This window comes from Cupriavidus ulmosensis, assembly GCF_977008105.1.
The window spans coordinates 57,672-171,627 of sequence record NZ_CDRMWP010000003.1 but is presented as its reverse complement, the minus strand read 5'-3'; the positions used below and the strand labels follow the sequence as shown (position 1 = coordinate 171,627).

The window sequence follows — 113,956 nt, the reverse complement described above, 5'->3', positions numbered from 1 at the left end:
GGCTGGCCCTGAACCTGAGCATGCCACAGGTGGCTGCCAAGGCAACTGCATCCAGCAAGGCTACGTCGCTCACGGGAGCCGATCTGACGCACCCAGCCGATGAGCATTCGCAACGAAGGGCATCTTATGCACTGGCTTTCGTTTTCGCGGCGACATGGTTCATCAGCACGGCCATGACAGCTCACCTGCCCCGCCTGCTGCAGGCGGGGGGCGCGTCGCTGGCCACGGCCGTGATGGTCGGAGCGCTGCTCGGCCCGGCGCAAGTCGGCGCCCGGATGCTTGAGTTCGGTCTGCTGCGCAAGGTTCACCCCCTGCTGTCCGCGCGTATCGCCGCCACGCTGCACCCCACTGGCGCGCTGGCATTTGGCCTAATAGGCGCACCTGCGGCAGTCTTGTTTGGCGTCCTGCACGGTGCGGGAAACGGCATTCTCACCATTGCCAAGGGCACGCTGCCGCTGGTCATCTTTGGACCGGGCGGATACGGCCATCGTCAGGGCATACTGATGGTCCCTGCTCGCGTTGCCCAAGCAATCGCGGGCATGCTGCTTGATTCTCTGGGCTCAACAGCGCTCTGGATATCGTCGTCCCTTGGAATCGCCTCGATCTTGACGCTTTTCCTATTGCATGGTGACATGCGCACCGCACCCGACGTGAACCATCGCGATAGCTGTTGAATCGGCGAGCTGTTCGAGGACAACGAACTGGAATATGGGCGGATGCCCACTCACATCAAAGTCCCCTCCCATGGAATCGAAAGTGACAACAACCAGCGTATCCCCTGGTGCGGCCGGTGAAGTGCTTGCCGTCTTTCTTAAGCTGGGGCTGACATCATTCGGCGGCCCAATTGCACACATTGGATACTTCCGGCGCGAGTTCGTTGAACGCCGCCGCTGGCTTGATGACGCGGCCTTCTCGGATCTGGTCGGTCTTTGCCAGTTTCTGCCAGGGCCGGCAAGCAGCCAGGTTGGTTTCTCCATTGGGCTACTCCGGGCCGGGTGGCTCGGCGGCGTTGCTGCCTGGTGTGGATTCACCCTGCCCTCCATCCTGTTGCTGCTCGCCTTTGCAGTCATGGCGCCGAGCCTTGGCGGCCCGGTGGGTACCGGTCTGATACATGGTCTAAAGCTAGTCGCTGTTGCTGTCGTAGCACAAGCTGTGTGGGATATGGCGAGACGGCTATGCCCAGACTACCGGCGCGCCGCTATCGCGCTCGTGTCGCTCGCGATGCTTAGTCTCTTGACGACTGTCTATGCCCAACTTCTCGTCATCGTGCTGGGAGCAATACTCGGGCTTTTGCTGTGCCAACCCAACGGGATAGGCGAGGCACTCCGCCCGCAGGCGCACGGCAGAGAGTTCCGCATCTCGCGTGCCACAGGCGCAGTGGCGATGGTCCTATTTTGCATCCTTCTGATCGGGTTGCCAGCGCTAGCCGGAAAGGAAGGTGGCGCGGTTCAAGTCTTTGATGCGTTCTATCGTTCCGGTGCACTGGTGTTCGGAGGTGGCCATGTAGTCCTGCCGCTGCTGCAACAGCAAACGGTCGCGACCGGCTGGGTTTCTCCGAATGACTTTCTTGCCGGGTATGGCGCTGCTCAAGCCGTTCCCGGGCCTCTCTTTACGTTCGCCGCCTTCCTTGGCTGGATGCTGACGATGGGGCCCAATCATTGGGAGGGTGCGGTATTGGCAACGCTAGGGATCTTTTTGCCAGGACTACTACTCGTCATTGCAGCGCTACCGTATTGGCAGGCAATTCGGGCGCGCCCCTCGATGGTTGCATTGCTGAGCGGCGTCAATGCAGCGGTGGTCGGTCTGCTCGCGGCGGCCCTTTATTCACCAGTTTGGACCAGTGCCATATTGTCTCAACTGGATTTCGCGATTGCGACGATCTGCTTCTTGCTGCTAGTACGCTGGAAGATCCCTCCGCTTGTCATCGTTGCCGTGTGCGCGCTTGTCGGAATTGGACAGGCGCTGTTGCACTAAGACGTCAGTTTGTTGAATTGCACCGAATTCTGAGGCACTGCGAGATAACGGCCTCGACGTCGTGGCAAGGGACCGACGATCTGCTATGTCGACGACTAGACCGCTCACTACGACAGTTTGGGGGGAGCAAGGTCATCACACGGCCCTGCCCCTCGCATCGAACCAGACGGATTGCGTACATCGTAGTCTCACACCTTATTCTCCTGCCCGCAGAGTTTCGGCATGACACGCATGTAGACGAGCTCGCTCAGGAGTTCGACCAGGGTCTGGGTCGCAATAATGGCTGGCAGTATCGGAATCGCGCCCGGTACCGCGAGACCGAGCGGCAACACGACCAACGAGTTGCGCGTGCTGGTACTGAACGCCACCGCGCGTCTCGCAGATGCTTCCAAGCCAAACCAGCCGCTGACTAGCCATCCGAGCAGCGGCGCAACGCAAGCGAACACGATATAGAGTGGGAGAACTCGAGCTGCCGCGCCGATAGCAGCGTGGAGTTGTGGCACAACTGCACCCACGACAATGAACAGGACCAGAGCGGTGGCCGGAACTGGACAAAGGCCAAGCCCATCGGCTATCCGCTGCCCCGCTTGCGTATATCTGGCTGTTATCTGCATGACGCCGGCAAGTACAAGAGGTACGGCGATCAGCCAGACAAAAGCGTGCACAAATGGGCCAATATCGATCAACGCTTGGGCATGGGATCCAAGAAAGACGCTCAAGTACACCGGCAGCAGCAACATCTGGAAGATGAGTAACACCGGCGTTGCGGCCAGCAGCAAGCGAGAGTCGGCGCGGCCGATCTGAGAAAACGTCACCACATAGTCAATACATGGAGTCAGCAAGACCAACAGAAAGCCGAACCGGATCAGGGGGCCCGCCGGCAGGCATTGCAGCAGGGCAGCGGCCAGCAAGGGAATTGCCAGGAAGTTGGCCGTCAACAGCGCTCCGAGAAACCGCAAGCGTGTGAATGCGCGCCCGAGATCAGCCAGCGGGACCTGCAAGAAGGTTACGAACAGCATGAAGGCCAGCGCGGGATTGATCGCTGCGTCCAAGCTCTCCAGACCGGTGATGGCGGATGCCATGACAGCCGCCATGACGACGGTCACAAAATAGATGACCACCTGGTGGGCTTCCAGGCGCTCGCGTAGTGTTTGCACTTCTTCTTGGTCGCAACGTGTATGGGAGTTGGCCTCAACGGCCCGGCCATTCGGGATGATAGTCGTCAATGGTAAATGCGTGACGATGACGACGTGGCCCCGTGGCCTCTCCCTCTCTCAGGTGTTCGTCAAAGCGCGCGCCCTCTGGATGTTCGTGATCCAGTGCTTCGCGGTCTTCGGCAGGCCACACGCGCCAGGCGGCGAGAAATCCGACAACCGAAACGCACGCAAGCACCACAAACGCAGCACGCATCCCGTATCTTGCCCCGATCTGCCCTGCGAGCGGATAGGCAATCAGCCAGCATGCATGCGAGAGGGAGAATTGCGCAGCGAACACTGCAGGTCGATCGGCTGAAGTAGCCGATCGCTTCAGCAGACGACCGCTCGGCGTCAACGTCATCGAGTACCCAATGCCGATGGCAAACCATGTCAGCAGAAACATTGGCCATTCGATGAATCGTCCGAACGTGGTCAGCGCGATGCCGAATGCAAGACCGGCTGACATGAGTATGGCGCCGCCAAGCATGGTTGGACGATCAGGTCGATCCGCCAGCATCCTCGGCAACAGCAAGGCCACAAGCATAGATCCGCAGCCAAATGCCGCCAGAGCGAACGGGACATCCGATGCCGGACGCTGCAGCTTGCTTTGCACATAGACGACAGTGTTCACGATGACCATCGCGCTGGCGGCGGCCGCGGCCAGGTTCAAGGCCAGGAGCCCACGCAAGCGAGGCGTCCGAAGGTAGATCGACATGCCCCGGAATGTCTTCGTATACACACTCCCCGTGCGTTCTATCGCCTTGGATTGCGGCAACCGCACAGAAACGACGAGCAAGGCCGACACCAAAAACCCCACGACGGTGCCGCCAAACAGCCAGTGGAAGCTGATGACCGAGAGCAACGCGGCGGCCAGCATCGGACTCACCAGACTTTCCATGTCATACGCCAGGCGGGACAGGGATAAGGCATTCGTATAGGCAGTCTCTTCAGGAAGGACGTCCGGGATGGTCGCCTGAAAGGTGGGCGTGAATGCCGCCGAGGCAGACTGCAACAGAGAAATCAGGACGTAGATCTGCCAGATCTGCGTCACGAACGGCAGAGAAATCGCCACCAGCGCCCGCACGAGGTCCATCGCAACGAGGAATGCGCGACGCGGAAGCCGGTTGGCGAACGCACCCACTACCGGGGCAATACCCACATAGGCAACCATCTTGATCGCCAGCGCGGTTCCCAGAACGCTACCCGCGTTCGCACCGGCCAGGTCATAGGCGAGCAGACCCAGCGCGACCGTCGCAAGTCCGGTGCCAATCAGCGCGATCACCTGCGCACCGAACAGGTGCCGATAGGTTCGGTTCCGCAATACATCCAGCATGCAACCTCCTAAGCTTCGGCTAGTTCGTCGCGCCCCGCACTCGCCACTCCCTGTCGGCGCAGTACCATGCCGCAGATCGCGGGCAAGACGAAGAGCGTAAGCACGGTGGCCGTGATCAAGCCACCGATCACGACCGTTGCCAGTGGCTTCTGCACCTCCGCACCCGTTCCCGTCGCGATAGCCATGGGCACAAAGCCCAGCGATGCCACCAATGCAGTCATGAGCACCGGTCGTACCCGCTCCATCGCGCCGTCGATCACGGCCGCGTCGGGCGTCGCCTGATCTTCCAGCCGTTTGCGAATGGCAGAGATCAGGACGAGACCGTTCAGGACGGCGACGCCGGATACAGCGATGAAACCCACCGCTGCGGAAATGGAGAATGGGATACCGCGCAGCATTAACGCGAACACGCCTCCAGCCAATGCCAGCGGCACGGCGGTCAGAACGGTCGCGGTCAACATCGCGCTGCCAATCGCCATATACAGTGCCACGGCAATCAGCAAGAAGCACGCGGGCACGATCATGGCTAGTCGCTTGGTTGCGGCTTGCAGGTTCTGGAACTGGCCACCCCATTCGATGTACATGCCAGGCGGCAACTTGACGTCGCGCGCGATCCGCGCAGCCGCGTCATCGACAAAGCTGCCAAGGTCACGCCCCGCCACATTGGCTTCCACATACACGCGACGCTTTCCGTTGTCGCGGCTCACTTCGTTCAGGCCCTGCGTAAATCGAAACTCGACAAGCTGCCGCAACGGTACGGAAGCGTGCGCTTGGTCCGTGACAGCCGGCAGCATCACGGGAAGCGCTCCAAGCACATCGAGGTTCTCCCGCTGGTTGCCTGGCAGGCGGATGACAATGTCGTAGCGCCGATCGCCATCAAATATCTGGCCTGCTGGCCTGCCCGCCATCGCTGCCGATACGGTATCGGCCACTTCCTTCACCGTCAGCCCATAGCGTGCAATGGCGGCGCGATCGAAGACGATGTCGAAGGTGGGAAACCCGCTGGTCAGCGGTACGCGTACGTCCGAGACTCCCGGTGTCTTGCGCAAGACGGCGGCGATGCGCTGACCGGTGGCAGCGAGGTCGTCGAGATTCTCGCCATAGATTTTCACGGCGACATCGCTGCGCACGCCACCGATCAGTTCATTGAAGCGCATCTCAATGGGCTGGGTGACGTCGTAATTGTTGCCCACCATCGGTGCCGTCTTCTCCCGAATACGTTCGATCACCTGTTCCTTGGTCGTCACCCCATCCGGCCATTCATTCTTCGGCTTGAGGATGATGTAGTTGTCGGATGCGTTGGGCGGCATGGGGTCGGCTGCCAGGCTGGCGGTACCCGCCTTGGAGTACACGGTCTTGACTTCAGGCAGCGAGAGTACGGCGCGCTCCAGTGGCAGATCGATCGCCACAGACTGATCGATCGATGTCGATGGAATGCGAACGGAGGACAGGTTAAGGTTCTGCTCGTCAAGCGTTGGCATGAACTCGCGACCGACGAAGGCGAACGCAACCGCCGCCAGTGCCAGCACCAGCAAGCCAGCGCCGACGAACGGAATCGGTCGCACCACCGCCCGCTCCAGCCAGGGGCGGTACCACCGCTTGGTGGCGACGATCACCCTCACTTCCTTTTCGGAAACTTCCTTGCACAGCAGCACGGCCAGCATGGCAGGCACAAACGTCAGTGACAGCACGAATGCGGACGCCAGCGCCAGCATCAGCGTCAACACCATCGGCGAGAACATCTTTCCTTCCACCCCCTGGAATGTCAGGCATGGCAGGAACACCAGGAAAATCACGAGTTGCCCGTAGATCGTCGGTCGGAGCATTTCCCGTGACGACAGCAAGACTTCGTTCAAACGCTCCCTTAGCGTTAGCAGTCGCCCCTCCTCATGCTGGCGTTGCGCCAGGCGTCGCAGCGTGTTCTCGACCACGATCACGGCGCCATCGATAATCAAGCCGAAGTCCAGTGCGCCCAGGCTCATCAGGTTGCCGGAGATGCCGAGCTGATTCATACCGATAGCACTGACCAGCATCGACAATGGGATCACCAGTGCAGCAATAACGGCAGCACGCCAGTTGCCCAGCAACAGGAACAGGATCAAGACCACGAGCAACGCGCCTTCCGCCAGATTCTTTGCGACGGTCTCGATCGTGGCGGTCACCAATTGCGATCGGTTAAGCGTGGGAACGATGACTACGCCAGGTGGCAGCGTCTTCGAGATTTTTTCCAGCTTGTCGCCAACATCCTGCGCCACCGTACGGCTGTTCGCGCCGACCAGCATCAGTGCGCTGCCTATCACTGTTTCCCGACCATTGCGGCTGGCCGCACCGGAGCGGAGTTCTCCGCCAATTTTGACGGACGCCACCTGCCCAACTGTGATCGGCACGTTCTGGCGATGGGCGATCACGGCGCGCGAGATCTCGTCCGCCGACTTGATGCGCGCATCGGCACGCACCAGGTACGATTCACCCGATCGCTGGATGAAGTTCGCACCCACCGAAAGATTGGCGTCCTCCAACGCCTGGGCGAGATCGCCGTATGAGATGCCATATGCGGCCATTTTTGCGGCGTCAGGCTCCACCACGAACTGCTTCACATAGCCACCCAAAGAATCCACGTCGGCCACACCAGCGGTTGTCCGCAACTGCGGCCGAATGATCCAGTCCTGCACGGTGCGCAGGTATGCGAGCTTCGACACGCGGTCTTCAAGCCGTTCCCCGCGCTCGGTCAAGAAATTTCCATCGCTTTGCCAGCCCGGCTCCCCGTCATTGATCGGTGCGCCCTGGCCGTCAGGGTATTGATACTCCACGCTGTAGTGGAATACCTCGCCCAGACCCGTCGAAACCGGACCCATCTGCGGCTCGGCGCCTACAGGCAGGCCGGGGCGTGCCTGCACCAGTCGCTCCGATACCTGCTGGCGCATGAAGTAGAGGTTCGCGCTTTCCTTGAAGATGACAGTGACCTGGCTAAACCCGTTGCGGGACATTGACCGTGTGCTTTCGACGCCGTTCAACCCCGCAATAGCGGTCTCGATCGGATAGGTCACGCGTTTCTCAACCTCGACGGGGCTCAGCGTTGGCACTACCGTGTTGATCTGCACCTGCTTGTTCGTGATATCGGGGGTCACATCGATCGGCAGCAGTTTGAGCTGCCAGGCACCGATCACGGCGATGACGATCGTCAGGAACAGGACAAGCCATCGGTAGCGAACCGATCCGCTGAGGATGCTGCCAATCATTCGTCTTCCCCGCTCGACTTGTTCATCTCCGCCTTCACCAGGAAGGCATTGCGCGTTGCCACCTGCTCCCCGGCGCGCACACCGGAAAGAATCTGCGCCATGCCGCCACTACGCGTACCGACCAGAACGGGCTGCGCACGGAATCCATTTTCCGTGCGCACGAATAGCGCATCGGCGCCATCAATGTTCTGTACAGCATCGTCGGGAACGGACAACTCGCCATTGTTGCTTGCCTTGGCGCGCAAGCGAACCTGGACACCTTCGCCTACCACCAGGCGGTCCGAAGGCTGCTCCGGAATCACGACGACCGTGGCCGCGCGTGCACTGCCCGACACGGTTGGCGTGACGGCCTGGATCTTTGCCGCCAATGGCGATCCGTTGGAAAGCAGGATCGCGGCTTGGCCACCCGGTGAAATACGGTCCAGATCCCCTGCAGTGACGGCGGCCTCGACCTGCACGGCGCCCAGACCAGCCACGCGGAACAGCTCGGTCTGCTGCGCAACATACGCGCCCAGCGTCACCGATTGGGCAGTAATCTTGCCGGCGATGGGGCTGACCACCGCGACCGCCCGGCCATCGCTTGTCAGGTGCGCAGCCTCGGCCACCGTTGTGGCACGCTGCGCCTCGGCCTGCGCGACCTCCAGTGCCGCTTTGGCGGATTCCATTTCCTGGCGCGGCGTCACGCCTTGATGAAACAGACTGGCTTCACGCTCATAGGTCCGGCGGGAGAGATCCGCCTTAGCCTGTGCCACCCGGCGTTCCGAAGCCATCGCGGCAGCCTCCGGACTTTCGACGGTGGCCAGCACATCACCGGCGCGCACGCCCTCGCCAAGGCGACGTTGGACCCGCAGCACCGTGCCTGCCGCGCGGGACACAATCACAGCCTCGCCTCCCGGTACCGCCGCGACCCAGGCGGGCGCCAGAATCTCCGAGCCCACCGCCACACTGGCGACCGGCTCCACGACGATGTTTGCCGCCGCCAGATAGGGGATCGGAATCCGAACCTCTCGCGGACTTGCCGGTTTGGCTGCCGCCGCTTCTGATGCGGCTTGCGCATCGGAAGCCTTGTCGGGACCGGGCCCATGCCCCGGCAGCAGCACGCGTGCGGCGCCGAACCCCATCAACGCTGCGACCGCAGCCACGCCTGCAATTACCGGCCAGTTTGCAGACTGACGCTTGTTCTTCATCATTTGGTGTCCTCGAATGCCAGGCGACCGTCCGCCTGGGCAAGCGCCGCCAGTGCGCGCACGCGCGCCAGGCGCGCGTCAATTGTGAGTTGCCTTGCCTCCAGCAAGGCGCGCCGGACGGAAAGCAATTCCATCAGCGGTGTTTTGCCAGCGTCATAACCAATGCGGCCCATTCGATAGGCCTCCGCTGCCGCCCTTTCACCCTCCTCGGCCGCGGTGATCTGGCGATCCGTTGCGCTGACCTGCGAGATGGCGGATCGTCGCGCCGCTGCGGCTTCCAGTCGCACGTTGTCGAGCCTGGCCTGCGCGGCCGCAACGCGTTCCACGGCTGCATTGATGCCATTGCGGTTTTGATCGAACAGGGGAATCGATGCCGTCACCCCGACGACATAGCCACTCGCATTCGTCCATCCATAGCGACGCACGCCGGCACTCACACCCACATCCGGAATCCAGCGCTTTCTTTCCACGCCGACCTGCGCATCCAGCGCATTGCGCTCGGCCTCTGCCGCAGCGACGGTCGGGGCCTCCTGTCCAGGGAGTGCCGCGGTCGGCACGGTGCCTTGTGTCAATAGCAGGGAACTGGACACCGAGGTGTACGGTTCGGCAGCTCCAGTCATGGCCGACAGCCGCGCCAGCGCCTGCGTGGCGTCGTTGTCGGCGGCGGCCTGCGCCGCCTGAGCGGCCGCCACACTGGCCTGCGCTTGCGCGCTGCGCAGCGCTGCTTCCTTTCCGGCCTGCACAAGCGCGCGCGCAGCGGTGAACTCCTCGTTCGCACGTGCCAGGTTTTCGGTGGCCAGCGCCATCCGGCCGGCCATGGCCTCCGCAGCCGCGTAGGCAACCGCCAATTCCGCCGCGTAAGCAACTTGGGCCAGGCGCTCACGCGCTTGCGCTGCGGCATAGTTGCGGTCCCCAGCTTCGATACGTGCGCCCCGCTTGCCACCAACCTCAAATGGCTGGGTAATCGAGTAGGTGTTCTGACGCTGGTTCGTGCCGTCGCTTGACGGTGCGCCGAGGTTTTCCAGGACCGTATCGATCCGTGGGTTAAGCCAGGCGCGTGCTTGATTGGCATCGGCATCGGCAGCGCGAACGGTGGCGGCCTGCGCCATCATCGCCGGGGCGCTTGCCATTGATTGCTGCAACAGGACGGTATAAGGCGGAGCTTCCGCCGCGGTCCCTCGCGGCGAAGCCAAGAGCCACAAGACGGCGCCGATGTAGCGCACTTTGGCCGGCGTGAACAAGGTTACCTGGGTCATCTGGATGAGTCGTAAGCTCTGCTACTTTTATCAATACGCGGCGCGACCGGAGATTCCCTCGCAAACCGGCGAACTATTTTCCTGCGTCGCGCTCAAGCAGGGCCGAGAGCTTTATTCGGGCACGAGCGATGCGACTTTCCACTGCCTTTGGACTCAATCCAAGCACGGCGGCGGCCTCCGGTTGCGACATGCCCACGATGGAAGTCAGGACAATGGCTTCGCGCGACGCGGCGTCCAGCTTTCCCAGGATTTCCACAACGCGAGCAAGATCCCGACGCGCCGCTAGCCGACGTTCCGGCCCAGGCTCACCGTCCGACATTCCCCCAGTGGCTTCGATCGCGCCGATATCCTCGGCACCGAAGAGGAACTGCCTGACGCGCCGGAAACGATAGAGGTCGCGCATCTTGTTCAGCCCGATTCGAAACAGCCAGGTGCGGAACGGACGCTCGCTGTCGTAATCGTCCAAGGCGCGCCATGCCGCCAGGAATGTGTCCTGAACAACGTCATCGACATCCGTCTCGGGAATACCGAAGCTGCGGGCGGCCTGGGCCAGCGCCACGCCATGTCGTTCGACAAGCTCGCCAAAGGCACGCTGGTTGCCAGACGCGGCCTGTCCGACAAGGATGCCGTCGACATCTGCTGGACTCACTGGGACCCGCGGCGAAGCGCATCGACCAGAGCCCGGTCGTAGGCGGGCCGGTGCTCTGGCTTGAGTCCGGCCCGCATCTCAAAGACGTGGACAAGCGTCGCCCGCTGCAAATCCCCAGCGGCACGCTCCACGTCCTGTGTGGCCGCTTCCACTTCAGGAGTCCAGCTCGGGTTCCTTGCAATGGCATCGGCTAGCTTGCCGTTGGCCGCACGCAAGCGCGTCTCGATGTCGCGCCTGCGCTGTGCGAAAGCATCCTCCTTGAGCTGCAGAATCTCGCGTTCATTGGCGTCGAGCGGCACCGCCTCATGCAGGATTTCATGTAGGTCGGTGTGCCCGGCGTCGTGTCGGTGCGAGATATAGAGCCATGTCGCCGCAATGGCGACACCGAGAAGCGCTCCAATCAGCGTTGAGACGGAAAGCCGTCGAGTGCGAGAATTCATCACTTCCCGATCAGGAGGGCAAAGGGTGACGCAGCCGACGGTGTCGCGACCCAGGTGGGCCCCGGTTTGTCCAGCACGCGCAACCCGACCTGGTTTAGCGCGATAAATGCTATGAGCGCCGCGGTGGCGCTACAGCAAAGCGCACGCCAAACGTCGTGCCGCGCGACCAGCGCGGCTTGTGTCGGCTCCGCAGCAATGCGATCCTTGATGCCGCGAGCATCAAGTCCTTTAGATGCATTTAGCGTCACTTTTCGTGCATCACTCAACCAGTGGTCGAGGCCTGTCATCGCAAATCTCCGTTGTGATCCCACACCTCTTCCTACGGCTTTGCGAAGGCATACCCTCGGATAGAGCTAGAAAATCTCCCTCTCTTTTGTCTGCGCAATCAAGGGCAACCGTGCCAGAAGCATCCGCTTGATGTCTTGCGCTTCGTCGACCGGCCACTCTTCCGACAATACGGGCGGTTCGCCTTTGCCATCGATAGCATGCCAGGACGATAAAACCTGTAGCCACTACAGGGTCAAGGCCGACAATCGTGGAGGTGTAGCAATCGCGGGGGCAACCAAAGTGGTTCCTGTAAAGTACGGCTTTTTCCGGCCTCGCCGGGGATCGTTTTCTAATGACCATTAACAATTCCGACGCGCTTAAGACGCCTTCCGTGCGCCTGACCAGCTTTTCACACGGCGGCGGTTGCGGCTGCAAGATTGCCCCCGGCGTACTCTCCGAAATTCTGCGCGGCAGCGCCGCGTTACCTGTACCCAAGGAATTGCTGGTTGGCATCGAGACCGCCGACGACGCGGCGGTGTACCAACTGAATGCGGATCAAGCGCTCATTGCCACCACGGATTTCTTCATGCCGATCGTCGATGACCCATTCGACTTCGGCCGGATCGCCGCCACGAACGCGATCAGCGATGTCTATGCCATGGGCGGTCGTCCGATCATGGCGCTGGCGCTTGTCGCCATGCCGATCAACCAATTACCGCTCGAAGTCATCGGCAAGGTTATTGAAGGCGGCCAGGCCATTTGCCGCGCCGCCGGTATCCCGATCGCCGGTGGTCATACCATCGATTCGGTGGAGCCGATCTACGGGCTGGTGGCAATCGGGTTGGCGCACCCCTCCCGTATCCGACGCAATCGCGATGCACGTGCGGACGATGTCCTGATCCTCGGCAAGCCGCTGGGTGTCGGCGTCATGTCTGCGGCATTGAAGAAGGGCAACCTGGACCAGGATGGGTACGCACGGCTGATCGACACAACAACGCGCCTGAACACGCCCGGCATCGCATTGGCGGAAATAGACGGGGTCCATGCGATGACCGATGTGACCGGGTTCGGCATTGCCGGTCACACGCTCGAGCTCGCCCGTGGGGCAGGATTGCGAGCAGTGCTGGACTGGTCCAACCTGCCGTTGCTACCTGGCGTGCAGACATTGGTAGAACAGGGCTGCATCACCGGCGCCTCCCGCCGCAATTGGGAGGGCTACGGCGCGGAAGTCGAATTGCCTTCGGACTTGCCCGGCATTGCCCAGGCGGTGCTCACCGACCCACAAACGAGCGGCGGGCTGCTCGTCAGTTGCGCGCCGACCGCGGTGGACAAGGTCTTGTCCGTCTTTCGCGAACACAGTTTTGCCGAAGCAGCCGTCGTGGGCCAGATGCGCGCCGGACCTACGGGCCTGACGATAATCGTATGAAAGCCGTCGCACGGATTCCCGAACGCCGGACGTTCGATACATTGATCGATGCACGCTCGCCGGCGGAATTTGAGCTCGACCATATCCCTGGTGCGATCAACTGCCCGGTACTCGACAATGAGGAGCGACACATTGTCGGCACGCTCTACAAGCAGGTGGGCGCATTCGAAGCCAGGCGCGTAGGCGGCGCCATGGTGGCAGCGAACTTGGCGCGGCATTTGCACACGCACTTCGCCGATCGTCCCGAGGGCTGGCGTCCTCTGGTGTATTGCTGGCGCGGAGGGTTGCGCAGCGGCTCCATGACGACCTGGCTGCGGATGGTGGGCTGGGACGCCCAGCAACTTGCCGGCGGCTACAAGGCCTGGCGCCGGCATGTCATCGACACGATCGACTTGCAAGCGCCTACATTGCCGCTCGTCGTGATTTGCGGGGCCACCGGCAGCGGCAAGACACGTGTGCTGCAGGCACTCGCAGCGCTAGGCGAACAGGTACTGGACCTTGAGGCACTGGCACGTCATAAGGGTTCGCTTCTGGGGGCACTTCCCGATATCCGGCAGCCTTCACAGACCGGTTTCGAAACCATGCTGGCTGACGCTCTTGAACGTGTCGACACGTCCCGTCCGCTCTACGTGGAAGGTGAAAGTCCGCGTATCGGGCAGATCAACCTCCCGGTGCCGTTGGTTACCCGTATGCGTGAGAGCTCTTGTTTGGAAATTGACGCGCCTCTACCGGCTCGCATTGCGTTCCTGCTAAAGGACTACGCCTATTTGGGCGAACGGCCCGACTGGCTTGCCGAACAAGTCGGACGACTCACCCCACTGCACGGAAAGGCGACCGTCGCCGTCTGGCACGATCTGATTCGCGCGGGCAAGCTGCCGGAACTATTCGCCCAACTGACTTCCCGCCACTATGACCCGTCCTACGCACGCTCGCAGGGCAGGCATTTTCACGCGTGGCCAGACAGGTTTGTCGTCGCAGCCAAGGGCCTTTCGCAGCCAGACATCGAAGCGCTCGCACGCGAAATTGTTGAACGCGTGAAGATGCGCCGCGCAAAATAGAGCGGTAAGCAGGTCCTCTAGCTCGACGGGTTATCAGCCCGTCAGTTCGATATCTGGCAATGCGGCCGCGCCTGTCTCGCGAATCAGCGATACAAATTCCGCAATGTAAGGACGGCTGTCGTCCGCCGGTAACGTTGCCGCCCAGATTTCCGACATCAGTCCGTCACGGGTCAGCGGTTTAGCCGTGACGTACTGCCGCTGCAGGTAGTTCTGTACGGCCCATCGCGGCAAGACAGCGATACCGCGTCGGGTGGCCACAAGCATCAGGATGGCGACCGTCAGTTCGGTGGTGCGGCGTGTCGGCGTAATCCCTGCAGGGCGCAGCAGTTGATGCACCACGTCCAGTGCATCTTCTTCCACAGGGTATGTAATCAGCGTCTCGTGCCTGAAATCCTCGGCCTCCAGGAATTCCTTGGCCGCCAGGGGATGATCGTTGGCCACCAGTCCCACCATCCGGTAGCGGAACAGCGGACGATAGTCGACGCCTGCCTCGGCATCGTTGCACGATACGATCGCCAGATCCGCATCGCCACGATGCAGCAGTCCGACGGGGTCAGACTGATAGCCGGATACCAGGTCCACCTCGACTTCGGGCCAGCGTGCGCGAAAAGCGTCTACTGCCGGCATCAGCCAGTCAAAGCAGGTATGGCACTCAATGGCAATGCGCATCGTGCCGGTAGTGCCCTTGGCCAGCCGGACGAGATCGCGGGTCGTCTGGTGCAAGATTGGAATGACCTTGTCCGCGGTTTCCAGCAGTCGCCGTCCAGCGGGCGTGAAGGTCACCGGTGTGGACTTGCGCACAAACAGCGGCACGCCGTAAAAGTCCTCCAGATTCTTGATGTGATGCGATAACGCACCCTGCGTAAGCCGCAGCCATGTTGCCGCTTTCGACACACTGCCGCTGTCGCGCAGCGCAACCAGCGTCTGCAGGTGACGGATATCGATCGGGATGCGGTCCATTAGAAAATTTGAGATTCCCTCGTAAATTTATTCGTTTGAATAATAAACGTATGCTCTGCATACTGCCAGCCTCAGCATTCCGATCCGGATTTTCTGCTCTATGCGGCAACAAGTCTTCCTGCTGGCCATTGCGCAAGCCCTATTCCAGACCGCGTCGGTCCTCGTCATGACTGTCGGCGCGCTGGCGGGTAGCCAGATGACGTCAGTCCCTGCGTTGGCGACGCTGCCAATCGCGACGATGTTCCTCGGTACGGCCACCATGATGTTTCCGGCATCGGCATGGATGGCACGGGCCGGGCGCCGCACCGGCTTCGTCGCAGGCGCTACGAGCGGCTTGGCTGGCGGCATGGCGGCCGCCTATGGCGTGATGTCGGGATCGCTTGCAATGTTGGCGTTCGGCACGTTTTTGGTCGGGGTCTACCAAGCCTTTGCGCAGTTCTATCGTTTCGCGGCGAGCGAGGTAGCGACCGAGGCCTTCCGCCCTCGGGCGATCTCGCTGGTAATGGCAGGCGGCGTGATCGCAGCCTTGCTGGGCCCGGCCCTCGCCAGATTCGGTAGTGCGATGCTGCCGGCGATGTATGCCGGCTCATTCCTGCTGCTATCCCTTGTTTCCACCTTGGCCATTGGCGTACTGAGCTTCTTGCACATTCCCCGCGAAGCGGCCACGCGAGCGACCGGGGCCGACAGCGGACGTCCGTGGTTGCGCATTGTGTGCCAGCCTTCCTATTTGGTGGCACTGTTTGGTGCAACGACTGGCTACGGTGTCATGATCCTGGCCATGACGGCGACACCGCTCGCCATGGTCCATCACCATCACGCCATCGCAGACGCCGCAACCGTCATCCAGTTTCACGTGCTAGGAATGTTCCTGCCATCCTTTTTCACCGGGACGTTAATCGGCCGGTTTGGTGCCATTCGCGTCATGCTGTGCGGTGTGTGCCTGCTGGCGACGCATGTGTTGGCCACCTCGTCCGGCACGGGATTCGCGTCGTTCGCAAGCGCGCTCGTATTGCTGGGTGTCGGATGGAATTTCCTGTTCATCGGTGGCACGAGCCTGCTGACTGAAACCTATTCGGTTACCGAGAAGAGCCGGGCGCAGGCTACCAACGACATGACGATTTTTGCCGTGGGACTCTCGTGTTCGTTTGGCGCGGGTGGACTACTGAAGTTATTCGGCTGGCAGACGATGAATCTGCTACTGTTGCCATGGCTCGGTGCGGCGGCGCTTGCACTGTTTTGGCTCTCGGCGCAGCGACGCAAGGAGCAAAACTGGCAGGGCACGCAGTCAGTCTGAGCAAGGACGTCGCCACACGACAAGCATTTCGAAGAGGACACCATGACCAATAGATCGCATTGGGAAGACGTCTATCAGCACAAAACGGCAGACCAGGTTAGTTGGTATGCGCCACACCTTCAGACGTCCCTCGCCTACATCCAGGCCGCGAGCAGTTCTCCCACTTCGAGCATCCTCGACATCGGCGGCGGTGAATCAACTTTGGTTGATGATTTGCTCGACAGCGGCTACGCCAGCATCGCCGTCAATGACATTTCTGAGAAAGCACTCGCGGTCTGTCGAGAGCGATTGGGCTCGCGCGCATCCCGCGTGCATTGGCTGGAAGGCGATGTGCTGGAAATGGATCTGCCCGTCAACCAATTCGACGTCTGGCATGACCGAGCTGTATTCCATTTTCTCACCGAGCCATCGCAACGTGCGAGGTATGTAGAGCAGGTCATGCATGCGCTAAAGGAAGGTGGCTGGGCGATTGTCGGGTCCTTTGGTGCGAATGGCCCGACACAGTGCAGTGGATTGCCAGTCCAACGCTACACCGCAGAATCTCTGCACAGCCAATTCGGCGATGCTTTCGAGCTTATGGAACATAAGTCCGAGCACCATCTGACGCCATGGGGCAGTTCTCAGGAGTTCGTCTATTGCTTATGCCGCAAGCGAGCTGGATGAACTCCCATGTGCGAGCGAACAGCAGGAACCGTTGCGGGTGCGAGTCACATCCCTTAGTCATCCTACATAGTGTTACTTGCCCATCGGCCGAATACACATCGGCAGCGGACATTCATGACTACAGCCCTCAATGTCGCAGAATGGTCGGTCAGAGCCGTCAGGCCAAGACTGCTGTCATCCGGTAGGCCGAGACCGGCCGAATCCACAGCCAGTATTTGCCACTCAGGCCGATACCCGAGAAGGCCGCATTGCCATCCTGAACGGCCGTTAGGAGCGGTTAGTCGCGAGGCACGCTACTTCGGAAACAGCAAGGTCACGACCGCGCGGCGGCCCCGTCCACGGGCACCCGCGGCAGGCGAATCTGCCCAGCATGTGCGATGGTTCGACGGCAAGCCAGCGGCAAAAGGGATACGGGTGGCTTGCTTAACTTTGCTTCGAAGATCCACTAGAACAACTGTCTATTTGAGGGTCTCCCCAAGTTCGCTGTGACGGACGGAGCTTACCAAGCTGGTTCCGCCGAGTACACTGAGTTCTCCGTCAGGTTCATCAAGATTTGATCTCCTGATGCGCGAGTGGGATCCTGACCGTGAAGACCGCGCCGCCGCTAGGTGCGTTGGCCGCCTCGATATGCCCGCCCTGCGCGTGAATGATGGACTGCGACAGGGCCAAGCCAAGGCCAACCCCCTCGCTTTCCGATGCCCGCGCGCCTGCGCCACGGAAAAACCGGTCGAACAGGTACGGCAATTCGTCTTGCGGAATGCCGGGCCCTTCGTCAACGACCTCTAGCAGGGCGCCCTGTGCGTCGGCAGTGCAGCCGACCGTGATCTTGCTGCCTGGCGGAGCGAACTTCAGCGCGTTGTCCACCAGGTTGGCCAGGGCCAGGCTGACCGATGCATGTGCCACCTTAGTGCTGGCCGCTGCATCGATGTGCACCACAAAATGGACCTGCCGCTCGCGAGCGGCCGGGCCTGCACGCAGCAGCGTCTCCGCAATCAACGCGTCTAGCGCCAGCGCCTCGCCAGTCGGGCGATCCTGGCCCGCGTCGAAGCGCGCGAGCATCAGCAATTCCTCAATCAGACGTGTCAGGCGACCGACTTCGTCCAGGCAGGAACGTAGAGTGTCTACGTACTCCTGGCTTTCGCGCCGGCGCCGCAGCGCCACTTCGATCTCGGTACGTAACCGTGACAACGGCGAGCGCAACTCGTGCGACGCATCGGCGGTGAAGCGCCGTTGCTGGTCGAACGCGTGTTCCAGGCGATCAAGCATCGCGTTCAGTGTGTTGACAAGCTGCCCGATCTCGTCTGTCGTGCCCGGATGAGGCAGACGCTCGCCTAGGTTTGTGTCGCTAATAAGCCGGGCCTTCTTCACAACGTCGTTGATACCGCTGAACGTGCGCCGCGTCAGCACAACACCGGCCGCTCCGACGGCGGCCAGTAGTGCTGCCGCCATGATGCCGAACAGGATTGCTGACGATTCGAGCACGTTGTGAACGTCATCCAGCGAGCCCGCCACCTGGATAATGATGGGCTTGCCATTCGCCACCGAGGGAAAAGACACCATACGCATCGGCTCTTCACCGAAGCTTGGCAGCGTCTGGAATATCTCATGTCCCCCTGATGCGAGTTCTGTTAGCAAGATGGGTGGCACGGGCAGGCTGGCATCGCCGAGGTTGGTGCTGCGCGCCAGTACCTCGCCCCTTACGTTGACGATTTGCACCAGACGATCCAGGCGCATCAGCGATGGCGGTGTCTCCCCTCGCGGGCGCTCATGCAACCGGACCACCCCTTGGTTGCTTTCGGCCTGCATTCCGGCCTCGGTTTCTGCCAGAGCCAGCAGCGCAGCATCGAGTTGTCCGTGTACCAGACGGGAAAGCTGCCACCACCCGGCGAAAGCCGCGCAAGCAACGATCACGACGATGACGGCCCAATGCGTCAGGACCAGCCGCTGCCGGAAGTTCAGCACGTCAGGGGGCTCCCGCCGGCACAAGCCGAAATCCCTGGCCCCGCACCGTCTGGATCAGCATCGGCATGTCGGGTGGGTCGAGCTTACGGCGTAGATTCTTCATGTGTACGTCAATCAGGTTATCGATAGCGATCAGGTCCGCATGCCAGATGTGCTCCGCGAGCTGGGCACGGCTCACGACTGCGCCCGCGCGTTCGATCAGTAGCACCAGGATTGCGTACTCCTTGGGTGTCAGCACGAGCCGCACGCCAGCGCGCGTGACAATCCGCCGCTGTGGATCGATGACAAGGTCGTCCTGCGACAATAGCGCCGGTTGTGCCAGTTTCATGCGGCGCAGCAATGCGCGCACGTGCGCGAGCAACTCTTCGAATACAAAGGGCTTGGTCAGGTAGTCGTCGGCGCCGGTGTCCAGGCCGGCGATGCGGTCGGTGAGCGCGTCGCGCGCAGTTAGCATCAGGATTGGTGTCCGCACGCCCTGCTCGCGCAGTTCCTGGCAATACGCCACGCCGCTCTTGCCCGGCAGCATCCAGTCGAGGATCACCAGGTTGAAGGCCGCGCTGTCGCAGGCGCCAGCAGCTTCGGCCGAATGCGCAATCTCGACGACGTAGCCTTCTTCCTGCAGACCGCGGGCCAGCAGGCGTGCTGCCTTCTGGTCGTCTTCCACTAATAGGATCCTCATGGGCCTGCCTTTCAAGGTCGGGACAGATTCTAGCAGTGCACCTGTTGGCCGCAAGGGCGTGCCGCTCTCCCTGAAGAAGAATTCAGGATACCTCGCCAGTGGCATGCGTACCATGGCGGAAAATTCCCGCATGTGTTGGTTTCATATCTTTCTACACATCGGCTTCGGAGTAAATAATGAAAAACAGGCCAGCCCTTCCCGGGCGCGCTGCCTACTGGCTTGCCGCACTGATCGTACTGGGTCTCGGTGGTGCAGGCATCTGGGCGCAACGCGTCAAGGAAGAACAGAAGCGCGCTGAACCTCCCGTTGCCGTGCGCCATGAAGGTGAGCGCCTGGTCGTGCCCGCCGACTCGCCGCTGCGCCGCACTCTAGTGGTGGCTGCCGTCACCCGCGAAACTGTGGCAGCGCCATTCGACCTGCCGGCCATCGTCGAGGCGGACCCGGCCAAGCTGGTCAAGGTACTGCCGCCGCTGGCGGGACGTATCGTCACGTTGAACAAGCAGCTTGGCGACTCGGTGAAGGCCGGTGACGTGCTGTTTTCGATCGATTCGGCCGACCTGGCGCAGGCGAACAGCGACGCCGCCAAGGCGCGCGCCGCGCTGACGATGGCGCGGCGCAATCTGGACCGCCAGCGCGAACTCGACAAATCGGAGATCGCCGCGAAGCGCGATTTTGAACAGGCCCAGAGCGACTACGATCAGGCTGCGAGCGAATCCGAGCGGGCCAACGCGCGCCTGGCCCAGCTCGGCGCCAAGGGTGGTGCCACGGCGCAGGTGTCCGGTGGCGGCCATATCCTGACCGTGCGTTCGCCGATCAGTGGCCGCGTCGTCGAACTGAACGCCGCCACCGGCGGTTACTGGAACGATGCCACCGCATCACTGATGACCGTGGCGGATCTTTCCCATGTCTTCGTGACGGCGAATGCGCAGGAAAAGGACCTTGGCCACGTGTACGTCGGCCAGTCGGCCACTGTCAGGTTCGATGCCTACGGCGAGCTGCAGCCAGGCAAGGTGCGCTACGTAGGCGATATCCTCGACGCCGATACCCGCACGACCAAGGTGCGCATGGTGTTCGACAACCCTGACGCCAGGCTCAAGCCCGGCATGTTCGCGCAGGCCACGTTCCTGGCGCAGTCGCACGAAGGCATCGTGGTGCCGATGTCGGCCATCGTCCAGAGCGGGTTCTACACGCGCGCGTTTGTCGAAGTGGCGCCATGGCAGTTCGAGCCGCGCGTGATCAAGCTTGGCGCGCAGGTCGGCGGCCGCATGGAGGTGAAGTCTGGCCTGGCCGCGGGTGATCGCGTGGTGGTGAAGGAAGGGGTGCTGCTGAATGATTGAGCGTCTTGTCACCCTCTGTTTCAACCGGCGCGGTATCGTCGTGCTGGTGTTCGCGATGGTCGCGCTGTACGGCTTGTATGCGTGGAAGCAACTGCCACTGGAAGCGTATCCGGACATTGCCGATACCACGTCGCAGGTGGTCACGCAGGTCAACGGCCTGGCCGCCGAGGAGGTGGAGCAGCAGATCACGATCCCGCTCGAACGCGAGATCATGGGCGTGCCCGGCATGCACGTGATGCGCTCCAAGAGCACCTTCGGCCTGTCCCTGATCACAGTGGTGTTCAAGGACGGCGCGGAAGACTACTGGTCGCGCCAGCGCTTGCAGGAGCGCATCAGCGGCGTGTCGCTGCCCTACGGCGCACAGCCGTCGCTCGATCCGCTGACTTCACCGATCGGTGAGATCTACCGCTATACGCTGGTCTCGAAGACGCGCGATCTGCGCGAGCTGTCGGAACTCCAGTTCTGGAAGGTCATTCCCCGGCTGAAGCAGGTAGCAGGCGTGGTGGATGTAGCCAACTTCGGCGGCCTGACCACGCAGTTCATGCTCGAGTTCGATCCGGTGATGCTGTCGAAGTACAACATCTCGCTGAACCAGATCACGCAGGCGATCTCGCAGAACAACGCCAATGCCGGCGGGAGCATCCTCAACCGTGGCGAACAGGGCATGGTGGTCCGCGGCGTGGGTCTGATCCGCAATCTGGACGACCTCGGCAACATCGTCGTCACGCAGAAGAACGGGGTGCCTGTGCTGGTCAAGGATCTCGGCCGCGTTGTGCTGGGCAATCCGGAACGGCACGGCATCCTGGGCATGGACAAAAACCCGGACACGATCCAGGGCATCACGCTGCTGCTCAAGAACGAAAATCCATCGGTCGTGATGGAAGGCGTTCATGAGGCCGTGCGCGACCTGAACGAGAACATCCTGCCGAAGGACGTCAAGGTGGTGGCGTATATCGACCGCAGCAATCTCGTCGATGCCACGGTGCACACGGTGGGCAAGACGCTGCTGGAAGGCATGTTGCTGGTGTCGCTGGTGCTGCTGCTGTTCCTGGGCAGCCCGCGTGCGGCGATCATCGTGGCCGTGACAATTCCCCTGTCGCTGCTGATGGCGTTCATCTTGATGCACCACTTCAAAATTCCGGCCAATCTGCTCTCGCTTGGCGCGATCGACTTCGGCATCATTGTGGACGGCGCGATCGTGGTGATGGAGAACATCCTGCGCCGACGCGAGGAAGACGCGGAGAGCGAGCTGCACGGCCGTGACATTATGCATTCGGTGTTGCAGGTGGCACGTCCGATCTTCTTCGGCATGGTCGTGATCATCACGGCTTACCTGCCACTGTTCGCCTTCCAGCGTATCGAGTACAAGCTGTTCTCGCCGATGGCGTTCGCCGTAGGCTTTGCGCTGTTCGGCGCACTGCTGGTGGCGCTGCTCCTGATACCGGGATTGGCCTACTGGGCCTATCGCAAGCCGCGCAAGGTCTTTCACAACCCCGTGCTGGCCTGGCTCGCACCCCGCTACGAGGCCGTGCTTGACCGCCTGGTAGGGCGTTCGCGGATGGCGCTTGGCATTGCCGCGGCCACGCTGGTAGGCGTAATGGTCTTGGGCGCGACCATCGGTCGCGATTTCCTGCCGTATCTCGATGAAGGCTCAATCTGGCTGCAGGTGACGCTGCCGCCGGGAATCTCGCTCGACAAGGCCGGCCAGATGGCGAACAACCTGCGTGCAGCGACCATGGAGTTTGCCGAGGTAGATCATGTGGTTACACAGGTCGGCCGCAACGACGAGGGCACGGACCCATTCACGCCCTCACACATCGAGACGGCCGTGACCTTGCATCCCTACAGCACATGGACCACCGGCCGCGACAAGCAGCAACTCATCGAGGCCATGGCGCGACGACTCCAAGAATTGCCTGGCACGCAGGTCGGCTTCTCGCAGCCAATGATCGACGGCGTGCTGGACAAGCTCGCCGGCGCGCACAGCGACCTCGTCGTGAAGGTGTACGGCAATGACTTCGTCGAGACCCGGCAGGTTGCTGACGCGATTACCCGCGTATTGAAGGAGGTACCAGGCGCACAGGACGTGATCATCGACCAGGAACCGCCGTTGCCGCAGGTTCGCATCGACGTCGATCGGGCTGCCGCGGCGCGGCTCGGCATCAATATCGCCGACGTGATGGCACTGATCCAGAGCGGTATCGGCGGGAGCCCGGTGACGCAAGTGTTTGTGGAGGACCGCAGCTATGACGTGGTGGCGCGCTTCGTTACCAGCGCGCGCAACAATCCGGAAGCGATCGGCAACTTGACGTTGACTGCCGCAAGCGGCGCACACGTGGCGCTGGCGCAGGTGGCACACATCCGCCTTGCCGAAGGCGAAACCACCATCACGCGCGAAATGAGTAAGCGCCACCTGACCGTGCGTCTGAATTTGCGCGGACGGGATCTCGCCTCGTTCCTTGATGACGCCAGGGAGCGCATCGACACGCAGGTTCCGTATGACCGCACCCATATCCGAGTGGCCTGGGGCGGTCAGTTCGAAAATCAGCAGCGCGCGCAGGCACGACTTGCCGTGATTCTGCCGATGGTGCTGACCCTGATGTTTGTGCTGCTGTTCGGCGAATTCAAGAACCTGCGCCAGCCCGCGCTAATCCTGATGGCGGTGCCGCTGGCGACGCTCGGCGGTCTGGTTGCGCTGCATCTGCGCGGCATGACGCTCAACGTGTCGTCGGCCGTGGGCTTTATCGCGCTATTCGGCGTGGCGGTACTGAACGCGATCATCATGATCGCCAACCTGAACCGCTGGCGCGATATGCCCGGGTTGAGCCTGAAAGATGCCGTCATCCGCGGCGCGGGTGAACGGATGCGGCCGGTGCTGATGACGGCAACCGTGGCGGCACTCGGCCTGATTCCGGCCGCGCTTGCGCACGGCCTCGGCAGCGATGTGCAACGCCCGCTGGCCACGGTGGTGGTGGGCGGACTGATCACGGCGACTGTGCTGACACTGGTGCTGTTGCCGGCGCTGTACTACTTGATCGAAGCGCGCGCAGCGCAGCGGGCGCGGGCAGAAGAACCCGTCGGATATGTCCCTGCCAGTAAAGGGAAACTGTAATGGCAAGAATCACTTCAGTTTACCTGGCTGCTCTACTGGCGTTCGGCACCGCCGGGTGCGCGGTCGGCCCGGACTTCCAGAGGCCACTCGCGCCGGACACCGGCCGCTATACCTCAACCGCCATGCCGGCCGAGACCGCGTCGGCGGCCACCGACGGCGGGCAGGCGCAGCAGTTCGCTCCGGGGCAGGAGGTTCCGGCGCAATGGTGGACGATGTTTGGCTCCAGCGAGCTGAACTCGCTGGTGGAAGCCGCGCTGCAAGCCAATCCGGATCTGCAGGCCATGGAGGCAGCGCTGCGCGTGACGCGCGAGAACCTGGCGGCGCAGCGCGGCGCGTTCTTCCCCAGCGTCGACGCGGAGTACACGCCGTCGCGCCAGAAGATCGCGACGATCGTTGCGAGTCCACTCTCCGATAACAGTGATCTCTTCACGCTGCACACCGCGCAGCTCAGTGTCTCGTACGTGCCCGATGTGTTTGGCGGTACGCGCAGGCAGGTAGAGGCAGGCGTGGCGCAGGCCGATGTTGCGCGGTTCCAGTGGCAGGCGGCGTATCTGACGCTGACGTCGAATGTCGTGAACGCGGCGATCCAGGAAGCGTCGCTGCGTTCCCAGATCCGCGCCACGCACGACGTCATCGCGCTGTCCACTCGTCAGCTCGAGGCGGTGCGCAAGCAACAGCGCACGGGCCAGGTTGGTGCCGCCGAAGTGGCCGCGCAGGAGGCCACGCTGGCCCAGGCCGAAGCTACATTGCCGCCGCTTGAGAAGCAGCTCGCCCAGCAACGCAACCTGCTGGCGGTGCTGACAGGGCGACTACCGAGCGATGCCGTTCCCCAGCAGTTCGAGTTCGAATCGCTCACGCTGCCCGGGACGCTGCCGCTGAGCCTGCCGTCGCGGCTGGTCGGCCAACGCCCTGACATTCGCGCGGCCGAGGCACAGATGCATGTGGCCAGCGCGCAGATCGGCGTGGCCACAGCGGCCCGCCTGCCCAACATCACGCTGACCGCGAGCTTGGGCAGTTCGTCGCAATCGCTGAGCGATCTCTTTACGTCCGGCACTGGTTTCTGGGGGATTTCGGCGGGCCTGATGCAGCCGATCTTCAAGGGCGGCATGCTGCTGCATCAGCAGCGCGCCGCGGAGCAGGCCTACAAGCAGGCCTCCGCTCAGTACCGCAGCACCGTACTGACGGCGTACCAGAACGTGGCGGACTCGCTGCATGCGATCGAAGCCGATGCCAGAGGCCTGCGGATGGCATACGATGCCGAGCGCGCCGCGTACCGAAGCTTTGACATCGCGCAGCAGCAGTGGAAGGCCGGACAGATCGGCTACCCAGCCGTACTGCTGGCCGAACAGACGTACCGGCAGGCGTCAATCACGCTGGTGCAGGCGCGCGCGAACCGCTACGCGGATACGGTGGCGCTGATCCAAGCGCTAGGCGGCGATTGGTGGAAAGAGGCAGGCAAGGATGTGGCAAACGGCTGATAAGCGGGTGCTGCCGCGCGCTATGCTACGAGAGCATCAGCTATGGAGAATTTTGCAGCCAGTATTGCTGGCGTGGTTTGCACTCGCTAGCGGATGTTCCTTCTTTGACGAGAGGTACGCGTTCGGACAAGGCTGGCGCATCGGCGAAGTTCTAAAGGTTGGATCGGCTGCAGAGTTGGCGTTCGCCGGCATCGACTGCCGCCGGAACATGCCAGACGGCGGCAATCGCGACCACCGGTTCGCGGAGATTCAGGTTGACTTCCGACAGACCGCACGCAAACATCCCCACGCGGGGGCTACCCCACCGCGGTATGCGATAGTTCCGGTGCCAGACTCGCTCCAGATCGTTCCCGGCGATCGCGTCTACGTCAATATCCAGGATTGTGCGCTGGCAATTGAGCGTTTCCCGTCTTCAAAGGAGGTTCCGTCCAGCAACCTCAACAACGGACTTGGTCCGCCGTAACGGGTTGCGCCACAGCGGCACCGCGACACCAAGCGGCCGGTAGGCGACAGTCATTTAGCCTTTGGTTCTGATGCACCGGCCGGCCGCTCTCGCTCATCGTGAGATCTTGCTTCCTCCCGCTCCTTTCGCCGCTCCCGCTTCCGCCCCTCGTACTTCTGGGTAGGCTTGTCTTCTTTGACGACTGAAGATTCGGGATGCTGGTCAGACTGCGTGGTCTCAGCCGCAGTGACAGAGAACGCTACGGTCACGAGCGACGCGGCTAGCCTGGTCCAGGAAGATATTGGCATTTCATACTCCATCTATCGATCGGAGGGCGCCCGCCGAGACGCCTTGACGATCAGAGATTCGCTGGAATCTGTGGCGCTCTAGTTTATCTCCGGTCGTCGAGGTTTCCCGACCGCTCGATGCCTTCGCTGCAATCACAAATGTTGACTTAGACATTTCGCCCCATTGAGCCACCAGCGTTGTTGCAAAAATCTTGGCGATCAGCTCGCTCGTGCATCGTTTTGGCACACAGCCGCCTGGGAAGCCCTGCATGGCCCAATCGTCCAGCGGTTTGCGCCCGGGATAGCGGGCCCGCCGCACCCGATTCCTCGTGGTCCCATAGATCTATAGAGATAAGAGTTATTATCCTTGTGCTATCAAGTTGGTACAAAACACGCTCTCACTGAAATGCCCCGACACCTGCCCAGCCCAGATGGCTTCCCCGAGACCGCTGCGCTGGCCGCGCTGCGCGCCTGGTACGAAGGCGCGAGTTCTCGCCAGGCGGTCGCGCATTTCCTTGCCGAGTGCCTTGAGCCCGGTAGGTCCGCACGCGGGCTCATCGGGCAAATCCGTCGGCAGCTCGTCCAGTACGCTCGCCAACGCCATCGTCTGGACTTGGCGAGCGTGTTCGAATGCCCGGCCGATCAACGTCAACGGCATGCGAAGGCAGCTACGCAGGCGCTCGAGCAACTGCGCATGCTGCAGCTCCCCACGCCACAGATTAGCGACGAAATCGCGCGCTGGCTGCCGGCACGTGCAGTCGATGCCTTACACGCCACGGGAATCGAGACCTTGTCCGATCTCACCGTGCGGATCCCGCGCCGGCGACAGTGGTGGACGGCCATTCCGGGACTTGGGCCTGCCAGCGCCCGCAAAATCGAAGCCTTCTTTGCCGCGCACCCGGCGCTGACTGAACGCGCTCGCGCCCTGATCGCCGCGGAGCGAACGTCGATTGTGACGCCCTGGGAACAGTTGCGGTTGCCTCACGATGTCGACGGCTCGGCCGGGGCTTTTCGGGCACTCGCGTCGAGCTGCATTCTGGGCGTGGAAAACGACTATGAGGCTATCCAGGCCTGGCTCGCGCTACACGAATCGCCGGCCACCCTGCGTGCTTACCGCAAGGAAGCTGAGCGCCTGATCCTGTGGGCCATTGCCGCGCGTGGCAAGGCGTTGTCATCGCTCACGACCAAGGATGCCACGGATTATCGGACATTCCTGCGCAAACCGACGCCACGCGAGCGATGGGTTGGTCCACCGCGCTCGCGCACATCCCCGGACTGGCGGCCGTTCGTCGATAACCTGTCGCCACGCTCAGTCGCCCATGCGCTCGCTGTCCTCAACGCCATGTTCCGCTGGCTGATCGAGCAGCGCTATGTCGTCGCAAATCCCTTTGCGGGCATTAAGGTGCGCGGCAGTCAACGCGCCATGGCGGAGGAGACCACCCACGCCTTCACGGAAGGGGAGTTGCTGCTGACCCGTGCTATCGCCAACGGACTTGAATGGTCTTACGGCTGGCAGCCTTTGGCGGCACAGCGGCTGCGCTTCCTGCTGGATTTCGGCTACGCGACCGGCCTGCGGATCAGCGAGTTGACTAGCGCCACGTTGGGCAACATTGAAATCGATGCCGCCGGGGACCACTGGCTGCATGTGGTGGGCAAGGGCGGCAAGCCGGGAAGGGTCACCCTGACACCGCTGGCGCGTGTCGCGCTGGATCGCTACCTGCAGGCGCGCGGACTTCTTGTCAGCCGTGCACGCTGGGAGCCGGCCACGCCTGTGATCGGTAGCCTGGACGGCGCAGATGGCGGCATCACAGCGCTGCGCCTATGGGAAATCATGCGCCGGTTCTTCAGGCTCGCAGTCCACGTCATTGGGGACGACCATCCGGACCTGGCCGAAAAACTCCGCCGTGCGACTCCCCACTGGATGCGACACACCCACGCCACCCATGCACTCGCCAAGGGCGTCGAGCTGAGCGCGGTGCGCGATAACCTGCGCCACGCGTCAATCTCAACCACGTCGATCTACTTGCACACCGACGACGTCAAGCGCGCGCGGCAGTTCGGGCAGGCATTTACGACCTAAACCGCAGCACAAGGCTAACCGGCTGCCCAAGCTGACCGCACTCCTTGAAGGCCAGCAAGTCCTATTGATACACGACTCGGGGTCGACCAGAAAAACCGCCAGGTTTTGCACAAAAAGGAGAGCGCTCACGAAATTCATGAATCTCCAAACTGTTGATCTAAAAGGACAAATCGAACGAAGCCGCCAGATTTTGCACGAAAAGGACGACTACCCCTCCTCGAGCCGGACGTGCCGGCCTCCCCTCCCCCGTTGCTGTTGCTGGCTTGTTCCGCGACAAAGCTCGATCAGGCCGCTCCCGCGATCGAGTTGTATCGCGGCGTGATGTACGAGACTTTCCGGGCCCACCGCCGCCCGGACTCGCAGTTGCACGTCATTATCTTGTCTGCGCTGCATGGCTTTATCGACGCGGACGCCCACATTGCACCCTATGACCTCAGAATGACGCATGGTCGCGCTTGCTGGAGGACCTCCACGTCGTGATGGCCGGCGCGACCTGGCCGGCCCGCTTTGGGGAAGTCTTCCTGGCGGGCGGCGAGCAATATCGCCGCGTGATGCGAGCGGCAGTCACCAACCGCAACTGCGCGCAACAGCCCGCGGGCCTCATTGAAACCCGCGGCGGCATCGGCGAGCAACGCTCCCAGCTCGGCAAGTTCCTGAGGTATATCGCCCTCGAGCCATCGGAGCGGATCGGGGTGCTGCCCAACGGTACACCCTGCTACCGGCGGGCCGGGAGGTTCGTTGTTGGCGACCGAGTTCGGCTCAGCTACTCGCATCTGCGCGGAGTCCCGGATAAATCGGCAACCATCCGCCGAATCTTCGCTGGTCCCCGCGGCCTGACAGCCGAAGCCGATGTTGAGGAGCCGACGCGGGGTGGTGGAATCACAGTTGTCGGCCGTTGGGTCTGTCTTCGCCACCTCTAGCCCGCTTGACCTCGAGTTATCTGTCGCTATTTCGCCGCGAAGCGGCGCATGGGTATGTGGGATGATAAATTCAGTATATAACTCTATTTGATGAGGTACGTGCCAGTCAATAACCCCTCCCTGAAGGGAGGGGCTTGAGGGAGCAATCCCGAGAGCCCGAGATTGACCAGGGCAAGCGGTAACCAGGCCGCTACGTTGTGCAGAAGTGCGCAGACCCACCGCCGAATGCTTCCTCAGTTCGGCGCTCTGGAAGCGATGGCAGCAGACAAGCCACGGGCAGGCACGAAACGGGCTATCGCCGGGAGTCATCCCAAGCTGCTGCACAACTTGCCCGAGGGGAGACCTTCCGTGAGGAAGGCGTTACAAGGCCCGTAAGGGCACATACATAGGAGCCGATCATGTCGGTTTTTGTTCTGGACAAGCATGGCAAGCCGCTCATGCCATGCACCGAGAAGCGCGCTCGATTACTGCTTGAGCGTCGCCGGGCGCGCGTGCATCGCGTTGTGCCGGCCGTTATCCGTCTGGTTGACCGCACGGTCGATGACTGCGAGTTTCAGCCCCTGCGTATCAAGTTGGACCCAGGCAGCAAGATGACCGGGGGGGCGCTAGTGCGCGATACGGAGCTGGCTTGCTCCGTATCCGGGGAGATCCAACGTGGTGCGGCAGTGTTGAGCCTGTTCGAACTCGTGCATCGTGGCGGCCAGATCAGCGAACGGCTGACGGCTCGCCGTTCCATGCGCCGGCGTCGCCGCGGCGCGAACCTGCGCTATCGGGCGCCGCGCTTCCTGAATCGTACGCGCCCGGCAGGCTGGCTCGCGCCATCGCTCCAGCATCGCGTGGACACGACGATGGCATGGGTCCAGCGCATCCGCCGTTGGGCTCCCGTCAATGGCGTCTCGTCTGAGCTGGTGCGCTTTGACATGCAGGCAATGGAAAATCCGGAAATTTCTGGCGTCGAGTACCAACAGGGTACGCTCGCCGGTTACGAGGTGCGCGAATACCTGCTCGAAAGGTGGGGCCGCGCCTGCATCTACTGCGATGCCGAGGGCGTCCCCCTTCAAGTCGAGCACTTGACATCGAGGGCAAGGGGCGGGACAAACCGCGTCGGCAATCTCGGGTTGGCTTGCGAATGCTGTAACCAGAAGAAGGGCTCACGCGACGTCCGAGAGTTCGTCAAGGACCCGACGCGTCTCGCGCGCATCCTCACAACCGCAGCTCGTCCGCTGAAGGACGCCGCTGCCATCAACGCGACGCGCTGGGCATTGGCGAACGCTTTGCGGGCCACGGGCCTGCCACTTGAACTCGCCTCGGGAGGCCGAACCAAGTTCAACCGGGCCGCGCACACCATTCCAAAGACCCATGCACTGGATGCGGCGTGCGTCGGCGACGTCAACGCTATCACCGGCTGGCAGCGACCCACTCTTGAAGTGAAAGCGACGGGGCGTGGCAGCTATCAGCGCACGCGGCTGACTGCCTCGGGGTTCCCGCGCGGTTACTTGATGCGCCGGAAGCAGGTTAAGGGATTCCAGACGGGCGACCGGGTGCACGCTGTCGTGCCAAGCGGAAAGAAGGCCGGCACCTATGCGGGCCGCGTTGCAGTACGGGCATCAGGTTCATTCAACATCCAAACGCCGAACGGTGTCGTACAGGGTATCAGCCATCGCCATTGCTCGCTGGTGCAGCGAGCCGATGGATATGGCTACCATTTTCGATCCAAAGATAGCCTCTACAAAGGAGAAGCGGGAGAAGGGCGTGCTGCGCACGCCGCGCTATCCATCCCCGTCCTGAAGGACGGGGTTTCCCGCGCATCCCGATGACTGAACGGTCTCTTTGGCTCACCGCACCGACCGCTGCGTTCGGTGAATGGCAAACGCACGAAGCCGTTGGTGCTGACCGCCGTCCCTTCTCGGCCCGGTCCGTGGTTCAGCATCGAGCGATGTTTGAGCACTTTCAGCGACATCTGCACGACTGCGGCGTGACCGTGGCCAGTTTCGGCGCCGACCATATCCACTCCCTCTGGCAAACGAAGGCCGGAGCCACATACAGCGCTGCGACACGGATGCGCTATCTGAAACTGCTGGACCGGCTGTGTCGACATCTAGTATCCATTGCTGTGCGTGACGGCAATCCGGCGGAGGAGCTCGTACGGCAGGCGCAATGGCCTGATGAAGACCCCTCCCCCATCTACTTGCCTCAGGAAGCAGACGAATCCCTCCAGGCTTGGATACAGCCCTCTCCTAACGACGATCTTGCCCATCTGCGGGCACGAGCAATCGTTGGATTGTTTCTTGGCACCGGCATCACAGCGGCCGAGGGCCGCAGCGCCACCCAAGTGGACCTCCAGACCGCGGCAAGCCCGCCGTACTTGCACGTCCGTGGCCATGGAGCGCGAGACGCAAGGACGGTTCAGGTCCCCCCGTTTGCCCTGCCCGTCCTTACAGCCTGGTCGGCCCGCCGGGCTACGCTGCCAATTGCCAGTGACCTACTTTTTTCGCTCACGAACCTCGGCAAGCCAATTGCGGACATGGGTCTAGGCCGGATCGTCCGTTCGGCACTGGTGGCCATCGACTTTGAGGCAGACGACATGAGTCCGCGAATCCTCCGCAATACCTTCTGTCGCCGGCAGTTGCTTGCAGGGCGCGATCGCGTCGAGGTAAGCGAACTGCTCGGGCTGGCCAGCACCCGCACGGCCGATCGAATTGCCGCCACATTGCCAACAGAATAAGCGTTGAATGTGTCTGGCTCGAGCTGAGGTGCCATGCAGGCGAATCACTTTGGCCCTCACCTCTCGGCAATCACACACACCAGAGCAGCACACACATGCTCGATCCCTCCACTTCGCCGGCGCCGATGATTGCCCGCGATGGGCTCGCGGCCGCGTGCAGGGGCCGGTCGAGTTCGAGTCCACTTCCGCCCGCAGGCGCTAGCAACACCGCCTAAGAACCTGTTTCAAAAAGAGCTGCTGGGTACTTCAGGGCGATCCTGTTAACCTCATCCGTTGTGACAACAGGACAGAGGGGATGGGCAAGCCAATCATTGACGATGAACTGTGGGCACTGATCGAACCGCTTCTTCCCGCGGCCAAGCGGCGACGATTCCGATATCCGGGTCGCATGCCGGCGTCAAATCGGGGAGCACTGACCGGCATCCTGTTTGTGTTGAGGAGCGGCATTCGGTGGAACGAACTACCCGCCGAGATAGGTTGCGGCTCCGGGGTCAGTTGCTGGCGTCGGCTACGCGATTGGCAAAGCGCCGGCGTATGGGATCGGTTGCACGAAGTCCTGCTGGCGAAGCTACGCGCGGTCGACCGCATCGATTTCTCACGTGTCGTCATCGATTCCTCTTCAGTTCGAGCGATTGAGGCGGGCCAAAAACAGGACCGAACCCCACCGATCGCGCGCGACCAGGTTCCAAGCACCGCGTCGCCACCGATGCGAACGGCACGCCGATCGCGGTCATCCTGACCGGCGCAAACCGTAACGACATCACCCAACTTCTGCCTCTGATCGAAGCGATTCCGGCTATCCGAGGATGCCGAGGCCGGCCTTTGCGCAAGCCTGGGCGCATCTACGCTGATCGCGCGTACGACCACGACAAATATCGAAGGCCGCTTCACGCTGCCGGCATCCCCACCTCCATCGCCCGGCGCGGCGAACCTCACGGCAGCGGCCTGGGTAAGGTTCGCTGGGTGGTAGAGCGAACTCAACGCTTGGTTGCACGCATTCCGGCGTCTGCGCACCCGCTTCGAGCGTCGTGCGGACATTCATGAAGGCTTACTCAAGCTGGCCTGCTGCCTCATTTGCTGGCGTACCCTCCAGCGGGACGAATCTTCATTTTGAAATGAGTTCTTAGCCACCGCGCGCGACGAAGCGCGGCAACTCGAACGCAGAGACAGCCGGAAGCGGCCCGCTCCATGGCTCGACTTGCACCAGACAGGTCTGCGCTGCGCAGCCCTGCGACAAGCGCGAAGCCGGCAGGTCACTTGTCACCGCATTGGGATTGCCGTGCTTGTCGAGTCCGGGCACCTCCGCGGACGGATCGAACCAGGCGCCGGTGGCAAGCCTGACGACCCCGCGCAGCACACCATCGCTCAGTCGGGCCGCCGCCACACACGCGCCCCGGGTGTTCCAGACACGCACGGCCTGGCCGTCCTGGATGCCCCGCTCACGCGCATCCTCCGGGTGGATCGTCAGCGGTTCACGCTCGTCGACGCGCGCCCCCCGGCTGAGCGCCGAATGGTCGAGCTGGCTGTGCAACTTCGTCGCCGGCTGGTCCGACACCAGGTGCAACTGCTGCGCATCGGTGGCGCCGAGCCATTCGGCCGGCTCCAACCAGCTCGGGTGGCCAGGGCAGTCGTCGTAGCCGAACGAGGCAATGGCCTCGGACCAGATCTCGATCTTCCCGGAAGGGGTCTTCAGCGGATGCGCAGCAGGGTCTTCACGAAAACGCTGCAGAAAGCTCCTGGGTGGCGCCGTCCCCTCGAAATCGACGATCCCTTGCTCCCAGAACACGTCGAACGCGGGCAGTTCCACACCGACCGCATGGGCACGCGGCAGCGCCTCCTCATACAGCGCCCGCAGCCATTGGCCGGCATCGCGGCCCTCGGCGTACTCGGCCAAGACGCCGAGCCGCTGCGCCAATCCCCGGAAAATCTCGAAGTCGTCGCGCGCCTCGCCCGCCGGAGCGAGCACCTGCCGCATCGCCACGAGGTGTGCCTCGCGCCCCGAGAACCCGATGTCGTCACGTTCCAGAGAGGTCGTGGCCGGCAACACGATGTCCGCCATCTTGGCGTGCGCGTTCCAGAACTGCTCGTGCGCGACGACGGTCTCCGGCCCTCGCCAAAGCGCCGCAAGCCGGTTCAGGTCCTGGTGGTGGTGGAAGGGGTTGCCCCCGGCCCAGTAGACCAACCGGATGTCCGGATAGCGGTGCGTGCGGCCGTTGTAGTCAAAACTCCCGCCCGGCTGGGCCAGCATGTCGGCAATGCGCGCCACGGGAATGAAAGCATCCACCGCATTGCGCCCCTGCGGGAAGGTGGGGCCGGCAAAGCGCGCGCTGCGATGGCCGACCGAGTTCGCCGCGCCGTAGCCGAACGCGAAACCGCCGCCGGGCAGGCCGATCTGCCCCAGCACCGCGGCCAGGGCCACCAGCGCCCAGAACGGCTGCTCGCCATGGTGGGCGCGCTGCAAGGACCACATCGCCGTCAACAGCGTGCGTTCGCGGCCCAGCGCGCCGGCCAACTCCGCGATCTGCTCGCGCGGCGCCCCGGTGATGCCGGCGGCCCAGGCGGCGTCCTTGGCGACGCCATCGGCGTGTCCCAGAAGATAGGCCTCGAAGCGCTCCCAGCCGACGCTGTGGCTCGCGAGAAAGGCGCGGTCATGCCGGCCCTCGGCCAGCACGCCGTGGGCCAGCGCGAGCATCAGCGCCGTGTCGGTGTTGGGCCGGATCGGCAGCCACTGGGCCGGGATGCCGGGCTCGATGTCCTCGCGGCTCGGTCCGACGTTGACGATGCGCACGCCGCTGGCGGCCAGGCGGCGCAGTCCGTCGCGCAGGCGGTGGCGGCCCGCGCCGCCGAAGTCGGTTTGCGCCGTCTTGGCCGGCAGTCCGCCGAAGCAGACCAGCAGCCGCGTGTGCTGCGCCAGCGTCTCCCAGTCGTCGCTGTCGGCCAGCACGGCATCGACGGATGCCACGACGTGGGGCGTCACCACGCTGCCCGCGCCGAGGCTGTACGAATCCACGCTGCGCACGTAGCCGCCCTGCACGTTGAGAAAACGATGAAGATGGGCCGCAGCGCCGTGGAAGCGGCCGGCGCTGCCCCAGCCGTAGGAGCCGCCGTAGATGGCGGCATTGCCGTGAGTGTCGATCACGCGCCGCAGCTCGCCAGAAAGCAGGTCCAGCGCCTCGTCCCAAGGCACCTCGACGAAGGGCTCCTTGCCGCGCCCCTCGCGGCTGGCGCCCTGGCGATCCAGCCAGCCGGCTCGGATGGCCGGGCGCAGGATGCGCTGCGGCGCATTGTTGGCCGCGAGCGCGTGCAGGCCGATCGGCGAGGGGTCGGTGTCCCGCGCCCAAGGCGCCAGGGAAGGCACCCCCTGCGCGTCGCGTTGTATTTCATAGATGCCCCAGTGCGAGGCGGTGTAGGTCGATGGCTTCATGGTTGCGAACGATGTTCTGTGTGGTTTGGGACGTTGTCAGGCTTCGGCGGTCTCCACTTCCAGACCTGCCGCCTGCCATTGCGGAAAGCCGTCTTCCAGGCGTCGCACGCGATACCCCTTCGCGCGCAGCAAGGCCACCGCCTCGAACAACAGCACGCAGTACGGCCCGCGGCAGTACGCGACGATCTGCCACCTCTTTGGCAGACGGGCGAGCCGGGTTTCCAGTTCTTCCAGCGGGATGTTCAACGCGCCCGGCTGGTGGCCCAGGCTGAATTCATGCTCCGGGCGGACGTCGAGCAGCGTCACCCGTCCGTCGCGCAGCCGCTCGACCAGTTCGTCCCTGGTCACGGGCGCCAGCGCATCGCGCGCCGAGAAGTAGTCCGACATGATCTGGCGCACCTCAGCGCGGTTGCGCTCGCCCACGCAGCCCAGCGACTTGAGCAGGCAGACGACCACTTCCGGTCCCGCAAGGCTGTAAAGCATGTGCTTACCCTGGCGCTCGGCGGTCACCAGTTGCGCCCACTGCAAAATCTGGAGATGGCGCGACGTGTTGCCGAAGGTGAGCTTGCAGGCTTCGGCCAGGGCTTCGACACTGTGCTCGCCCTGGGCGAGGAGTTCCCGCAGCTCGATGCGATGAACGTGGTCGATCGCCTGCGCGATCTCCGCTAGATTCTCGTAGATGGCCTGTCCTGGTCCTAGCTGTACCATGTACCTTCCTTCACTAGCGATCATTCACCCGATTCATGGAATCTGGATTGCAAGAATAGTTCGCCGTGCAGATCGAGTGCGCATATCGTTATCTGGACATCCGGGATGTCCAGCGCCCGGTTGCGGAATCAGGCGAGAACAGGCCAGACGTAGTGGGCGCCGACAAGAATGCCGATTCCGCCGAGGACGCGGCGCAGCAGCTTTTCCGGCAGCCAGGGCTGCAAGGCGGCGCCGGCGTAGGTGCCCGCGAAGCCACCGATGCCCAGGGCGATGCCCAGCGCCCAGTCCGGGGCAATGCCGCTCCCATACTTCAAGCCGAGCACGACATAGGTGACCAGGCCAGCCACCGACGTAACGAACGTGGAAGCCAGCGCCGCGGACGCGACGTGACCGATGGCGAAGCCCATGCCGACGAGGATCGGGGCCAACAGCGATCCGCCGCCGATGCCGTAGATTCCCCCGATGACGCCCACGGCCAAGGCCAGGGCGATGATCAGGGTGCGGTGGTGGCCGTGGACCTCGGTGCCGTCGCGCTGACGGGTGCTTCTACCGAACAGCAGCCAGACGCCCAGCGGAATCAGCACGGCGGCGACCACCAGCAGGAAGGCCTGCGGCCCGGACAGCCAGGTGACCCGGATGATGGCCCCCGCGATCGCGCCGGGGATCGTGCCTACGATCAGCAGGCGGGTCAGGGACCACTGGATCTTGCCGCGCCGCTTGTAGCGCAGCAGCCCGCCGGGAAGGGCCATCAGGTTATAGAGCAGGTTCGTTGGCGTGACAGACGGACTCGGAGTATGCAACACGCTGAGCTGCACTGGCATCAGAAACACCGCGCCGGACACCCCCACAGGAGCGGTCACGGCAGCAATCGCGAACGCCAGCGCGGCAGCTAGGATCAGCGTCATGTTGCGTCTCCGGCCGCGGCGCAGGAGGTCCCAGAACGAGTGGCGCGTTGGGCCTTTCCCGCCTCGTCGGCATGGGCGCATGACTTCGGGATATGTCGGTTGTGCCTGCTATTTCCGGGCATGGTGTCCTTCTTGCTCAAAGGGCGCAATGCCTAGCTCTCGCAGACGCCCTGACTTTCAGCTGCTTGACACGGATCGTGCATTAAAAAATCATTCTGCATATTAATCGGATAATATAAATTCGTTTAGACGAATTACAACGATTCTTAGACGATTCTAGCGCGAAGGCCTCCGCTGGCCCGCCGAGTCGGCGCTGTTGTCAATGCAAAGGCGGGCACGGGTTCCGGCTCTTCGCCACGGCGCTGGTCTTGCTCGGCACCGGCTGGAACTTCCTCCACATTGGAAGCTCAACGCTGCTGACCTATACCCACACTGCGGCTGAGAAGACTCGCGCTCAAGACATCAACGACATGGCGATCTTCCCGGCGGGCCTAACCTGCTCGTTCAGTGCGAGTGGACTGCCTGATTCCTTGGGCGGAAAGGAGATGACCCTTACCCTGTTGCCCTGGCTCCTGCTGTGCACGATGGCGCTACTGTAGATGGGCGTAAAGCTGCATTAGGTGAAGGCTGCTTGCCGCAACGACGCTGCTTTCGTTGCCACCGATGAAGGCGAGGAACATCGGGGCCCCTCGCGGAACAGATCAACTACGACACCTACAGCGCGCGCGATCTTTTTCTCCACAGGCTCGAACGCGCCCTGTGAAAACAATTCAATGTTCTGGCTCATGCTGGCTTCCTGAAAATGAATGGGCGGCCAGCCCCCGTGGGCCACACCGCCCTCGGGGGAATTGAAGAGATGAAGTAACGAAAGGACGTACGCCACTGACGGACAGGCTTTGAGAACGTTACCTGCTCGCCGCCCGAGCCTCAGCCAGGAGCCACTGCACGAGCCAGCCGATCCGGCTGGCTAGGCTCGAAGAAAGCCACTGCCCATCCGGCTCGCCGGAGAAGAAAACCCCGGCCACGTCGCCAGCAGCGATGTCGGCAACGCCCATGAGCAATCGCAGGGCTTCGTCGAGGTCATCCATCCCGGCCGCAGCCACGAGAACCGGCAACGTTACCGCCGCGAGGAGAGGCCGTCGGCACCGCGGTGCAGGGCCGGTTTGTACTAGGTGACAGGTCATCGGAATAGCAAGAAAAACGGCGCTCCCTAGGGAGCGCCGTACGGTTAAGGATGAGGGCGCTATAGCGTGCCCGTATTCGGCAGCGCGCTGGCGCGGTATTCGACGATCAGCCGCGTCTGGGCCGCTTTAGGCACCTTGTTCGGTTGCGGTTTCGGCGAAGGGTAAAGCTCCGCCGCTCCAAGCAGGACGAGTAGCAAGAGCACCAGGATAAGAGGAAGTTTCATGGCACGAAGAAGGAAGACGGAGCAGCCCCGATGGGGCATGCCCCATCGGGTTAGTCAAGACGCCAGTTCGGGAGGGCTCACTCGGGCCGACAGGGCTCCAACGTCAATTACTGCATCGGCTTCGTCGATTGAATCTGGGGTGTGCGAAATGAAGAACTCACGCTGATACCCGCCGCGGCGGAGCACTTCGCGCTTCATACGCATGAAAGCCCGTTTGCGCTCGGGGTCAAGCGCACCATCCGACTCGTCGGTGAACACGGTGTGAAACAACTGCCCCGAATCCTGCGCCCGGTAGAGCGCAATACCGCGAGTCAAACACTCGTTGACCCAGATCTTTTCACCGCCGGACATGAACGCGAAGTTCTTATCCGTGCCGCTATCTGCATCGAACACGAGAATCTCAAAGCCTTCGCGCTTCTCCCCGTTGGCCAGCTCGGTCTGCGTCTGGATCGCGATAGTGAATCGCTGCCCGTAGCAGGCAAGCAGCAGGTCATTAACGATCTTTGCGATCGCGGGTCCAGCATCGTCGATCGACAACGCGATCACGCCATCGTTGCCCAAGCCCTTGGCGAGCAGCTTCCACTGCGCGATCTCGTCGGACAAGGCCGAAGCCCTACCCTCCAATGCCGCCAGCCCGGCCAGCTCCGCCTCGATGCGACCACGGTCCGCAGCCAACGTGCTCTGCCGGCGGATTAGTGCTTCGATCGCACCGTCGAGCGCCACAGTAGTCTCCCGGCCGGCAGTGATGCGCCGGTCGAGATCAGCAAGCATGCCAGTGACATCCTCTGTCGCCAACGCCGATAGCTCGCGGCGAACCGCCGTGACCTGCACCTCAACGTCCGCAACATCGCGCTGATAGCGGGCTAGGCGCTCCGAACCCTCGGTGCCTAGTGCCACCATGTCGCGCTTCGCATTGGCAAGGGTGTCGTTCGCTGCCGCGAGCAATGGCTTCCTCGCGGCCAGGGCCGTCAGCCGTTGGATCTGCTGCTGATCACGGGCAATGCTCTGTTGCAGCGTGGCTTGGGCTGCACGGGCCGCCGGAAGACCGACAACCGTAGCGTCCGTTGCCTTGAGAGCCTCCTGCTTCTCCCGGTAGCTAGTCCGCAGGCCGCTCACTTGCACGGTCTGCTCGCCGAGTTTGAGCCGGGCGTCGCGCGCTTGCGCAAGCAACGGGCACGTCGCATGCATGGCATGGTCGTGACAGGGAACCGTCTCGATCACGTCAGCCTGCGATTTCAACGACTTGGCGAGCTGTGCGGCAACCGACCCACGCTGCTCAAGGCCATGAAGCTCCGCCGTGAGTGTGGCGCGGCGAACCTGGACGGCCTCCAGCTTTGCAAGCTCGACCTGGCCGGCTTCCCACGCCGCCTGCTTCTGGCCGATAGCCATCTGCAAGGTATCACGCTCCCCGTCCGCGGCAAGAATCACCGCCGACTGATCGAGCGTAGCGTTCGCAGAAGCAGTCGCCTTGTCCAGTTCCTTCAGGCGCGCATCGGCACGGGCTTTCGCAAGCTTCTCATCACCGACCAACCGGGTAGCTTGCGCCACCAGCTCGCCTTCACGTTGCTTCAGCTCGCGCAGCCGCGCCTCAGTCGCAGCAGATGCGGCATGCTTCGCTGCGAGCGTGGCACGCTCTTGTTGAAGCTTCGCTCCATCCTCAAGCGCCCCAGTTCGCGCGCGGCGCTTGCCCGTCAATGCCTCGTCGATCTCACCGATCTCCTTGGCCATCGCCTGCGTCGCGTCGCGCTTGCCGGTGAGGATCAGCACGTCGCGTTGCATGGCATCGAGTGCGCGGCCCAACAGCCTGGCCACGTCATTCGCCTTCGAGGACACCTCGCGCAGGTGATCGATCCCGAGCAGCTCTGCGAGCAGCTTCTTGATCTCGCCCGCCTGATAGCTGGCAAGCGGCCGCCGGTTCTGTGCGGAGAACACGCTGGTGAAGAACACTTCGGGAGACCCAAGAATCGGTTCCACGCATCGGCCATAGGTCTCCGCCTTGCCGTCAGAGATCGTACCATCAGGCAGTTCGGCAGGCTCCCAGGCGCCATCACGACCCATCTCGAACAAGTAGTACTCTGCCTTGCGGCTCTTGCCCGCATTGCGGAAAGTGAATGCGGACCGATAGACCTTGCCACCGTGCTCCCATTCGAGATCCTTCTCCGCGCGCGGGGCACAGAGATGGTCCCAGTACGAGAAGCCGTCCGGGGTCATCTTGGTCGCGTGGCTCGGCATGAGCGCATACGGTTGCACGTTGTCCATGATCGTGGTCTTGCCGGCGCCGCAAGGGCCGACGAGGGCAATCAGTCCCGTGGGCAAGCCCGTCAGATCGATGGTGACGCTGTCGCGATGCATGCCGTCCCGCACGCCACGGAACCCTGTGAGCGTGAGTTTCAGTGGACGCATGGTGCATCCTCCATCGGCATGGCCTGCAGGTAGTCCGACGGGAGTTCGAAAACATCGTCGTCCGGCATCTCGCTGATCGGCTCGGGATCGTGCTCCGGCTTGCCGGCGATTGCCCGCTCAACCGATCGGACCGCCGCGACAAACTGCCCGCGGACTGCCAACTGCAGGGCCTGCCAGTCTTCGCAGCCCGAGAGCGCCTTCAGTTCCCGGGCACTCCACTGGCTGGCGTAGCCGTTCGAGAACGACCAAAGCAAATCCTGGATCTCTTTGGCGGGCGCCACGGAGAACCAGGTCGCGCCCGTGTCAGTGCCGAGCGCCATGACCAGCATGTGCTCGCGCGTGGCGATCACCGCACCGCGGTGCATGCCGAACGGCTGAAACAGCATGCCACGCAAGAAGCCGTGGTCGGAACAAAGGCGGTTTGCGAGATCCGATTGGGGCATCTCGACTTCAAACGTACGAGCCCACGCGGGGCCAGCGTGATACAGAATCATGATGCACTCCTGAGAACGACAGAGTGCACCCCGGACGGGAAGCACCCGTCAGGGTAGAAGAAAAGAAATGGATACTGCGGATCGATGCGTCGGGGACGCGGGGTAAAACCAATTTTCGACAACCCGAAGGCTGTCGGAACATGGCTTTCGCACGTTCTAGGGTTAGGCGGCTTCGGCCGCGAACAGGTCATCGTTCAGCCAATCCAACGCAGCCGACTTCTGCACCGGTGCGACCGGTGGAACAGAGGCAGGCAGGGCCGACTGCATCGCAGCTGCTGACGGCACCGGTTGTGGAATGTCGAGATCGGCCAGGTTGGCCAGCACACCGTCGGCAATGGACTGTGCATCCAGGTTCTGCAACTGCGACAGCCGATCGACCAACGGACCAGTATCGACACCGGCAAGCTCGCCCCAGCGCCCGAGCTTCTCAGGCAGACTGGCGGCCCGGCTGATGCCTTCCGCGCGGCTACGCACCGCAGGCAAGATACGCGCTTCGATTTTCACCTCGGCGCTGTTGCGGAACAGGGCCTGAATGGCATCACGGTCGACCAGCTGCCGGTGCTCCTCGTTGATCGACCAGCGAATGCGAACGAACTTATCTGCAGCGCCGGCGGCAACTTCGGCAAGTCGAGCCATGTCCGGCGGGCCGTCGAAGTCCACGCAGACTGTCTCGCGCGCGGGCGTCTCCATCTGCGTGGCGGTGACTTGACCCAGCTCGATATTCCAGCGCAGATAGCCCTTCGCTCCGATCTCACCGTAATGGAAGCGCCCGATGGAGCCGGGATACGCCACCACCCTACCCTCGCGCTCCCATTGCTGGGCGCGGTGGATGTGGCCAAGCATGAACGCGTCGCAATCGGCGTCAAACAGCGAGCCGATCGTGAACTCATGATCGAACCCCGCCATCGGCACACCGTGCTCTGTCTGGCAGCCGTTGACCGTGCCGTGGGACACGCCAATGGTACGAATACCCTGCTCACGTAGCAGCCGGTTGATTGCCCCAGCCGCCGCGAGATAGGCCGCCAGATGATCACCAACAGCCGTGGCTGCATTGGACACGCCTACGGCGGCCGCAAGTGTCGCCTTGTTCACGGTCGGCACGCAGGTGAAAACCACCTTGGGATCGCCATGGGTTTCCGCGATCTCCTCGAGCTCTTCGATCGTGAACACGGAACCGTGAGAGGCGATGAACTCGCCCCGGCTTAGCGCGACCTGGTGGATGCGGTCCGCCACGTACACAGGGCAGGCCTCTCCCCCAACGAAGCGAAACACATCCAGCGTGCCCGGCGGCTCGTGGCTGAAGGTGCCTTGCAGCATGAGCACGGGCGCAGCGCAAGCCAGCCGGTGCACACGACGCGCCAGGCCGGAGAACGCCGGCGAGTGCGCATCGAGCCGGTGGTCCGTCGAGTCCCCCGAGATCACATAGGCATCGCAGCCCGCAGCGATCGCGTCGTCGACAGCAAAGCCAAAGCAACGATCGGCTTCAACCAGGTTGCCGGGCGAGTAATGCAAGTCGGAGAAGTGTCCGACGCGAAGCTGATCGCGTTCCTGAAACTTCATGAAAGCCTCCATCATGGATACCGGGCGAGCCGGAGAGAGAAAAGAAAAAGGAAGCCCGAAGGCTTCCTTTCACGAATTCCGGCACGTGGCCGGCGGTCAATGAGCGAGTTCGCGAGAGACTGCGGCAACCTGCTCGCGGAAAGCGAGCGGATTGGCCAGCGCAACGCGCATGTCGTCGAGGAGTCGGCGAATGTCGTTCGGTCGCCTCGGCCAACCGTGGCCAAAGCTTGCGTTGGCGAAGCGCTTCATCTGCTCGCGCCCTTCCGGGTTATTCAACCCAACACGCGTGAGAAGATCATCGAACTGACTTTCGAGGTCATCGACGTGGTCGGCTTCGCCTGCCCCAACGTCGGTGTGCACCGAGACTCGGTCGTGCAGGTCAGCGGGCGAGTCAGCGATGGTTGTCTCGACCGCTCGATCGGGACCCGTGGCTTCCAGCATGGCAACAGCTTCGTCCGCTTTCTCCACGTGCGAGATCTGGGGCCGGTCGGTGCCGTCAAGCAACGCGCCGAGATCGATATCGGCATCGAGCGTGATCAACCACTGCTTTTGACGCATGGGCTGGCCGTCTTCGCCGATGCGGCTCACCTCGACTTCCATCTTCGAGACCCAGAACGTCACACCGACGAGACGGCCGCGCGCGAGCGAGACCGTCTGCATGGCAGCGTAGGCTTTCTGGAGCACGTAAATGGAGGTCGTGGGCAGCTCGATCAGGCCGAGGCCCTTGATCTTCAGGACCGCAAAAAAGAAGGACGCTGAAAGGCTGCACGCACCTGCCTGATACTGCGGGCACTCGTGCGGATCGCAGCGGCCGTCCTGGATCTCGTTGTCCTGCCGCAAGATGATCTGACGCCCGCCCCAGTTTCGCTTCGCGCGGCTGGCTCGCTCGCTCTTCTGCGCGGGCGCATACGTCTTGCAGTAGCGAACGCCATCGGAGCCGTATTCGGAAAAGTACTTCCGACCCGCCGCGCCCCACGCGACCAACTGGTTCGGCATGTTCTGGAGCCAGTCGTCGAACGCGAAGATGACGGGAAAGCGCCAGAGCCGCCGCCCGTCGCCTTTATCCTCGCCGTACAGCTTGAGGATCTCGTCGGCGACGTCAGGGTTGGAGAAATCCGAGCCACGGCACGTGAAGTACGGCGTGTTCTTCGGGACCAAGGGGTTCTTGATCGAAGTCACCCGTTCGATCTCGATCCCGATCGCCTCGAATGACTTGCCCTGAGCGAGCAGCGCATCATGGATTGCAACTGCCTTGGCGTTTTCGCGGGCCTTGCGTGTCAGGACCTTGATGCCAGGGCGGATCTTGCCGATGATCGGCGGCCGCGCGGGCCGCTCGTCTAGGATGCTTCTGGCACTGCCGAAGTCGTTGTAGGTGATAGGGGCTTGCATGCTGCTCTCCTGTCGAGGTATCGAATGACGTTCGCACGGATCGACGCAGCCTGCTCCCGAAGGCGCAGGGCTACATCGGCCCCGCGCTGGGTCGTTACTTGAGAAAGGAACGCCGCGCGAGCGGCTTCCGGAAGACTGGCGACGTGTGCCGCCTCACATAGATCTCGCCACGCCACGGGCATCTCGACATAGTCGGGCCGGCGGCGGATCAGCGTTGCTGCGATCGCAGCGGAGATTTCGGCGTGTTCCTGCATGGCATCTCCCGAATCGAGGTTTCTCACAAACAAAAAAAGCTCGCTCCGGAAATGCCGGTAGCGAGCTTTGTTCGAGAAACCTGCAGCCACGCCCCTTCCGGGGGCATGGCTTACAGGGAGCGGCGCGCGAATGCGCACTGCTCATGCTTGGGACGTAAAGTCGCCCCGTGCAGCATGTTCACGCTGCACAACAACCCATTTGCGAACCCACAGGTTCGGCCGCAGGTTCACGGATCAGCCAACGACGGCCGTTCTGCCTAGGAGGGGCCTTGAGAGAGACGCCACATGGTCCCAGGCTCGAACGGTGTCCCGCGTGCGCTCATAAGAGGCACAGACGCAGACGCGTTTTACAAGCTGACGATGGGAAATGCTTGGCGAAAACACTTAGCAAGAGAAAATTCCACACCAGTAGCCAGCTGGTCGGAGCATGCGCAAGGCACGACTTTGTACAAAGGGATGGACTCGCCAGGAGTCAGAGTCGATGCGTCGGTGACGCAGGGTGTGAGTGAATTCTGTCACACGATCCGCACTGCGGATCGCCGAAAGCTCACGAATTTCGTATAGCTTTCGCTAGCAAATGCTGTCCGTTCTTGTCCGACAATTGCTCGCGAGAGAGAACGCGGAAACCTGAACATGCTTGAAGACCCAATAGCGGTTAGATCGGAATCCGAGAGGAATCGCGACGTCGATGAAGGAGAATCAGGCCAGGGCGCGAGCGCCGGTTCACCAAAGGATGGTGGCCTTCGAACCATCGAACGATTCAATAGCGATGATCGGATTGCGAGAATCGTTCCCGACACCGCGACTGGTGCCATTGCGACGTACTATTCGACGTTCGCGCGCGATTTCCTCGACGCGAACTTCTACTTCTGTTCGGCCAAGTTCAGCGTCGGCCGCGGCGGAAAGGTGAAAGCACTGGACATCGCGTTCCGGGAGGCAGAGGATTGGTTCGAAGCAAGCCTCGCCGATTGGGAGGCACGCAATCAAATCCAGTTCGCCGTCGCGTCGCGCGAGATCCAGGTGCAAATCACACATCCGCTCGCCGGGCGCCTTCTCCGATTGGTTCGACAATACGACAGATTGTTCTCTGTTTCTCTTTTTTGCAGCGCGGCCAGATCCGTGTCCGGCAGCGAGCGTGAGCAAATTCTCAATGCGGCCGCTCGACGGATCTCCCAAATTCACCGCCTGTGCATGCCCGATAACGACAAGTACGCGCCGGATGGCTCTCGCCTTCCGGCTTCGCCCATTCCCGGATCCACGGAAAAGACCGAATGACCCTCACCGATATTGAACGAATGCACCAGCAATACGCGCGACCTGCCATCACGATCGATGTCACGGCTGAGGGACCGGCAGGCCTTTGGTCAGTTCCCGACGGCACTCGCCAAGCCGATCAGGAGCGCCCCCCCAGGGGCAGACTCGAGCAATCCGTTCGCGTGGCCGCGATTCTCGCAGTCGGCGCCGGGATCGCCCTCCTCGGTGGTCGCTTGGTCGCCATGGCCACCAAGCCGACCGCGGCATCTGTCGCGGCCGCGGCGCCGGCGACGTCCCAGAGTGCGTCCGCAGTGGAGACACCTGCAGCCGCGCTGGCTACGTCGGAGCAATGGCCAGCCGCGCGGTCCGAGCCGGCAGCTAGCCAGCCGGCCGCGGTGTCGGTCGACACAGCGCATGCGTCCCCATCGTCGCTGGCAGGTAGCGAAGTCGGCGCCGGTGGCAAGCCGTCTGCAATGACGCCCACAAAGGGTAAGGCACCCGCGCCGTCCAGTCCGGCCAAGCCCACCTCGCCCCCGGAAAAGGTCGGAACGCACCCGGCCGACATCAGACTATTCTGAATATCCTCATGAACAACACACCAAGTTTCAGCCTGGTCCAGGCCGGGATGTGCATTCACGGGGATCTCGTGAGCGACCACGGTATCACCTGCGCGGGTATCGTCGATGGCGCCGTTTCGTCTTCGAGTGGCCTTGTTCACATTGCTCGGGGCGCAGTGGTTCGCGGCAGCGTCGAGGGAGAGCACGTCGTTATCGATGGCGTCGTCGAGGGAGACGTCAAAGCTCGCACATCGCTGCTGGTAAACGGACGTGCGATGGCGCGCATTTTCTATGGCGGCACCATTCGCCTTGGGCTCGAGGCCGACTTGGAAGGCGCAACGATCTCCCGGGTCCCTTCGGTCGCGTACACGGGGGCCACACCGGCACCCACCGAGACATAGAAGAAGGTCGGAAGCTCAATATCACGATATCGGGTTGCTCCCGGAAAACTCGCATTTCGGTATCGCCTTTCGTGGATGGATGGTGCCCCTGTGACCGGTCGAGCGACTTATCACGCTCCCCGCAATCGCTCCGAAGCTGGTCAAGCTTTGAGCGCTTGAATAAAAAAAGCCCGACAGAACGTCGGGCTTTTTTTCAGGGTAGCTCTCGTAGAGAGAATAGCTCGGCTTGACTGAACACGCCGGGCATCGTGATCCACGGGAATACCTGCCCGGCGTCCGGGTCCATGAAGGAGATATGCGGGAAGCCGTTATCGAGCTGGCAGCGGAATACACGCAGCTTGCCGTCGGCATCGCGAATCTCGTAGGTCGAGCCGTGGCGCAACTCGAAGACCGCGGCACCATTACGAAATATCTCTGAGCTTCGGTGGCCGATAAGAAATCGGGAGTCCATCCAAGTGTCGAAAGCTGGGGGTATTGCCCCATCGGGATGGGAGTGAAACTCGGACTGCCATGCCAAGTAGAGCATGGAATACCGGTTCTTCGCAAACCCATACAGGTCAATCGGTCGATCGGACATAAGTCGCTCCGCTCCCCGCTGCCTGGCGAGATGCCCCAAATCCCCATTGGCCTTCCGGTATTCCAGCGACGTGCGAAAGCGCACCTGCAGTTGATGAAAGAGCCACGCTGGGCAGCCGATGAAAGTGGGATTAGTCGTCATAGCAACGGGAAAAAAAAACCCCGGACTTAGCCGGGGATAGATACGGATCGCCTCAACACACCTATGCAAACGGCGGAGAGGCGATCAGACTTAAGGGCTCAGAGGCCCAAGAAGTTGACGGTGAGCACTAGTTCATGCGTCCACGAGCTCCATGGCGGTGTTCCACGCCAACTGTTTCAGTGAGGCGCCAACGCCGAACCAGGCGGCGTCGAGCCGGTGCCCTGGCGTTCGAGCGCGGCGTTGGTGGTCGACGTACTCGGTAACGCTGTTCAGCAAACCCCACGCGGTGCCTTGCGCCGAGCGCATGGCCGAACCCTTGCCACCGCCGTTGAAGAGCTCCAGAACAGATTTCATGGCCCGATCGTTGGTCGCGGGCGGCCGGTGGGCCGCCGACTGCTGCGTCGGATTGCTGAGGACGCGCTGGAAGAACCGCTCCACTTCCGCACTGTTGACCCTGCGGCCGGCCAGCGCTTCCATGCGAACCTTGAAGGCCTCCCATGAGGAAGTGGCAATGCCGAGCTGGTTTTTCACCGCGCGCGCGTCGAACTGGCTACGGTGAGGAACCTTCACCGCCCCGCGGCCGTTGCCCAGTGCAATCTGCAAGGTGTTGTTGCAGACCACGCGAACGGACGTGAATTGCGCAGTCGTGGCCAGCGTCCCATCGCACGCAGTAGCGAGCAGCAGATAGCCCTTGACCTCGTCACCGCCGGCGAGTGCGGCACTTTGGCCGGTGCGCGCGAGCGCCCAGAGTTTTCGCCCCTCCTTCAACACGCCCGCGGTTTCGAGCTGATAACCGCCCACTTCAGTGAGGTCACGGTAGAACTCCAGGATCTCGGCGGGCTGCACCACCTGGTAGCGCTTGGACACCACGGACAGCGGCGCCTTCGTATCGGAGCGATACAGCACCTTCTGCTGATCGAACGCTTTCAGCGCATCGAGTTCATCGATATCGGAACGGAAGCGCACCTTCGACTCCTCGATGCGCCAGTTCATACCGGCATGCTCCGCCCAGACTTCGAGCGGTTGGTTGGGCTCCAGGCGTTGGCCGAGGCCGTGCCAAGGGGTGGCATTTACGTAAGCCATTGATTCAACGAGATGCATAGGATTCTCCTTCGGGAAAAATAGAGGCGCGGCGCGGATCGTCTCCGGTGTCGCGGGCAAGAAAAGCTCTTGGTGTGGATGTCAGCCGCAGAGCGAACGTCTGCGGATAGGTGCTGCGACGCAATGCCGCAGCACTGGAGGACCAGCTACAAGGGAGATGGGGGAACTAGGTGAACAAGTTGGTCATGGACGAGAATGGCTTGCCCACGAAGGCCGTCCCTACCAGGGATAGACCCTGGCGGGAGGATGTAGAAATGGCCGACGGGTGCCGGCACGAGGTCGATGCGTCGAGGACGCGGGTAAAAATGTGTTTGGATTGAGGCAGCTCAGTGCAAACACATCTCAGAGAGGAAGCGTAACGCCTGGCGAGCGCTGATGCACGGCGAAAGCTTGCGTTTTCGGTGTGGGTATCGAAGAAATACCCCCAGCCGTAGAGCTGGGGGGGCAAGGATCATGCTGCGACGCATTCAGTCTGCGCCAGTTGCTCGAGCCGTGCGCGAGCGTAGGCCAGCGTACCGTCCTTCGCACGCAGTCGGCGAGAGATGCGCTTGCCGGGGTTGTGGAATCGATATTCACGGGCACTTCCCCGTGCAAGATCGACGATCTCGGAGAACCCCTCCGCGATGCAAAGCTCCACGTATTCTCGGCCGTTCATGGTCCGACCGCCGTCAAGCCGCCACTGGGAAGCCTCGGCCCGCTCACAAACTCTGTCGAAGTCGCTCGCAGCGCGGCGTTGCGCGCGGGCCGCGGTCGCCTCATCTTCCCACCGCGCCTGCTCCGCTTCGGAGAAGTCGCACATTGCGAAGATACGGCGCCGGCGGATGGTCGCCGCGCAATGCAGCAGGTCAACCCCCGTCACATCGCGAATCGCTCGCTTCGATAGGGTGTTCATGTCCTTGGGTCCATCGAGGATTTCGAGAAGGGCCGCGACGTTGCGCTGCAGAACCGCCAGTGCGACCCGGTTCGGCCATTCGTAGCCAGCGCTTGCGCGCTCGACGACGGCTACCCGCGCCTGATAGTCGAACTCACGCTGCGTGATCTTGAACGCTTCACGCTCCGCCCTCGCCTTCGACATTCTGGCCTCGAACCGGTGCTGCGTCGTCGTATGGTGGATGTGTGCTGCCAGGCCGGTCGCCGGCTTGGCAAACTCGCCTTGCGGGAGGCGCAACGGCGGTGGCATGCGTGGTGGCAGGATCTTCGCCTCGAACAGAGCATCGTCGATGTGGACATACGTACAGTCGTCCGGCAGTCGCCGGATGATTCCGACCAGCTGACCGGCGTTGGCTGCCGTGATCGCCAACTTCTCGCGGTGCATCGCGTTGCAGAGCTCCCTCAATTTGCCTTCGGGGAGCGCCCCTCGAAGGGTGGGCACATCGATAAGCGCTCGCATCCATTGCAAACCGAAGCGGCTGAAGGACGAGTCATCGCGATAGATGTTGATGACGCACTCTCGCACGGTGTCACCGCGCAACAGCGCGTAGGCGACGTGCACCTCGTGTCTGGCATTTGGCGCTTGGTTCCGGCAGTATGCCGGCCCGTTGGTGCCATAGCCGAATCGCTTGCGAAACTCGCCCTGCACGTACGCACTGATATCGAACGGCGCCTGATCCTCGAAGAGATCGGCGGCCTGAAACAGCGGGCCGGCCTCGCCCAGCGACATGTCGATTGCATCTTCGGGAAAGTAGGCAAGACGGCCGGCCGCGACGACGGCGCCCCATGATGCGCGGCTCATCTCGTGAGGACGGCGGATCCCGCCGTTCACGCGGATGATGAACTGGTCAACCTCGTCAATGATCTTGCTCAGAATCGATCTCGCGGTGCCCGGTGGCCGGACACCGAACCGTCCCCCGTTGATCTGCACCACGGGGATATCGCCGCGCTCGATGTGACGCACGGCGACCTGGTCAAGTTTGATGGGCGCGCGCGGTGTGCGGTCGCGGTTGAGGTACTCGAGCACGCCGGCGAGCGTCGCGCACGGGTCGGCGCGTTCAGCGCCGATATGGATGAGGTACATTCAGGTGCTCCAAAATAGGAGCACGCCCCACCGGGGGACGTGCCCCGGATGGGTGGTGGAGAAAGATCAGGCGTGGGCCGGTTGACGTTGCTGGCGACGCCGAGGCACAAACGACCGTGCGGTAGACAGCGACGCCAGCAGATCCGGACATGCGATGCGCCACAGGGCACCGCGGCCGTGACAGGCCTCCGTCCAGCGGCCGGTTTCGACGAATTTGCCAGTGTTGAGGAAAGCCTGTTTCAGGTCCGGCGCCAGATTCCAGTCGGCCGTCACCAGGATCTCGTCATCAGCCAGGTCCACAGACGGCAGGTTCACGGTGAGCGAGCCGTAGGGCATGCCATCGTCCGCACATGTGAGGTTGATCGCCGCGCGCAGGTTCGAGTGATAGAGGCCGACGTGCATATGCACGCCGGCAGGGTAGCTGGCCAGGCCAGCGCCGTAGACCATCATGTTCATGGGGAAACTCCTGTTGGGTGGGAGCCGCCCCATCGGGACGGCGCCCGAATGGGAAGTCGAAACGAAAAAACGCACCCCGAGGGGTGCGTTCATGGATGCTGCCGGCGCAGGCACGCCGGCGGTGAATCAGGAATGGTCAGTCCTTGTGATAGTTCCGGCCGCGTTCATTGATCCACAGAACGTAGGCGGGAAGAACACGCGAACCGATGAGAACAACGCATCCAACCGTAGCCGCTCTCCCTTAGGAAGGGGCGGCCAAGTGGCTGTTTATTTATGACCCTTCGTCACGGAAAGACGATCCCACTCTTCCAAAGCACGCTGGCGGTCAGCGTTGCGCAAAACCCACAGCGAAAAGCCTGCAATTCCCAACGAAAGCACTAATACGAGTGGCCCAAACATCATTTTTCCCCTTTGGAATAGATGGCGCCGATGGCAAATAATACCGCAGCACCCATCAGAAGGCACACGCAGTTCGTGATACTGGTAATCGACCATTCCGGGCGGCCACCGACGTACCCAACCAGGCCAACCGTGCACGCCGCCGATAGTGTGTGACAGTACCGGCCGGATGCAAGCAACTGGTCTTTGCTCGGCTGGACAAAGGCATCCACCAACTGGCGCGACCACTTTTCGCTTGCCACATGCTCAGCATCGAGGGTGCATCGTGCCCCGTCCAGATGGGCCAAGGGGAACGCATAGCCTCGCCGATGTGCAGCAAGGGCGTAGCCATCGCCAGCGTCCAGGGCGACCTGGATGCGTTGCATCAGGGACGTCGGAAGCTCCACAACACCGTCCCTGAGCAGAGCCGCCAATGCGGTTGTTTCTTCACCGCCGGTTGTCTTGAAAACCACTTTGATGAGGGTCGTCATCACTCAACTCCGACGACCGGCGACGACTCGGAGCGCCCCGAGCAAGCTCGAGTAGCCCTCCTTCGACGTGATGCTTTCCAGGCTGACGGCATTGTCCCGACCGCCAGCGTGATCCTGGCGACCGCGGCAGGTGCGAAACGACAGTAGCGCCGTCGATCGTGCGGTGGAGTGCTCGATCTGGACGCACAGCGAATCGGAATGGAGCGTGAAGACCTCCGCCTGATGGCGGGGCCGCCGGCGCGCTCGTATGGTGTAGTCACGCTGGCGCAACGACAGGTCGCCGGCGACACGGCGCAGCATACGACAGGCATCCTTGCGCAGGGCCAGGCAGGCTGCAGGGTTGGTAGGAAGAAGCGGATGGATAAAGGATTTGGGAAGTTTCATGGGAAGTCCTGAGGGAATCGGGACGCCCCTTCCCAACGGGACGAGTGTCCCGCGATGGGTTGTGGCTGATACGGACCAGCCGGATTTCGATGCGTCTAGGACGCGATCAAAAGCGTTTGCCGAACCCTCGGGGGTTGGGCAAACCCTCTTGGGCTTGCATGCGTTGGCCTTGCATCAGGCGATATCGAGGATTTTTGTGATTGCGCGAGCGAGTTCCCACGCCTGGTTGGATGAGAGCGTCTTGGCTCTCAGCAGCTTCTGGACGCAGGTGGTGAAATTACGCACCTCGCCGACGTGATGGATCCAGTCGACGTAGACATGCCAGCCCTCCGACCAGCCGCGGTGCACCGACACCGCCAGACGCTCACGTGTACCGACGGTCGGCCATGCCCTGGTGCTCATCGGGCCAAGATATGCCTCGTTCGGGTTATTCAGACCGTTCTCTGGCTCCAGGTACTCAGGCTCGAGTTCGGTGCCGCGCAGCCGGCCGTTGATCTGGTCGGACACGTCGGCAATGGACAGCGTATCGGTTTCGATGGGACTTAAGATCGGCAAGCGCTCGACGGCGAGAACCATGGTTGGACTCCATCCGGCGCTAGCCCCCGCGCGGAGGACCCGCGCGGGGAAAGGTGAAGGGAATTGGGGCCGACTGGCCCAATCAACGCGTGAGACGATAGCCGCCGCTGCCAGACACGAGGAACAACTGCTCGCCAGGGACGAACTGCTGATCCGCATCTTGCGTGACGACGACCTGGCGACCACTGTCCGTGCGGACAATGACCTCCACGCCCGCACGACGGGACATGCGATCGGCGATCACCTGCACGATCGCGGCCGAGGCCGTTCCGGACAAGGCGCTGGCCACATAGCGACCGTTGCCGCTACCGATGGCGCCGGCGCCGAGCACAGCCCCGATCAGCCCACCGACGGCCCCCGGAAGACCGGAGCTTGCCGACATGAAGCCGTCATTGCCAGTGATAGTCACGCTGCGAACGCGGAGCACAGTGACCGACTCTGCGGAGCCAGTGCGCAACGCTTCACTACCGCGATAGACATTCGGAGACGTCTGCTGAGCGGCGCAGCCGGTAAAGACAAAGAAGCAGAGGGAAATCAGGAAAAAACGCTTGAACATGATGGCCTCGAAATGAAAATGGGCCAACATGCCCACGGGCAGGAAGGCCCGTGGTGGGAGAGAAAAGCTGTGCCGATAAAAACCGGCGAGGTCGATGCGTCGAAGACGCGGAAGATGCAGCAATCTTAGCATCCGGCGTCCAATTTGTGGAGCCATCGTGTGAAGTTCGACACAGATCCTTTCAAGAAAACAGAATCGACGTCAGACTAGACCGCGTTCACAAGCCAAGCGGTCAAGCAAGACCTCGACGAACATTTCCCTCTTGATCTGCTGATGCAGTTGATGGAACGGCGTATCGTCCTGTCCCGCCAAGAGCAACGCATCGACGATCCGCAACCATTCCTTTGGCAGGATCGCAATGCCGCTGCCGGGAGGGTGTCTAGCTGCGCTTTTTGCGATGCAAAGCAACGCATCAAACCCAGATAGATCCAGATAGCTTCGCCCCGCCATTCGCTCTTCGATCTGGCGCATGACAAGGGACTCCACGAACGTCGCAAGCGGGACACCCGCAGCACGCGCAGATCGCCGCAGCCAAATGAGTGCTGCTGGTCTGAGGCGCAGTTCAAGCGCATCGACGTCCGGACCGCCCTGACCAGGCAAGATCTCGCACTCCTCTGCAAGCTCCCAGCACCAGCTATCGCCGATCAGATACAAATCCATTGGACGACCATTGACGATGCTCTGCACCGAGTGACACCACACTTCGTCGTCACCCTCCTGGATGCAGAACGCCTGCATGTGCTCAACAAACGTCAGACCCGGCATCTCCGCACAAAGCGCTTTCCCATCTTCGAGAGCGAACATGGGGACTGGAAAGCCGTTCCACCGGCTGCCATCCCAATACGCCCCAAAGACGAGCTCCTGCGGAAGCCAATCGCCTGTCACGTTGACGCGACGGTAGGTTGATTCAGTATGATCGATGAGAGAGGAAATCTGCATTCCATGCTCCAAATTGAAAAGTTGGAGCAACGACCCGACGGGGCGAATTGCCCCAACGGGTGAAAAAAGCTGCGCGGCGGGATGCCGCAGTGGTCGATGCGTCGTAGACGCGAGAAGTACCCGCATTCTAGCAATGCACATATCACTGCTTCAAGCTGTGCCAAGAACCTGGTTGCCCCTCCCCAAAAAATAGCGCCGCCCCCGCTTGATGGGGGACGGCGCTTTCCGAAAGCTCATGCGGATTTGGCTTGTTTTTTGGACTTCTTAGGCCCTGTCGGGAAATATCCAAATCGGGCCCATGCCGCAGGGTCAATAGGGAGCGGACTCGTGCGACCTGCCTGAAGGTTCACAAACACGCCAGAGTAGCTGAGAGTACCCGTGCGGAAGAGCGTCCAAAGAAGGTTGTAGGCTTGAACAGCGATCGCTTGATTGATCACCAACGATTGCTTCTCCAATGCCTCAGCCATCGAACAGGATGGTGCCGTGTCGGCTTTGTCCCCGGCCGGGTCGATCAGTTCGGGAAACAGATCGCCGACGTGCGGCAACCGGAAGGCGATCTTCTTGCCAACCTGCCCTAGCAGCACCTGGCCGCGGTCCGTCTCATTCCCGCAGTCGAGGAAATAGCCGTTCCGTCCGTTCACGAGGCCGCTGAGAATTGCTTTGCGCGCCCGACGGGTATCGACGCACCCGATCACCAGATCGTGTTGGAACCTGGTGCGACTATCGACCCGACAGGTTTGCGCTTCCCAGCGCGTTCCCATGAGCATGTTGAGCCTGCTCACCAGCAGTGTCGCCTTGTACTGCCCGACATCGCACGGATAGAAGGCTTGCCGACCGATGTTGGTCTCGCTGACCGTATCATCATCGAAAACCGTGCAGTCGATTCCCCCAGGATGGCCAAGCGCGAGCATCGCGTGGTGCAGCCGAGCGAGATTGGGCAGCAATGCACTCCCCGTCCCGCCCGCGCCGACCACGGCGACCTTCCATGCGCGCACCGTCATCTCCTCCGGAATCGTATGCGTGACCGTCATACTGGTGACTCCTCGCGGCGGACCGCACAATACCAATCACTCGGAACCCGTTCCACGTCCTCAAGAATGCCTTTGGCGCACAGCCGCAGCACCATCGAGGGTGTCGCTGCACCGCAGTTGCCGACGACGAGCGCGAACTTCACATCGAACCGATCGTCTGCATTGTCCGTGGCCGAGAAGAATGCCGGAAGACGCCCGTGCGAGTGCAGGTCCATCACGAGCGATTCCGTGACAGCAAGCTTCGGCCGTTCGTAGTCGAGGTGCCCAGGACCATGGCTCAGTATCTTCACCGGGGCCAGGCTAAACTGTGCGCTGTCGCAGTCCCAGACGATCCATGCTCCCACTTCATTCGCATTGAATGGGCAGCGAGCTTCGCGAATGCCCCTATCAGGTCGGGCGGGATACGCCCACAAAGCAGGTCTGTCGTCTCCGCGACGGCGCCATACGGGATCGCTGTGGCCACGCGAAACTCCGCAATGCGCCGCACAATCCGGATCCACGGCCTACGTGCTTCCAGGAACATGCCGTTGGTTGCGGCAATCAGCCGCTCACCGTTGGTTTCCAGTGGTGCCAGCTTGCCAAAGCGCGGCGCCATTACCGTCGGCAGCGATTGCTGCAAGGTGCGATCCATCGGATGCATATGTCAATCTCCAGTCGCACCTGTGAGCAGTTGCCCCAGCGTGCAGTTCATTGAAACGAGGACTTCCTTCGGGTAGGCCAGGAATCGGCCGTCGAGCATGTCCCGCCAGAAGGCATAGACACCGTTCTCATACGTGACGCGCTGGCGGCCGTGGTTGGGATGGGTGAATGCTGATCTGAAAAAAGCCTCTTCCCATCCCTCGACAGACGCGACATCGATCTGCTTCGGTACATGGGCAGTTCCGATGCAGATCTTCCCGTTGTCCCACGTGTTGAAATACGGAGGCTCATACAGCGCTGTCTCCGGTTTGGGCCGGGTCTCCTCGAGCACCGAGAACACGGAGAAGCCATTCGACGCCGCGCGGAAAACGAGCCCGGGATGTGGGACAACCGCGGTCCGCCTGCCCAACTCCGCGCAATCCATGAACACCCGCCGGTTCGCCGGCGCGCACCACCAGGTGATAGCGTCCTGGCTGACGGAAAGAATTGTCGGCGGCAGGAACTCCCCCTTCGGCAACGCGTTTTCGGCAACCTGCTTCAAGGCGTGAAGCAAAGCACGACGGTTGAGCGGTACCGCGACATCCAGCATCGGCCGGCCCGTTGCAGGATCCGTCTTGACGGCGTGCGCCGTCGCATAGGTGAAGGTCCCCTGCTGGGGCCCATAAAGCACGATGGCTCCTTTCGGAGCCACTTCGTGGGTTCGTGATGCAGAAACAAAGGTGCTCAAGATAGCGCTCCTAATCAGATATCAGGGTTAGCAAACAGTCCAGCTTTCCGACGATCTCCAGCGCTTGCGACCAACGCCTGTACTGCGCATCGATCGCCTTCGCAGTAGTAGCGATAGGCACATAGGCCTGGTAGGTGGTGACCTCTCCGGATTGACCTGCCATCTCGAAGTGGTCGTCCAGAAGCTCACCCACGTAGTCGTCGTCACCGGTGTAGACAATGGTCGCGGCGCTATAGACGGGATCCGCCCAGATGCCCGGACCGAACAAGCAGCCCTTCGGGGTTCCGCGCATCTGCGCCCGGAGAGCGACGATCGCATTGCAAAGCTTTTTCGCTTCGCCCTTGGACGTCGCAGCCAGGGATTGAAGCATCGCGTCGCTCAGAGGTCGCCAGCGCTTGGACGGCTTCTGACGAAGCCAGCGTGGCAACACCTCATCCGGCGCCATGCTCGCTCTAACCGCTGACGGCAGGCGCCGAGCGATCGTGTCCCCATCATCTCCTCCATAGTGGGATGCCAGGTACTCGCGCGCCGTCTCATCGTCGGCAGTGGGGTCATACTCCCACCACCAACGTGCGTACATGTCGAGGAGATCGTCCGGCGTGCGCAGATAGAGCGTTTTCCCAGAAGCCTCTGCAATGGCTGACATTGCGGTCGGCAGGAGATCCTTGTGCACTGCGCGCAGGACCTCAGATCGCTCCCTCCCGATCTCAAAATGGTTCTCCTCCGGCAACTCGATCGCGAGATAGAGTGCTTCGGTGAAATCGTCCGCTTGATCCCGATACGAAAGGGCGTCGCTAGCGCTGTTGCGATCGAACAAATCGATGTTGAAAGTCACTCGCCGGCAGGCCGGCTTGCGTCGGTTGAACCATGCGAAGAGCGCCTGCGCAAGAGCTTCCCCTGCATTGCCCGCGCATTTGACGTCAGCCGCACGTAGTGGGCCAGACTCGAAATGCAGGCGCGCGAGCGCAGAGTAGTCAGCATCGTCCGGAAATAAGACGGTTCCTGCAGATGGAACTGACCCTTCTAGCGAAGGCAGGGTCAGAACAGCATGGGCAGCGCGGCGTTCGGCATGAACAGAGGTTCGGCGTGACGACCACCCTGCCCCTTGAGTCGCGAATTCCGAATCAACTGGTCGAGGATCGAACAGCATACTTCCATCTCCTTGTCGGAAGAAAAAACCGCCCTTTCGGGCGGCTCATTGCTGATGATGGAATCGGCGGGACCCGCCAATGCCTTCATCAGATCACGGTGACGCATGCTCACCCCTTTGCGCCGGCGGCGCGGACGAACTCGTAACGGCCGACATCGCCTTCGACGACCACGCCCTCGACAGCGGCAGTGTTGAGCTCGGGGTACTGAGCCGTGTACATGTCGCGCACCTGGTCAGGACTAAAATCCGCGCCGGGATCGGGCAGCTTCACCCCGTTGTAGACGAACTCGCGCGTGAGCTTCTTGACTTCGATTGCCATGGCATACCTCCTACAGCAGACTGGCCAGGTCGGTGCCTGACGAGCGGGGTTCGGCCCCGGCCGGCATCACCGCAGCATCGCTGTCACGGTCTTCGGCCGCATCCGAATCATCATCGCCGGCGTCGCTGTCACCAGCCGCCGACGACTTGTCAGCATTGGCGGATGCTTTGGGCCTTGAGAGCGACTTGGTCGCCTTGGAGGACTGCGAGGCCTTGGCGGCATCGAGAATCAGGCTGGTGGCCTCGGCTTGCTCAGCCAACGACCGGTGCGACTCGGTCACCGCCTGAACGGCTGCTGCGAAGCCTTCGTCGAGATCCGCTGGGGTCGCCTTCAACGCCAGTGGCGTGGTAAGTGCGCCGTCTAGCGCCTTCTTTGCAACAGGTGCCACGATGACCGACATCTCGTCACCAACCATCGTCAGCGTGAGAACCAACTTGTCGCACGCGCGAACGAGCGGAACCAGTTCTTGGAACATAGGTGAATCCTTTTGGGGAAATGAGAAAGGGAATGCCGGGGTGCAGAACGCGCCCCGGTTGGATCAGAAGCAGAGGACCTTGGGGATCTTGCCGTGGTAGTCAAAACCCTCGACCGCCAGCAGGCCGTCGATGACTTCCGGTTTGGACTTGTTGAAGAGCTTTGCAAACCCGTCACCGAGCGCCTTTCGGATGCCCAGCTCATCTGCCAGCACCTTCATTTCCGACTTCGTGAGCATCTCCAGGAAATCTTTTGATTTCTGCAGATTCCAGTACTGCCGGAGGTCCAACTGATGGAACTTACACAGGCACGTGAGATTGTCGGTCTCCATGCCGTCGATGGCCGCAACCGCGAGGCCGACGGTGAGCATTTGGCGCTTATCCAGCGCAACGTCTGCTACGGCACCCAGGTTCTTCGACAATTCCGACGCCGGCTTCTCATCCAGCACCTTCTCGAAGATTTTCCCGAAGTGGTCAGCCGTGATGTTGCGGGCCAGACCGGTCATCGCAGCAGCGATCAGGTAATGATTTGCTACCTCGGGATTAGAACCGACCTCACGCCGCAAGGCCTTACGCCAGAGCGAGTGTCGATAGACTTTCACCCTCTCCGACTCGCTGATCCTGGTCGCTTCGGGCTCCTTGTGGGCCGGCTTACCCTCACCCTTGCTCGTTGGCGTTGTTCCGGCACCCGCTGAGGATTTGCCCCCCGGCGACTTCGCGTCACGCTCGGCCTTGAGCCGAGCGGCGACCATCTTCTGGTTGCACGAAGGGTCAAAGCACTGGCCGCGGAATATCTTGCCGATGCTATCGGGCAGGCCGCTTACAGCGACGCCGAAGCTCTCGCACGCATGGCAGGCCTTGGCCTGCGCCTCCCCAACGCCCGTCGGACCGTCCGCCACCAACTGGACGCGGGTGTGGTTGTCGCCGGCACGGATGATGCGGATCACCGGATACTCGTCTTTGAGGCCATAGGCCAAAGTATCAAGTCGTTTCTCCGTCTTCTCGTTGAAGCATCCGCGGTTCGTGCAACTGCCGGTTGCAATGGCCTCTGCGAACATCTCCGATTGAAGCGAGGAATTGTGGGAGCACGTCGCGCAATCGGCCTTGTCGAATATCGCCGCGGCAAGGTTGCAGGCAGCCGCCTCGATCGTCTTTTTGAGCTCAGCGACGGACTTCTTTTCGCTGATGATCACGGGCAAGAGCAGGTCCTGTTTGTCCTTGGGCAAGGTCGCCAGAAGCTCTGCGTGCCCAAGATTGATCGTCTTGGGAGTCAGTGCCTCCAGAACTGCGGTACTGCAGTTCATGAGGGCCAGGCGCTTGTCCAGGGTGGCGCGACTCCAGCCCAAGATCCGAGCAGCTTCGTCACGGTCGCCCTTGAGCTTTCCGACAGCCGTCGCAGCGGCGATGGCTTCCTCGGAAGGCGCCATCTCGGCACGCTGGATGTTCTCGATGAGAGCGAGATTTGCCGCCTCTTCGTCGGTCAGCACCCTGATAGTGACCGGCATGTCGTACTCAGGCCCGTGAGCGTCCCAGGCACCGCGGTAGCGATACTCCCCTGCGACGAGTTCATAATCGGCGTTGGGATCGCCTTCCACGGGACGCACAAGAACCGGCTGAAGGACGCCATGAACCGCAATGGAGGCAGTTCTCTCCGCGAGTTGCACCGGATCGAAAAACTTCCTTGGGTTGTTGCCGCGACGGATCCTGCTGAGCTTTACCGTTGGTTGTTGCATTTGGTGGGTTCTCCAGAAAATGAGGAACCCGTTGCCGCACCGGGAACAGGTCCCGATGGGATGAAGATAGGACATCACCGCTCAACGACGCTGGCGGTGTGGTACTGCAAAGTCTGGCACCGAAGGTGCGGGGTCGATGCGTCTAAGACGCGGTAAGAGCGCGTAGATTAACCCAACGCGCGCCACGTGCCAAGCTGATCATGCGGCTATATCGCAAGCCCCTGCCATGGAAGGCAAGGCCAGGCGGCTAGATCGCGCTGGCTTTCCGCTGATCGATCATGAGCAGTCGAACCGCCTCCCGAAAATCGAACGCGGCAACGGCGGGCGGCAACAGGCGCTCGTGGATCAACCAGTCCGTCATCTGCGTGGCCAGAAGCTCGGCAGGCGCCGTAGAATATTCGACGTCGGCGCGGGTGAACGCTGCCATGACCGCGAGACTTCCTCGACCGCAGAGATTAAACCGGCGAGCCAGCGCGGTGGCCGCATCTGCGGCGGGGTTTCGGGCGTCTGACATTTTTCAGGCCTTTGTGCCGGTATCGGCGGTCACAGGCCGAGCGCGCATTGGCGCTTCAGGAACCTCCCGTCCGTATCTTTCCACCGTGTCGGTGGACAGTTCGTAGTGGTGCGGCATGTGGCGGATTGCCGCGCCGTGATTCCCCGCCTTGATCAGCGCACGCGCCAATCCGATGTCTGCAACATCGCCGCGAACAAGGGTGCGGACCCCGTTCGCCTCAACCAGCCAGATCCTGTACATCACCGATGTCTCCACGCGAAAGGTTGAGTTGACGGGCCAGGGCATCAGCAGTTGATGCCCGTTATGCCTCTTCGTAGCCGCGTTTTCGATACTGCCGGACGACCATGACGTTCATCAGCACCATGACCGCCAGGCCTACGGCGCACCCCGTCACGAAAGCGACGGTGTCGGTCAACCCAAGGCACCTCCCGCCATAGCTCACGCCGACGGCAACCGGGCCACCTAGAAAGGCGCTGCAGCTCGACACGTGCACCACACGCTTGTTTTTCTTGAACCACATGCCCATCGGTTCTCCAAAAAAAATGGCCCTCGCTAGAGGGCCTGAATCATCGAGAGAGAGAGACCCGGTAGCGGGGAAGCTACCGAGATCTATCGTAGTGCAGCCGGCCCCGCGATAGCGCGCTGAAAGCTGACCGATTTCGAGCAGCTTTCAACACCAGCGCTCAGAAGAGCGCAAGTTGATCGTCCGGCACGAACACCTTCATGACGGTCGAGGGAGCGGAGATCATCGGGCAGGGCTCTGCATCGACATCCAGTGCCGGCGCCACATCCTTCACGTCTTCGCCATCGTCGCGGTGTCGCCGCAGCTTTCTTCCCCAACCGCTCAGAACATGCGCAGGTGTGAACCAGCTACTCCAAGACTCTCCAGTCAAACCGTTTCCGTGCACGACGATGCCCGGAATATGCAGCAGTGCCATCTGCAGGTAGGTCATGTGTACACACCGCGGATCGATATCGATGCATGTCGCATGCATCGCATGCTGATAGTTCCACCCGGCGTCGTGTAGTGCGTCAGCACATGCGATGACCATGCCACCTGCACCGCACGCTGGCTCTAGGACGGTCACGAAGCCGTCACGTTCAATATGCGGTCTCCCATCACCGATCGTCATGCACGCCATCGCTCGAGACACCGAGTACGGTGTGAAAAACTGCCCGGTGCTGCTGTTGCCCAGTTCCAGCATCATGAAGGTCTGACCAAGGATGTCCGCCAAGCCGTCTCCGCCTGGTACCAGCTTCTGGACCCGCTCCTCGAACACTAGCGTCAGTGCGCCAAGCATCTCGGAAAAGAGAGTGAGTTCGTCACGACTGTATTTCTTCACAATCGCAAGATACCGCTCCTCCCGGGTGTCGAAGTGGTGACGGTCGACAGCATTGCTAATCGACAACGCCGACATTTCGACGAAATCGGAGAACACTTCGTGCATGGCGTGGCGGCGCCCGACGACGTTGAACATGCGGAGCAGTTCCTTGTGTGGATCGCTCGCGTCTTGATACAGATGGCGCTTGGCGGCTTTACTCATGCCCACCCCCGACGCAGAAACGGGTACGCCACCGACTGCAAATCAGCCACATCTGGCAAGGCCAGGACATCGTCATACATGTTGAGTGTCTCAATAAAATCCGGGGAGACACCCGCGGCGGGATGGCTCCCGCCGGGAAAGAAGAACTGGGTACGTTAGCGGAAGATCAAACGGCCCCGCGTTGGGAATGCGGCCAGACCAACTGCCATCCACCATGCGACGGGATGATCAGGAAAGGCCGGCACCGGACCGCGGAAGAAGCTAGGGATGGCCATAAGATCCAGCTCGCCGGCGCAGTAGCGTCGCCGATAGCTGTCGGCGATCTCGCACCACATGAGCTCGGCGCGAGCGATGTGATCCCACATCGGTGGCAAGCGATCCTCACTGAATATCTGCTCGCCCTCGCGGTTCATATACGCCACCACTTCGTGATAGCGGCCAAGGTCGTGAGCAAAGCCCCGACGAATGAACGACAGGACCGCCGGTGCGTGGGATCCGAAGACGCGAAGCAACTGCCGGATGTACGCAGCAGACTCGCGGCGCGAGCGCACCTTATAGTCCGGGTCTCCGACTTGCGCGCATTTCTCCTCGAAGGGTGCCGGACCGACCTCGACAGAGATGAATTTGTGGAACATGACGTCTCCTGACAAATGCGGGAAACGCCCCACGGGAACGTTTCCCGTGGGGGTGAAAGAGGATTGGTTACTACCAAGAAAAGGCTGGTCGGTCGGTTTGCCGCGGAAACTACCAAGACAGTCAGCGCGACACCGGCGCGACGCGCGGTCGAGAGACCGCGATGGCGAGCCAAGCGATCACGATCAGACCGCCGATCGCTGCGCAGGTTGCCAATTGAATGCAGAGAAGTTCGAAGTTCACCGTAGTGACGGTGAAGAACAGCGCAGCAAAGAGGTTGGTGACCATGGCCAGAGCGGCAATGGCAGATGCGTGGGAATGCTCCATGATGGCTCACAAGAAATTGGAGCCATGTCCCATCGGGAGCATAGCCCCAATGGGTAGGAAAAGCAGATGGCCGGAACGCCGGCGGAGTCGATGCGCAATAGCGCGGGAAAGCGGAAAGGATAATACCGCGAAGCCACAGCCATCGACAAGCGCGCGATCGGCCCTCTGCCGCTGCCCGCCGTGCGGCACACCGAGTTCCGCGGAGAAATGCGTGTCGAGCGAATTCCCATCGGAAATCTTGACTTCCTACTCGATTCAGTATCGTGACCTCTCCTCAGCACCGGAGTTGAAAATGCAGCTTGAGATCGATCTTGACCATATTGAGCGCGTCGCCCTGCAGCGTCAGCAAGCTGGCGGACGAGTGGCGGTGCGACCGGCAGTCTTACTTGCCTTGGTCGGCCGCATCCGCACCCTGGAAAACCAAGCAGGCACCCAAACGCTGCCCGGGCGATCTGCAAATGCGAGGCCCCGCGGCAACGAAAACGATGCGACGTGAACAATCAAGACATCGAGCACGGCCTTGACGGTCAACCCGCCGCCGCCGCGGGCGGGCGTGTCCCGTCCCGACGCTGCGCTTCGTTTTGACTGGATCCGGTAGGCGCGCACTCTATTGCTCCAGAACTCAGCCTGCCGACGCGACGTCTCTCTATCACAAACGGTGCCACCGGGCGGGGATGTCCCCTCCTCAAGACAGACCAGTTCTATCGGCTGCGCCACCAACCCGTCGAAAGAGGGTCGAAATCATATAGCTTTCGACAGAACGTACCTCCGCCCTTCCCTTCAAAATGGTTTCCGGCCATCTCCGCGCCGGCAGCCTTGACTTCTTGGCGAAGCCGGTATCGTGGTCTCAGACCACTCGACATTGCCGCCATCATGAGATTCACCCGAACCGAACGCTACGAGCCGCTTATTTTCAACGAGCGCAGGCGGAACGCTTTTGCACGCAAACAGCAGCGAGAACGCGATCGCTATCCCTTGTTCCCGGACCAGGTAGCCCAGGAACAGCATTCGCCGAGCGAGGAGGCCGCCCGACGCCAGCGCCAGTCCGACCGCTACGAGCAGCGCATGCGCGACCTTTCCGCCCGGGTCTGGCGCAAGTCCCGGGCCGCATTTTTCGCACAGCCCGAAGAAATCAAGGCCGAGATTCGGACGAAGTGGGCTACCTGGACCGGCCCGACGACATGCACCTACTTCGCGTGGGTGGTCGACGAGCTGAGCGGCGAGCAGGCGCGACGCCGCGCCGAGGCCGCCAGGCAAACTGCCGAAATCCGCCGTCGGGTTCGCGCCGCAATTGGTGAACAGATCGAGCTGGAGGTGGTTTGATGCGCCCCACCGCCGAACAAGATGCTGTTGTCGAGGCAGTCAGGACCGGCACCCCCGTGAAGGTCAAGGCCTATGCCGGCGCGGGCAAGACCTCCACCCTGCGCTTGGCTGCCGAAGCACGTGGCCGGGCGCGCGGACTGTATCTCGCATTCAACAAGGAGATTGCCCAGGACGCCGCACGGAAGTTCCCGTCGAACACGCGATGCCGCACCGTGCACTCGCTGGCTTTCGGAGCAACCCGGGAAGAGATCACGCGGAAGCTTCGCAACCCCGTGGAACCACCGTTTCAACTTGCGACGCGATATGGCCTGGCTGCAATGCGCCTGCCCACGACGATCGGCAAGGATCTGGAGCTATCGGCGAGTAAGGTGGCCCGCATAGTCAAGGACGGGGTGGCACGGTTCTGCCGATCAGCCCAGGCCGAACCGCAGGCATGGCACATCCCTGTTGAACCGGTCATTACAGAGGCCGCGGCCGCCGCGCTACAGACGCAATTGCTGCCCTATGTGAACCGACTGTGGGCCGAAAGTATCGATCCGGCGGCCCATTCGGCCATCTCTCATGATGTGTACCTGAAGCTCTGGGAGCGCAGCCGCCCGTCCATCGGCGCCGACTTTATTCTGTTCGACGAAGCGCAGGATGCCGATGGACTCATGTTGTCCGTCTTGCGTGGGCAGCGTTCGCAAGTTGTCTATGTTGGCGACCCGTACCAACAGATCTACGAGTGGCGTGGCGCGGTCAATGCCATGGACCACATCAAGGCGCCCGAGCGCGCACTGACGGAATCGTTCCGCTTCGGGCCTGCCATTGCGCAATTGGCCAGTCGGGTCTTGCGCCTGATGGACGAGGAGACGCCGGTGCGAGGCCAGGACAACCTCACCTCACGTGTGCTACACGAGTCGGAACCAAGCCAGCGCCGCGTCAACGCCGTCCTCTGCCGCAAGAACGCGACGGTACTGTCCCACCTCGCGCAAGGCATCAGCCGCGGCGAACGCGTTGCGGTCCGGGCGAACATCGAGGAGCTCAAGGCATTCGCGAACGGCGCCGAGCAATTGATGCGTGGCGAACGCATCGGCTTCCCAGCTACCCTCGCACTTTTCGAGACCTGGGAAGACGTTCAGGAGTATGCGGAGTCGTTCGCCGGCCGCGACCTGCTGCCGCTGGTCAAGCTGATCGACAACGAGGGAGTGGATTACCTGCGCCTGATCCTGAGTCGCGTGTCTCCCGAGGCCGAGGCCGACTACGTGGTCTCAACGGTCCACCGGGCCAAAGGCCTCGAATGGGATGGCGTCAGGCTCGCCGGCGACTTCAGGTTCAAGACGGACGACAACGGCGACAAGACGATGGTGCCCGAGGAAATGCGCCTGCTCTACGTCGCAATGACCCGCGCAAAGTGCGAGCTTGACATTTCCGAGATCCGCACCGACCTCTACACCATGTTCCGGGATGCCGGCGTATAGGAGGACTCAACCATGACCACCGTGCGCATCGGCGCCACCGAATACCCGCTCGAGGACGTTCAGGAAAACCCGGCAAGGTATGCCCGCGTCCTGGAGCGAGCCAAGACGATCCAGGGCTATGCGGAGTGTGGTTGCAGCATGCACAGCCCTCGGCCGAAGCTGGTGATTCGACGCTACAGCGGCGCGTTCCTGCTCGCCCGCTGGCCGGAACAGGCTCATTTGCATTCCCCGTTCTGTCGGTTCCATCAACGGACGGCAGGATCGGAGAGCAAGGGAACCGAGCTCGACGCTTTTCGCCAGCGCGACGGGCATCATGACGTTCGGCTCGATCTCTCCTTGTCAGTGAGCACACGATCGCCGACAAAGTCGTCGACGGCCAAGACACCTTCGGCGGGGGCTCGGCCTCAACGACGCACAGCCGGCCTGCTCGCGTTCCTCGAATATGCGTGGGAGGCGGCGGGCCTCAATGTCTGGCCTGGCCACGGCGGGCGCGGCTGGAATATTTGCTGGTCGCAACTGACAACCGAGCTTGCCGAGTGCAGGATCAACGGGAAGCCCGGTGACGCCTTGCTACACGTCATGGAACGGTGGGACCCGTCTCGCAAGACCGCGATCCTCGCAGAACTCGAGGCGTTCCGGGAACGCCTCAAACCCATGGGTGACGCCAACCAGCGCGGCCTGGTCATCGGAGAGATCGAAACTCACAAGCCGACCCAGTACGGCGGCATGCTGATTCTGCGCCAAAGCAAGCAAGCATATTTCGCGTCCCCCGGGCTATACGAACGCATCCAGCGATCCTACGCTCTTCCCCTCGCCGGCATCGGCAAACCGGATCGGCGCTGCGTCGCAATCCTCGCGGTCGAGCGATCGAAGTCCAACTACCTCACGGTGGTCGACGCGGCGGCCATGCTCACCAATCGGCAGTTCCTTCCCTGCGATTCGAGTCACGAAATCGCCATGGCAGACTACCTGGTCACCATGCAGCGTGCCTTCCGCAAACCGGTGCGGCACCTCGGCCGCGCCGCGGTGCACCCCGACTTCGTGCTCACCGACACCAACCCCGAGACGATGATCGAGGTCCTCGGTATGACCGGGGATCCGAATTACGATGCCCGGTTGGAGGAGAAGCGCCGACACTACGCGAACGAGGTCACTCCCTACATCGAGTGGGATGCACGCGTCGATTACCTGCGGCTCCTCCGCTTGCCTCCGGCCAATGGCCGCTCCGAGCTCGACCTGTGACCGAGAAACGCGATCCCCTGTTCGATGCCGCGCTCGCATTGATCCACGCCCATCGCGCTGCGTCTGTCGCGCTGCTCGAACGCCGCCTGGGCGTGGACCGTCCTCGCGCTGAAGCGCTCCTGGTGCAGGTCGCGCGGGAGACACCGGCGGTCACCCTACTCGCCAGCGGCCTATTCCTCTACCTGCCCGAGCAGTTGGCCGATGAGCTTGGGGCCCTGCGCACCTTCGCCGGTGCCGTGCTGACCGCGCTGCAGACCGACTCCATCGATCCGGCTCGCCTCCGTGCGAGCGCCATCGCTGCAGGCCTCACCGTCCCCGAGCAGTTCGACGTGGAAGACCCACACCGCCGCGCCGCCTAATCCGAACTCACCGGCGAAACTTGACTTCCATCGCGAATCGGTAGGCTGGGCCTGTACCTACTTTCACTTCGCCGATCCCATGAATAAACGCCAGACTTCTCCCGCGTCTCCCGCGGCGGGTCATGCCGTTGTCTGCCGCGCGGCCCCAGCGGAACCCGATGCTTCCCGACTGGCGAAGCTGGTCTTGCCGGTGGACTTCGGTCCGGACCGGACCGGCACGCTTACCGCACAGGCCAGTCACGTGCTCGTGGACGGACTCACCTGCTCCGCGCACCTCGCTGTCGACCTCGTCCCCGCGGCCGCTGCTGGCCAGCCGATCGCCGATATCCGGTCCCACGATCCCGCATCTGCGAACAACATCCGCACGATGCACCCGCTCGGACAGGTGCACGCATGACCCTGCTCTACCTCATCCCCCGCAGCGCGCTTGGCGGGCGCAGCCCCAAGACGGGCTTGCGGGTTGGCCAACGACACCGTTGGAATGGCGGAGCTTGGGGACTCGGCCGATGCGCGTTCTGCGGGCGCTCTCTCGAAGAGGTGCGGCAGAGAAAGAACGTGACACCCGGCGGCGGGAAATCACCCACGGAGCGCGCATGATGGGCTACATCAACCCCCTTCTGAGCCTGCCGGCCGCCTCCGACCTGCTGAACCTACCCGAGCAGGATCGCCGCGCGATTGCCCGGATCTTCCGCCAGCTTCGCGACCAGGCCAACACCCAGGCTGAAGACGCGTGGCGCCGCCGCAAGGGGCCGATGGCGACCTACTGGCGCGCCGTGTCGACATACGCTCGGCACCTAGCACACGCATTGGAACAACCAACCAAGACAAAATCGTGAACGAAAACTCCAACATCGAATGGTGCGACCATACGTTCTCGCCCTGGGAGGGCTGCCAGAATGTCAGCCTTGGCCGCGACGACTGCTACGCAGCGCGCCGTAACGCGCGCTTCGGCGGTGGGACCGCTCCGAACTGGGGCCCGGGGGTGCGACGGCGCCGGACACCGTTCGCCAACCGGCGCAATCCGCTTCGCTGGAACGCCGCTCACGCCGCGTTCGCATCTGTCCACGGCCGCCGGCAACGCGTGTTCTTTGGGGGCCCGACCGACATATTCGATAGCGAGGTACCGCTCGAATGGTTCATCGACGTGCTCGAGCTCTGGCGCGAGACACCTAACCTCGACAAGCTCGTCCTGACGAAGCGGATCGGCAACGTCTCGAAACGACTGGGGGAGGCGTTCAACAGACTGGTGCTTCGGAAAGACTGTGCGGAAAATCCGCTGGTGCCCTGGCTTGCCACTTGGATCGCCGGTAATCCGCCGGCGGACATCTGGCTCGGTGTGCCTGTCGTCAACCAGGCCGAGGCGGACCGCGACATCCCGAAGCTTCTTCGGACACCTGCGAAGCTCCGCTTCCTCTCGTTGGAACCGCTACTCGGCCCCATCGACGTGTTCTCTACCATGACGGGCGACCTGCTGCATGCCTCTGGCAACGTGTACGCGCCAAGCGCGATCGACTGGATCATTGCCGGCGGCGAGTTGGGACCGGACGCTCGCTACACCTTGCCCGCCTTTTTCCGTAGCCTTCGCGATCAATGCGCAACCGCCGGCGTCCCGTACCTCTTCACCCATTGGGGCGAATGGCATACCGCCGCGCGAACATTGACCGCCGGCGAAGCTGTCTTCCGCACATTCGAGACATTCGAGCATTGGGTAAGCAAGGCATCGAGCTGGGTCCGTGATGGCATCTGCGTGGACAGGTGTGGCCTGCAGCTCAAGACTGGCGAAGATTTCGTGCGGGCACGCGACGACGGCCGCTTCCCGGTGACGGTGATGCACCGGGTCGGCACGAAAGCTGCGGGGCGGCTCCTCGATGGTGTCCTGCACGATGCATACCCCAATCCGTTCGATACAGGGTCTGCCGCATGCGGACGGGCAATACCTCGCGCGAGCGAGGCTAGCCGATGACCGCTCAACTGGACTTGTTCGCCCACGTGGCTGCGGCCTTTGCCGATGCGGCCGACCGCCCTGTTTCAAACGCCGAGCTATATGGCACGGTGGCGAAGGCGGCCGATATTGAACCGGCGGAGACATTGCGCCGCCAACCGATCGGCGCCTCAGGCGCGCTGCACAGCCCGTTCAAACGCGCCGTCCGCTGGCATCAGCAAACCCTGAAGCGCCTCGGCATCATCGAACGGATTCCCGACCAACGCGGACTCTGGCGACTTTCGGAGCCAGCAGGAAAGGAGCTTGACCGCGCGACGTCCGGTGTGAAGCTGCTAGCATTCAGCACAGATCTCGGCGTCGCAATCTGGAGCAAGTCGCAGGACGTGTTTCCAAGCCTGGGCGAACCGATCGCGCTCTGCTTCACATCGATCCCCTATCCGCTGCGACACGCGCGGGCGTATGGTAATCCGCCAGCTGCTGAGTTCGTCGACTTCATCTGCGGTGTCATCGAGCCCATCGCGGCCGGGCTGGTCCCAGGCGGAAGCATCGTCCTCAATGTGTCGAACGACATCTTCGAAGACCGTAGCCCCGCGCGCTCCCTGTATGTCGAACGCCTCGTTCTGGCCCTCCACGATCGATTCGGTCTGGCACTGATGGACCGTATTCCATGGGTGAACTACAGCAAGCCGCCGGCGCCCACCTGGTGGGCCTGCGTCAACCGGGTGCAACTCGCTACCGGCTACGAGCCCATTCTGTGGTTCACCAACGACCCTCATCGCATTCGCTCAGATAACCGCCGGATCCTGCAGGAGCACACTGCGCGCCATCGTAGTCTGGTTCGCGCCGGCGGCGAGTCCCGCACGGCCATTTATGGAGATGGCGCATATCGCATTCGGCCGGGATCATTCAGGGCCGAAACGGCTGGGCGCCTCGCCCGGAACGTCCTGGAACGGGGCCACGCCTGCGCAGACACCCGGCATTATCGCCAACAGGCAAAGGCGTTGGGGCTACCAGTACATGGCGCCATGCAACCCACGGCTATCCCAGACTTCTTCATCCGCTTTCTGACGGAGCCGGGTGACCTGGTCGTGGACCCGTTTGGCGGAACGATCCGCACTGGGCTAGCGGCTGAGCGCCTTGGTAGACGCTGGCTGGTTACGGAATGGATCCACCAGTACATCCGGGGCGCGGCTGAGCTCTTTAGGACAGCGCCAGGCTTTGAGCTGAACCCCACCCTGACTGCCGCCCTTTCTTCTACAGGCAGCCACCGATGATCCGCACGCAACTCTGGGCATCCGGCGGCGGCGTCCAGTCCGCCGCGATAGCCGCACTGATCGCCATGGGTGAGATCAAGCCGGATCTTGCCGCCATCGTAGACACAGGACGCGAGCAGTCCACGACGTGGTCGTATATGGATGCCATTATCGTGCCGGCGCTGTCCGCTGTCGGCGTGACGCTGCATCGCATCTATAAGAACCAGTTCGAGGGGCGGGACCTATACGGGGGCGCAGACAACAATACCCTGCTGCTGCCGGCATTCTCCACGCGCGGCGGGGAAGTGGGTAAGCTGTCCAACTGGTGCTCATCGTATTGGAAGCGGGAGGTCATCAAGCGCTGGGCCAACCGGAACGGCGTTGACCTGGTCGACACGTGGCTAGGAATCAGTGTCGATGAAATCGGACGGATGCAGAAGCACCGGGGCCAAAAATGGCACACGCGCTATCCACTGATCGAGCGCGGCATGAACCGCGGTGACTGCATCACCCTGGTGAGGCGGATGGGATGGCCGGATCCCCCGCGCAGCTCGTGCTACATGTGCCCGAACCACACGGCACAAGAGTGGCGTGATATACGCGACAACAAGCCCGCCGACTGGCACGCCGCGATCGAGTTTGAGCGCGACCTACACCGCCGGGACCCGCATGCCTTTCTGCACCACGATTGCGTTCCGCTCGACCAAGCGGACCTGGATGAGCGTAACGGTGTGCTCTTCGCCCATTGTGACAGCGGGATGTGCTTTGTTTGACCCCATACTTTAGACGCAAGATTCTTCATGATGAGCCACAAAGCCAACCCCTCCAACGAACACGAATATCCCGATCCGGAGACCGTTCTCGCCATCCGCGGTGCAATCAAGACCGGCATGTATGCCGGGCCGATGGGCGAAGACGGCCATTGGCTAAATGAATTCTGGCAGATCGGCCGTGCGCTTCGAGACCATGCGGACGCGCTGCAGGCATTCCAGATGGCCACACAGCGCGAGGTGCTCCGCACCACCGAGGGATATCTCGATCTGGCGCGGGAGTAGCCTGGGGATGGGGAACCGCGTGGGCGGCATTGACACCATTGCAGGTCTTCCCCACTCTCCGATCTGCCATCTAGAGCAGCCCGACCGCGACGACACCGCCCGGGCTGCTGCGCCCACCCCTTGACATCGGCTGGCATCGGGCAAGCTGGATTCACCTCCCTCGAAGGACTCTCCATGCGACGCAAATTTCTCCTCGCCGCCCTTCTCGCGCTGGCCGCAGCCACCGCCAGCGCCAAAGAGCCGACTCAGTCTGCCTGTGCCGGCTCGTTCGGCCTCGGGCGGCCTGTCATCGCGAAGCCGGCTGGCAAGGCCCACCTGCTCTGCTACCGGGCCTACGCTACACTGACCTCCGAACTGACCCGGACGCCTCTCTGGTCTGCCGAGTTCCTCACTCGCGATGCTGTCAACGCCGCGAGGGATGTTCCGCGCGACAGCGATTTCTTCGAAGAGGACGCCCTCCCCGCTGAGGCACGTGCCCGACTGGCCGACTACGGCCGTGGTGCCGGCTATGATCGCGGCCACATGGCGCCAAGCGGCGATTTTGCCGACAAGGCATCTCAAGCCGAGAGTTTCAGCTTGGCCAACGTCATCCCCCAGAACCCCACGAGCAACCGCCGAACCTGGAGTCACATCGAAACCTCTACGCGCAAGCTGGTGCGGCAAATCGGCGCCGCCTATGTGGTGACCGGCCCGGCGTTCATACGCAACGCCGGCATGCTTCGCGGCCGCATCCGAATCCCGGATTTTGTCTGGAAGGCGATCTACGTGCCTGGCAAGGGCGCCGCCGCCTACATCGTGCGCAACGACGAAACCCCTGCGTACAGCGAGGCCAGTATCGCGGAGCTCGCTCATCTCACCGGCGTCGACCCGTTCCCGTCCCTGCCACCTGGGCAGCGCGGAACAGCAATCGACCTGCCCCCACCGACACCTCATCCTGGCGAGAAGCCGGCACGCCGCGTCACGCTGGCGTGGCTGACATCGGCCGAAGCTGCAAAGGCGCAGTCGGCCTCGCATCTGGTGCAGAGCGCGGGCACGCTGCTGTCTCTCGCGCTTGCATACGCGCGTTAGCAGGCTCCGGCTCGGCAAACGGAGCAGGTCTACAGCTTCAGCCCACGAAGGAACATGTTCCGTCCAGAAAACGCGAAAGGTGCTGTCTGGACACCACCTTTCGACGTAGATCACGAGGAGAGCGGAGCCGCCACCGACGTCAGCGCCAGGCGTCAACGCAAAATCCAAGCGCCCACGACTGCATAGGCCAGCAAGGCAGGCATGGTACCCGCCAACGAGGCCAAGACGAAGCCGATTCGCGATGGCCGCCTGGTCGTGCGAGCCAAGGCACGCGCACGACGCCGGACCCCATCAACTGTGACCCGCACGGTATCCTCGGCAGTGCCAGCATCCCACGTCGCAAGCCACTGCATGTCAGAATTGTGGATCTCGCCGACGAAGATAGAGATTTCCTCCACGCCGATCGCCCTCGCCCGCTCCACGGCGAACTCGAGCATGAAGACGCTACGCAGTGGAATGTTCAGTTGCGGCTCGACCATCTGCATCCAGTGCCAGTCCCCATCGGGGAATGCCGGTGGCTCGGTGCGCCCGAGCCCTCTACGCCGCAAGCAGTTCTCCACCAGGTAGTCTCCTGGTGACAGGAAACCGGCGATCTGGCGCCGCTCGGTGGGGTGCAGCGCGTGAAACGCCATCGAGCCGCCGATATCCTGCAACCGGCGCACGCCATCGGCTCCGAAGCGGTCCGTCACCGTCTTTCTCTCGGCCCGCCTGGTGCGTTGCACGCGCCAAAGTCGAAGCGGCGAGATTGTGGCCTTCAGCTGCATGCGGAATGCGTCCGCAAGCGGAATCTCGGTCCAGTCGTCCATATCGACCTCAATACCACAGTACATCTGGATAAACCGCATCTCGCCGAAGATAAGGCCGGGCGCACTCGCGATGGCCCGCTCCACGTGGCCCTTGTACTCGAGATTCGTACCACCCGTCAGGCCATGGAGCACGCCGTACACGTGGCACCTTACCCCTTCATACTCGAGCTCGATCCGGTCTATCTCGGATGGGATGGCGGCAGCGCCCGATAGCAGCTCGGCTACTGTGCAATACGACGGGTCCCCGGCCGAGGTCACTGAGGCACCCCGTTCACAGCGTCCTTGAACCGCTGTCCGACCTTGAACTTGACGGTCTTCGCCGCCGGCACGGCGATCTCTTCGCCGGTCCGGGGATTTCGGGCGACGCGCGCCAGCCGATCACCCCTGCCGAGAGACCCGAAGCCGACCAGACTCACGGTGTCACCGCCTGCCACCGCGCCCATGATGGCGTTCAACGTCGCGTTGAGCGCTTCTTCAGCCTTTGCCTTCGACAAGCCATCCACGCCTCGCGCAATCGCGTCAACCAGTTCCGCTTTGTTCATTTATTTCTCCGTTTGCGCCGGGAATCGGCGACTAACCCACTATATCCACGCATATGCCCCGGGATGGCGTCAAAAAGTTGGCAGAAACGGCCAGCATTCGCGAGACATCTGTTTATTGCCCGTCCCACCAGCCTGACGCCTCGTCTTCCACGTGGATTCCCACACATGCAATCTGATCATTGGCACCTCGCCGAAAGCTGCGCTCGAACACAGCATGCGGCAGCCCGTCCAACAGCGATCGGTGAAAGAAGTTTGCACATGCAATGTCATCCTCCGCTCGGCTGCGTACCGCGCAAATCCGTCCATGCCGATACCCCTCGTCCCAGCAATAGCTCAGGATCGCCTGGAGGTCCACCATCGAGAGCGCTTCTTCGTGTTTGCGTCCCCACGCGAACGATCCAGTAGCATTCGTCGACACTCTGGGCGTAAGGTACAGGTCCGGATCCGGCATGACGATCAGTCCCATCAGCTTTCCCCTTGCCCGAGCAGCCTGTAGAGCTTGGTGCGGGAGATACCTAGGTCTCGGGCGGCCGCGGACCTGTTGCCATCACGGGCGACAATGGCGGCCTTCACTTCTGCCAGAGTCGGGTCCGGCCGCTTCGACGACATCTGCGTGGAGTATGTCGACAGGTACGCGTTCGCCTTCGTCGCCCGGCTATGCCCCGCCGCTTCAACCACCTTGCGCATGGCTTCCCGGTGCGCAGCGACATCGCGCACCTTGCCCGCCCCCTTCACGGCCGCAGGCTGACCGGCCTCACGGTGGTACATCTGCTGCAGGAACTGATGCCGCAGCCCGTGCGCGGTCACCCCATCACCATTCTTCGTAATCCCGTGCTTCTCGAGCACGGTATAGAAGCGCCGCCGCCATCTTGCCTGGGTGTAGCGAGCAGGGATTAGCGTGCCGCGCTCTGGATTCGTTGCTGCCGCGAGCTTCGCCGCCGCCGCCAGAACCTCGTACTGCCAGTCGAACTCGATCGCGACCCGTCGCGGCCTACCCCCCTTCGTGCCGTCATGCACGTGCAGCTGCCCTGACGGCAGAACATCGAACGCAGGTTTCAATCGCCAGCTCTCCTTCGCGCGCAGACCGAACGCCGCCTCGAGCTTCAGTTGCAGCGCAACGTGCGGATCGCTAACCTCGATCTGCGCGACTTTAGTGATCGCATCCACGCCGTTGCCCTCCCAGGAACGGTCCTCCTGCGCTACGTACCTCCGCACGTAACCCTCCGGCCGCTTGACGTACTCATCGATGCGGCCAACCACCTTCGGCTTCCCCATCCAGCTCATGAACGCGCGCAAATGCGTCAGACGAAGCTCGACCGTGCCGACATTGAGACTTCGCTCAAGTACCCAGTGTTGCACGAGCCAGGCGATGTGCTTCTGGCGGATGCTGTATGGCGATGTCACGGCCATGCGCCCCGCCGTGCGAAGCTCCACGAACATCGCCAACAGGGCCTGCACCCGCTGCCGCTGAGACATCTGCGACAGGGATCGACCGCTCACGCGCGTCCCGCTATGCGGTTGATGCAGGTGCGAAGTGGCCAATACCGCGAATTCGGCTTTGAAGCGCTCGGGAAGACTGTACTGCTCCAGCAGTGGGAGCAGGTTGATTGATTTGCTCATGGGGATCCTCTCATCAAAGCCCGATGCCAAATTGACCTTACCCGACTTGATGGCCGTGACAGCGAGTTTCTCTTTCGTCTGGCGAATCACGGCCCCGAACCGTGTCCGCCATCTTGGTGTACCGAGCCACCACGCCCAGCTAACCGGCCACCTGCCGGATGCCCCTACCTTCCTGTCCTTTAGCGATGCCAAACCGATCAGCCCTGAGCATGGAAGCAATGCGTCGTGACTGTCCGCTATGCGCGCAGGCTCTCGCCTGGCACGCCCCTGCGGCCATCCACCCGGCTGCATCTGCGATGCCGGGCGCATCCACGAGGATTCTTGTCCTCGCGCATGCGCCCGTCCGCGGTGGGTGATTCCTGTTGCGCCGTTCTGGTACCGGTAGCGCCTCCCGGGTCGATATTGCTCAGAAGCCCGCGTTCACCTTTCCGGTGCGCAGTCAGCTCCCCGCCCCAAAGCCGGATCATCCCCGCCGCAGTGTGTCGGGCTTCGTGATCCGCGCCCAGCCACCCGGCTGAAAGAGCGTTGTCTACTTGCGGAAGTTTCTCGGTACACCTGTCCGGTGTCCGGCTTCGGATTCGTCCGCACTTCGGTCTATTTTCACAAACAGACCGCTATCGGCTTGGTATCGCGGTGTCCGGTGTCCTCACTATCCGACACGGTCCACTTGATTTGATTGAAAAAAAAGCCGGTTCAGTTTCCGGCGTGAACATCTGGCGGTCGCCGGCCCAACTTGAGGGCCTCGCTTGCCTGAGTGTGCCGCGCAATGGCGGCGGGATCGATGCGTCGGGGACGCGATGGGTACGCACAGGATAAAGCACAACGTTCGACGATGGCAACGCTTGAGCCTGCGAAATCGCGAGCTTTTGCGGCCTTGACTTCGCCATTTCCCCGGTAGATTGGATTCAACGATGTGGCACTTGAGTGGGCGTCGTGGCACTTGGCAGGCCATAGAGGGCTAGTCACGATCCAACGCAGCGGATTTCGTGGCACTAGGTCCCATGATGGCCGCCCATGTGCCACGACGACGATCTACGTGGGGCATTCCCGGTCGCTGACGGCCGGCGAGACAGTTCCATACCCGCCATGTCTTTTTTCTCTTTTCAAATGTCTTGGAGCAAGAAATGAAAGTCGCAACAGTCGCTGTCGATGTCGGGTACGGTAATACGAAGTCCGCTTTTCCGCTGGGTTCGGACGTCGCCACGAGCATGTTTCCCTCTCTCGCACCTCTGTCCGCCACGTCTTCACTCACCCCGCACGGAGGTTCTGTGCTCCGGGCGCGTAACGTCGTGAAGGTGGAGGTCGACGGCGCCACCTACGAGGTAGGCCCGGAGGTCTCGCTCACTGCGGCCTACGGCAACACGGGCCGCGCGCTGTCGGAGGACTTCGTCACCACGGCAAACTATGCTGCGCTCCTGGCCGGCTCTCTGAACTACGCGAAGGCCTCGCAGATCGAGCGCCTTGTCCTCGGCCTGCCCGTGCACAATACTCAGAAGTACGCAGCCTTCCTCAAGGACCGCTTCACCGGAACGCACGATTTCGGCTGGGGCGCCATCCAGATTGCCAGCGTCCTTCCTCTTCCTCAGCCACTCGGGACGCTCGTGACGTTCATCCAACAAAGTGGCAATAAGTACGATCCCGACAATGCCTATCTGGTCATCGACGTCGGATACTTCACCACGGACTGGGTCGTCGCACGCGGCTACGCGATGGACGACACACGAAGCGGTGGTTTTCCGTGTGGGGCAGCTCGCGTCTATCAACAGGTGGCCAGCCTGATCTCTGCAGCCAAGGGCGAATCGATGGACAGCATCGAGCGGATCGATAAGGCGATCCGTGACGCCAAGCCGCTGCTCTTCTATGGCGAGGATCTGGATATCCGCGACTACCTCGCGGAGGCGATGGCTGTAACCCAGCAACCCATCAAGGAAGTTCAAACTCGTGTCGGTCGCTCGGAAGACATCCGCGCGATTATTCTGACGGGTGGTGGCGCGTCCCTGTATGCCCCGACTATCCGGGCGGCATTCCCTCGCAACACCATCCACGTGATGGATGCCCCCTGCTTCGCAAACGTCCGGGGCTTTTACACCATCGGTGCGGCTCGGCAGTCTGCACGATCCGCGGCGTAAGGTGAACACATGACGGAGAAATTGCAGATCACCGTCACGCTTTCAGCGGACGCTTGCCCCGATCTGATCAAGTATCTCAGACAGTTTACTAGCGCGCGCGAGCGTACGTTCGTGTTCAGGCTCTTGGCACAGCGCGGACTCGAGGTCATGGCTGGGGCAAGCCCCGTCACGCTCTTGCCAACTGCCCGTTTGATCAGCCAGTCGGCCAGACCCGAACCGAGCCCCGCCGGCGAGCGCGATGCCTTTCAGGTTAGCGCGCCACCACCCGCGCAGGCAGTGCCGGCGCATGACCTGGCGGGGTCGCAGCAAGCGCCACCGCTCGCCCCGTCTGGCGTCGACGAAGCCGCTGCTGACTTGTCGCCAGCATTGTCAATTGATGCCCTGGACCTCGGCGCACTCAATGACGCGATGGCCAGATTCGTCTAGTCGCGGCTTGACGAGTTGGCGCTTTATGGCATGCTAGACTGATCGAAAACAAGAATCTTGGAGCTACCGATGTTCGAATATTTGTCCACCAACCACGACATCAACGTCTTCGTCTTTACTACCCTTATCGGCTGGTGTGTGTGGGAGGCAGCCCTTGTCATCTACCGCGGCCTGCGGTCTCGCCGCCAACCCTAGGTCGCTCGTCTCCGAAACGAAAAAAAAGCCCGGCATCTGCCGGGCTTTGTCGTTACGGGTTGACCACTCAGTGCAAAATCGCACGGCGAACGGCATAGGAAAAAGCGGTATCGAAATTCGCTTCGGTGCGACGCAGTTCGGCTTCCCGATCAGCATGGCGCTGAAACACCTGGTAGGAGTCGGCTTCCGACTGGCACGCCTGCACCATGCCGGCCGGCGTGCTGCGCATCGCACGAATCTCCATGTGACCGACGAACACAACAAATCCCTTCAGCATTGCATTTCTCCTTCGAGAAACCTGCCGCAGGTGTCCGCCCCCGTGGGATGGACCCACGGGGCAGCGGTTGAGACATCGCCCTATCGGGCGGTCGAAAATCAGGCGGGCATGGTTGCCGGCGCCATCGTGCTCAGTTGCCGGCTGGTCTTCCACTCGTCGCAGAAGTCCGTGCCACGGAGCTTGGGACGATGAATGACCACCTTCAGGCCCCCCACGCGCAAGCGTTTCTCGAGCGCAAGTGCGTCGGCCATGCCCGGCGACTTTCCCGTCTTCGGATCGATCTGATCGAAGTCCGCGAAGATGTGCACGGTGTGTATGCCGAGACCTTCCGGCACGACGAACTGGCTCAGCAGAACTCGGTTCAAGCAATACCATGTCGGCACGCCGAAGAGCATGTGCGCGGCATATGCAGTCTCGAGGCCTTCTGCCACCCCGAGCACACCGTCACGCGGAGGCATCAGACGCACGGCGCCGCCCGCCAGGGGAAGCGCAGACACATCATTTCGCTTAGCGTCCAGGATCTCGCCGTCGGCCGTCATCACGGTCGCCTTCGCCGGAGTGACTGAGTCCAACGCAGTGCGGTGCACCGTGGCCATTCGACCATCAGGCAGCGTGAACTGCGCGACGATCGTTGGGAACTGGCCAATCAGTGTTCCTTCGTGCCAGTATTCCTGCGTTGACAACCGCAGAGCGATCGGGCGAGGCGCCCTCAGCCCCGGCACCCGCGATGCGAGATACTTCATCGCATGATCACCTTGCGCGAGCGGCTTCGCTTTGGTCCACTGGCGATCAATCCGCTTGCGCTTCGCCTCCGGTGTCATGCCACTCCTCTGGCGAGAAGCCAGCACCGGACGCGCCTGGGCAGGCATTGGCATGGCATTGCCAAGAAGCTGGGAAGCCAGCTCTTGGAACGTCAGGCGATTCACATTGCACACGAGCTGAATCCCGTCTCCAGCCATCGGAGATCCGTTATTGCACTTACGGCACACCCAATCGCCCCGGCCGTTCTTATTGTCGAACGTGAAGCGATCGTGGCCTCCGCACATGGGGCACGGACCAGGACGGCCTAGCCAGAAGCTGTCCGTCAGGACGGCTGCTGGCAAGTATTGCTGCAACAGGGCGTCCCATTGAGCGGGCGTCCAAGTCTTCAAGATGTCACTCAGTTTCTTCATGGGCTGCACTCCGATTGGAGAGGTTGGTCGATGCCTGAGACAGGCGAGGAAACGCTTGCTCAAACCACATCCCGGCGATGGCCAGAAGGTCGTTTCAGCATGGCGTGGGAGGCGAAGGAGAGATTGGCCGAGCGGCCGAGAAGAATGCACTGCTGCGCCGGGAAACCCGGCGCAGCAGTGATCAAGAAGTGAATCGTTAAGACCTAAGTCTGTTCCGGGCTAGAACGGAATATCGTCGTCCATGTCCTCGAAGCCATTCGACGGTGCCGGCTGCGGACGGCGCGCTGCGCCGCCGTCCTGCTGGCCACCGCCACCCTGGCCTCTGCCCTGGCCGCTGCCCTGGCCGCTGCCCTGGCCACTGCGCGAGCCGTAGCCGCCAACGCCCGATTGACGACTGCCGCCGTTGTCATCACCATCGCCTCCGCCCATACCCTGGCGCGAGCCGAGCATCTGCATTTGGTCTGCGATGATTTCGGTGCTGTACTTCTCTGCACCCGACTGGTCCGTCCACTTGCGTGTCCGGATGCGGCCCTCGATATATACCGACGAGCCTTTCTTCAGATACTGGCCCGCGATCTCCGCCAGCTTGCCGAAGAAGGCGATGCGGTGCCACTCGGTGGCTTCCTTCGTCTCGCCGCTCTGCTTGTCCTTGTAGCGGTCGGTGGTCGCCAGGCGAATGTTCGTCACGGCGTCGCCGCTGGGCATGTAACGGGTTTCGGGATCCGCTCCGAGGTTCCCAACGAGAATGACTTTGTTGATAGATGCCATGTTGATTCCTGGTTAATGAATTTTGTCGATGCGCCAGAGCCATTTGTCCCATAGCTTCTGATTGCCTTCGTTGTCGAGCAAGGGCTTGCCGGTACGTTCGTGGAACGCCGGCACCTTTACCTTTTCGAGCCGGGTCACCCTCACGTGGTCGCCAATCACGCATTTCGCTTCCGCGATGGCGTCCTTGAGACCCTCGCCTTGAAGCGTCACTTCGGCCGCGACACCGGTGTCGACCCGGATCGCGAACGAGGTGTAGAACTTGGGTGGGGTAACGCCACGTTTGGGGAATTTCATCTCGCCCCAAAACGCAAGCCGGCCAACGGTCGATGACCTGCTGCCAAGCACGGGCTGCGCTGCAGTAGCCTCGGAAAACTGTGGCTTCCCTGGCTGCCTCGCATCGTCGTCATGAGCGACCCGGGCGACTCGTTCTCTCACCCGCGTTGCCGGTGATGCCGGAGCAGGAGGCGTCGCGCCGGAAGACAAGGAGCGCACCTGAGAGAGCGTCTTGGCTATCGCCTGCTCCACCGTACAGCCGTGGAGGACCGCGTGCTTATTCCAGCGCGGCACCACTTCTGGCAAGAGCTTTTGTCCGAATCGGGTCTCCGTCACACGATGCTCGAAGGTTGCAACGAAATGCACGATGCTGTCTCCCTCATCACGAAACAGATGCGGGAGATCAGCTATCGTGATCTGGGTTTCGTTCGGGGCGCCCTGCCCGACTGCAGAATCGGTCGGCCTCTGGCCTTCCGGTGCGCCCCCAAGCAATTGAGCGCCCAGACGCTTTATCGCGTTCAGAAGGGCCATGATGTTTCAAAGGAGTGAGCCACAGCACATCCGGCGAACCTCATTGAGGTCTTGGCTGAGCAGGGCATTGTTCAGGATGACGTCTTGCATCATCTCGGGATCCACGCCGCTCACTGCGCAGACGTAGGCATAGGGCAACGCACCATCCCAGTATCCGAAGATCCAACCGAGCGTCATCGAGTAATCCCCGAGGTCGAGCGGCTTTCGCTTGATACGATCTCGAAGCATCTCCGCACAGTCAACTAGTGACTCCGGCGTGTTGTCGCCTCTGCGGCTATCGCACGCCAGGCTGATGAGTGCGTCGATCATTTGCTCTCGGACAGCCTCGCTCCATAGCGAAGGATCCGGGAGGGGATCAACCTTGGGAGGGGAAACAAGGATGGCGGTAGCTTCACCGAAGAAGTCCAACTGCCATCCCGACGGAGTTTGATCCATGAAGGTCTCCGATACGGGACCCGATCTACCCGCCTTGTCGGCGGGCATCGAATACCCGCGACAGGTGGGACTGCCGCCCCCAGGAAGGGGGCGGCGAGGAATCAAGAACGGCGGTCCGTTCCCGTTCTGCGAATCGACATCACGACGGCCGAGTGCTCGTACTGCTTTTCGGCCGACTCGACGACGGCCTGCGGCGGCTTGTCCCGCTTGGCGGGCTCGGGCGTGGACACCTTCGGCGCTGCCGGAGTCTTGCTCGCGAACGCGATGAAGCGGTGATACAGCCACGATGTGCCGACGATGGCCAGAAAGGCGCCGACGACGATTGATTGCGCGGCCAGGTACAGCACCATGCAGAACATGAACAGCTTGAACGGACGCTTGATCGCGTTGTTGGCGAAGGATTCCATGGCTTTCTCTCTAGAAAACGAAGCAGTTGGATTTCCTGGCTGAACTGCCAGGCGATTATTCGATGCTCGATGAGCAAGGAATCCTTCGAAGCGGGCACGACAACGCGCTTGCGGCATGCCGGAGCATTGCGCAAGAACGCTATGTGATCGGGAAATTGAATGGGCGAGAAGAGAGACTAAAACATTCGCCGAGGTCGATGCGTGAGCACGCAGATCAGAATCTACACCACTTCTAATGCGCGCGCAACGCCATCCCCTCACCCCCGCGGTCCTCATATTTGCCGCTGAAAGACGGCATAAATAGTGCCTCTTTCCGGGATCAACCCAAGATCATGATATTGGGAAATGGACGGTGCTGGCGGCTGAGAACGGTGCCGCTGCTCCGCGGCCCAGCAGCGGGTCCCAGCAACATCGCGACTTGTATATACATGACATCCCTCCTATGGGAGGTCTGTAGCCACGCTCCCTTCGCGTCGATAACTAGGTCCTTGAGGTGATCATTTGACGGCCACCTTCAAAAACTAGGTCGAACTAGCGAGCTTTCACAACTAATGACGATCGCGACCGGGACTAATCTCCCTCGGAGGCGTGCCAGCGCGCCGAGTTCTCGCCCATTGCCGCTGCCCTTGACATTGGACTCGAAGGGTTCCGAAACACGGATCTACACACCGACTGCAGGCCACCCTGTAGCACTTCGCCCCCTTATTGACGCATTCGGTGCGGATGACACCGATTCGCCAGCCCTTTCTTTGCCCTTGACTTTGCAAGGCCGGCTGTAGCCTTAAACGATTGGACGGGAAAGCGAAGTTCACCATCAACACATAGGAACAAGAAGCGTCAATAACCCCTCCCCGAAGGGAGGGGCTTGAGGGAGCAATCCTGAGAGCCCGAGATTGACCAGGGCAAGCGGTAACCAGCCCGCTACGTTGTGCAGAAGTGCGCAGACCCACCGCCGAATGCTTCCTCAGTTCGGCGCTCTGGAAGCGATGGCAGCAGACAAGCCACGGGTAGGCACGAAACGGGCTATCGCCGGGAGTCATCCCAATCTGCTGCACAACTTGCCCGAGGGGAGACCTTCCATGAGGAAGGCGTTACAAGGCCCGTAAGGGCACATACATAGGAGCCGATCATGTCGGTTTTTGTTCTGGACAAGCATGGCAAGCCGCTCATGCCATGCACCGAGAAGCGCGCTCGATTACTGCTTGAGCGTCGCCGGGCGCGCGTGCATCGCGTTGTGCCGGCCGTTATCCGTCTGGTTGACCGCACGGTCGATGACTGCGAGTTTCAGCCCCTGCGTATCAAGTTGGACCCAGGCAGCAAGATGACCGGGGGGGCGCTAGTGCGCGATACGGAGCTGGCTTGCTCCGTATCCGGGGAGATCCGACGTGGTGCGGCAGTGTTGAACCTGTTCGAACTCGTGCATCGTGGCCGTCAAATCAGCGAGTCCCTGACGGCTCGCCGTTCCATGCGCCGGCGTCGCCGCGGCGCGAACCTGCGTTATCGGGCTCCGCGCTTCCTGAATCGTACGCGCCCTGCTGGCTGGCTCGCGCCATCGCTCCAGCATCGCGTGGACACGACGATGGCATGGGTTCAGCGCATCCGCCGTTGGGCTCCCGTCAACGGCGTCTCGTCTGAGCTGGTGCGCTTTGACATGCAGGCAATGGAAAATCCGGAAATTTCTGGCGTCGAGTACCAACAGGGTACGCTCGCCGGTTACGAGGTGCGCGAATACCTGCTCAAAAAATGGGGGCGCACATGCATCTATTGCGACGCGACGGACCGCCCGCTTCAGATCGAGCACTTGACTGCGAGAGCAAAAGGCGGCACGAACCGCATCGGTAACCTTGGACTGGCTTGCGGCCCCTGCAACCAGGACAAGGGTGCAAATGACGTACGCGAGTACGTCGACGACCCGAAACGTCTGGCCCGCATACTTGCGGCCGCATCGCGTCCACTGAAGGATGCTGCCGCCGTCAATGCGACGCGTTGGGCGTTAGCTAACGCTCTGAAGTCGACGGGCTTGGCTGTCGAACTTGCCTCCGGCGGGCGGACGAAATATAACCGCGTGACCCTCGGCGTGCCGAAAACGCACGCGCTTGACGCAATGTGCGTCGGTGACGTTTGCGACGTGTCGGGTTGGCGGCGGCCGACCTTGCAGATCAAGGCCATGGGCCGCGGAAGCTATCAACGTACTCGGCTCACTGCGCACGGGTTCCCTCGCGGTTACCTGATGCGCAGGAAACAAGTCAAAGGGTTTCAAACGGGCGACCGGGTCTGCGCCAACGTCCCTTCCGGGAAGAAGGCTGGTGTTCATACCGGGCGGGTTGCAGTGCGCGCCAGCGGATCGTTCAACATCCAGACCGACGGCGCGGTAGTCCAAGGCATCAGCCACAAGTATTGCCGGATCATTCAACGTGGTGACGGCTACCACTATCAAACTAAAGATAGCTATTCACAAGGAGAGACGGGAGAAGGGCGTGCTAAGCACGCCGCGCTATCCATCCCCGTCCTGAAGGACGGGGTTTCCCGCGCATCCCGATGAGCAACAGCCATATCCTCGCACAGTCGGAGCCTCGCCGAGAAATCTCGATCCTCGAACTCACGCGGCTTCTGCTTGGTTCCGAGGTGGACTCCGCATCAATCGGCCGCATCGTTCATGCTGCCGAGCAGATTTCCCAGGCGCGAGATCGAATCCGTACCGAGTACATGATTATCGGGTCTCACCTGGCCGACATCCACCAGACGCTCTACATCGCCATAAACAAACGCCTCGATAACCCGACCAAAGCGCGGGCGCAGGCGAGTCGCCTGCTGAACGATTACGCCTCCCGAAGCCTGCAGATCAGCAAACACACCGCGATTCAATATCTCCAGGGTAAGCGGCCGGCCGTCCCACCTTGCCGGTCGAGAGCGGCTATGAGAGTGCAGACGCGCTCAGCGTGCGGGATGCCAGTTGTGAGGAAGCAGCTCGTCGATGCGGCTGTTTAGGTGGTTGGGCAGGCGGGTCAACACATCATTGAGATAGGCCCACGGATCGTGCCCGTTGAGTTTGGCTGTTTGCACCAGGCTCATCACGATCGCGGCGCGCTGACCGGCCAGTTCGCTGCCTGCGAACAACCACGAGCGCCTTCCCAGGGCCCAGGGACGGATCAGGTTCTCCAGACTGTTGTTGTCCACGCTTACCTCTCCATCGAGGAGGTGGTGCGTCAGCGTCGGCCAGTTCTTGAGGCTGTAGTCGAGTGCCTTGGCTGTGATGCCGCCATCGGGCACACGTGACCGCTCCAGTTGCAGCCAGGCATGCAGTTGCTCCCACAGTGGCTTGGCGTCGCTGAGCCTTCTGGCCAGACGTTGCTCGCTGCTCAGGGTGGCGAACTCCCGCTCATGACGGTAGATCTGCGCAATGCGACGCAGTGCCTCTGGCGCGACCGTGCTGCCGCCCTGGTTTCGTAGCAGTTCGTCGTACCGACGTCGGGCATGGGCGAGACATCCCGCGGCTATGCGGCCGGGGTAGGCTTGCAACACGCTGTCATAGGCAGCGTATTCGTCGCGCACCAGGGTACCTTGCCAACATCGCTCGTTGCCGTCTTCGCGGGGACCTCCCAGGAAGGCAATTGGGTACTGCGCGCCTCGACCAACACAGAAGTCGTAGATCACGCCAGGTTGTGGATCGAAGGTGCCGCGCGAATAGGCCCAGATGTAGGCCCGCTTGGTTTTACCGGCTCCCGGATCGAGCATCGCCACCGGTGTCTCGTCGGCATGCAGCACCCTTGATGCAAGTATGAAGCGCTTGTGCGCTTCGTAGAGCGGTTCCAGTGCGGCACCGGCACGCCCGGACCATGCAGCCAATGTTGAGCGCGGCGTGTGCACGCCCGAGCGGGCATTGATCGTCTCCTGCCGGTAGTACGGCAGGTGGTCGACGAAGCGGCTGATTAGCGTGTGCGCGACCAAGCCGGCTGCTGGCAGGCCACCGTCGATGATTTGCGGTTCAACAGGCTCTTGCACCAAGCGCTGGCAGCATCGGCAGGCCCACTTGCCATAGATGTGGCGGTGCACGAAGAACTCCGCCGGCACGATATCCAGCTTCTCGCTAACGTCCTCGCCCACGCGTACCATGGCTCTTCCACAGCCCGGTGTCGGGCAGTTGGTGTCCTCGGGTTCGTGGTGATGCTCGACTCGGCGCAGGTGGGCCGGCAGGGGCTGGCGACGGGGCGTGCGCTTGGAATTGGTGTTGGCTTCAGAAGAGGGCTCGCCCTTGGCCTGCTGCAACTGCGCTTGCAGACTGGCTTCGTCTTCGGCCAGGGTCTCCTCGAACAGCCGGCGCTGCTCGGCGCTCATCGCCTCCGTCTTGGCCCCGAACTTCCTGGCCTTGAGTCGCGCGAGCTCGAAGGTGATCTTCTCGATCTTGACGTCCTTGAGCTTGATCTCGCGTTCCTGCTGCTGGATGTGTGCGAGCATCTGCTGCGCCAGTGCCAGGACGTCCTCGGGCGCGAGGTCCTGAAGGCCTTGGTCTTGTAGTTGGCGCAGGTTCAGCATGGAACCATCGTGCCAGCCACCGGGTACTACCACCATCCGGATTTATGCTGTCAACGCACCGTGAACATCGTCATATGCGCGTAATGGCGCGCAGGTCCTCCAGGCGCTGCCAGGGCAGGCCGAGCACCAGGGCGTCGAATTGCGCCTGCGTCAGTTGTGCGCCGGTGGCGCCGGCCTGTATGGCAGGCCAGGCAAAGCGTCCCTGGTTGAGGCGGCGCGCCGCGCACCACACGCCAAAGCCGTCATGTATCAATAGCTTGATGCGGGTGTGGCGGGCGTTCGCAAACAGGTAGGCGTGATGAGACTGGGCTGCGCCGAAGACCTGCACCACGCGCGCCAGCAGTCGCTCGGTGCCGGCACGCATGTCGATGGGCTCGACGGCCAACCACAGCGCGTCAATGCGGATCATCGCAGCCAGTCCCGGAGCAGTTGGGCACATTGCTGTGCCGCTGACAGAGGCCAGTGCACAACCAGCGTGCCGCCCGGGCGCTGGATCTCGATGCGGATGACGTCGGGTGCTACCGAAGGTGGCGTCTCGCATGGCACCGCCTCGGCCGGCTGCATGGTCGCTGTCACAGGCTGAACATGCAGTGGGATAAACGCTCGGCCCTCGCGCTGCGCTGCCAGCATCTGCCGTTCATGTTCCTCTCTGACCCATCTGTGCACCATGTTCGGGTGCAGCCCGTGGCCGAGCGCCACGCCCGCCACCGATGCCCCAGACTGGCGAGCTTGCTCCAGTACCATCGCCTTGAACTCGGCGCTGTACTCTCTGCGGCGTGGCCGCTCGATAGTTGTCGACACTCGATCCATCGTCCCCACGATCCTCCATCGTGGGGACGATGCAGGATCCCGTGGATCGATTCAAGGCGGAAGAACTGGACGCTTACTCTCCAGGTGTACCAGCGATTCGTGAACAGCAACGAGGCGATCGAGTTTCTGAACCTGGGCGAACTCACGATCCTGAAACGATCCGACATCTCGGAGGAGGAGGTCCAGCTACTGGTCAATGCGAAGAAGCGCCACGAATCCTTCTCTCGCGACGAGATCCTCCCGTTCATCGAGAGGTATCGCGCAGCCTCTGATGAGGTCAACACGTTGATGGCGGCCTTGGAGAGCGCGAAGGAACAACTCTCCAACGGATTGGCACAGAAAACTGAACTCGAACTGGAGATCAAGTATTTGCGCGAGCGGGCGACCAGCGCCGACACCAAAGAGTCCGAGCACCGCGAAGCACTCGCCGCGGCACAGGCAGCGCTCGACTCTCAAAGTCACACGGTCCAGTCCCAACGCGTTTCTATCGATCGACTGAGGCTGGAAAAGGAAGGTGCCGAGAAGGCGATAGCCGAGATGCGAGTACGCGAAGTGGTACGCGAGGTCAAAGTCGAGGTGGTTCCATCGGGGTACAAGAGCGTATCTGACGCGATCGACACCGCGAGGCGTGAACTCGCCGAAACCGAGAACCAGCTCAACGTGAAAAAGCAGCAGCTCAATTCGATAGCGTCGGAGCTTCTTGACCGCGAAACAACTGCTGCCGAAAAGGGGCGCATCGAAATTCGGCTGGCCGGGCTGAAAGCAGACATCGACGAGGCCACCATGAAGGTTCGCTCGGCGACCGGTCTTGGCACCTTCAGCCGAGAACACCAGCCTCACATCGCGTCCATCCGCGACAGCATGCGCGCGCTGTCGGATGCCGTGCAGACAGCATTCGGAGATTGATCTTGAAACCTGCCGCACCCAACAACCCCCAACAGAGTGTTCCCACGTGGGTCTTGGACCGGGTCTTCTCTGCCAATTTTCGTCTCTCGTCGTATCTGCTGAACGCGATGACGGTCAATACAGGGCTCGCATCGGCGTTCGAGGTAGACCAGTCGCAACTTGCCCAGCTTCGAGACGACTTGTCCATATCGGCGCTCATCTTCAATAGTCCGTTTCTCGCCTACGCCCCCACACTATCCACGCCTGAGGATTGGCGATCTTTCATCGACGGCCGGACGCCCACCAAGACACTCGTCGATCTGCGCAAGAAGATGCCTGAACTGTCCATCGTCGATTCGATGCTTCTTGAACAGGCAAACCGCTCGTACGTCGGCGCCATGTACGACGTGCTCAACATGTCAGCGCTCGCGGCTCCGTTACTAGGCATCTCCAACGACCTGGCGGCGTACCTTCGCTCGGTGCCGCAACATGAGATTGATCTCGCGATCTCGGAAAGACGGGTGCCTCTATTTCAGTGGCGTATCCAGAACCGACTCTTTTGGTACGAGGCTGTTGCTGGAACGTTGACGCCGGAACTCGTTGCACACTACCTGATGGATACGTCCCCAACTCGCGCGGATCGAATGCCGCATTCGGGCGTATGGGGTCACTTTCAACTTCCGAGATTGGCCGTCGATGGGTATTGCGAAGCCTTCATCAAGCTCGGGTGTCGAGCCATGAGTGTGGCCACGTTGTTCAACGTTACGCCCAAGCGCACGCGGGACCTCTACACCCTACTGCACGGCGAGTCTTCGCCATCCGGGAAGCAACCTGATTCCGCGATTTGGTACCTCGATTCTGGCTCCAGGCGAGTCCAGTCGACGTTCCAAGTCTGGCTCTTCCGATGCGCCTTGGCATCCGATTTGAATATCCCCTCAGCCTTTCTAGCTGCGATGGATGTCAGCAACCGGATGTTCAGAGAAGATAGGCTTCCAACAGAACGCGCGCTCCACCTACTGCGTTCATTCGCCAGCAACAACGAGCTCGCCATCAAGACATGCCGGAGTTGCGGAACGCCATACCTTGCCTCGAATGCCGCCGCACGCATCGAACTGAGCAACTCGTTCCAATGCCCCTGCTGCACCGGGGTCCTGTCCTCACCAAATGCACCTAATCGAAAACGCCTTCGCGGACGGCCGCGGTTGAAGCGTGTCTAGCGGACGTTAGAATCATGCCCCTCACCGCCAATCGGCATACCTTGGAGGTTTAATGCTCACTGCCATCGCGATGTTCATATTGATCAACGGGCTGCCTGCATATATGGCTCGACGAATGGCTCGCCGCAAGGGCCGGAGCGAAATGTTCTGGTTCATCGCTGGCATTTTCGGTTCATGGTTTGTCGTCGGGATTCTGGCACTAATGCGGTCTTCCAGCACGCCCACGCTAGCCGAATACCTGGCAGCGAACCCGACCTGCAAAACGCCCACCGGCATTGCGTGCAAATTCTGCGGCTCGCGAAGTATTCGCTTGTGGCGCGACGAGTCGGGATATGCAATCCACCAACGACACTTCTGCAATCACTGCGGTGAGTTGCTGTATCGAAGCGGTTGAGCGGGGTGAGCCCAACGGAACGACAATACGATGCCCCTTGGGCGCGGCAAGCCTCGTCCTTCAGGGCGAAGAAGGATAGCGCGCAGGGTCAAGCCCTGAGCAGACATTCCGCCGGAATGTGAAGTGTCGTCCGCGATCCACTAGTGCGAATGCCGGTGGTGAACGTCAGGATAGTGGAGATGTTTATGCACCATTGGCTTGTGATAATGCCTATGCCGATGCGGATCTCTGCCGTCCCACGGAAAATCGTGCGTGTGGTGGTGATGCTCGTCATGCCGGTGCGAATGGCTATGATCAAGCGTCACATGCACGTGCTCGTGTTCGTGCCGCTCCCGCAAATGCAGCCAGATCCCGAGTGCCATCAAGACTGCGGCAGACCCGAACGTTACGCTTGGAGCCTCCGGCCAAATCAAGAACGAGATCAGCACCCCGAACAATGGGGCAACGGAAAAGTATGCTCCAGTTCGAGCGGAATCAAGAGCACGCAACCCCACTACGAAGAGCGCAAGACTAATACCATAGCCAGCGAATCCGACCAACATCGCACCGGCTAGGACAGTGGGCGGGGGCAACATCGCGTCCTGCCCCAAGGCCAACGCAGTATTGCAAAGTCCGGCGCCCACCTTTGATGCAAGCCAGCAAGTGCGCATCGTTGCTCGACACCTTGCGCGTCAGGTTGTTGTCCACCGCCCGGCACAAGCAGGCCCCGACGAGAAGTAATGCGCCCATCAACAACTGCAGGCTTCCCGACTGCCATGAGAGCATCAAGCTGCCCGCGACAATGGCGATCATGCCGAGCACGATCTGCCGGTTAGCGTTTTCCTTGAACACGACCCAGGCAATCAACGCCGTCAAAACCCCCTCCATGTTCAGGAGGAGCGACGCCGAGGCGGCAGCGGTTGAAACGAGCCCCGTCATCAAAAGCGCTGGGCCGGCGATGCCACCGGCCAGAATGGTGCCCAATAGCCAGCCCCAATCAGCCTTGGGTATGCCGATCTTTTCACTCGGCGAACTAGACGAACGCCACAGCCGTCGAGCTACGACCACCAGCGCCAGGCCAACGCCACTACCAAGGTACAAAAAGCCTGCAAGTAGGAGCGGTGAAATTGCTCCTGTCAGGGCTTTGGCGACGGGTGTACTGGCACCGAAGAGGAGTGCCGCTAGTAGTGCTGGGGATGCGGTGCGCAGGGACATTGCAGGAGGAACTCAAACGCTAGTGGGCAGAGTGGAGTGATCGTCCGACGCTACTTCCATCGGCGAAGAACATGCTGAAAGACAAGGCTATTCGGTAGCCGTAGCACGATCTCTTGGCCGTCGTACGTCGCTTCCAGCAACGTCGTATAAACTAGGTTGATATTCACTACCCGTCCTTTTATCCCCGGCTTTTCCCCATTCTCCAGCAGCTCAACTGTTTCCCCGATGCGGAAAGCCCGGGTAAAGTAGATAAGCAGCGCACAGAACAAGTTCGTCAGCACGCTCCATGCAGCGAAGAACGCGACCGCACCCACGGTCGCGAAGCCCGTGAATGCCGTCCATAGCACGGCCCCAGATACGCCCAAACGCTCCAGGGCCCAGAGGGTGACCGCCACATAGACGATAGTCGCGACAACACGCAATGAAAGCGCGGTAACCTTGGCCGATAGTGAGTACGTGTTAGTCAGCTTGCGAAGTGACCGACTTGCGATTCGCATCGCTAGCCGTGCAACCGCGCCTATCAGAACCACCTCAACTGCCGGAATCAGGATATCGAACCAATCTGCCATCCATTGCGGAATGGTTATCGTGTATAGCTTGAAGAAGTCTGTTCATGAGAAGCGTTACCACGTCCATCTCCGATGGAGTCAAGTTCCACCGTTCGAACTGAATTTGCATCAACAGCAGGAAATTCCGCATGAGCTAGACGGCTGCTTCGTCTTGCCAGATCATCGCCCGCTGTCGAGCCTTCAGACTGGTAGCAACGACGCCCAGTTTATACATGGTGCGACGCCACCCCTCACGAATCACGAGCCGGGCCATTACCGCTGCCCTTAACGTGCCGACACCTGCCTCCGCAAGTGCATGGGAATCGGAGGATTTGGTAGTGAAATGGAGGAAATCCCATGCCTGAAAGGCTGAGATCATCAACAAAGCGGACGCTAATATTGACCGCGTGACGCGAGGTCTTCCACGCATTCCACTGCGTGAAGGGATCCTCCCAGCACTGCGGCCCGCGACGGCCCCTCACCTAACTTTGCGACCGGTCTGTCGACTTCGGCGCGTTGGCGTGTCCGACGCCAACGCGTGAGCGGCACAAGTCTACCATGAGGAAGATTGCGCACACATTGCAAAACAGTTACTAGCCATCCTTCCGGCCGCGGGGGCGACGCTACAACATTCCGGCTGCTCTCGCTGGACACTCACTAGTGGCCACGCCGTCATCATCTCGCAATCCCCCCGACAGGTACGCCCCCTAGAATCCCGATGTTCGTTCCCGGGGAGCGAGGGGCCCCCAAGCTCGGCAAACGCACTCCGACGGCCCGCCGTCTAATCGGCTCCCAGTGAAACACATCTGCTCCTCGTGGAGCTCAAGAATGCGCCGCGTGTTCTGCCACACGCACAACGTCACGAAAGCAACGCAATACCTCCGAGGCCCTGGCCCTTCACTGCGGCTGGCCGTATTTGAGAAACATTGGTGGCAACTGTCGCCGAAAACCTTGATGGACAGTCTCTTGAAGCGAAAGATTCTCTTGGCCTTGACCATCGCGATCTTGGCGGTCCTCTGGATTTTCACGCTAGCTGTGCGCCCGTTGTATGAGCCCGATGAGGGGCGATATGCCGAAGTTCCGCGCGAAATGTACGTCTCAGGCGACTGGGTTACGCCGCGACTGAACGGCGTCAAGTTTTTCGACAAACCGCCTCTGCAGTACTGGGCCACAGCCAGCGCCTACATGATCTTCGGCCCGTCAGAATGGACTGCTCGGATCTGGAGTGCGCTCGCGGGACTCTTAGGGGTAGCTGCCGCATGGTGGGCAGCCCGATTGCTCTACGGAAGCCTGATTGGCCTGGCCGCGGCGCTGGCACTTATCGGCGCCCCACTCTGGATTCTCGGCTCGAACCTAACAACGACGGACATTGGCGTAGGCGCGCTTCTCGGAAGCGCAGCCTTGGTATTCACTGTGGCGTACCAGACCCAGAACCAGCGTTTGTTTCCTGTCGTCTGGCTGCTGGTTGGACTGGCGTTCCTGGCCAAAGGCTTGATCGCCATCGTGCTTCCTGCGATGACGTTACTGCTATATGCGCTCCTTACGGGACAGCTCTTCGGCTTCCTGAACACGAAATTCTGGCGCTGGAGTCTGCTCGCCGTAGCGATAGCAGTGCCGTGGATCATCGTGGTCTCGATGCGCAACCCGGAGTTTCTGAACTACTTCTTCATCCACGAACATTTTGCAAGGTTCTCATCCTCGGTGCACGAGCGAGACAAGCCCTTCTGGTTCTTCTTTGCAGTGGGCGCCGCCGGTGTTCTGCCATTCATCGCTCTGATTCCCGGCGCCATCGTACCTCGGCCGGGGATGGCCCGGACAACGCGGAGCTTCGATTCCCAGCTATTTCTGTCGATATGGGTGATCGTTGTCATTGGCTTTTTCTCGATTTCCCGCTCTAAGCTGCCGCTCTATATCCTCCCGGCCTTTCCGCCGGCGGCCGTACTGCTTGCCCATCGCGCGATGGGCGTGACTCGCACCACCCTTGCCGCAAGCTTCCTTTCCTTGCCAGTGCTCGGCGTAGCCATCGCGTTCCTGCTGTGGCACCCGACACTTTCGAGCGCGATGCTCAAGCGCGACGTGAGCGACCCCGCATCGCTTCAAATATGGGGCTTCATCGCCATGGCGATCCTGGTGCTTGGCGGCTTCCTGGCCTTTGGCATCGCAATTCGGGGCCGCAGTCTTCGCGCGGTCGCCGTTGCGTCCCTGACCACGCTTGCCGGCCTGCAGGCGGGATTGCTGGCGTCCCGGGCATTTGAATCGCTCTCCATCAAGCCGATCGGCATGGAAGTCAAGGCAGCGGCCCGCATCGACACGGAACTGTTCAACGTCGGGCAGATTGACCGAGGCCTGGCGTTCTATGCCGAGCGGGAGCCCATCATTGTGGCCGCCAGATCCGAGCTGGATCTTGGCTTCTCTGTCGAACCAAACAAGTGGATCGCCGATGAAGCAGCGTTTGTACAGCGATGGAAGGCCTCCGGACACAAGCTCGCCGTCATGCGCAAGGACACCTTCGAGCGCCTGAAGACTTTGCTCGGAACGGATACGACCGTGCTCAGCCAGCATGGGGTCAACGTTCTGGTGCAAAAGCCATGAACATCACAGCGCGATTCGTGCGGTTTCTTGGCGCTGGCGCGACAGCTACTGCGTTGCACTATGTCACGCTGATCGCGCTCGTCAGCTCTGGTGCGCCTGCGCTCCCGGCGTCGGCAGCCGGTAGCGTCGTTGGACTGCTGACCCACTACTTCATCAGCAGCCGTTGGGTGTTCGTACACGTTCACCCCGAGCGTATCGCCTTCGTCAGGTTCTTCCTGGTCTCGGCCCTGGCGTTCCTGCTCAACTCACTTCTGATGTTGGCAGGACTGGCGGTCGGCCTGCACTATCTGATTGCCCAGATCGTCTCGACCCTTTTAGTCATGTTAGTCAACTACGTACTCCATGCGAACTGGACGTTCATGAATGGAGCGATGCGATGAATGCTTCCACCCTGCCAACCGAAAAGATTTCGGTTGTCGTGCCGCTCTTCAATGAAGAAGCCGTCTTGCCCCAGTTTCACTTTCGGCTTCTCCGCGTCATGGAGAGACTGGCATCTGACTACGAGATTATCTATGTCGACGATGGCAGCCGAGACCGATCGCTAGAACTGGCGCACCAGCTGAAGGCCAACGAAGCACGCGTCGGAATTGTCGAGCTCAGTCGCAACTTCGGCAAAGAAGCTGCATTGACTGCGGGCCTCGATATGGCGGGCGGCGACGCTGTGGTGATTATCGATGCCGACCTGCAAGACCCGCCCGAGTTGATTCCTGCCTTGATCGATAAATGGCGCGAGGGTTTCGACGTGGTTTATGCCACGCGTACCTCTCGTGACGGCGAGTCGTTGCTCAAGAAGTTCACCGCGCACTGGTTCTACCGATTGATGGGCAAGCTCAGCGATACGGAAATCCCGGCCGACACCGGCGACTTTCGCGTCATGAGCCGACGTGCCGTTGCCGCGCTGGGACAGCTTCGAGAGCAGCACAGGTTCATGAAGGGGCTTTATTCCTGGATCGGATTCCGCCAGACCGCTGTCATGTATCGCCGCGACGCGCGGGCATCGGGAACGACCAAGTTCAACTACCGCAAGCTGCTGCGCTTTGCCGTGGATGGCATTACTGCCTTTTCCACCGTACCGCTGAAGTTCGCCACGTCGATTGGCCTGCTTGTGGCGATTCCTGCCTTTTGCATGGCCACCTTCATCGTTGGCAAGACGCTCATCTATGGTGATCCCGTACACGGCTATCCATCGATGATGACGGTCTTACTGATGCTCGGCGGCCTGCAGCTCGTCTTTCTGGGGGTACTCGGGGAGTACGTCGGGCGGCTGTTCAACGAGGTCAAGCGGCGGCCTGTTTATCTCGTTGCGAGCTATACGGCCCCTGCGGGCTCCGAGCCTAACGTTACTGCCATGGGTCAGGAGGCACGGCCGCCGGCAAGGTGCCCAATGGCGCCTGCGACCATCTTCCACGCACCGGGCAGATCTCCCAGGGAAGAGCTGTGTCTTCGGGACCGCCGCCAGCAGACCTCAGTTCTGACGGAGAAGCCGGCGCCGCTTCGCTAACCGGATAGAGAGGTGCGCCCCCCAAGATGGCGAGCAAGCGTCGACATCATGACGTTTTCGACAGAAAGTGAATTGCAATCAACTTTCACCGCCGCCCCCCATTTCCATTCATTGACCCTGTAGCTACTACAGGCTATCCACTACAGTCATTGGCAACGCGATGCGCTACGAGACGGCGAAACCAGAGCCACCCAAGGCGCGGCGAACGCGATGACACATATCCATTAAGGAGAAAAAGATGGGTTTCCTAGAACGGCTTTTTAGCGGTCACGGCAGTGGCCACCACGGCAAGGGAATGCGGCGCGGTCATGGCGGGGGCAATCACGGTAGCGGGTATGGTGATTCCGGCCACCGGTACGACAATCCGCCAGCCCCGCCGCAAAATTATGCCGGGCTTACCTGTCCAATCTGTGGTGTCGTGAGCGCCCAGGGTGCACGCTTCTGCCAGCAATGCGGTAGTTCGCTGGTCCCCGCTCCGTGCACGCAATGTGGCACCGCTCTTTCGCAGAATGCGAAGTTCTGCGGCAGTTGCGGCAAGGCCGCGAAGTAAAGGCACTGTGAGACGGCGCGTCCGGCATCTTTTTGCCAGGACGCGGCACGTCATCATCTGGACTTCTCGCGATAAGCGAGCAGCCGAAGCGCGTTGAACACGACAATGAGGGTCGAACCCTCGTGCATCGCGACGGCGGTGCCAATACCGAGACCAAGAATCGTCGCAGGCAGAAGGAAGGCCACGACGCCGAGACTGATATACACGTTCTGAAGGATGATGGCCCGCGTGTGACGGCTGAGCCCGACCACAAACGGCAGGTGCTTGAGATCGTCGGCCATCAGTGCAACATCGGCTGTTTCGAGTGCCACGTCCGAACCTGCAGCGCCCATTGCAATGCCCACGGTAGCATTTGCCATGGCGGGGGCATCGTTGACGCCGTCCCCCACCATCGCCACCTTGGCTTCCTCGCGCAATTTCTGAATCGCTTCGACCTTGTCCTCGGGCATCAGATCGCCCCAGGCTTCGTCGATGCCCACCTCCTTGGCAACCGCTTCTGCAGCGCGCTGGTGATCGCCCGAAATCATGATCATCCGCATAATACCAAGATCGCGCAGTGCCTGAAGAGCGGCCTGTGCCGAAGCCCGAGGCGTATCCATGAGACCAATGGCGCCAAGATCCCGGTCTCCGTGCCTCACGATCATGGTCGTGCGACCGCTGCTGCGCAGCATCTGCGCAGCCTTCATCATCGCGTCGCCCAGCGGTGCAATGGCTTCGGCTCCAAACATGTCCGGTTTGCCAATCCACACGGTTTCGTTGTCCAACGTCGCAGTTACGCCGCGCCCGGTCAGACTCTGGAGATGCGATGCTTCTTGAACGACGCTGCCGTTCAGGAGCTTGCGGCCATCGCGCGCTATCGCAGCGGCCAGAGGGTGGTCACTAAGAGACTCCACGGCCACCGCTACCGTCAGCAATTCCTTTTCGGAAATGCCGTCAGCAGCAATAACATCGGTGATGTGAGGACGCCCTTCGGTGAGCGTTCCCGTCTTATCGAATGCGATTGCCTTGAGTGAACCAAGATTCTCGAGCGGAGCACCGCCCTTAATGAGTACCCCTCCACGGGCCGCCCGTGCCACCCCTGAGAGGACCGCGCTAGGTGTAGCGATGGCCAGCGCGCATGGGCTAGCAGCAACCAACACCGCCATGGCGCGGTAGAAGGTGGCGCTGAACGGCTCATCAACGACCATCCCCGCAAACAGCAACAACGCCACCAGCACGAGTACCGCTGGGACAAAAATCCGCTCGAACTTCTCGGTAAATCGTTGACTAGGCGATTTCTGCGCCTCGGCCTCATTGACCATCTTGACGACTTTAGCCAATGCGCTCTCACTGGAAAGGCGTGTCACTTCTACCTCAATGGCCCCGGCTCCATTGATGGTTCCGGCGAACACGCGCGAGGTGGCCTCGACGGCGTCTGGCTTCTTTCTTGCTGTGCGGGCGTCATCCACCGGCTGCTTGTCAACCGGAATGCTCTCGCCAGTTACAGGCGCCTGATTGACCGAGGACGTTCCTTTCACCAAGAACCCATCGACCGGCAAACGTTCGTTTGGCCGGACAACAACCACATCGCCGACACGCAACTCCTCTACTGGAACCTCCCGCACATCGCTGTCGCGACGCACCCTGGCCGTCGCAGGCGCGAGCGCGGCAAGCGCTTCGATGGCCCGCTTTGCCCGACCCATCGCGTAGTGCTCGAGTCCATGACCGAGACTGAACAGGAACAGAAGTAGTGCGCCCTCGGCCCACGCCCCGAGGGAAGCCGCGCCGGTAGCGGCAACCAGCATCAGCGTATCGATCTCGAACTTTCTCAATCGAAGGTTCTCAATGGCCTCCCGCACGGTATAGAAACCACCAAAGAAGTATGCACCGACAAAGAGAACGGTCGGGATCCAGCCGGCCGCATTGTCAGCCAGCTTCTCAATCGCGAATCCAGTGCCGAGCAAGGCCCCGCAAACGACAGAGAAGACCAGCTCAGTGTTCTGCCCAAACATCCCGCCATGCCCGTGCTCCACATGCTCCTTCCCATTCCCATGCGCATGATCTTCAGCGCCTTCGTCGTGATCATGATCAGCATGGCCGCCGCCTTTCGGTGCTCCACTGTCAACCGGAACCAAATCCCGCCGGCCTAAGGCCTCCTGAACCCTTGCCGCCGAGGTCTGTTCGCTATCAAACTCGACGCGCGCTAGGCCGGCCGGACTGACTTCTGCCTCAATGACACCTGGCAAAGAACGTAACTGGCTTGCGATGGTCCTTGCGCGCCGTGCATGCGTAATGCCTTTTACCTTCCAGAGTGCATGTCCGAAGCGCGAAGAGATCGTCGCGCCGGTACTGGTCATCAGTTCACGGATTCGGGAAAGGGAAATGACGGCCGGATCGTAGTGGACACATATCTGTGGTCCGTGACCGACGTTTCCAACCTTCAGGTGCGCTGCTTCGACGCCTTCCTTTGCTCGCAACTCGGCTAGCAACCGCTCGACACAGGGGTCCGAGGAATCGGGAACGTCGGGAAGCAGTATCGGGATATCCAATCGCAGCTTTTTGGTCATTGTCGCGGGCTCCAGTTAGTCTGAAATGGCAGTTATTGCGTGCACTATTAGCAATCAGTGTGCCTCGCATTTCTTCCGTCCGGCCAACTTCTCACCATCACATTGCAGGTCCGTAATACATCGGTAATCTGGCGGCCATCTGGGCGTACTATCGTGTGGATGACACGGTCTGCGCGCAACGCGTTCCGGAACCCCTTACATGATCTGCGCCGTTGCCTACTCCGCCCTGCTAATCTACGTGTCGCCTGTTCCTGCTGGCGCGGATAGCAATTTCTGCCGGCAGCACCCAACGTGGGATGCCACCACCGAGCAGCGAGCATACGGATGTGCGCCATATAGGTATCTGCTGGCTCGGGCAGCCAATCCCAGACATCGCACCGCCAAGCACCCGTCGAAGCAGCAATCACCAGCCAGTACACCCGAGCCGACTCCCAAAGACCCTCCCAAAGACACCTCCAGCGCTTCAAGCAGACCTATGCCAACTGGCCGATAGTACGAGCAACCACTACGGCCGCATGTTCTGGTAGAGCTTGAGGATGTCCTTGTACTCGTCTGCAGTCCTCTGAATGGAGAACCGCATGCGAAGCGTATTCTCCGCAAACGCCACGCGCTCGACGTCTATCTCCACGGTGTTGCCGTCTATGCTCGACTGAAGCGGCACCCGATACAGGAGATCCTCCTGCAGCGTCGGTTTGCTGGCTTCAATATGCCGCGACGAGGTCATCGTCATCCCGGAAAAATTCTGTCCACTTCCCATCACCCGCTCCAACTCGGCACTGAAGTCGATGTCACGCGCCTTGTAATTCGGTGTGTCCGCATTCGCGATGTTTGCAGATAACAGTTCAAACTTCCGCGTCCGGAGTCTCAGCGCCTGCTCGTGAACGCTGTCTTGACTACGGGTCAACTTGGCGATGTAAGGGATGCCCATCTCGAATATCCAACTAGTTCGGAGCATGCAGCGTATTCCAGCAACATTTGACTCTATCGCTAGAGCAACGCCCCCTTTTCACGAGTTTCCCATTACCAATTCGCAATGTTGGTATCGAGGTAAAAAAACGAAGCTTCCATTTCCTTGAAGTATTTTCAATGATGGCCTTCCATGGTGCGCGCCTTATGTCGCCTTTTGACCACGAAGTGACTCAGTGTAATTGCAATGCAATCTGAGCGTCATCTGCGGATTTCTATACTCGCCCTACGAAAATTCTTTCGAGCCCTACTGAGGAGAATCCATGAAGATTGGTCGCATTACCGTCGCAACGCTCGGTCTGTTTGCCACAACAGCCTTCGCCCAATCCAGCGTGACGCTGTACGGTGTCGCCGACGCAGGCATCGAGTATCTGAGCAACGTTCCGTCTGCTTCGTCTGGTGGTTCAAGCCAGGTTCGCATGAGCTCCGGCAACATGTCGACGTCGCGCTGGGGCATGCGTGGCGTTGAAGATCTCGGCGGCGGCCTGAAGGCCATCTTCGAGCTGGAAAGCGGCATTTCGTTCGATACCGGCGCACAGAACAACAGCACGCGCCTGTTCGATCGCGGCGCTTTCGTTGGCCTGAGCAGCAAGTACGGCGCGCTGACACTTGGCCGCCAGACCACGCCTCTATATGACACCACGCTGCAACTCGATCCGATGGGTTTCGCGCCGCGCTACTCGCTCTACAAGATGGATGACGTCTTGGCAGGCCGCGCGGATAACGCTGTCAAATACCGTGGCACGTTCAGCGGCCTGACAGTCAGCGGTCTCTACAGCTTCAGCCGCACCGGCGGTGGTGAAGTGCCGGGCAACTACAAAGTTGACCGCAACATGGGCGTGTCGCTCATGTACGAAACCGGTGCGCTGGCGGTTGGCGCGGTGTATGACGAATTCCAAGGCACTTCCGTCGCAACGGCAGATCGCAAAGATCGCCGCGCACTCGTTGGTGCTTCCTACGCGTTTGGCCCGGCGAAGGCGTTCATCGGCTATCGATGGTACAACGGCAATGTCGGCACGCTTCCCACGAACGGTTCGAACCTGTATTGGGCCGGTCTGCGCTACGGGCTGACGCCGGCGTTGACGCTGACGGGGGCGGCCTATTACACCGACAGCCGCAACTCGGGCGCAGACCCGCTCCTCTTCGTTGCCTCGGGAGACTATGCGTTCTCGAAGCGCACCGATGTATATATGAACGTTGGCTACGCGTTGAACCGCGGAAACTCCCAACTTGGCATGAACGGCTTCAACTCGGCGACGGGAAGCCCGAATAATGTTGTTCCTGGCAAGGACCAAACCGGCGTTATCGTAGGCGTACGCCACAAGTTCTGAACCGCCTTAATAGGATCGACACTTTCTTGTTAATTCAAGAGAGTTTTTGCCTCCCACCGGGAGGCATTTTTTTATGACAAGATCGTAATACGCAAGTAATCCAGTGGATCAGATCCGATCGCTAGACTATGAAAACTGTGAGCGATTAAAGACTCACGAATATTGACTCCGGAGAGATTCCATGAAGACGATCCACACTGCCCTGGTCGCTACTGCCCTCATGATTGCTGCCGCCGGTTCGGCCATTGCTGCAACGCCTGAAGGACAGATCCACCGCCCGCGCGACCCGTACACCGACGGGGGACGTGCAGCAGTCAGCAACATCTACTCCGATGGTGCACGCCTCGACACGCGTGACGTGTTCACCGACGGTGCACACGGGATTTGACGCACGGCCACACACTGAGTACAGACCGACCCTGTGAGGGGAGAATCGGTCAGTTGCTTGGCTCCTGGTGCCGTTTCGCTCCGGCCCGACAGCGAAAGATTTCGAAGCTTGTCTCCGCAAAGTAGACAATTTTTTTTGTCCAACCCGTCGATTCCACGCTTTACTGTGCATCGCCAGGTCGCGGAAATGGCACTTATACAACATGGAGAAAGCCCCGCATTTGGCGGGACTTGCAGTTCATCTTCCCAACGACGCTCAACCACCTGTGAAGAGGTCGCTCCTATCAATGTAGACGCGCACGCCAGCGCTACCTGGCAGGTCTGGCAACAACAAGCCAAGGTCGACGCTCGTGTCCTTGATCATCTGTGCGAAGGTCCAAGCGGAGACCTGCTCTCCGGCCCGAAATGCGACCGTCTCGCCAGAGTCAACGTTGACGTACCGCAGCCCTGACTTCACGTCGACAATGCGAGTCACGCCGGAAGGATCGGCTTGATCACCGAACAAGGCGGCGTGACGCTTCGACGCCGCTTGCTCGGCCGAAGCAGACACACTAGCCTTCGAGCCGTGCTCTTCCATTGCGTACAACGCCGACATCCCGCCCAACATAATCGCCACAAACAGCAAGGCAGATCTCTTCGCCTTCATGATCATCTCCTTCATAGAAATGTCGTTGATCTATGAAAACGAGTGTACGAGCTGCACTCCGTCTACAGTCTTGCCCAGGGATTACAGATAGGTAATGGCGCTCAATCTGGTCCCTACCCAACGACTGAGCGGCCTTGGCTGAGCCGGCCACCGGCCGACCGTGCCGATGCCTGAGCTCCGTCGATGGGGAAGCGCAATGTAAAACGCGTCTTTCCATCCGGGCCGCTTACGACTTGGGCATCTCCGCCATGAAGCTCCATGATGGACCGGACGATGGCAAGTCCCAATCCCGTGGACTGCGATGAGTTGGATCTTGCCCTGTCTCCTCGGAAGAATCGATCAAAGATGAGCGATAGTTCCGGCTCTGGAATCGAATTTCCGATGTTGATTACATCGATGCAGCAATACTCAGCTTCGCGGCGCACGATCAAATTGATTGGAGAACCAGGTCGTGCATGTCGCACCGCATTCGACAGCACGTTGTTGATAGCGCGCTGGAAGAGAATCGCATCAGCGACCAAGGTTGCATCACCACTCACCCTGATCTCGACACTTCGCTCCTCTGCGAGTACCGAGAAATAGGCTGACAACTTGCGTAGCTCTGCATTCAATTGAATTACCGTTAACTCGAGCGCCACCTTGGCACTGTCGGCCCGCGCGAGGAACAACATTGCATCGATCATCCTGGCAAGCCGCTGATACTCGAGCAGGCTTTCCTCAACCAAGACGACATACTCGGGGCCTGAACGCTCGCGTGACAGCGCGACCTCCGCATGTCCGATAAGGTTGTTGAGCGGTGTACGCAAATCATGCGCGAGGTCCGCCGAGAATCGCGACAGCTTCTGATATCCATCCTCAAGACGCTGCAGCATGGCATTGAACGCCATGGCAATATCCTGCACCTCTGTCGGTGCCGGTGGCGTGTCCACCCGATAGCTGAGCCGCTCCACACTGATCCTGTTAATCTGCTTGATCAGCGCGTGAGCCGGCTCCAGCTCGCGGCGCGTAATGGCGGCGCCCACCATTGCCGTCAATATTACGCCAACGGTGGTACCAAGTATGAGCGTGGTGCGGAATCTCGCCGTAACCTGCTTCCTGTCATCGCCGGATTTTCCGACTACCACAATCACCTGCGTCCCATCCTTACCCAGCACCGCATCAGCGGACTGGATCATCAACGACGACTTCTGTGCGGTCGTGGCATCGCTAGAATCCAGTTGAAGCAGTGCATCATTACCGGTTCGAAACAATATCCGGCCGTCTTGTGCGGCTACACGGACGATGAGGTCCGTGTAGCCACGTATCAGGTCATCGAATCGGTGCTGCGCTGCAGGGACACCTTGCACCCCATCGACCTCGCGTAAAAAATGCTCGACCTGCTCCAGTTTTCCCTTTACGACCGCCCCGTCCCTGGCCTCAAGTTGTGCGGCCAGCGAATAATAAGCAAATGCACCCATGCTGGCCAGTGCGATGGACAGCACTAGTGCAAAGAACAGTCCGAGGCGGCTCGTAAGTGATAGCGGTGTCACGGATTTCCTGCGGCGCAACCCTTCATCGACCGCGTTCTGGGTCGAGAACATACCCCATACCCCTTACCGTGTGGATCAGCTTCTGGTCGAACGGGTCATCAAGCTTAGAGCGTAGGCGCCGGATGGCAACGTCGACGACGTTGGTGTCCGTGTCGAAGTTCACGTCCCAGACCTGGGACGCGATGGTGGTCCGCGATAACACCTCGCCTCGTCGCCGCATGAGCAGATGCAGCAACGAAAACTCCTGGTTGGTCAACTCGATCCGGATCGCACCTCGGAAGACCCGACGACCAAGGACGTCGACGTCCAGATCCGCGATGCGTAGCCGCTCGGACTCCTTAGATGTGCTTTGCCGGAGGCAGCGCCGGATGCGCGCGAGCAACTCAGCAAAGGCGAATGGCTTGACGAGATAATCATCCGCCCCGAGTTCGAACCCCCGGACACGATCCGCGACATCATCCAATGCCGTCAAAAACAGCACTGGCGTCTCGGATTTCGAGCGTATCGACTTGATCACTGTCCAACCGTCCGTACCCGGCAGCATGACGTCGAGAATGATAGCGTCGTATTCCGTCTCTTCCGCCATGTGAATGCCATCGCTTCCGTTATCCGCAATGTCGACGACAAATCCCGACTCTGTCAGCCCCTTCTGTAAATACTCCGCGGTTCGCGGCTCATCTTCTATAACTAGTACACGCACCGTTAGTCTCCTCCTGTAACGTGCGATTTTGATCCGACCAATGCCGGTGACGCGTTGAAGTGCTGTGCAACATCCGCTAGTTCGCAGGACGAAAGCTCGAACTGGATGGTCACATGGGTGATATCGAACTCCTTGGCCAGCATCTGCTTCAGTTCAGGCAAAACCTCCATCTCGGGATTGACAGCGGTATCGTTGACGACATGAACCGTCAAACTGGCTTTGCCGCTAGTCAGTGCCCAGATATGAAGATCATGGAAGCTCTTGACGCCGCGCGTGGTGAGGATCTTGGCTTCGACCTTCGCCAGGTCCACGTCATCGGGCACGCCTTCGAGCAGTACATTTAGACTGGACGTGAGCAGGATCCATGTCCGCGGCAATACCCACAGCCCGATCAGTACGGCAATGGCCGAGTCCACCCAGGCCCATCCGGTGAAGCGGATGATGATCGCGCCGGCAATCACGCCCACGGAGCCAAGCAGGTCGCTCCATACTTCAAGGTAGGCCCCCTTGACATTCAGGCTGGTGCTTTGCCCCGACGACAGCATGCGCATACTGATAGTATTGATAATCAGGCCCAGCACCGCCACGATCAACATGCCCGTCGATTCAATCTGCGGAGGCGACTTCAAGCGCACGTAGGCTTCGTACAGAATGTAGACCGCGACGCCGAACAGCAGCAGCGCGTTGAAAGCCGCGGCGAGAATCTCGAAGCGGTAATACCCGAACGTGCGTCTCTTGTCAGCCGGACGCTTCCCTATGGAGATCGCTGCAATCGCGATCGCCAGAGCAACCGTGTCAGTGAGCATGTGCGCGGCGTCGGAGATCAATGCCAGGCTCTTCGTCATAACACCGCCCACTACCTCGGCAATCAGGAACGTACCGGTCAGTGCAAGCGCAATCTTGAGGGATCTCTCGTTGCCACTGAATTGATCATGAGAGTGTCCTGCACCCATAGAACCTCCTAGAAAAAGATGAGGCGATCCGAAGACCGCCCCGGTGTACGTTATGCCGGCTGATGGCCCTGGTCAGGTTGCTCCTGTTGAGCAACCTCCACGCGTGTGTCTTCGGCGTCCTCGTCCTTGCGGTGGGCAAGGCGGTAGAGCACCGGCAACACCAGCAGCGTCAGCGCCGTGGAGGATAAGATGCCGCCGATCACCACGGTTGCGAGGGGGCGTTGGACCTCAGCGCCTGTACCTGTCGCGATGGCCATCGGGACAAAGCCCAGCGAAGCCACCAGCGCTGTCATCAGCACCGGGCGCAGTCGAGTCAGCGCACCCACCCGGACCGCGGAGTCCAGGGAATGACCTTCTTCACGCAGCGATCGGATGAACGACAGCATCACCAGGCCGTTAAGCACCGCCACACCGCACAGTGCGATAAATCCCACTGCCGCGGTAATCGACATCGGAATGCCACGTAGCCAAAGTGCCAGGATACCGCCCGTCAGTGCAAAGGGAATGCCCGTGAAGACCAGCAGGCCATCCTTGATATTGTTGAACATCGCGAACAACAGCACGAACACCAGTAGCAGTGCCACGGGCACTACCACCTGCAGGCGGGTGGTCGCCGACTGCAACTGCTCGAAGGTTCCCCCCCATGTCGTCCAATAGCCGGCCGGGATCTTGACCTGGCTTTGAATGGCCGCTTCCGCCTCGGGCACAAAGGAGCCGATATCGCGTCCACGCACGTTGGCACTGATCACGATGCGGCGCTTTCCGTTTTCCCGCGAGATCTGGTTGGGACCGGGAGCCATCTCCAGCGTGGCCACTTCGCTCAATGGGATAAACGTCGTCTTCGCATCCACCCCCTTGGGCAACGGAATCGGCAAGCGGCGCAAAGCCTCTACCTCTCCGCGCACGGCCTCGGGCAGGCGAACCACGATATCGAAACGGCGATCACCTTGGAAGAAGGTACCGGATTCGCGACCGCCCACGCCTGTTGCCACGGCGTCTTGCACATCGCTCATGTTGAGACCGTATCGCGCGGCCTTGTCCCGATCGATCTTGACCGTCAGCATCGGCAGGCCGGTGGTTTGCTCCACCTTGACCTCTTGGGCGCCCTGAATGCTCTGCAACACCGCCGCTACCTTCTTGGCGGTTTCGTTAAGAACGTTGTTGTCGTCACCGAAGATCTTGACGGCAACGTCGGAGCGAACCCCGGAGATCAGTTCGTTGAAGCGCAACTGGATCGGCTGGGAGAACTCGTAGTTATTCCCAGGAATCCTGTTGGCCTCCGCCTGAATGGCCGACAGCAGTTCAGCATGCGTCTTCTTCGGCTCCGGCCAGTCCTTCACTGGTTTGAGCATGATGTAGCCATCAGAGATGTTCGGTGGCATCGGGTCGGACGCAATCTCCGCGGTACCGGTACGCGCAAAAACCCGATCGATCTCAGGGAATTTCGCCTTCAGCGTCGTTTCGATCTGCTTCTGCATCTCCACGGACTGCGAGAGGCTCGTGCCAGGGATGCGCAGCGCCTGGATGGCGATATCGCCTTCATTCAGACTCGGAATGAACTCGCTACCCAGCCGCGCTGCAATGGCCACGCATAGAACGATGGACACTGCCGCAAACGTCAGAACGACTGGAGTGTTAACCAGTGACTTCTCCAGCAGTGGCTCATAGCGACGCTTCGCCCACAGCATGAGGCGGTTTTCTTTTTCCGCTACGCGCTCACCGATGAACAGCGCCACCGCAGCCGGCACAAATGTCACAGAGAGAATCATCGCGCCGAGCAGTGCCAGCACGACAGTGAAAGCCATCGGATGGAACATCTTGCCTTCCACACCGGTCAGCGCAAAGATCGGCAAGTAGACGATCATGATGATGAGCTGACCGAAGATCAGCGGGCGACGTGCCTCCTTCGCTGCCGCGAACACCTCGTGGAACCGTTCGGTGCGCGTCAATGGGCGCCTATGATGCTCTTGTGCATGTGCCAGCCGTCGCACACAGTTTTCGACAATCACCACCGCGCCGTCGATGATGATGCCGAAGTCGAGGGCGCCCAAGCTCATCAGGTTAGCGCTGATCTTGTAGTTCACCATTCCTGTGAAGGTGAACAACATCGCCAGCGGAATGATCATCGCAGTGATCAGCGCCGCACGGATGTTCCCCAGGAAGAGGAAGAGGATCACAATGACGAGCACCGCGCCTTCAAGAAGGTTCTTCTTGACCGTAGCGATGGCCTTGTCGACCAGCCGCGTGCGGTCATACACCGTCACGATCTTTACGCCTTCGGGCATCGTGCGATTAATGGCGGCCACCTTTTCATCGACCGCCTGCGACACAGCCCGGCTGTTCTCGCCAATCAGCATGAACACCGTCCCAAGCACGACCTCCCTGCCATTCTCGGTCGCCGCACCCGTGCGCAGTTCCTTGCCGATCTCCACATCGCCTATGTCGCGGATGCGGATCGGCTGACCCTGCGCCGTGCCAACAATAATGTTGCGGATGTCGTCCTCTGACGCGACTTGACCAGGCGCACGAACCAAGTATTGCTCACCCCGGCGCTCGATGTAGCCTGCCCCAACGTTGTCGTTGTTCTTGTTCAGCGCATTGACGACGTCGGTCAGGGTCAGCCCATACGAGGCCAACCGTTCGAGACTCGGCGCAACGAGGTACTGCTTATTGAACCCGCCGATCGTGTTGATTTCCGTCACACCCGGCACGTTACGGAGTTGCGGCCGCACCACCCAATCCTGAATTTCACGCAGGTCTGTGGGTGTATAGGTTTTCCCATCGGCTTTGCGGGCCCCTTCCTCGGCTTCGACGGTCCACAGATAGATTTCGCCAAGACCGGTGGAAATAGGACCCATCGCCGGCACAACGCCCTCAGGCAAGTTATCCTTGGCTTCCTGGATGCGCTGGTTGACGAGTTGTCGCGCGAAATAGATGTCCGTGCCATCCTGGAAGATGACCGTGACCTGCGACAGGCCATAGCGGGACAGCGAACGGGTCTGTTCCAGACCCGGCAAGCCGGCCATCACCACCTCAATCGGATATGTGACGCGCTGCTCGGTTTCCAGTGGCGAGTAGCCCGGTGCTGAGGTATTGACCTGGACCTGAACGTTGGTAATGTCAGGGACGGCGTCGATCGGGAGCTTGTTGTAGTTGAAGATTCCCAGCCCGGCCATTCCAAACACGGCGAGCAAGACCAGCCATCGCTGCTCGATGGCGAAGCGAATGATACGTTCAAACATTGCTGTTTCCCCCGTATCAATGGCCGTGTTCGGCACTGGATTTGCCAAGTTCGGCCTTCAGAACAAAGCTGTTGGCGGCCGCGTAGCGTGCACCCGGCTTCAGGCCCTCGACGATCTCGACGACCTTTCCGTTCGTGCGACCAATCTTCACCGGCTGTGGCACGAAACCTCCTGGCACGGCAACAAACACGACGCTCTCGCCATCAATGTCTTGGACGGCTTCGGTCCGAACCGCAACCAGTACTTCGACATCTGCGCCGAAGACATCGACTGTGACAAACAAACCCGGTCGCCACGCCATCTGCGGATTGGTCAATGTTACGCGGGCCTTCGCCGTCCGCGTCTGTTCACCCAAAAGCGAACCCACGTATGAAACAGTGCCACCCGCCTTCACGTCCGACGATGCGGAGTTGATCGAGGCCTTCTCACCAATGCGCACCCGCTCGAGGTCCTTGGCCGATACCACAAACTCGGCCCAGACAGATGACAGGTCCGACAGTGTGAAAACGTTGGCGTTGTCCGCGACGGCTTCGCCGAGGGAGATATGCTTCTCGACGATCATGCCGTCGAACGGCGCACGCAGTTCATAGCGGTTCAGTGCGGTAGAGTTGTTGCTGGCACCAATGGCCGTCAACTTCTGCTGGGCGTTCTGGACACTGATCTGGGCTTCCTGCAACGCGTTACGGGCGGCCAGATAATCTTGTTCCGCAGAGATCTTCTGTTCCCACAGTTTCTTTTCGCGGTCGTAGGTGACGCGCGCCAGATCCAGGCGCTTCTGCGCAGCGAGCAGTTCGCTGCGCTGATCGGAGAGCCCGGTGCTCGCGATAACGGCAAGAACCTGTCCCTTCTTGACCTGCTGTCCGATGTTGGCCGGAACGCTCTCCACCACGCCAGCCAGACGCGGCACAACGTGAGCCGTCTTGTCCTCGTTGAAGCGAATCTCACCCGGGAACTGGACACCTGCTTGAACCTTGGCCGAGCCGGCCGTCTGTACAACCACCCCGGTCTTGGCTACCTGGTCGGCCGTCAACTCGATCTTTCCTTCTTCCTTGGAAAGCTTGACGGCCAACGGCGTCGTGGAACCGGGCAGAGTGACATCTGCCGTCACGTCGAAGACGTGGGGCTCTGCAACAGGCTGCTGGCTTTCCAGCGCATCGCCGGAGACCACGAATTTGAGGGCCTGCGTTTCACCCGTAGCCCGCACAAGTTGACCAGTGCCGGCCACACCCTTATCCACGGCCTTACCTGACTTGCTGACCCAGACACGGATGCGAGCTTCGCCCTTCGATTCGGCGGTGCCGATTTCCACATCGTAGCCATCACGGGAGAAGAGCGCGCCACCGTTGACGCCCTTTTTGACTTCGTGATGCTCGCCGTCACCGTGTGATTTGTCGTCTTTGTGCTCAGCGTTCTCCGCCTGCTTGCCATGATGCTCGTTGTCGCGATGCCCGTTGGTTTCGGAGTGTCCGCTCTGTTCTGCGGTGCCGGACCGACCGCTCAGCAGCACGGCGCCGGTCGTGACGCCGCCCACCAACACGATGGCTGCGATAGCAGCCTTTTGTTTATTTGAAATAACCATGTTTGTTGAGTTCCCGCCTTAACGTCCCAGAATGCGATCGATCGTGGTCGCCGCCTGATAGGTTTGTCCAAGCACCCCGAGATAGCGGATGCGTGCCTGGAAAAGCGTGCGCTGCGCATCCAGGACGTCCAGATAGTTGAATTTGCCAGCCTCAAAGCCGATGGTGGCCGCGTTAAAAGCTTGTTCCGCCCCAGGCAGGACGGTTTGCTTCAGTGTTTGCGCGGAGGCGCGGGAGACCGAAAGCTGGTTCGAAGCAGCCAGAAGGTTTCGTGTCAGTCTGACCCGATTGGCCAGATATTCATCCTGTGCCTTGTCAGCCTGGCGAATGGCCGAGTACAGATTGCCCTGGTTCCGGTCAAAGAGCGGCAGAGGGATCGCCACGCCTATTACTGCCATATTCCGATTTGCCTCGGAATCACGCTTGGCGCCAAGACTGACAGTCAGGTCCGGATACTGGCGGCTTCGCTCAACATTTATCAACGCCTGGCGACGATCGAGCTCAGCACGACTGGCAGCCACCAGCGGCGAGTTCTCGAGTTCCTTCTGGAGAATTTCTGGTGCCGGCCTGGATGGGAGCGCGTCCAGGTTGCCCTGTGCTTCGGCAAACTGCGGCGCCGCGTTTCCCCACAGCGCTGTCAGAGCCTGGCGGGCAGACTGCAGGCTGGCAGTCGCTTCTGCCAGTTCGAGTTCGGCATTGGCCTGCTCCACGCGCGCCTTGGTTTCATCAACAGGGGAGATCTTGCCGGCTGCCACGCGACGTGAGGCGGCTTGTGCGCCCCGTACAGCGATATCTGCGGAGCCTGTCGCCAACTTGATGCGCTCCTGCGCTATCAAGACGGCAAAGAAGCTCTCTATCACTTGCGCCCGGATGTCGCCGCGAACGCCAGCTAGCGTTGCCTGCGCCAGTTCGCGCGTCCTTTCCGCAGCATTGATACGGGCCGATCGCTTCCCGCCCAGTTCGATCGGGATATTCATCTGCGCGGTGGATGTGCGGGTGGACTTCCGCGTGTCTTCGACCAGCGTCTGGAGTTCGGGGTTGGGAATAACCCTTGCCTGCATGATCCCACCTTCCGTGGAATCCAGTTCCTTGGCCGCAGCGGACAAGCTGAAATTGCTTCCTGCAGCCAGCGATAACGCGGCTTCGAGTGTCAACGGCCCCGTTGCTTCCATGGGAAACGCGGGCGCGGCAGACGTGCCGGTATCAGATTGCGCTACAGCAAAGTTTGGGCTGAGAAATGCTACCGTCAGCCCGAGCGGCAGAAATAGTCTTCGCATCGAATTGCACCAGGGTTTTTGACCAGGAGAATTCGGCGAGCGACGAAAGGAGAAATAGAGTCGTCGTCTCGCCGATCAAGCGAGACGCTGCCACTGAGGACGGTCGGGTTCCCTAGCGTTCAACGATGTGAAGGCGAATCCGTGCTGGCAATTGGTCACTTCGACGCGTTTCGCAGTCGGCATGCCCTGCGCCTGTCCATGGACAAATTGGAGGGAAGCAAGGTGACACACACCGCAGTCAGTATCCACGACCGACTTCTTCTCAACATCGGCCTTACCTTCCGGTTGCTGATGTCGGTGTTCGTGGTGCCCGAGGTGCCACACGGCTGCCGCCTTCTCGTGCTGACAATAGCGTGCGGCTGCCGCCCAGGAGAACTGGAATGGCAGAATAAGCAGCACGAAGATCAGGGCGAAACGTCGCATTTCGGGGCGAAGGTACGGGGCTCGGAGGTGGAGTATTGCCGGCTTGGCCGTTGACGAAGTCTACATGAATCCACGATCACTAGCATTAAGATCAGATTACGATTACCGCCTTCGCCTGCTCGTTTTCGAGCGGCGCTTGCTGCTCTCATCGTCCTTGCGCTTCGGTGTCGGCCCGTACTTCCATCGTAGGTATGCGGCGAACCCCACATAGAGGGCCACTAGGCCGATCAACATAATGACCATGCTGAAAACAACAGAATCGGACACGTGATCGTAGTGCATGGTTGCGCAAGTATGCAGTGTTGAGCGGGCCCGGCGTCTAGCATCAGGCCCGCGTCATGACGGCCCGAAGGACTCCGGTCTTATGGAAGAGGTCAAACGATTCCACGACCACGGATAGGCTGAGAAACCAGACAGAGTCGGCAATGTTCCGTTGGAACGAGGATATATGGGCCGGCCATGTTGATTTTCCCCGACACAACGACAGTTGGGGGAAAAACGCTGGTATGCGACGAACATACTCCGCGAACTCAAGAAACGCAGACGAAAGAAAGCGACCATCTGTCCGGATGACAGCCGGGGACATCAGCACAAACGCAGACGTCAGGACAGCCGTAACCATCAGCGATTCAGTCATCGGGCTCGATCCGACGATGCCCAGGATGTTGCACATATGGAGCGGATGCCGGCAGAGCGAAATGGACCCGATGTGACAGGTATTGTTCTTGCGCCCTGGAGGGTATAGCGAGCAGCGGAGCCATCCGACCGTGGCCAGGCTCACTCCGACCATTCCCGGCGTCAGCATTGGCGGCCAGACTCACTTACCGTCCCACCGAGAATGACCGCAGAGCAGGCTTGCCGGGACGAATGCTACGACGACACGCCAAACGCCAATACGATGACGGGTCAAAAATTCGTCCGGCGTCTTCGGGAGGCCGGCGGGCTGTGAAGCGAAAATGGAAGAATCGGTCATGCTGTCAGGGGCTGGGAGAGGAAATCGCGCGCACCGTCTTTGGACAGTAACTCACACGAAACGAGCGCTAATGGCCAGTATTCTAAAGTAGGCCCTCGTCTACGAGGCTTTATTGCCAAAATGTAATACGTCGTTAATCTTTCCCATCGCCCCGAATCGCGCCGCATCATGGCTCAGCAATCCGAGCGTCATCATCGAAAAAATTGACTGTCGCGGCCATTATCAGCGCCCAGTCGGAGACTTGCACAATCATGAACGACACCCTTCGCACATTGAGTTCGGAGTTCTCCGATCTAGCTGGTGCCGCCGAAGCCATACGAGCGGTCGCCCGGACGCGGATGACGGTATCCGTCGTCTTGGGGGGACTTACTGGGCATAAGCGTGAGAATTCTGGAAAATCCGCCCGCGTCCGCACTCATATGCTCGTGGCGCTGGGCGCCCGCATCTTTGTCCTGATGCCTCTCCAGGCGGACGT

The 113,956-nt window shown here is 61.2% G+C and carries 111 protein-coding genes and 3 pseudogenes (2 of these 114 only partly in view); 43 read left to right on the top strand and 71 right to left on the bottom strand.

From position 1 onward, the window contains the following. Together ACWTPI_RS34760 and chrA are read left to right on the top strand one after the other, a co-directional pair. A protein-coding gene (locus ACWTPI_RS34760; protein WP_059414348.1) for an MFS transporter crosses the window boundary here: on the top strand, positions 1-674 show its 3' portion. The gene continues 541 nt to the left of window position 1, outside the view; the window shows 674 of its 1,215 coding nt (coding positions 542-1,215); its start codon lies beyond the left edge, outside the window; the stop codon is at positions 672-674. 70 nt (positions 675-744) lie between these two features. Further along, on the top strand, positions 745-1,974 hold the full coding sequence (gene chrA, locus ACWTPI_RS34755) for a chromate efflux transporter (protein WP_059414350.1): 1,230 nt from the start codon (positions 745-747) through the stop codon (positions 1,972-1,974). 188 nt (positions 1,975-2,162) lie between these two features. Here chrA and ACWTPI_RS34750 read toward each other — a convergent pair whose 3' ends face one another. The 8 genes from ACWTPI_RS34750 to ACWTPI_RS34715 all read right to left on the bottom strand — a co-directional run bounded on the left by ACWTPI_RS34750 (position 2,163) and on the right by ACWTPI_RS34715 (position 11,561). Next, entirely contained in the window at positions 2,163-3,131 is a 969-nt protein-coding gene (locus tag ACWTPI_RS34750) for an arsenic resistance protein (RefSeq protein WP_059414352.1), read from the bottom strand. A 34-nt stretch (positions 3,132-3,165) separates the two neighbouring features. Further along, entirely contained in the window at positions 3,166-4,503 is a 1,338-nt protein-coding gene (locus ACWTPI_RS34745; RefSeq protein WP_059414353.1) for an MFS transporter, read from the bottom strand. An 8-nt stretch (positions 4,504-4,511) separates the two neighbouring features. Continuing rightward, positions 4,512-7,742 carry a CusA/CzcA family heavy metal efflux RND transporter gene (locus ACWTPI_RS34740; RefSeq protein ID WP_059414355.1) on the bottom strand — a complete coding sequence of 1,077 codons (3,231 nt, stop codon included), beginning with the start codon at positions 7,740-7,742 and terminating at the stop codon, positions 4,512-4,514. Continuing rightward, entirely contained in the window at positions 7,739-8,932 is a 1,194-nt protein-coding gene (locus tag ACWTPI_RS34735) for an efflux RND transporter periplasmic adaptor subunit (RefSeq protein WP_082079988.1), read from the bottom strand. Before ACWTPI_RS34735 ends, ACWTPI_RS34740 begins: the two co-directional genes overlap by 4 nt. After that, entirely contained in the window at positions 8,929-10,185 is a 1,257-nt protein-coding gene (locus ACWTPI_RS34730; protein WP_059414357.1) for a TolC family protein, read from the bottom strand. The genes ACWTPI_RS34735 and ACWTPI_RS34730 overlap by 4 nt, the downstream gene beginning before the upstream one ends. 73 nt (positions 10,186-10,258) lie before the next feature. Continuing rightward, entirely contained in the window at positions 10,259-10,834 is a 576-nt protein-coding gene (locus ACWTPI_RS34725; RefSeq protein ID WP_059414359.1) for an RNA polymerase sigma factor, read from the bottom strand. Beyond that, a complete protein-coding gene (locus ACWTPI_RS34720) occupies positions 10,831-11,277 on the bottom strand; it encodes a periplasmic heavy metal sensor (RefSeq protein ID WP_059414361.1) in 447 nt (148 codons plus the stop codon). The genes ACWTPI_RS34725 and ACWTPI_RS34720 overlap by 4 nt, the downstream gene beginning before the upstream one ends. Further along, positions 11,274-11,561 carry a CnrY/NccY family anti-sigma factor gene (locus ACWTPI_RS34715; RefSeq protein WP_082079991.1) on the bottom strand — a complete coding sequence of 96 codons (288 nt, stop codon included), beginning with the start codon at positions 11,559-11,561 and terminating at the stop codon, positions 11,274-11,276. The genes ACWTPI_RS34720 and ACWTPI_RS34715 overlap by 4 nt, the downstream gene beginning before the upstream one ends. Positions 11,562-11,893: 332 nt before the next feature. Here ACWTPI_RS34715 and selD point away from each other — a divergent pair, with 332 nt between their 5' ends. Both selD and mnmH read left to right on the top strand, forming a co-directional pair. Then, positions 11,894-12,967, top strand: a complete 1,074-nt coding sequence (gene selD, locus ACWTPI_RS34710) for a selenide, water dikinase SelD (RefSeq protein ID WP_059414363.1) — start codon at positions 11,894-11,896, stop codon at positions 12,965-12,967. After that, positions 12,964-14,025, top strand: coding sequence for a tRNA 2-selenouridine(34) synthase MnmH (gene mnmH / locus ACWTPI_RS34705; RefSeq protein ID WP_059414364.1), 1,062 nt, complete (start codon positions 12,964-12,966; stop codon positions 14,023-14,025). The genes selD and mnmH overlap by 4 nt, the downstream gene beginning before the upstream one ends. A 33-nt stretch (positions 14,026-14,058) precedes the next feature. Here the strand turns inward: mnmH and ACWTPI_RS34700 are convergent, their stop codons facing one another. Further along, positions 14,059-14,985 (bottom strand): LysR family transcriptional regulator, encoded by a 927-nt coding sequence (locus ACWTPI_RS34700; protein ID WP_059414367.1) that lies wholly within the window; start codon positions 14,983-14,985, stop codon positions 14,059-14,061. Positions 14,986-15,085: 100 nt separating this feature from the next. Here ACWTPI_RS34700 and ACWTPI_RS34695 point away from each other — a divergent pair, with 100 nt between their 5' ends. Beyond that, on the top strand, positions 15,086-16,279 hold the full coding sequence (locus ACWTPI_RS34695; RefSeq protein WP_059414369.1) for an MFS transporter: 1,194 nt from the start codon (positions 15,086-15,088) through the stop codon (positions 16,277-16,279). Positions 16,280-16,321: 42 nt separating this feature from the next. Next, positions 16,322-16,942 (top strand): class I SAM-dependent methyltransferase, encoded by a 621-nt coding sequence (locus ACWTPI_RS34690; RefSeq protein WP_082079993.1) that lies wholly within the window; start codon positions 16,322-16,324, stop codon positions 16,940-16,942. A 546-nt stretch (positions 16,943-17,488) separates the two neighbouring features. Here ACWTPI_RS34690 and ACWTPI_RS34685 read toward each other — a convergent pair. Together ACWTPI_RS34685 and ACWTPI_RS34680 are read right to left on the bottom strand one after the other, a co-directional pair. Further along, the gene (locus ACWTPI_RS34685) at positions 17,489-18,904 is read right to left on the bottom strand and encodes a sensor histidine kinase (RefSeq protein WP_059414626.1); all 1,416 of its coding nucleotides are present in this window, start codon (positions 18,902-18,904) and stop codon (positions 17,489-17,491) included. Between the two features lies 1 nt (position 18,905). Continuing rightward, the gene (locus tag ACWTPI_RS34680; RefSeq protein ID WP_059414373.1) at positions 18,906-19,583 is read right to left on the bottom strand and encodes a response regulator transcription factor; all 678 of its coding nucleotides are present in this window, start codon (positions 19,581-19,583) and stop codon (positions 18,906-18,908) included. A 176-nt stretch (positions 19,584-19,759) separates the two neighbouring features. On the opposite strand from ACWTPI_RS34680, the gene zneB reads away from it, so the two are divergent. The 9 genes and pseudogenes from zneB (at position 19,760) to ACWTPI_RS34635 (ending at position 33,078) form a co-directional block, all read left to right on the top strand. Continuing rightward, complete coding sequence (zneB, locus tag ACWTPI_RS34675; protein ID WP_059414375.1) at positions 19,760-20,920, top strand: zinc efflux RND transporter periplasmic adaptor subunit ZneB; 1,161 nt, start codon at positions 19,760-19,762, stop codon at positions 20,918-20,920. Beyond that, entirely contained in the window at positions 20,913-24,032 is a 3,120-nt protein-coding gene (locus tag ACWTPI_RS34670; protein ID WP_059414377.1) for an efflux RND transporter permease subunit, read from the top strand. The genes zneB and ACWTPI_RS34670 overlap by 8 nt, the downstream gene beginning before the upstream one ends. Beyond that, the gene (locus tag ACWTPI_RS34665) at positions 24,032-25,510 is read left to right on the top strand and encodes an efflux transporter outer membrane subunit (RefSeq protein WP_059414379.1); all 1,479 of its coding nucleotides are present in this window, start codon (positions 24,032-24,034) and stop codon (positions 25,508-25,510) included. The genes ACWTPI_RS34670 and ACWTPI_RS34665 overlap by 1 nt, the downstream gene beginning before the upstream one ends. A gap of 1,135 nt (positions 25,511-26,645) precedes the next feature. Continuing rightward, on the top strand, positions 26,646-28,319 hold the full coding sequence (locus ACWTPI_RS34660) for a site-specific integrase (RefSeq protein ID WP_059414381.1): 1,674 nt from the start codon (positions 26,646-26,648) through the stop codon (positions 28,317-28,319). A gap of 228 nt (positions 28,320-28,547) precedes the next feature. Then, entirely contained in the window at positions 28,548-28,799 is a 252-nt protein-coding gene (yaaA, locus tag ACWTPI_RS34655) for a peroxide stress protein YaaA (protein ID WP_370552864.1), read from the top strand. Beyond that, the gene (locus ACWTPI_RS34650) at positions 28,775-29,239 is read left to right on the top strand and encodes a hypothetical protein (protein ID WP_059414386.1); all 465 of its coding nucleotides are present in this window, start codon (positions 28,775-28,777) and stop codon (positions 29,237-29,239) included. The genes yaaA and ACWTPI_RS34650 overlap by 25 nt, the downstream gene beginning before the upstream one ends. A 398-nt stretch (positions 29,240-29,637) precedes the next feature. Beyond that, the gene (gene iscB / locus ACWTPI_RS34645; protein WP_082079995.1) at positions 29,638-31,056 is read left to right on the top strand and encodes an RNA-guided endonuclease IscB; all 1,419 of its coding nucleotides are present in this window, start codon (positions 29,638-29,640) and stop codon (positions 31,054-31,056) included. Positions 31,057-31,175: 119 nt separating this feature from the next. Next, positions 31,176-31,964 (top strand): tyrosine-type recombinase/integrase, encoded by a 789-nt coding sequence (locus ACWTPI_RS34640; RefSeq protein ID WP_231586612.1) that lies wholly within the window; start codon positions 31,176-31,178, stop codon positions 31,962-31,964. 295 nt (positions 31,965-32,259) lie between these two features. Then, positions 32,260-33,078: pseudogene (locus tag ACWTPI_RS34635) on the top strand (IS5 family transposase). Between the two features lie 9 nt (positions 33,079-33,087). On the opposite strand, the gene ACWTPI_RS34630 reads toward ACWTPI_RS34635, so the two are convergent. The 10 genes from ACWTPI_RS34630 to ACWTPI_RS34585 form a co-directional block, all read right to left on the bottom strand. Then, a complete protein-coding gene (locus ACWTPI_RS34630) occupies positions 33,088-35,388 on the bottom strand; it encodes a molybdopterin-dependent oxidoreductase (protein WP_059414390.1) in 2,301 nt (766 codons plus the stop codon). Between the two features lie 36 nt (positions 35,389-35,424). Next, the gene (locus tag ACWTPI_RS34625) at positions 35,425-36,096 is read right to left on the bottom strand and encodes an ArsR/SmtB family transcription factor (RefSeq protein WP_059414628.1); all 672 of its coding nucleotides are present in this window, start codon (positions 36,094-36,096) and stop codon (positions 35,425-35,427) included. A 128-nt stretch (positions 36,097-36,224) separates the two neighbouring features. After that, the gene (locus ACWTPI_RS34620; protein WP_059414391.1) at positions 36,225-37,001 is read right to left on the bottom strand and encodes a sulfite exporter TauE/SafE family protein; all 777 of its coding nucleotides are present in this window, start codon (positions 36,999-37,001) and stop codon (positions 36,225-36,227) included. Between the two features lie 616 nt (positions 37,002-37,617). Next, entirely contained in the window at positions 37,618-37,788 is a 171-nt protein-coding gene (locus tag ACWTPI_RS34615; RefSeq protein WP_156173993.1) for a hypothetical protein, read from the bottom strand. A 118-nt stretch (positions 37,789-37,906) separates the two neighbouring features. Beyond that, positions 37,907-38,089, bottom strand: coding sequence for a hypothetical protein (locus tag ACWTPI_RS34610; RefSeq protein ID WP_156173994.1), 183 nt, complete (start codon positions 38,087-38,089; stop codon positions 37,907-37,909). Between the two features lie 374 nt (positions 38,090-38,463). After that, positions 38,464-40,812, bottom strand: a complete 2,349-nt coding sequence (locus tag ACWTPI_RS34605) for a sbcc family protein (protein ID WP_059414397.1) — start codon at positions 40,810-40,812, stop codon at positions 38,464-38,466. Next, positions 40,800-41,306, bottom strand: coding sequence for a hypothetical protein (locus ACWTPI_RS34600; RefSeq protein ID WP_059414399.1), 507 nt, complete (start codon positions 41,304-41,306; stop codon positions 40,800-40,802). Before ACWTPI_RS34600 ends, ACWTPI_RS34605 begins: the two co-directional genes overlap by 13 nt. 162 nt (positions 41,307-41,468) lie before the next feature. Beyond that, positions 41,469-42,866 (bottom strand): metallophosphoesterase family protein, encoded by a 1,398-nt coding sequence (locus tag ACWTPI_RS34595; RefSeq protein ID WP_059414630.1) that lies wholly within the window; start codon positions 42,864-42,866, stop codon positions 41,469-41,471. Between the two features lie 96 nt (positions 42,867-42,962). Continuing rightward, positions 42,963-44,255, bottom strand: coding sequence for a recombination directionality factor (locus ACWTPI_RS34590; RefSeq protein ID WP_059414402.1), 1,293 nt, complete (start codon positions 44,253-44,255; stop codon positions 42,963-42,965). Continuing rightward, positions 44,204-44,437 carry a DUF7696 family protein gene (locus ACWTPI_RS34585; RefSeq protein WP_454728041.1) on the bottom strand — a complete coding sequence of 78 codons (234 nt, stop codon included), beginning with the start codon at positions 44,435-44,437 and terminating at the stop codon, positions 44,204-44,206. Before ACWTPI_RS34585 ends, ACWTPI_RS34590 begins: the two co-directional genes overlap by 52 nt. Before the next feature lie 705 nt (positions 44,438-45,142). Between ACWTPI_RS34585 and ACWTPI_RS34580 the strand changes: the two genes are divergently transcribed. Genes ACWTPI_RS34580 through ACWTPI_RS34570 form a run of 3 tightly spaced genes read left to right on the top strand, consistent with a single transcriptional unit; the run spans position 45,143 to position 46,721 of the window. Beyond that, complete coding sequence (locus tag ACWTPI_RS34580; RefSeq protein ID WP_231586613.1) at positions 45,143-45,784, top strand: hypothetical protein; 642 nt, start codon at positions 45,143-45,145, stop codon at positions 45,782-45,784. Beyond that, complete coding sequence (locus tag ACWTPI_RS34575; RefSeq protein ID WP_156173995.1) at positions 45,781-46,341, top strand: hypothetical protein; 561 nt, start codon at positions 45,781-45,783, stop codon at positions 46,339-46,341. Before ACWTPI_RS34580 ends, ACWTPI_RS34575 begins: the two co-directional genes overlap by 4 nt. 8 nt (positions 46,342-46,349) lie before the next feature. After that, positions 46,350-46,721 (top strand): bactofilin family protein, encoded by a 372-nt coding sequence (locus ACWTPI_RS34570; RefSeq protein WP_059414404.1) that lies wholly within the window; start codon positions 46,350-46,352, stop codon positions 46,719-46,721. 193 nt (positions 46,722-46,914) lie between these two features. Here the strand turns inward: ACWTPI_RS34570 and ACWTPI_RS34565 are convergent, their stop codons facing one another. From ACWTPI_RS34565 to ACWTPI_RS34450, 24 genes are all read right to left on the bottom strand, one after another. Then, the gene (locus ACWTPI_RS34565) at positions 46,915-47,298 is read right to left on the bottom strand and encodes a hypothetical protein (protein ID WP_059414406.1); all 384 of its coding nucleotides are present in this window, start codon (positions 47,296-47,298) and stop codon (positions 46,915-46,917) included. A 273-nt stretch (positions 47,299-47,571) separates the two neighbouring features. After that, positions 47,572-48,540, bottom strand: a complete 969-nt coding sequence (locus ACWTPI_RS34560; protein WP_059414408.1) for a DUF932 domain-containing protein — start codon at positions 48,538-48,540, stop codon at positions 47,572-47,574. 451 nt (positions 48,541-48,991) lie between these two features. After that, positions 48,992-50,554, bottom strand: coding sequence for a ubiquitin family protein (locus tag ACWTPI_RS34555; RefSeq protein ID WP_059414410.1), 1,563 nt, complete (start codon positions 50,552-50,554; stop codon positions 48,992-48,994). A 66-nt stretch (positions 50,555-50,620) separates the two neighbouring features. Then, the gene (locus ACWTPI_RS34550; RefSeq protein WP_059414412.1) at positions 50,621-51,010 is read right to left on the bottom strand and encodes a hypothetical protein; all 390 of its coding nucleotides are present in this window, start codon (positions 51,008-51,010) and stop codon (positions 50,621-50,623) included. 398 nt (positions 51,011-51,408) lie between these two features. Next, positions 51,409-51,879: a hypothetical protein gene (locus ACWTPI_RS34545; protein WP_059414414.1), complete on the bottom strand. Its 471-nt coding sequence runs from the start codon at positions 51,877-51,879 to the stop codon at positions 51,409-51,411. A 3-nt stretch (positions 51,880-51,882) separates the two neighbouring features. Continuing rightward, the gene (locus ACWTPI_RS34540) at positions 51,883-52,263 is read right to left on the bottom strand and encodes a hypothetical protein (RefSeq protein ID WP_059414416.1); all 381 of its coding nucleotides are present in this window, start codon (positions 52,261-52,263) and stop codon (positions 51,883-51,885) included. A gap of 174 nt (positions 52,264-52,437) precedes the next feature. Next, on the bottom strand, positions 52,438-52,839 hold the full coding sequence (locus ACWTPI_RS34535; protein WP_059414418.1) for a hypothetical protein: 402 nt from the start codon (positions 52,837-52,839) through the stop codon (positions 52,438-52,440). A gap of 82 nt (positions 52,840-52,921) precedes the next feature. Beyond that, the gene (locus tag ACWTPI_RS34530) at positions 52,922-53,551 is read right to left on the bottom strand and encodes an outer membrane lipoprotein (protein ID WP_231586614.1); all 630 of its coding nucleotides are present in this window, start codon (positions 53,549-53,551) and stop codon (positions 52,922-52,924) included. A 45-nt stretch (positions 53,552-53,596) separates the two neighbouring features. Further along, on the bottom strand, positions 53,597-54,334 hold the full coding sequence (locus ACWTPI_RS34525; RefSeq protein ID WP_059414420.1) for a hypothetical protein: 738 nt from the start codon (positions 54,332-54,334) through the stop codon (positions 53,597-53,599). Positions 54,335-54,567: 233 nt separating this feature from the next. Further along, entirely contained in the window at positions 54,568-55,365 is a 798-nt protein-coding gene (locus ACWTPI_RS34520) for a PRTRC system ThiF family protein (protein WP_059414422.1), read from the bottom strand. Continuing rightward, the gene (locus ACWTPI_RS34515) at positions 55,362-55,709 is read right to left on the bottom strand and encodes a PRTRC system protein A (RefSeq protein ID WP_370552867.1); all 348 of its coding nucleotides are present in this window, start codon (positions 55,707-55,709) and stop codon (positions 55,362-55,364) included. Before ACWTPI_RS34515 ends, ACWTPI_RS34520 begins: the two co-directional genes overlap by 4 nt. After that, positions 55,652-56,005, bottom strand: a complete 354-nt coding sequence (locus ACWTPI_RS34510; RefSeq protein WP_370552868.1) for a DUF2016 domain-containing protein — start codon at positions 56,003-56,005, stop codon at positions 55,652-55,654. Before ACWTPI_RS34510 ends, ACWTPI_RS34515 begins: the two co-directional genes overlap by 58 nt. A gap of 3 nt (positions 56,006-56,008) precedes the next feature. Next, positions 56,009-56,731 (bottom strand): PRTRC system protein B, encoded by a 723-nt coding sequence (locus ACWTPI_RS34505; RefSeq protein ID WP_059414424.1) that lies wholly within the window; start codon positions 56,729-56,731, stop codon positions 56,009-56,011. Between the two features lie 10 nt (positions 56,732-56,741). Beyond that, positions 56,742-57,767, bottom strand: a complete 1,026-nt coding sequence (locus tag ACWTPI_RS34500) for a PRTRC system protein F (protein WP_454728040.1) — start codon at positions 57,765-57,767, stop codon at positions 56,742-56,744. Between the two features lie 2 nt (positions 57,768-57,769). Beyond that, complete coding sequence (locus tag ACWTPI_RS34495; RefSeq protein ID WP_059414428.1) at positions 57,770-57,988, bottom strand: hypothetical protein; 219 nt, start codon at positions 57,986-57,988, stop codon at positions 57,770-57,772. Between the two features lie 2 nt (positions 57,989-57,990). After that, the gene (locus tag ACWTPI_RS34490; RefSeq protein WP_059414430.1) at positions 57,991-58,200 is read right to left on the bottom strand and encodes a PRTRC system protein C; all 210 of its coding nucleotides are present in this window, start codon (positions 58,198-58,200) and stop codon (positions 57,991-57,993) included. A gap of 10 nt (positions 58,201-58,210) precedes the next feature. Beyond that, positions 58,211-58,675, bottom strand: coding sequence for a PRTRC system protein E (locus ACWTPI_RS34485; protein ID WP_059414431.1), 465 nt, complete (start codon positions 58,673-58,675; stop codon positions 58,211-58,213). A gap of 63 nt (positions 58,676-58,738) precedes the next feature. After that, positions 58,739-60,406: a PRTRC system ParB family protein gene (locus tag ACWTPI_RS34480; RefSeq protein WP_059414433.1), complete on the bottom strand. Its 1,668-nt coding sequence runs from the start codon at positions 60,404-60,406 to the stop codon at positions 58,739-58,741. A gap of 247 nt (positions 60,407-60,653) precedes the next feature. Next, positions 60,654-60,833, bottom strand: coding sequence for a hypothetical protein (locus tag ACWTPI_RS34475; RefSeq protein ID WP_059414436.1), 180 nt, complete (start codon positions 60,831-60,833; stop codon positions 60,654-60,656). Between the two features lie 90 nt (positions 60,834-60,923). Continuing rightward, positions 60,924-61,160: a hypothetical protein gene (locus tag ACWTPI_RS34470; protein ID WP_059414438.1), complete on the bottom strand. Its 237-nt coding sequence runs from the start codon at positions 61,158-61,160 to the stop codon at positions 60,924-60,926. Between the two features lie 61 nt (positions 61,161-61,221). After that, the gene (locus ACWTPI_RS34465; protein WP_156173997.1) at positions 61,222-61,440 is read right to left on the bottom strand and encodes a hypothetical protein; all 219 of its coding nucleotides are present in this window, start codon (positions 61,438-61,440) and stop codon (positions 61,222-61,224) included. Between the two features lie 163 nt (positions 61,441-61,603). Next, the gene (locus ACWTPI_RS34460; RefSeq protein ID WP_059414442.1) at positions 61,604-62,464 is read right to left on the bottom strand and encodes an N-6 DNA methylase; all 861 of its coding nucleotides are present in this window, start codon (positions 62,462-62,464) and stop codon (positions 61,604-61,606) included. 155 nt (positions 62,465-62,619) lie between these two features. After that, positions 62,620-63,099 (bottom strand): hypothetical protein, encoded by a 480-nt coding sequence (locus tag ACWTPI_RS34455; RefSeq protein ID WP_059414444.1) that lies wholly within the window; start codon positions 63,097-63,099, stop codon positions 62,620-62,622. Positions 63,100-63,220: 121 nt separating this feature from the next. Further along, positions 63,221-63,424 carry a hypothetical protein gene (locus ACWTPI_RS34450; protein ID WP_059414446.1) on the bottom strand — a complete coding sequence of 68 codons (204 nt, stop codon included), beginning with the start codon at positions 63,422-63,424 and terminating at the stop codon, positions 63,221-63,223. A 211-nt stretch (positions 63,425-63,635) separates the two neighbouring features. On the opposite strand from ACWTPI_RS34450, the gene ACWTPI_RS34445 reads away from it, so the two are divergent. The 12 genes from ACWTPI_RS34445 (at position 63,636) to ACWTPI_RS34390 (ending at position 73,126) form a co-directional block, all read left to right on the top strand. Further along, positions 63,636-63,920 carry a hypothetical protein gene (locus ACWTPI_RS34445; RefSeq protein ID WP_156173998.1) on the top strand — a complete coding sequence of 95 codons (285 nt, stop codon included), beginning with the start codon at positions 63,636-63,638 and terminating at the stop codon, positions 63,918-63,920. 377 nt (positions 63,921-64,297) lie between these two features. After that, the gene (locus ACWTPI_RS34440) at positions 64,298-64,747 is read left to right on the top strand and encodes a hypothetical protein (protein WP_059414448.1); all 450 of its coding nucleotides are present in this window, start codon (positions 64,298-64,300) and stop codon (positions 64,745-64,747) included. Continuing rightward, on the top strand, positions 64,747-66,207 hold the full coding sequence (locus ACWTPI_RS34435; protein ID WP_059414450.1) for a 3'-5' exonuclease: 1,461 nt from the start codon (positions 64,747-64,749) through the stop codon (positions 66,205-66,207). Before ACWTPI_RS34440 ends, ACWTPI_RS34435 begins: the two co-directional genes overlap by 1 nt. Positions 66,208-66,219: 12 nt before the next feature. After that, positions 66,220-67,449, top strand: coding sequence for a DUF1173 family protein (locus ACWTPI_RS34430; RefSeq protein ID WP_059414451.1), 1,230 nt, complete (start codon positions 66,220-66,222; stop codon positions 67,447-67,449). Next, positions 67,446-67,808 (top strand): hypothetical protein, encoded by a 363-nt coding sequence (locus ACWTPI_RS34425; RefSeq protein WP_059414453.1) that lies wholly within the window; start codon positions 67,446-67,448, stop codon positions 67,806-67,808. The genes ACWTPI_RS34430 and ACWTPI_RS34425 overlap by 4 nt, the downstream gene beginning before the upstream one ends. A gap of 79 nt (positions 67,809-67,887) precedes the next feature. Then, a complete protein-coding gene (locus ACWTPI_RS34420; protein WP_156173999.1) occupies positions 67,888-68,205 on the top strand; it encodes a hypothetical protein in 318 nt (105 codons plus the stop codon). Positions 68,206-68,401: 196 nt separating this feature from the next. Then, on the top strand, positions 68,402-68,644 hold the full coding sequence (locus tag ACWTPI_RS34415; RefSeq protein ID WP_231586615.1) for a hypothetical protein: 243 nt from the start codon (positions 68,402-68,404) through the stop codon (positions 68,642-68,644). Next, complete coding sequence (locus ACWTPI_RS34410; RefSeq protein ID WP_059414457.1) at positions 68,641-69,771, top strand: DUF5131 family protein; 1,131 nt, start codon at positions 68,641-68,643, stop codon at positions 69,769-69,771. Before ACWTPI_RS34415 ends, ACWTPI_RS34410 begins: the two co-directional genes overlap by 4 nt. After that, positions 69,768-71,024: a site-specific DNA-methyltransferase gene (locus ACWTPI_RS34405; protein ID WP_059414459.1), complete on the top strand. Its 1,257-nt coding sequence runs from the start codon at positions 69,768-69,770 to the stop codon at positions 71,022-71,024. The genes ACWTPI_RS34410 and ACWTPI_RS34405 overlap by 4 nt, the downstream gene beginning before the upstream one ends. Next, complete coding sequence (locus ACWTPI_RS34400) at positions 71,021-71,776, top strand: hypothetical protein (RefSeq protein WP_059414461.1); 756 nt, start codon at positions 71,021-71,023, stop codon at positions 71,774-71,776. The genes ACWTPI_RS34405 and ACWTPI_RS34400 overlap by 4 nt, the downstream gene beginning before the upstream one ends. A gap of 27 nt (positions 71,777-71,803) precedes the next feature. Continuing rightward, positions 71,804-72,058, top strand: coding sequence for a hypothetical protein (locus ACWTPI_RS34395; protein ID WP_059414463.1), 255 nt, complete (start codon positions 71,804-71,806; stop codon positions 72,056-72,058). A 174-nt stretch (positions 72,059-72,232) separates the two neighbouring features. Beyond that, positions 72,233-73,126 carry a DNA/RNA non-specific endonuclease gene (locus ACWTPI_RS34390; protein ID WP_059414464.1) on the top strand — a complete coding sequence of 298 codons (894 nt, stop codon included), beginning with the start codon at positions 72,233-72,235 and terminating at the stop codon, positions 73,124-73,126. A 152-nt stretch (positions 73,127-73,278) separates the two neighbouring features. Here the strand turns inward: ACWTPI_RS34390 and ACWTPI_RS34385 are convergent, their stop codons facing one another. The 4 genes from ACWTPI_RS34385 to ACWTPI_RS34370 form a co-directional block, all read right to left on the bottom strand. Beyond that, entirely contained in the window at positions 73,279-74,073 is a 795-nt protein-coding gene (locus tag ACWTPI_RS34385) for a hypothetical protein (RefSeq protein ID WP_231586616.1), read from the bottom strand. Between the two features lie 113 nt (positions 74,074-74,186). Continuing rightward, positions 74,187-74,474, bottom strand: a complete 288-nt coding sequence (locus ACWTPI_RS34380) for an HU family DNA-binding protein (protein WP_059414466.1) — start codon at positions 74,472-74,474, stop codon at positions 74,187-74,189. Between the two features lie 112 nt (positions 74,475-74,586). Next, positions 74,587-74,940, bottom strand: a complete 354-nt coding sequence (locus tag ACWTPI_RS34375; RefSeq protein WP_156174000.1) for a hypothetical protein — start codon at positions 74,938-74,940, stop codon at positions 74,587-74,589. After that, positions 74,940-76,094 (bottom strand): integrase domain-containing protein, encoded by a 1,155-nt coding sequence (locus ACWTPI_RS34370; protein ID WP_059414468.1) that lies wholly within the window; start codon positions 76,092-76,094, stop codon positions 74,940-74,942. The genes ACWTPI_RS34375 and ACWTPI_RS34370 overlap by 1 nt, the downstream gene beginning before the upstream one ends. 1,124 nt (positions 76,095-77,218) lie before the next feature. Between ACWTPI_RS34370 and ACWTPI_RS34365 the strand changes: the two genes are divergently transcribed. Further along, entirely contained in the window at positions 77,219-78,223 is a 1,005-nt protein-coding gene (locus ACWTPI_RS34365) for a PRTRC system protein D (RefSeq protein ID WP_059414470.1), read from the top strand. Positions 78,224-78,232: 9 nt separating this feature from the next. Next, positions 78,233-78,649, top strand: a complete 417-nt coding sequence (locus tag ACWTPI_RS34360; protein ID WP_059414473.1) for a hypothetical protein — start codon at positions 78,233-78,235, stop codon at positions 78,647-78,649. A gap of 262 nt (positions 78,650-78,911) precedes the next feature. On the opposite strand, the gene ACWTPI_RS34355 is transcribed toward ACWTPI_RS34360, so the two are convergent. The 6 genes from ACWTPI_RS34355 to ACWTPI_RS34330 form a co-directional block, all read right to left on the bottom strand. Beyond that, positions 78,912-79,121: a hypothetical protein gene (locus ACWTPI_RS34355; protein WP_059414475.1), complete on the bottom strand. Its 210-nt coding sequence runs from the start codon at positions 79,119-79,121 to the stop codon at positions 78,912-78,914. A gap of 98 nt (positions 79,122-79,219) precedes the next feature. After that, on the bottom strand, positions 79,220-80,293 hold the full coding sequence (locus ACWTPI_RS34350) for a primase-helicase zinc-binding domain-containing protein (protein WP_059414477.1): 1,074 nt from the start codon (positions 80,291-80,293) through the stop codon (positions 79,220-79,222). A 219-nt stretch (positions 80,294-80,512) separates the two neighbouring features. Continuing rightward, a complete protein-coding gene (locus ACWTPI_RS34345) occupies positions 80,513-81,061 on the bottom strand; it encodes a single-stranded DNA-binding protein (RefSeq protein WP_059414479.1) in 549 nt (182 codons plus the stop codon). 12 nt (positions 81,062-81,073) lie between these two features. Next, positions 81,074-81,865, bottom strand: a complete 792-nt coding sequence (locus ACWTPI_RS34340; protein ID WP_063923076.1) for a hypothetical protein — start codon at positions 81,863-81,865, stop codon at positions 81,074-81,076. Positions 81,866-81,871: 6 nt separating this feature from the next. Next, positions 81,872-82,300 carry a hypothetical protein gene (locus tag ACWTPI_RS34335; protein WP_059414483.1) on the bottom strand — a complete coding sequence of 143 codons (429 nt, stop codon included), beginning with the start codon at positions 82,298-82,300 and terminating at the stop codon, positions 81,872-81,874. A gap of 101 nt (positions 82,301-82,401) precedes the next feature. After that, entirely contained in the window at positions 82,402-82,707 is a 306-nt protein-coding gene (locus tag ACWTPI_RS34330; protein WP_059414485.1) for a hypothetical protein, read from the bottom strand. Between the two features lie 1,129 nt (positions 82,708-83,836). Here ACWTPI_RS34330 and iscB (ACWTPI_RS34325) point away from each other — a divergent pair. Next, complete coding sequence (gene iscB / locus ACWTPI_RS34325; protein ID WP_082080005.1) at positions 83,837-85,249, top strand: RNA-guided endonuclease IscB; 1,413 nt, start codon at positions 83,837-83,839, stop codon at positions 85,247-85,249. Between the two features lie 95 nt (positions 85,250-85,344). Here iscB (ACWTPI_RS34325) and ACWTPI_RS34320 read toward each other — a convergent pair whose 3' ends face one another. The 4 genes from ACWTPI_RS34320 to tnpA all read right to left on the bottom strand — a co-directional run bounded on the left by ACWTPI_RS34320 (position 85,345) and on the right by tnpA (position 88,041). After that, entirely contained in the window at positions 85,345-85,560 is a 216-nt protein-coding gene (locus tag ACWTPI_RS34320; RefSeq protein ID WP_454734070.1) for a hypothetical protein, read from the bottom strand. An 81-nt stretch (positions 85,561-85,641) separates the two neighbouring features. Beyond that, complete coding sequence (gene tnpC / locus ACWTPI_RS34315) at positions 85,642-87,240, bottom strand: IS66 family transposase (RefSeq protein ID WP_454734069.1); 1,599 nt, start codon at positions 87,238-87,240, stop codon at positions 85,642-85,644. Between the two features lie 70 nt (positions 87,241-87,310). Then, complete coding sequence (tnpB, locus tag ACWTPI_RS34310; RefSeq protein WP_276288186.1) at positions 87,311-87,649, bottom strand: IS66 family insertion sequence element accessory protein TnpB; 339 nt, start codon at positions 87,647-87,649, stop codon at positions 87,311-87,313. After that, positions 87,646-88,041, bottom strand: coding sequence for an IS66-like element accessory protein TnpA (tnpA, locus tag ACWTPI_RS34305; RefSeq protein ID WP_454734068.1), 396 nt, complete (start codon positions 88,039-88,041; stop codon positions 87,646-87,648). Before tnpA ends, tnpB begins: the two co-directional genes overlap by 4 nt. A 108-nt stretch (positions 88,042-88,149) precedes the next feature. Between tnpA and ACWTPI_RS34300 the strand changes: the two genes are divergently transcribed. From ACWTPI_RS34300 to ACWTPI_RS34290, 3 genes are read left to right on the top strand one after another with little or no spacing between them, the layout of a single operon-like run. Beyond that, entirely contained in the window at positions 88,150-88,956 is an 807-nt protein-coding gene (locus ACWTPI_RS34300; RefSeq protein WP_454734067.1) for a hypothetical protein, read from the top strand. A gap of 2 nt (positions 88,957-88,958) precedes the next feature. Further along, positions 88,959-90,152 (top strand): FlhC family transcriptional regulator, encoded by a 1,194-nt coding sequence (locus ACWTPI_RS34295; RefSeq protein ID WP_082080008.1) that lies wholly within the window; start codon positions 88,959-88,961, stop codon positions 90,150-90,152. Between the two features lie 52 nt (positions 90,153-90,204). Further along, positions 90,205-90,546 (top strand): hypothetical protein, encoded by a 342-nt coding sequence (locus ACWTPI_RS34290; protein ID WP_156174001.1) that lies wholly within the window; start codon positions 90,205-90,207, stop codon positions 90,544-90,546. A gap of 140 nt (positions 90,547-90,686) precedes the next feature. Here the strand turns inward: ACWTPI_RS34290 and ACWTPI_RS34285 are convergent. Both ACWTPI_RS34285 and ACWTPI_RS34280 read right to left on the bottom strand, forming a co-directional pair. Then, positions 90,687-91,740 (bottom strand): annotated as a pseudogene (locus tag ACWTPI_RS34285) (DMT family transporter). A 50-nt stretch (positions 91,741-91,790) separates the two neighbouring features. Next, positions 91,791-92,309 (bottom strand): mechanosensitive ion channel domain-containing protein, encoded by a 519-nt coding sequence (locus tag ACWTPI_RS34280; protein ID WP_454727994.1) that lies wholly within the window; start codon positions 92,307-92,309, stop codon positions 91,791-91,793. 933 nt (positions 92,310-93,242) lie between these two features. Here ACWTPI_RS34280 and ACWTPI_RS34275 point away from each other — a divergent pair. The 4 genes from ACWTPI_RS34275 to ACWTPI_RS34260 all read left to right on the top strand — a co-directional run bounded on the left by ACWTPI_RS34275 (position 93,243) and on the right by ACWTPI_RS34260 (position 96,931). Next, positions 93,243-94,880 carry a glycosyltransferase family 39 protein gene (locus ACWTPI_RS34275; RefSeq protein WP_197090441.1) on the top strand — a complete coding sequence of 546 codons (1,638 nt, stop codon included), beginning with the start codon at positions 93,243-93,245 and terminating at the stop codon, positions 94,878-94,880. Further along, on the top strand, positions 94,877-95,260 hold the full coding sequence (locus ACWTPI_RS34270; protein ID WP_059414490.1) for a GtrA family protein: 384 nt from the start codon (positions 94,877-94,879) through the stop codon (positions 95,258-95,260). The genes ACWTPI_RS34275 and ACWTPI_RS34270 overlap by 4 nt, the downstream gene beginning before the upstream one ends. Then, positions 95,257-96,381: a glycosyltransferase family 2 protein gene (locus ACWTPI_RS34265; RefSeq protein WP_059414492.1), complete on the top strand. Its 1,125-nt coding sequence runs from the start codon at positions 95,257-95,259 to the stop codon at positions 96,379-96,381. The genes ACWTPI_RS34270 and ACWTPI_RS34265 overlap by 4 nt, the downstream gene beginning before the upstream one ends. A 238-nt stretch (positions 96,382-96,619) precedes the next feature. Continuing rightward, on the top strand, positions 96,620-96,931 hold the full coding sequence (locus ACWTPI_RS34260) for a double zinc ribbon domain-containing protein (protein WP_082080010.1): 312 nt from the start codon (positions 96,620-96,622) through the stop codon (positions 96,929-96,931). A gap of 53 nt (positions 96,932-96,984) precedes the next feature. Here the strand turns inward: ACWTPI_RS34260 and ACWTPI_RS34255 are convergent, their stop codons facing one another. Next, positions 96,985-99,477 carry a heavy metal translocating P-type ATPase gene (locus ACWTPI_RS34255; RefSeq protein WP_059414494.1) on the bottom strand — a complete coding sequence of 831 codons (2,493 nt, stop codon included), beginning with the start codon at positions 99,475-99,477 and terminating at the stop codon, positions 96,985-96,987. Between the two features lie 505 nt (positions 99,478-99,982). Continuing rightward, a complete protein-coding gene (gene flgB / locus ACWTPI_RS34250; protein WP_059414647.1) occupies positions 99,983-100,405 on the bottom strand; it encodes a flagellar basal body rod protein FlgB in 423 nt (140 codons plus the stop codon). A gap of 301 nt (positions 100,406-100,706) precedes the next feature. On the opposite strand from flgB, the gene ACWTPI_RS34245 reads away from it, so the two are divergent. Together ACWTPI_RS34245 and ACWTPI_RS34240 are read left to right on the top strand one after the other, a co-directional pair. Beyond that, entirely contained in the window at positions 100,707-101,774 is a 1,068-nt protein-coding gene (locus ACWTPI_RS34245) for a porin (RefSeq protein WP_059414496.1), read from the top strand. Between the two features lie 181 nt (positions 101,775-101,955). Further along, entirely contained in the window at positions 101,956-102,162 is a 207-nt protein-coding gene (locus tag ACWTPI_RS34240; RefSeq protein ID WP_082080013.1) for a hypothetical protein, read from the top strand. Between the two features lie 255 nt (positions 102,163-102,417). Here the strand turns inward: ACWTPI_RS34240 and ACWTPI_RS34235 are convergent, their stop codons facing one another. The 8 genes from ACWTPI_RS34235 to czcI all read right to left on the bottom strand — a co-directional run bounded on the left by ACWTPI_RS34235 (position 102,418) and on the right by czcI (position 112,508). Further along, positions 102,418-102,822 (bottom strand): CzcE family metal-binding protein, encoded by a 405-nt coding sequence (locus tag ACWTPI_RS34235; protein ID WP_269432187.1) that lies wholly within the window; start codon positions 102,820-102,822, stop codon positions 102,418-102,420. A 98-nt stretch (positions 102,823-102,920) separates the two neighbouring features. Further along, positions 102,921-104,387: a sensor histidine kinase gene (locus ACWTPI_RS34230; protein ID WP_059414497.1), complete on the bottom strand. Its 1,467-nt coding sequence runs from the start codon at positions 104,385-104,387 to the stop codon at positions 102,921-102,923. Then, on the bottom strand, positions 104,359-105,036 hold the full coding sequence (gene czcR, locus ACWTPI_RS34225; RefSeq protein WP_059414499.1) for a heavy metal homeostasis two-component system response regulator CzcR: 678 nt from the start codon (positions 105,034-105,036) through the stop codon (positions 104,359-104,361). The genes ACWTPI_RS34230 and czcR overlap by 29 nt, the downstream gene beginning before the upstream one ends. Positions 105,037-105,038: 2 nt before the next feature. Beyond that, positions 105,039-105,989, bottom strand: coding sequence for a cation diffusion facilitator family transporter (locus ACWTPI_RS34220; protein ID WP_059414501.1), 951 nt, complete (start codon positions 105,987-105,989; stop codon positions 105,039-105,041). A 50-nt stretch (positions 105,990-106,039) separates the two neighbouring features. Continuing rightward, positions 106,040-109,231 (bottom strand): heavy metal efflux RND transporter CzcA, encoded by a 3,192-nt coding sequence (czcA, locus tag ACWTPI_RS34215; protein WP_059414504.1) that lies wholly within the window; start codon positions 109,229-109,231, stop codon positions 106,040-106,042. Positions 109,232-109,247: 16 nt separating this feature from the next. Then, a complete protein-coding gene (gene czcB / locus ACWTPI_RS34210; protein WP_059414506.1) occupies positions 109,248-110,810 on the bottom strand; it encodes a CzcB/NccB family metal efflux transporter periplasmic adaptor subunit in 1,563 nt (520 codons plus the stop codon). An 18-nt stretch (positions 110,811-110,828) separates the two neighbouring features. Further along, the gene (gene czcC, locus ACWTPI_RS34205; RefSeq protein ID WP_059414508.1) at positions 110,829-112,085 is read right to left on the bottom strand and encodes a heavy metal efflux RND transporter CzcC; all 1,257 of its coding nucleotides are present in this window, start codon (positions 112,083-112,085) and stop codon (positions 110,829-110,831) included. Between the two features lie 75 nt (positions 112,086-112,160). Then, a complete protein-coding gene (gene czcI / locus ACWTPI_RS34200; protein WP_156174002.1) occupies positions 112,161-112,508 on the bottom strand; it encodes a cation efflux protein, CzcI family in 348 nt (115 codons plus the stop codon). 1,224 nt (positions 112,509-113,732) lie between these two features. Here czcI and ACWTPI_RS34195 point away from each other — a divergent pair. Beyond that, positions 113,733-113,956 (top strand): annotated as a pseudogene (locus ACWTPI_RS34195) (MgtC/SapB family protein); it runs 327 nt beyond the window's last position.

Bases quoted from the DNA above. Each gene is read 5' to 3' on its own strand.
- ACWTPI_RS34365 (WP_059414470.1), top strand. From the start codon at position 77,219: ATGAAAGTCGCAACAGTCGCTGTCGATGTCGGGTACGGTAATACGAAG.
- ACWTPI_RS34375 (WP_156174000.1), bottom strand. From the start codon at position 74,940: ATGGGACTGATCGTCATGCCGGATCCGGACCTGTACCTTACGCCCAGA.
- czcA (WP_059414504.1), bottom strand. From the start codon at position 109,231: ATGTTTGAACGTATCATTCGCTTCGCCATCGAGCAGCGATGGCTGGTC.
- ACWTPI_RS34335 (WP_059414483.1), bottom strand. From the start codon at position 82,300: ATGGATCAAACTCCGTCGGGATGGCAGTTGGACTTCTTCGGTGAAGCT.
- ACWTPI_RS34355 (WP_059414475.1), bottom strand. From the start codon at position 79,121: ATGCTGAAGGGATTTGTTGTGTTCGTCGGTCACATGGAGATTCGTGCG.
- ACWTPI_RS34395 (WP_059414463.1), top strand. From the start codon at position 71,804: ATGATGAGCCACAAAGCCAACCCCTCCAACGAACACGAATATCCCGAT.
- ACWTPI_RS34540 (WP_059414416.1), bottom strand. From the start codon at position 52,263: ATGAAACTTCCCAAATCCTTTATCCATCCGCTTCTTCCTACCAACCCT.
- ACWTPI_RS34695 (WP_059414369.1), top strand. From the start codon at position 15,086: ATGCGGCAACAAGTCTTCCTGCTGGCCATTGCGCAAGCCCTATTCCAG.
- ACWTPI_RS34420 (WP_156173999.1), top strand. From the start codon at position 67,888: ATGAATAAACGCCAGACTTCTCCCGCGTCTCCCGCGGCGGGTCATGCC.
- mnmH (WP_059414364.1), top strand. From the start codon at position 12,964: ATGAAAGCCGTCGCACGGATTCCCGAACGCCGGACGTTCGATACATTG.
- ACWTPI_RS34255 (WP_059414494.1), bottom strand. From the start codon at position 99,477: ATGACCAAAAAGCTGCGATTGGATATCCCGATACTGCTTCCCGACGTT.
- ACWTPI_RS34620 (WP_059414391.1), bottom strand. From the start codon at position 37,001: ATGACGCTGATCCTAGCTGCCGCGCTGGCGTTCGCGATTGCTGCCGTG.
- ACWTPI_RS34435 (WP_059414450.1), top strand. From the start codon at position 64,747: ATGCGCCCCACCGCCGAACAAGATGCTGTTGTCGAGGCAGTCAGGACC.
- czcC (WP_059414508.1), bottom strand. From the start codon at position 112,085: ATGCGAAGACTATTTCTGCCGCTCGGGCTGACGGTAGCATTTCTCAGC.
- ACWTPI_RS34535 (WP_059414418.1), bottom strand. From the start codon at position 52,839: ATGGTTCTCGCCGTCGAGCGCTTGCCGATCTTAAGTCCCATCGAAACC.
- selD (WP_059414363.1), top strand. From the start codon at position 11,894: ATGACCATTAACAATTCCGACGCGCTTAAGACGCCTTCCGTGCGCCTG.
- ACWTPI_RS34665 (WP_059414379.1), top strand. From the start codon at position 24,032: ATGGCAAGAATCACTTCAGTTTACCTGGCTGCTCTACTGGCGTTCGGC.
- ACWTPI_RS34605 (WP_059414397.1), bottom strand. From the start codon at position 40,812: ATGCGTCCACTGAAACTCACGCTCACAGGGTTCCGTGGCGTGCGGGAC.
- ACWTPI_RS34525 (WP_059414420.1), bottom strand. From the start codon at position 54,334: ATGCAGATTTCCTCTCTCATCGATCATACTGAATCAACCTACCGTCGC.
- ACWTPI_RS34480 (WP_059414433.1), bottom strand. From the start codon at position 60,406: ATGCAACAACCAACGGTAAAGCTCAGCAGGATCCGTCGCGGCAACAAC.
- ACWTPI_RS34345 (WP_059414479.1), bottom strand. From the start codon at position 81,061: ATGGCATCTATCAACAAAGTCATTCTCGTTGGGAACCTCGGAGCGGAT.
- ACWTPI_RS34615 (WP_156173993.1), bottom strand. From the start codon at position 37,788: ATGAGCCAGAACATTGAATTGTTTTCACAGGGCGCGTTCGAGCCTGTG.
- iscB (WP_082080005.1), top strand. From the start codon at position 83,837: ATGTCGGTTTTTGTTCTGGACAAGCATGGCAAGCCGCTCATGCCATGC.
- ACWTPI_RS34260 (WP_082080010.1), top strand. From the start codon at position 96,620: ATGGGTTTCCTAGAACGGCTTTTTAGCGGTCACGGCAGTGGCCACCAC.
- ACWTPI_RS34330 (WP_059414485.1), bottom strand. From the start codon at position 82,707: ATGGAATCCTTCGCCAACAACGCGATCAAGCGTCCGTTCAAGCTGTTC.
- ACWTPI_RS34280 (WP_454727994.1), bottom strand. From the start codon at position 92,309: ATGGCAGATTGGTTCGATATCCTGATTCCGGCAGTTGAGGTGGTTCTG.
- ACWTPI_RS34470 (WP_059414438.1), bottom strand. From the start codon at position 61,160: ATGTACAGGATCTGGCTGGTTGAGGCGAACGGGGTCCGCACCCTTGTT.
- ACWTPI_RS34570 (WP_059414404.1), top strand. From the start codon at position 46,350: ATGAACAACACACCAAGTTTCAGCCTGGTCCAGGCCGGGATGTGCATT.
- ACWTPI_RS34730 (WP_059414357.1), bottom strand. From the start codon at position 10,185: ATGACCCAGGTAACCTTGTTCACGCCGGCCAAAGTGCGCTACATCGGC.
- ACWTPI_RS34370 (WP_059414468.1), bottom strand. From the start codon at position 76,094: ATGAGCAAATCAATCAACCTGCTCCCACTGCTGGAGCAGTACAGTCTT.
- ACWTPI_RS34270 (WP_059414490.1), top strand. From the start codon at position 94,877: ATGAACATCACAGCGCGATTCGTGCGGTTTCTTGGCGCTGGCGCGACA.
- ACWTPI_RS34360 (WP_059414473.1), top strand. From the start codon at position 78,233: ATGACGGAGAAATTGCAGATCACCGTCACGCTTTCAGCGGACGCTTGC.
- ACWTPI_RS34390 (WP_059414464.1), top strand. From the start codon at position 72,233: ATGCGACGCAAATTTCTCCTCGCCGCCCTTCTCGCGCTGGCCGCAGCC.
- ACWTPI_RS34380 (WP_059414466.1), bottom strand. From the start codon at position 74,474: ATGAACAAAGCGGAACTGGTTGACGCGATTGCGCGAGGCGTGGATGGC.
- ACWTPI_RS34235 (WP_269432187.1), bottom strand. From the start codon at position 102,822: ATGAAGGAGATGATCATGAAGGCGAAGAGATCTGCCTTGCTGTTTGTG.
- ACWTPI_RS34275 (WP_197090441.1), top strand. From the start codon at position 93,243: ATGGACAGTCTCTTGAAGCGAAAGATTCTCTTGGCCTTGACCATCGCG.
- ACWTPI_RS34290 (WP_156174001.1), top strand. From the start codon at position 90,205: ATGCTCACTGCCATCGCGATGTTCATATTGATCAACGGGCTGCCTGCA.
- ACWTPI_RS34740 (WP_059414355.1), bottom strand. From the start codon at position 7,742: ATGATTGGCAGCATCCTCAGCGGATCGGTTCGCTACCGATGGCTTGTC.
- ACWTPI_RS34595 (WP_059414630.1), bottom strand. From the start codon at position 42,866: ATGAAGTTTCAGGAACGCGATCAGCTTCGCGTCGGACACTTCTCCGAC.
- ACWTPI_RS34465 (WP_156173997.1), bottom strand. From the start codon at position 61,440: ATGTGGTTCAAGAAAAACAAGCGTGTGGTGCACGTGTCGAGCTGCAGC.
- tnpC (WP_454734069.1), bottom strand. From the start codon at position 87,240: ATGCTGAACCTGCGCCAACTACAAGACCAAGGCCTTCAGGACCTCGCG.
- ACWTPI_RS34490 (WP_059414430.1), bottom strand. From the start codon at position 58,200: ATGGCAATCGAAGTCAAGAAGCTCACGCGCGAGTTCGTCTACAACGGG.
- czcB (WP_059414506.1), bottom strand. From the start codon at position 110,810: ATGGTTATTTCAAATAAACAAAAGGCTGCTATCGCAGCCATCGTGTTG.
- ACWTPI_RS34690 (WP_082079993.1), top strand. From the start codon at position 16,322: ATGACCAATAGATCGCATTGGGAAGACGTCTATCAGCACAAAACGGCA.
- ACWTPI_RS34440 (WP_059414448.1), top strand. From the start codon at position 64,298: ATGAGATTCACCCGAACCGAACGCTACGAGCCGCTTATTTTCAACGAG.
- ACWTPI_RS34575 (WP_156173995.1), top strand. From the start codon at position 45,781: ATGACCCTCACCGATATTGAACGAATGCACCAGCAATACGCGCGACCT.
- chrA (WP_059414350.1), top strand. From the start codon at position 745: ATGGAATCGAAAGTGACAACAACCAGCGTATCCCCTGGTGCGGCCGGT.
- ACWTPI_RS34430 (WP_059414451.1), top strand. From the start codon at position 66,220: ATGACCACCGTGCGCATCGGCGCCACCGAATACCCGCTCGAGGACGTT.
- ACWTPI_RS34475 (WP_059414436.1), bottom strand. From the start codon at position 60,833: ATGGCAGCGTTCACCCGCGCCGACGTCGAATATTCTACGGCGCCTGCC.
- ACWTPI_RS34745 (WP_059414353.1), bottom strand. From the start codon at position 4,503: ATGCTGGATGTATTGCGGAACCGAACCTATCGGCACCTGTTCGGTGCG.
- ACWTPI_RS34680 (WP_059414373.1), bottom strand. From the start codon at position 19,583: ATGAGGATCCTATTAGTGGAAGACGACCAGAAGGCAGCACGCCTGCTG.
- ACWTPI_RS34600 (WP_059414399.1), bottom strand. From the start codon at position 41,306: ATGATTCTGTATCACGCTGGCCCCGCGTGGGCTCGTACGTTTGAAGTC.
- ACWTPI_RS34585 (WP_454728041.1), bottom strand. From the start codon at position 44,437: ATGCCCGTGGCGTGGCGAGATCTATGTGAGGCGGCACACGTCGCCAGT.
- ACWTPI_RS34405 (WP_059414459.1), top strand. From the start codon at position 69,768: ATGACCGCTCAACTGGACTTGTTCGCCCACGTGGCTGCGGCCTTTGCC.
- ACWTPI_RS34700 (WP_059414367.1), bottom strand. From the start codon at position 14,985: ATGGACCGCATCCCGATCGATATCCGTCACCTGCAGACGCTGGTTGCG.
- ACWTPI_RS34245 (WP_059414496.1), top strand. From the start codon at position 100,707: ATGAAGATTGGTCGCATTACCGTCGCAACGCTCGGTCTGTTTGCCACA.
- ACWTPI_RS34610 (WP_156173994.1), bottom strand. From the start codon at position 38,089: ATGGATGACCTCGACGAAGCCCTGCGATTGCTCATGGGCGTTGCCGAC.
- ACWTPI_RS34735 (WP_082079988.1), bottom strand. From the start codon at position 8,932: ATGATGAAGAACAAGCGTCAGTCTGCAAACTGGCCGGTAATTGCAGGC.
- iscB (WP_082079995.1), top strand. From the start codon at position 29,638: ATGTCGGTTTTTGTTCTGGACAAGCATGGCAAGCCGCTCATGCCATGC.
- ACWTPI_RS34670 (WP_059414377.1), top strand. From the start codon at position 20,913: ATGATTGAGCGTCTTGTCACCCTCTGTTTCAACCGGCGCGGTATCGTC.
- ACWTPI_RS34715 (WP_082079991.1), bottom strand. From the start codon at position 11,561: ATGACAGGCCTCGACCACTGGTTGAGTGATGCACGAAAAGTGACGCTA.
- ACWTPI_RS34350 (WP_059414477.1), bottom strand. From the start codon at position 80,293: ATGAAGAAACTGAGTGACATCTTGAAGACTTGGACGCCCGCTCAATGG.
- ACWTPI_RS34340 (WP_063923076.1), bottom strand. From the start codon at position 81,865: ATGGCCCTTCTGAACGCGATAAAGCGTCTGGGCGCTCAATTGCTTGGG.
- ACWTPI_RS34580 (WP_231586613.1), top strand. From the start codon at position 45,143: ATGCTTGAAGACCCAATAGCGGTTAGATCGGAATCCGAGAGGAATCGC.
- ACWTPI_RS34220 (WP_059414501.1), bottom strand. From the start codon at position 105,989: ATGGGTGCAGGACACTCTCATGATCAATTCAGTGGCAACGAGAGATCC.
- ACWTPI_RS34230 (WP_059414497.1), bottom strand. From the start codon at position 104,387: ATGTTCTCGACCCAGAACGCGGTCGATGAAGGGTTGCGCCGCAGGAAA.
- ACWTPI_RS34560 (WP_059414408.1), bottom strand. From the start codon at position 48,540: ATGCATCTCGTTGAATCAATGGCTTACGTAAATGCCACCCCTTGGCAC.
- ACWTPI_RS34400 (WP_059414461.1), top strand. From the start codon at position 71,021: ATGATCCGCACGCAACTCTGGGCATCCGGCGGCGGCGTCCAGTCCGCC.
- czcI (WP_156174002.1), bottom strand. From the start codon at position 112,508: ATGCGACGTTTCGCCCTGATCTTCGTGCTGCTTATTCTGCCATTCCAG.
- ACWTPI_RS34240 (WP_082080013.1), top strand. From the start codon at position 101,956: ATGAAGACGATCCACACTGCCCTGGTCGCTACTGCCCTCATGATTGCT.
- ACWTPI_RS34265 (WP_059414492.1), top strand. From the start codon at position 95,257: ATGAATGCTTCCACCCTGCCAACCGAAAAGATTTCGGTTGTCGTGCCG.
- ACWTPI_RS34625 (WP_059414628.1), bottom strand. From the start codon at position 36,096: ATGGTACAGCTAGGACCAGGACAGGCCATCTACGAGAATCTAGCGGAG.
- ACWTPI_RS34545 (WP_059414414.1), bottom strand. From the start codon at position 51,879: ATGACGACCCTCATCAAAGTGGTTTTCAAGACAACCGGCGGTGAAGAA.
- ACWTPI_RS34415 (WP_231586615.1), top strand. From the start codon at position 68,402: ATGATGGGCTACATCAACCCCCTTCTGAGCCTGCCGGCCGCCTCCGAC.
- flgB (WP_059414647.1), bottom strand. From the start codon at position 100,405: ATGGGCATCCCTTACATCGCCAAGTTGACCCGTAGTCAAGACAGCGTT.
- ACWTPI_RS34530 (WP_231586614.1), bottom strand. From the start codon at position 53,551: ATGGCTCCACAAATTGGACGCCGGATGCTAAGATTGCTGCATCTTCCG.
- tnpB (WP_276288186.1), bottom strand. From the start codon at position 87,649: ATGATCCGCATTGACGCGCTGTGGTTGGCCGTCGAGCCCATCGACATG.
- ACWTPI_RS34640 (WP_231586612.1), top strand. From the start codon at position 31,176: ATGTTTGAGCACTTTCAGCGACATCTGCACGACTGCGGCGTGACCGTG.
- zneB (WP_059414375.1), top strand. From the start codon at position 19,760: ATGAAAAACAGGCCAGCCCTTCCCGGGCGCGCTGCCTACTGGCTTGCC.
- ACWTPI_RS34550 (WP_059414412.1), bottom strand. From the start codon at position 51,010: ATGAACATGATGGTCTACGGCGCTGGCCTGGCCAGCTACCCTGCCGGC.
- ACWTPI_RS34590 (WP_059414402.1), bottom strand. From the start codon at position 44,255: ATGCAAGCCCCTATCACCTACAACGACTTCGGCAGTGCCAGAAGCATC.
- ACWTPI_RS34660 (WP_059414381.1), top strand. From the start codon at position 26,646: ATGCCCCGACACCTGCCCAGCCCAGATGGCTTCCCCGAGACCGCTGCG.
- ACWTPI_RS34460 (WP_059414442.1), bottom strand. From the start codon at position 62,464: ATGAGTAAAGCCGCCAAGCGCCATCTGTATCAAGACGCGAGCGATCCA.
- ACWTPI_RS34520 (WP_059414422.1), bottom strand. From the start codon at position 55,365: ATGACGGTCACGCATACGATTCCGGAGGAGATGACGGTGCGCGCATGG.
- ACWTPI_RS34455 (WP_059414444.1), bottom strand. From the start codon at position 63,099: ATGTTCCACAAATTCATCTCTGTCGAGGTCGGTCCGGCACCCTTCGAG.
- ACWTPI_RS34630 (WP_059414390.1), bottom strand. From the start codon at position 35,388: ATGAAGCCATCGACCTACACCGCCTCGCACTGGGGCATCTATGAAATA.
- ACWTPI_RS34555 (WP_059414410.1), bottom strand. From the start codon at position 50,554: ATGTACCTCATCCATATCGGCGCTGAACGCGCCGACCCGTGCGCGACG.
- ACWTPI_RS34485 (WP_059414431.1), bottom strand. From the start codon at position 58,675: ATGTTCCAAGAACTGGTTCCGCTCGTTCGCGCGTGCGACAAGTTGGTT.
- ACWTPI_RS34450 (WP_059414446.1), bottom strand. From the start codon at position 63,424: ATGGAGCATTCCCACGCATCTGCCATTGCCGCTCTGGCCATGGTCACC.
- ACWTPI_RS34495 (WP_059414428.1), bottom strand. From the start codon at position 57,988: ATGCGTCACCGTGATCTGATGAAGGCATTGGCGGGTCCCGCCGATTCC.
- ACWTPI_RS34510 (WP_370552868.1), bottom strand. From the start codon at position 56,005: ATGCATCCGATGGATCGCACCTTGCAGCAATCGCTGCCGACGGTAATG.
- ACWTPI_RS34565 (WP_059414406.1), bottom strand. From the start codon at position 47,298: ATGTCCGATCGACCGATTGACCTGTATGGGTTTGCGAAGAACCGGTAT.